This window comes from Peribacillus sp. Bi96 (assembly GCF_918698115.1).
Taxonomy (GTDB): domain Bacteria; phylum Bacillota; class Bacilli; order Bacillales; family DSM-1321; genus Peribacillus.
Genome location: NZ_CAKKLV010000016.1, coordinates 1 through 115,343 on the forward strand (window position 1 = coordinate 1; position 115,343 = coordinate 115,343).

The 115,343-nt window shown below is 38.5% G+C and carries 112 protein-coding genes, 3 pseudogenes and 2 riboswitches (1 of these 117 running past the window's edge); of the genes and pseudogenes, 36 read left to right on the forward strand and 79 right to left on the reverse strand.

Features of this window, described 5'->3' with window-relative positions; genetic code table 11:
* Positions 1-249 precede the first annotated feature (249 nt).
* Complete coding sequence (locus LQ203_RS18115; RefSeq protein ID WP_230159931.1) at positions 250-450, reverse strand: His/Gly/Thr/Pro-type tRNA ligase C-terminal domain-containing protein; 201 nt, start codon at positions 448-450, stop codon at positions 250-252.
* Between the two features lie 36 nt (positions 451-486).
* Here LQ203_RS18115 and LQ203_RS18120 point away from each other — a divergent pair, with 36 nt between their 5' ends.
* Positions 487-762, forward strand: a complete 276-nt coding sequence (locus LQ203_RS18120; protein WP_230159935.1) for a hypothetical protein — start codon at positions 487-489, stop codon at positions 760-762.
* 49 nt (positions 763-811) lie between these two features.
* Here the strand turns inward: LQ203_RS18120 and LQ203_RS18125 are convergent, their stop codons facing one another.
* Positions 812-1,453 (reverse strand): hypothetical protein, encoded by a 642-nt coding sequence (locus LQ203_RS18125; RefSeq protein WP_230159937.1) that lies wholly within the window; start codon positions 1,451-1,453, stop codon positions 812-814.
* A 183-nt stretch (positions 1,454-1,636) separates the two neighbouring features.
* Between LQ203_RS18125 and LQ203_RS18130 the strand changes: the two genes are divergently transcribed.
* Both LQ203_RS18130 and LQ203_RS18135 read left to right on the forward strand, forming a co-directional pair.
* Complete coding sequence (locus tag LQ203_RS18130) at positions 1,637-2,152, forward strand: TetR/AcrR family transcriptional regulator (RefSeq protein WP_230159939.1); 516 nt, start codon at positions 1,637-1,639, stop codon at positions 2,150-2,152.
* 76 nt (positions 2,153-2,228) lie between these two features.
* Positions 2,229-3,173, forward strand: coding sequence for an SDR family NAD(P)-dependent oxidoreductase (locus LQ203_RS18135; RefSeq protein ID WP_230159941.1), 945 nt, complete (start codon positions 2,229-2,231; stop codon positions 3,171-3,173).
* A 193-nt stretch (positions 3,174-3,366) separates the two neighbouring features.
* Here the strand turns inward: LQ203_RS18135 and LQ203_RS18140 are convergent, their stop codons facing one another.
* From LQ203_RS18140 to LQ203_RS18190, 11 genes are all read right to left on the reverse strand, one after another.
* Positions 3,367-4,824: an amino acid permease gene (locus tag LQ203_RS18140; protein WP_230160186.1), complete on the reverse strand. Its 1,458-nt coding sequence runs from the start codon at positions 4,822-4,824 to the stop codon at positions 3,367-3,369.
* A 165-nt stretch (positions 4,825-4,989) separates the two neighbouring features.
* A complete protein-coding gene (locus LQ203_RS18145) occupies positions 4,990-6,315 on the reverse strand; it encodes a peptidase (RefSeq protein ID WP_230159943.1) in 1,326 nt (441 codons plus the stop codon).
* An 11-nt stretch (positions 6,316-6,326) separates the two neighbouring features.
* A complete protein-coding gene (locus tag LQ203_RS18150; protein ID WP_230159944.1) occupies positions 6,327-7,508 on the reverse strand; it encodes a thiolase family protein in 1,182 nt (393 codons plus the stop codon).
* A 19-nt stretch (positions 7,509-7,527) separates the two neighbouring features.
* Positions 7,528-8,190 (reverse strand): 3-oxoacid CoA-transferase subunit B, encoded by a 663-nt coding sequence (locus LQ203_RS18155; RefSeq protein WP_230159946.1) that lies wholly within the window; start codon positions 8,188-8,190, stop codon positions 7,528-7,530.
* Positions 8,175-8,873, reverse strand: coding sequence for a CoA transferase subunit A (locus LQ203_RS18160; protein WP_290370613.1), 699 nt, complete (start codon positions 8,871-8,873; stop codon positions 8,175-8,177). The genes LQ203_RS18155 and LQ203_RS18160 overlap by 16 nt, the downstream gene beginning before the upstream one ends.
* A 10-nt stretch (positions 8,874-8,883) precedes the next feature.
* The gene (locus LQ203_RS18165) at positions 8,884-10,251 is read right to left on the reverse strand and encodes an aspartate aminotransferase family protein (RefSeq protein ID WP_230159948.1); all 1,368 of its coding nucleotides are present in this window, start codon (positions 10,249-10,251) and stop codon (positions 8,884-8,886) included.
* Positions 10,252-10,321: 70 nt separating this feature from the next.
* Complete coding sequence (locus LQ203_RS18170; RefSeq protein ID WP_061464616.1) at positions 10,322-10,552, reverse strand: ferredoxin; 231 nt, start codon at positions 10,550-10,552, stop codon at positions 10,322-10,324.
* 13 nt (positions 10,553-10,565) lie between these two features.
* On the reverse strand, positions 10,566-11,429 hold the full coding sequence (ablB, locus tag LQ203_RS18175; protein WP_230159949.1) for a putative beta-lysine N-acetyltransferase: 864 nt from the start codon (positions 11,427-11,429) through the stop codon (positions 10,566-10,568).
* Between the two features lie 66 nt (positions 11,430-11,495).
* Positions 11,496-11,762, reverse strand: a complete 267-nt coding sequence (locus tag LQ203_RS18180; protein ID WP_230159951.1) for a YokU family protein — start codon at positions 11,760-11,762, stop codon at positions 11,496-11,498.
* Positions 11,763-11,764: 2 nt separating this feature from the next.
* Positions 11,765-13,201, reverse strand: a complete 1,437-nt coding sequence (gene ablA / locus LQ203_RS18185) for a lysine 2,3-aminomutase (protein WP_230160189.1) — start codon at positions 13,199-13,201, stop codon at positions 11,765-11,767.
* Positions 13,202-13,467: 266 nt separating this feature from the next.
* The gene (locus LQ203_RS18190; protein ID WP_230159953.1) at positions 13,468-14,949 is read right to left on the reverse strand and encodes a sigma 54-interacting transcriptional regulator; all 1,482 of its coding nucleotides are present in this window, start codon (positions 14,947-14,949) and stop codon (positions 13,468-13,470) included.
* 148 nt (positions 14,950-15,097) lie between these two features.
* Between LQ203_RS18190 and LQ203_RS18195 the strand changes: the two genes are divergently transcribed.
* Entirely contained in the window at positions 15,098-15,619 is a 522-nt protein-coding gene (locus tag LQ203_RS18195) for a GNAT family N-acetyltransferase (protein ID WP_230159955.1), read from the forward strand.
* Positions 15,620-15,857: 238 nt separating this feature from the next.
* Here the strand turns inward: LQ203_RS18195 and LQ203_RS18200 are convergent, their stop codons facing one another.
* A complete protein-coding gene (locus tag LQ203_RS18200; protein WP_230160191.1) occupies positions 15,858-16,352 on the reverse strand; it encodes a peptidoglycan-binding protein in 495 nt (164 codons plus the stop codon).
* Between the two features lie 51 nt (positions 16,353-16,403).
* Positions 16,404-16,781, reverse strand: a complete 378-nt coding sequence (locus LQ203_RS18205; protein WP_230159957.1) for a M15 family metallopeptidase — start codon at positions 16,779-16,781, stop codon at positions 16,404-16,406.
* A gap of 699 nt (positions 16,782-17,480) precedes the next feature.
* Here LQ203_RS18205 and LQ203_RS18210 point away from each other — a divergent pair.
* Complete coding sequence (locus LQ203_RS18210; protein ID WP_230159959.1) at positions 17,481-18,323, forward strand: alpha/beta hydrolase; 843 nt, start codon at positions 17,481-17,483, stop codon at positions 18,321-18,323.
* 124 nt (positions 18,324-18,447) lie between these two features.
* Here the strand turns inward: LQ203_RS18210 and LQ203_RS18215 are convergent, their stop codons facing one another.
* Positions 18,448-18,966, reverse strand: a complete 519-nt coding sequence (locus LQ203_RS18215; protein WP_230159961.1) for a histidine phosphatase family protein — start codon at positions 18,964-18,966, stop codon at positions 18,448-18,450.
* 358 nt (positions 18,967-19,324) lie between these two features.
* Here LQ203_RS18215 and LQ203_RS18220 point away from each other — a divergent pair, with 358 nt between their 5' ends.
* The 4 genes from LQ203_RS18220 (at position 19,325) to LQ203_RS18235 (ending at position 23,891) form a co-directional block, all read left to right on the forward strand.
* Positions 19,325-20,893, forward strand: coding sequence for a spore germination protein (locus LQ203_RS18220; RefSeq protein ID WP_230159963.1), 1,569 nt, complete (start codon positions 19,325-19,327; stop codon positions 20,891-20,893).
* A 26-nt stretch (positions 20,894-20,919) separates the two neighbouring features.
* Positions 20,920-22,023, forward strand: a complete 1,104-nt coding sequence (locus tag LQ203_RS18225) for a spore germination protein (RefSeq protein WP_230159965.1) — start codon at positions 20,920-20,922, stop codon at positions 22,021-22,023.
* Complete coding sequence (locus tag LQ203_RS18230; protein ID WP_230159967.1) at positions 22,007-23,221, forward strand: Ger(x)C family spore germination protein; 1,215 nt, start codon at positions 22,007-22,009, stop codon at positions 23,219-23,221. Before LQ203_RS18225 ends, LQ203_RS18230 begins: the two co-directional genes overlap by 17 nt.
* A gap of 277 nt (positions 23,222-23,498) precedes the next feature.
* A complete protein-coding gene (locus LQ203_RS18235) occupies positions 23,499-23,891 on the forward strand; it encodes a thiol-disulfide oxidoreductase DCC family protein (RefSeq protein WP_230159969.1) in 393 nt (130 codons plus the stop codon).
* Positions 23,892-24,416: 525 nt separating this feature from the next.
* Here the strand turns inward: LQ203_RS18235 and LQ203_RS18240 are convergent.
* The 9 genes from LQ203_RS18240 to LQ203_RS18275 all read right to left on the reverse strand — a co-directional run bounded on the left by LQ203_RS18240 (position 24,417) and on the right by LQ203_RS18275 (position 30,736).
* Positions 24,417-24,875 carry a hypothetical protein gene (locus LQ203_RS18240; RefSeq protein WP_230159971.1) on the reverse strand — a complete coding sequence of 153 codons (459 nt, stop codon included), beginning with the start codon at positions 24,873-24,875 and terminating at the stop codon, positions 24,417-24,419.
* A 70-nt stretch (positions 24,876-24,945) separates the two neighbouring features.
* Positions 24,946-26,805: a S8 family peptidase gene (locus LQ203_RS18245; protein WP_230159973.1), complete on the reverse strand. Its 1,860-nt coding sequence runs from the start codon at positions 26,803-26,805 to the stop codon at positions 24,946-24,948.
* Positions 26,806-27,285: 480 nt separating this feature from the next.
* The gene (locus LQ203_RS18250) at positions 27,286-28,632 is read right to left on the reverse strand and encodes a DUF3238 domain-containing protein (RefSeq protein WP_230159975.1); all 1,347 of its coding nucleotides are present in this window, start codon (positions 28,630-28,632) and stop codon (positions 27,286-27,288) included.
* Positions 28,633-28,787: 155 nt separating this feature from the next.
* Positions 28,788-29,234 (reverse strand): general stress protein, encoded by a 447-nt coding sequence (gene gsiB / locus LQ203_RS18255; protein WP_230159977.1) that lies wholly within the window; start codon positions 29,232-29,234, stop codon positions 28,788-28,790.
* A 202-nt stretch (positions 29,235-29,436) separates the two neighbouring features.
* Positions 29,437-29,565, reverse strand: coding sequence for a hypothetical protein (locus tag LQ203_RS27550; protein WP_290370614.1), 129 nt, complete (start codon positions 29,563-29,565; stop codon positions 29,437-29,439).
* A 6-nt stretch (positions 29,566-29,571) separates the two neighbouring features.
* Positions 29,572-29,739 carry a YvrJ family protein gene (locus LQ203_RS18260; RefSeq protein WP_230159979.1) on the reverse strand — a complete coding sequence of 56 codons (168 nt, stop codon included), beginning with the start codon at positions 29,737-29,739 and terminating at the stop codon, positions 29,572-29,574.
* 41 nt (positions 29,740-29,780) lie between these two features.
* On the reverse strand, positions 29,781-29,999 hold the full coding sequence (locus LQ203_RS18265) for a DUF2922 domain-containing protein (protein WP_230159981.1): 219 nt from the start codon (positions 29,997-29,999) through the stop codon (positions 29,781-29,783).
* A gap of 37 nt (positions 30,000-30,036) precedes the next feature.
* Positions 30,037-30,255, reverse strand: coding sequence for a DUF1659 domain-containing protein (locus LQ203_RS18270; RefSeq protein WP_230159983.1), 219 nt, complete (start codon positions 30,253-30,255; stop codon positions 30,037-30,039).
* Positions 30,256-30,454: 199 nt separating this feature from the next.
* Positions 30,455-30,736 (reverse strand): DUF2798 domain-containing protein, encoded by a 282-nt coding sequence (locus tag LQ203_RS18275; RefSeq protein ID WP_356714751.1) that lies wholly within the window; start codon positions 30,734-30,736, stop codon positions 30,455-30,457.
* 147 nt (positions 30,737-30,883) lie between these two features.
* On the opposite strand from LQ203_RS18275, the gene LQ203_RS18280 reads away from it, so the two are divergent.
* Together LQ203_RS18280 and LQ203_RS18285 are read left to right on the forward strand one after the other, a co-directional pair.
* Positions 30,884-31,747, forward strand: a complete 864-nt coding sequence (locus tag LQ203_RS18280) for a LysR family transcriptional regulator (protein ID WP_230159985.1) — start codon at positions 30,884-30,886, stop codon at positions 31,745-31,747.
* 566 nt (positions 31,748-32,313) lie between these two features.
* Positions 32,314-32,958 carry a hypothetical protein gene (locus tag LQ203_RS18285; RefSeq protein ID WP_230159988.1) on the forward strand — a complete coding sequence of 215 codons (645 nt, stop codon included), beginning with the start codon at positions 32,314-32,316 and terminating at the stop codon, positions 32,956-32,958.
* A 46-nt stretch (positions 32,959-33,004) separates the two neighbouring features.
* Here LQ203_RS18285 and LQ203_RS18290 read toward each other — a convergent pair whose 3' ends face one another.
* The 3 genes from LQ203_RS18290 to LQ203_RS18300 all read right to left on the reverse strand — a co-directional run bounded on the left by LQ203_RS18290 (position 33,005) and on the right by LQ203_RS18300 (position 34,098).
* A complete protein-coding gene (locus tag LQ203_RS18290; RefSeq protein WP_230159990.1) occupies positions 33,005-33,259 on the reverse strand; it encodes a sigma-G-dependent sporulation-specific acid-soluble spore protein CsgA in 255 nt (84 codons plus the stop codon).
* 117 nt (positions 33,260-33,376) lie between these two features.
* Entirely contained in the window at positions 33,377-33,574 is a 198-nt protein-coding gene (locus tag LQ203_RS18295) for a helix-turn-helix transcriptional regulator (RefSeq protein ID WP_230159992.1), read from the reverse strand.
* Positions 33,575-33,585: 11 nt separating this feature from the next.
* Positions 33,586-34,098, reverse strand: a complete 513-nt coding sequence (locus LQ203_RS18300) for a DUF6773 family protein (RefSeq protein WP_230159994.1) — start codon at positions 34,096-34,098, stop codon at positions 33,586-33,588.
* A 187-nt stretch (positions 34,099-34,285) separates the two neighbouring features.
* Here LQ203_RS18300 and LQ203_RS18305 point away from each other — a divergent pair, with 187 nt between their 5' ends.
* Positions 34,286-34,585 carry a hypothetical protein gene (locus tag LQ203_RS18305; RefSeq protein WP_230159996.1) on the forward strand — a complete coding sequence of 100 codons (300 nt, stop codon included), beginning with the start codon at positions 34,286-34,288 and terminating at the stop codon, positions 34,583-34,585.
* On the opposite strand, the gene LQ203_RS18310 is transcribed toward LQ203_RS18305, so the two are convergent.
* The 3 genes from LQ203_RS18310 to LQ203_RS18320 form a co-directional block, all read right to left on the reverse strand.
* Complete coding sequence (locus tag LQ203_RS18310) at positions 34,532-35,959, reverse strand: GntP family permease (protein ID WP_230159998.1); 1,428 nt, start codon at positions 35,957-35,959, stop codon at positions 34,532-34,534. The two genes, LQ203_RS18305 and LQ203_RS18310, sit on opposite strands and share 54 nt — an antisense overlap.
* 145 nt (positions 35,960-36,104) lie before the next feature.
* Positions 36,105-36,881 carry a 3-hydroxybutyrate dehydrogenase gene (locus LQ203_RS18315; protein WP_230160000.1) on the reverse strand — a complete coding sequence of 259 codons (777 nt, stop codon included), beginning with the start codon at positions 36,879-36,881 and terminating at the stop codon, positions 36,105-36,107.
* Between the two features lie 46 nt (positions 36,882-36,927).
* Positions 36,928-38,211: a GntP family permease gene (locus LQ203_RS18320; protein WP_230160001.1), complete on the reverse strand. Its 1,284-nt coding sequence runs from the start codon at positions 38,209-38,211 to the stop codon at positions 36,928-36,930.
* A 435-nt stretch (positions 38,212-38,646) separates the two neighbouring features.
* Here LQ203_RS18320 and LQ203_RS18325 point away from each other — a divergent pair, with 435 nt between their 5' ends.
* On the forward strand, positions 38,647-39,531 hold the full coding sequence (locus tag LQ203_RS18325; RefSeq protein WP_230160003.1) for a LysR family transcriptional regulator: 885 nt from the start codon (positions 38,647-38,649) through the stop codon (positions 39,529-39,531).
* A gap of 365 nt (positions 39,532-39,896) precedes the next feature.
* Here the strand turns inward: LQ203_RS18325 and LQ203_RS18330 are convergent, their stop codons facing one another.
* Entirely contained in the window at positions 39,897-40,466 is a 570-nt protein-coding gene (locus tag LQ203_RS18330) for a dihydrofolate reductase family protein (protein WP_230160005.1), read from the reverse strand.
* A 323-nt stretch (positions 40,467-40,789) separates the two neighbouring features.
* Between LQ203_RS18330 and LQ203_RS18335 the strand changes: the two genes are divergently transcribed.
* Positions 40,790-41,713, forward strand: coding sequence for an NAD(P)-dependent alcohol dehydrogenase (locus tag LQ203_RS18335; protein ID WP_230160007.1), 924 nt, complete (start codon positions 40,790-40,792; stop codon positions 41,711-41,713).
* 684 nt (positions 41,714-42,397) lie between these two features.
* Here LQ203_RS18335 and LQ203_RS18340 read toward each other — a convergent pair.
* Positions 42,398-42,718 carry a hypothetical protein gene (locus LQ203_RS18340; RefSeq protein WP_230160009.1) on the reverse strand — a complete coding sequence of 107 codons (321 nt, stop codon included), beginning with the start codon at positions 42,716-42,718 and terminating at the stop codon, positions 42,398-42,400.
* A gap of 67 nt (positions 42,719-42,785) precedes the next feature.
* Here LQ203_RS18340 and LQ203_RS18345 point away from each other — a divergent pair, with 67 nt between their 5' ends.
* The 3 genes and pseudogenes from LQ203_RS18345 to LQ203_RS18355 all read left to right on the forward strand — a co-directional run bounded on the left by LQ203_RS18345 (position 42,786) and on the right by LQ203_RS18355 (position 45,877).
* Entirely contained in the window at positions 42,786-43,337 is a 552-nt protein-coding gene (locus LQ203_RS18345; RefSeq protein ID WP_230160011.1) for a hypothetical protein, read from the forward strand.
* A gap of 215 nt (positions 43,338-43,552) precedes the next feature.
* Positions 43,553-43,738: pseudogene (locus LQ203_RS18350) on the forward strand (SAR2788 family putative toxin); the annotation flags it as partial.
* Positions 43,739-44,731: 993 nt separating this feature from the next.
* Positions 44,732-44,835, forward strand: a riboswitch (purine riboswitch).
* A 160-nt stretch (positions 44,836-44,995) separates the two neighbouring features.
* Positions 44,996-45,877: a 5'-methylthioadenosine/S-adenosylhomocysteine nucleosidase gene (locus LQ203_RS18355; RefSeq protein WP_230160013.1), complete on the forward strand. Its 882-nt coding sequence runs from the start codon at positions 44,996-44,998 to the stop codon at positions 45,875-45,877.
* A gap of 130 nt (positions 45,878-46,007) precedes the next feature.
* Here the strand turns inward: LQ203_RS18355 and LQ203_RS18360 are convergent, their stop codons facing one another.
* The 4 genes from LQ203_RS18360 to LQ203_RS18375 all read right to left on the reverse strand — a co-directional run bounded on the left by LQ203_RS18360 (position 46,008) and on the right by LQ203_RS18375 (position 49,477).
* Positions 46,008-46,373: a hypothetical protein gene (locus LQ203_RS18360; protein WP_230160015.1), complete on the reverse strand. Its 366-nt coding sequence runs from the start codon at positions 46,371-46,373 to the stop codon at positions 46,008-46,010.
* Between the two features lie 423 nt (positions 46,374-46,796).
* Positions 46,797-47,627 (reverse strand): hypothetical protein, encoded by an 831-nt coding sequence (locus LQ203_RS18365; RefSeq protein ID WP_230160017.1) that lies wholly within the window; start codon positions 47,625-47,627, stop codon positions 46,797-46,799.
* 598 nt (positions 47,628-48,225) lie between these two features.
* Positions 48,226-48,951 (reverse strand): ZIP family metal transporter, encoded by a 726-nt coding sequence (locus LQ203_RS18370; RefSeq protein WP_230160020.1) that lies wholly within the window; start codon positions 48,949-48,951, stop codon positions 48,226-48,228.
* A gap of 187 nt (positions 48,952-49,138) precedes the next feature.
* On the reverse strand, positions 49,139-49,477 hold the full coding sequence (locus tag LQ203_RS18375) for a hypothetical protein (RefSeq protein WP_230160021.1): 339 nt from the start codon (positions 49,475-49,477) through the stop codon (positions 49,139-49,141).
* Between the two features lie 218 nt (positions 49,478-49,695).
* Here LQ203_RS18375 and LQ203_RS18380 point away from each other — a divergent pair, with 218 nt between their 5' ends.
* Positions 49,696-50,190 carry a L,D-transpeptidase family protein gene (locus LQ203_RS18380; RefSeq protein WP_230160195.1) on the forward strand — a complete coding sequence of 165 codons (495 nt, stop codon included), beginning with the start codon at positions 49,696-49,698 and terminating at the stop codon, positions 50,188-50,190.
* 85 nt (positions 50,191-50,275) lie between these two features.
* On the opposite strand, the gene LQ203_RS18385 is transcribed toward LQ203_RS18380, so the two are convergent.
* On the reverse strand, positions 50,276-51,730 hold the full coding sequence (locus LQ203_RS18385; protein WP_230160022.1) for an Msr family ABC-F type ribosomal protection protein: 1,455 nt from the start codon (positions 51,728-51,730) through the stop codon (positions 50,276-50,278).
* 571 nt (positions 51,731-52,301) lie between these two features.
* On the opposite strand from LQ203_RS18385, the gene LQ203_RS18390 reads away from it, so the two are divergent.
* Entirely contained in the window at positions 52,302-53,219 is a 918-nt protein-coding gene (locus LQ203_RS18390) for an aldo/keto reductase (protein ID WP_230160029.1), read from the forward strand.
* 126 nt (positions 53,220-53,345) lie between these two features.
* On the opposite strand, the gene LQ203_RS18395 is transcribed toward LQ203_RS18390, so the two are convergent.
* Positions 53,346-54,722, reverse strand: a complete 1,377-nt coding sequence (locus LQ203_RS18395; protein WP_230160031.1) for a PLP-dependent aminotransferase family protein — start codon at positions 54,720-54,722, stop codon at positions 53,346-53,348.
* Positions 54,723-54,883: 161 nt separating this feature from the next.
* On the opposite strand from LQ203_RS18395, the gene LQ203_RS18400 reads away from it, so the two are divergent.
* Positions 54,884-55,786 carry a DMT family transporter gene (locus LQ203_RS18400; protein WP_230160033.1) on the forward strand — a complete coding sequence of 301 codons (903 nt, stop codon included), beginning with the start codon at positions 54,884-54,886 and terminating at the stop codon, positions 55,784-55,786.
* A gap of 201 nt (positions 55,787-55,987) precedes the next feature.
* Here LQ203_RS18400 and LQ203_RS18405 read toward each other — a convergent pair whose 3' ends face one another.
* The 3 genes from LQ203_RS18405 to LQ203_RS18415 form a co-directional block, all read right to left on the reverse strand.
* On the reverse strand, positions 55,988-57,589 hold the full coding sequence (locus tag LQ203_RS18405; protein WP_230160035.1) for a sodium:solute symporter family protein: 1,602 nt from the start codon (positions 57,587-57,589) through the stop codon (positions 55,988-55,990).
* Positions 57,590-57,730, reverse strand: coding sequence for a hypothetical protein (locus LQ203_RS18410; protein ID WP_230160037.1), 141 nt, complete (start codon positions 57,728-57,730; stop codon positions 57,590-57,592). It abuts the gene before it with no gap.
* A 96-nt stretch (positions 57,731-57,826) separates the two neighbouring features.
* Positions 57,827-59,590 (reverse strand): sigma 54-interacting transcriptional regulator, encoded by a 1,764-nt coding sequence (locus LQ203_RS18415; protein WP_230160039.1) that lies wholly within the window; start codon positions 59,588-59,590, stop codon positions 57,827-57,829.
* A 351-nt stretch (positions 59,591-59,941) separates the two neighbouring features.
* Here LQ203_RS18415 and LQ203_RS18420 point away from each other — a divergent pair, with 351 nt between their 5' ends.
* Positions 59,942-61,900, forward strand: a complete 1,959-nt coding sequence (locus LQ203_RS18420; RefSeq protein ID WP_230160041.1) for an FAD-dependent oxidoreductase — start codon at positions 59,942-59,944, stop codon at positions 61,898-61,900.
* Between the two features lie 315 nt (positions 61,901-62,215).
* On the opposite strand, the gene LQ203_RS18425 is transcribed toward LQ203_RS18420, so the two are convergent.
* Together LQ203_RS18425 and LQ203_RS18430 are read right to left on the reverse strand one after the other, a co-directional pair.
* Positions 62,216-62,779, reverse strand: coding sequence for a S8 family serine peptidase (locus tag LQ203_RS18425; RefSeq protein WP_230160043.1), 564 nt, complete (start codon positions 62,777-62,779; stop codon positions 62,216-62,218).
* A gap of 10 nt (positions 62,780-62,789) precedes the next feature.
* Positions 62,790-62,957, reverse strand: coding sequence for a hypothetical protein (locus tag LQ203_RS18430; protein ID WP_230160045.1), 168 nt, complete (start codon positions 62,955-62,957; stop codon positions 62,790-62,792).
* Positions 62,958-63,428: 471 nt separating this feature from the next.
* Between LQ203_RS18430 and LQ203_RS18435 the strand changes: the two genes are divergently transcribed.
* Positions 63,429-63,854, forward strand: a complete 426-nt coding sequence (locus tag LQ203_RS18435; RefSeq protein WP_230160047.1) for a very short patch repair endonuclease — start codon at positions 63,429-63,431, stop codon at positions 63,852-63,854.
* A gap of 26 nt (positions 63,855-63,880) precedes the next feature.
* Here LQ203_RS18435 and dcm read toward each other — a convergent pair whose 3' ends face one another.
* On the reverse strand, positions 63,881-65,128 hold the full coding sequence (gene dcm, locus LQ203_RS18440) for a DNA (cytosine-5-)-methyltransferase (protein ID WP_144477497.1): 1,248 nt from the start codon (positions 65,126-65,128) through the stop codon (positions 63,881-63,883).
* A gap of 248 nt (positions 65,129-65,376) precedes the next feature.
* Here dcm and LQ203_RS18445 point away from each other — a divergent pair, with 248 nt between their 5' ends.
* Positions 65,377-66,756 carry a Sau3AI family type II restriction endonuclease gene (locus LQ203_RS18445; RefSeq protein ID WP_230160049.1) on the forward strand — a complete coding sequence of 460 codons (1,380 nt, stop codon included), beginning with the start codon at positions 65,377-65,379 and terminating at the stop codon, positions 66,754-66,756.
* Between the two features lie 411 nt (positions 66,757-67,167).
* Here the strand turns inward: LQ203_RS18445 and LQ203_RS18450 are convergent, their stop codons facing one another.
* The 10 genes from LQ203_RS18450 to LQ203_RS18495 all read right to left on the reverse strand — a co-directional run bounded on the left by LQ203_RS18450 (position 67,168) and on the right by LQ203_RS18495 (position 76,316).
* Positions 67,168-69,378, reverse strand: coding sequence for a DNA mismatch repair protein MutH (locus LQ203_RS18450; RefSeq protein WP_230160051.1), 2,211 nt, complete (start codon positions 69,376-69,378; stop codon positions 67,168-67,170).
* Positions 69,365-70,402, reverse strand: a complete 1,038-nt coding sequence (locus LQ203_RS18455) for an FRG domain-containing protein (RefSeq protein WP_230160053.1) — start codon at positions 70,400-70,402, stop codon at positions 69,365-69,367. The genes LQ203_RS18450 and LQ203_RS18455 overlap by 14 nt, the downstream gene beginning before the upstream one ends.
* Before the next feature lie 525 nt (positions 70,403-70,927).
* The gene (locus LQ203_RS18460) at positions 70,928-71,383 is read right to left on the reverse strand and encodes a DUF4274 domain-containing protein (RefSeq protein ID WP_230160055.1); all 456 of its coding nucleotides are present in this window, start codon (positions 71,381-71,383) and stop codon (positions 70,928-70,930) included.
* A gap of 39 nt (positions 71,384-71,422) precedes the next feature.
* Entirely contained in the window at positions 71,423-71,797 is a 375-nt protein-coding gene (locus LQ203_RS18465) for an immunity 22 family protein (RefSeq protein ID WP_230160057.1), read from the reverse strand.
* A 125-nt stretch (positions 71,798-71,922) separates the two neighbouring features.
* The gene (locus LQ203_RS18470; RefSeq protein WP_230160059.1) at positions 71,923-72,225 is read right to left on the reverse strand and encodes a contact-dependent growth inhibition system immunity protein; all 303 of its coding nucleotides are present in this window, start codon (positions 72,223-72,225) and stop codon (positions 71,923-71,925) included.
* Positions 72,226-72,333: 108 nt separating this feature from the next.
* Positions 72,334-72,678, reverse strand: coding sequence for a tRNA-Val4 (locus LQ203_RS18475; protein WP_230160061.1), 345 nt, complete (start codon positions 72,676-72,678; stop codon positions 72,334-72,336).
* A gap of 470 nt (positions 72,679-73,148) precedes the next feature.
* A complete protein-coding gene (locus LQ203_RS18480) occupies positions 73,149-73,598 on the reverse strand; it encodes an SMI1/KNR4 family protein (RefSeq protein WP_230160063.1) in 450 nt (149 codons plus the stop codon).
* Between the two features lie 15 nt (positions 73,599-73,613).
* Entirely contained in the window at positions 73,614-75,374 is a 1,761-nt protein-coding gene (locus tag LQ203_RS18485; protein ID WP_230160065.1) for a T7SS effector LXG polymorphic toxin, read from the reverse strand.
* 290 nt (positions 75,375-75,664) lie between these two features.
* Positions 75,665-75,991: a hypothetical protein gene (locus LQ203_RS18490; protein ID WP_230160067.1), complete on the reverse strand. Its 327-nt coding sequence runs from the start codon at positions 75,989-75,991 to the stop codon at positions 75,665-75,667.
* Positions 75,992-76,016: 25 nt separating this feature from the next.
* Positions 76,017-76,316 (reverse strand): DUF2599 domain-containing protein, encoded by a 300-nt coding sequence (locus tag LQ203_RS18495; protein WP_230160069.1) that lies wholly within the window; start codon positions 76,314-76,316, stop codon positions 76,017-76,019.
* Positions 76,317-76,634: 318 nt separating this feature from the next.
* Between LQ203_RS18495 and LQ203_RS18500 the strand changes: the two genes are divergently transcribed.
* Complete coding sequence (locus LQ203_RS18500; RefSeq protein WP_230160071.1) at positions 76,635-76,784, forward strand: hypothetical protein; 150 nt, start codon at positions 76,635-76,637, stop codon at positions 76,782-76,784.
* Between the two features lie 85 nt (positions 76,785-76,869).
* Here the strand turns inward: LQ203_RS18500 and LQ203_RS18505 are convergent, their stop codons facing one another.
* The 3 genes from LQ203_RS18505 to LQ203_RS18515 are packed head-to-tail and all read right to left on the reverse strand — an operon-like array spanning position 76,870 to position 79,120.
* Positions 76,870-77,697, reverse strand: a complete 828-nt coding sequence (locus LQ203_RS18505) for a MetQ/NlpA family ABC transporter substrate-binding protein (RefSeq protein WP_230160080.1) — start codon at positions 77,695-77,697, stop codon at positions 76,870-76,872.
* Positions 77,698-77,715: 18 nt separating this feature from the next.
* On the reverse strand, positions 77,716-78,378 hold the full coding sequence (locus LQ203_RS18510) for a methionine ABC transporter permease (RefSeq protein WP_230160082.1): 663 nt from the start codon (positions 78,376-78,378) through the stop codon (positions 77,716-77,718).
* Positions 78,371-79,120, reverse strand: coding sequence for a methionine ABC transporter ATP-binding protein (locus LQ203_RS18515; RefSeq protein WP_230160084.1), 750 nt, complete (start codon positions 79,118-79,120; stop codon positions 78,371-78,373). The genes LQ203_RS18510 and LQ203_RS18515 overlap by 8 nt, the downstream gene beginning before the upstream one ends.
* 334 nt (positions 79,121-79,454) lie before the next feature.
* Here LQ203_RS18515 and LQ203_RS18520 point away from each other — a divergent pair, with 334 nt between their 5' ends.
* Positions 79,455-80,213, forward strand: a complete 759-nt coding sequence (locus LQ203_RS18520; protein ID WP_230160086.1) for an alpha/beta hydrolase-fold protein — start codon at positions 79,455-79,457, stop codon at positions 80,211-80,213.
* Positions 80,214-80,434: 221 nt separating this feature from the next.
* Here LQ203_RS18520 and LQ203_RS18525 read toward each other — a convergent pair whose 3' ends face one another.
* Entirely contained in the window at positions 80,435-80,947 is a 513-nt protein-coding gene (locus LQ203_RS18525; RefSeq protein ID WP_230160088.1) for an XRE family transcriptional regulator, read from the reverse strand.
* Positions 80,948-81,122: 175 nt separating this feature from the next.
* Between LQ203_RS18525 and LQ203_RS18530 the strand changes: the two genes are divergently transcribed.
* Together LQ203_RS18530 and LQ203_RS18535 are read left to right on the forward strand one after the other, a co-directional pair.
* Complete coding sequence (locus tag LQ203_RS18530) at positions 81,123-82,421, forward strand: MFS transporter (RefSeq protein WP_230160090.1); 1,299 nt, start codon at positions 81,123-81,125, stop codon at positions 82,419-82,421.
* Between the two features lie 34 nt (positions 82,422-82,455).
* Positions 82,456-83,439, forward strand: a complete 984-nt coding sequence (locus LQ203_RS18535; RefSeq protein ID WP_230160092.1) for an ornithine cyclodeaminase family protein — start codon at positions 82,456-82,458, stop codon at positions 83,437-83,439.
* A gap of 128 nt (positions 83,440-83,567) precedes the next feature.
* Here the strand turns inward: LQ203_RS18535 and LQ203_RS18540 are convergent.
* From LQ203_RS18540 to LQ203_RS18550, 3 genes and pseudogenes are all read right to left on the reverse strand, one after another.
* Positions 83,568-83,791 (reverse strand): annotated as a pseudogene (locus LQ203_RS18540) (excalibur calcium-binding domain-containing protein).
* Positions 83,792-84,087: 296 nt separating this feature from the next.
* A complete protein-coding gene (locus LQ203_RS18545; RefSeq protein WP_230160094.1) occupies positions 84,088-85,524 on the reverse strand; it encodes a hypothetical protein in 1,437 nt (478 codons plus the stop codon).
* 759 nt (positions 85,525-86,283) lie between these two features.
* The gene (locus tag LQ203_RS18550; protein ID WP_230160102.1) at positions 86,284-86,739 is read right to left on the reverse strand and encodes an SRPBCC family protein; all 456 of its coding nucleotides are present in this window, start codon (positions 86,737-86,739) and stop codon (positions 86,284-86,286) included.
* 282 nt (positions 86,740-87,021) lie between these two features.
* On the opposite strand from LQ203_RS18550, the gene LQ203_RS18555 reads away from it, so the two are divergent.
* Complete coding sequence (locus tag LQ203_RS18555) at positions 87,022-88,293, forward strand: ATP-binding protein (RefSeq protein WP_230160104.1); 1,272 nt, start codon at positions 87,022-87,024, stop codon at positions 88,291-88,293.
* Positions 88,294-88,747: 454 nt separating this feature from the next.
* Here the strand turns inward: LQ203_RS18555 and LQ203_RS18560 are convergent, their stop codons facing one another.
* The 3 genes from LQ203_RS18560 to helD form a co-directional block, all read right to left on the reverse strand.
* The gene (locus LQ203_RS18560) at positions 88,748-91,918 is read right to left on the reverse strand and encodes an ATP-binding cassette domain-containing protein (RefSeq protein ID WP_230160106.1); all 3,171 of its coding nucleotides are present in this window, start codon (positions 91,916-91,918) and stop codon (positions 88,748-88,750) included.
* A 264-nt stretch (positions 91,919-92,182) separates the two neighbouring features.
* A complete protein-coding gene (gene sspL / locus LQ203_RS18565) occupies positions 92,183-92,317 on the reverse strand; it encodes a small, acid-soluble spore protein L (protein ID WP_063235229.1) in 135 nt (44 codons plus the stop codon).
* 180 nt (positions 92,318-92,497) lie between these two features.
* Entirely contained in the window at positions 92,498-94,837 is a 2,340-nt protein-coding gene (helD, locus tag LQ203_RS18570; RefSeq protein ID WP_230160108.1) for an RNA polymerase recycling motor HelD, read from the reverse strand.
* A 715-nt stretch (positions 94,838-95,552) separates the two neighbouring features.
* On the opposite strand from helD, the gene LQ203_RS18575 reads away from it, so the two are divergent.
* The gene (locus LQ203_RS18575) at positions 95,553-95,810 is read left to right on the forward strand and encodes a zinc ribbon domain-containing protein (protein WP_230160110.1); all 258 of its coding nucleotides are present in this window, start codon (positions 95,553-95,555) and stop codon (positions 95,808-95,810) included.
* 168 nt (positions 95,811-95,978) lie between these two features.
* Here the strand turns inward: LQ203_RS18575 and LQ203_RS18580 are convergent, their stop codons facing one another.
* Complete coding sequence (locus LQ203_RS18580; protein ID WP_230160112.1) at positions 95,979-96,899, reverse strand: response regulator; 921 nt, start codon at positions 96,897-96,899, stop codon at positions 95,979-95,981.
* A complete protein-coding gene (locus tag LQ203_RS18585; RefSeq protein ID WP_230160115.1) occupies positions 96,896-98,167 on the reverse strand; it encodes a sensor histidine kinase in 1,272 nt (423 codons plus the stop codon). The genes LQ203_RS18580 and LQ203_RS18585 overlap by 4 nt, the downstream gene beginning before the upstream one ends.
* A gap of 206 nt (positions 98,168-98,373) precedes the next feature.
* On the opposite strand from LQ203_RS18585, the gene LQ203_RS18590 reads away from it, so the two are divergent.
* Together LQ203_RS18590 and LQ203_RS18595 are read left to right on the forward strand one after the other, a co-directional pair.
* Entirely contained in the window at positions 98,374-99,645 is a 1,272-nt protein-coding gene (locus LQ203_RS18590) for a cation:dicarboxylase symporter family transporter (protein ID WP_230160116.1), read from the forward strand.
* Positions 99,646-99,673: 28 nt separating this feature from the next.
* Positions 99,674-99,795, forward strand: a pseudogene (locus LQ203_RS18595) (aspartate ammonia-lyase); the annotation flags it as partial.
* A gap of 259 nt (positions 99,796-100,054) precedes the next feature.
* Here LQ203_RS18595 and LQ203_RS18600 read toward each other — a convergent pair.
* Together LQ203_RS18600 and LQ203_RS18605 are read right to left on the reverse strand one after the other, a co-directional pair.
* Positions 100,055-101,032, reverse strand: a complete 978-nt coding sequence (locus tag LQ203_RS18600) for a D-glycerate dehydrogenase (RefSeq protein ID WP_230160118.1) — start codon at positions 101,030-101,032, stop codon at positions 100,055-100,057.
* Between the two features lie 101 nt (positions 101,033-101,133).
* Entirely contained in the window at positions 101,134-102,447 is a 1,314-nt protein-coding gene (locus LQ203_RS18605; protein ID WP_230160120.1) for an Nramp family divalent metal transporter, read from the reverse strand.
* A 578-nt stretch (positions 102,448-103,025) separates the two neighbouring features.
* Here LQ203_RS18605 and LQ203_RS18610 point away from each other — a divergent pair.
* On the forward strand, positions 103,026-103,391 hold the full coding sequence (locus LQ203_RS18610) for a hypothetical protein (protein WP_230160123.1): 366 nt from the start codon (positions 103,026-103,028) through the stop codon (positions 103,389-103,391).
* 312 nt (positions 103,392-103,703) lie between these two features.
* Entirely contained in the window at positions 103,704-104,558 is an 855-nt protein-coding gene (locus LQ203_RS18615) for a DUF1835 domain-containing protein (protein WP_230160125.1), read from the forward strand.
* 234 nt (positions 104,559-104,792) lie between these two features.
* Here LQ203_RS18615 and LQ203_RS18620 read toward each other — a convergent pair whose 3' ends face one another.
* From LQ203_RS18620 to LQ203_RS18635, 4 genes are all read right to left on the reverse strand, one after another.
* A complete protein-coding gene (locus LQ203_RS18620) occupies positions 104,793-105,353 on the reverse strand; it encodes a competence protein ComK (protein ID WP_230160142.1) in 561 nt (186 codons plus the stop codon).
* Between the two features lie 813 nt (positions 105,354-106,166).
* Positions 106,167-107,045, reverse strand: a complete 879-nt coding sequence (locus LQ203_RS18625) for a phosphatidylinositol-specific phospholipase C/glycerophosphodiester phosphodiesterase family protein (protein ID WP_230160144.1) — start codon at positions 107,043-107,045, stop codon at positions 106,167-106,169.
* Between the two features lie 199 nt (positions 107,046-107,244).
* Positions 107,245-107,562, reverse strand: coding sequence for a protealysin inhibitor emfourin (locus LQ203_RS18630; RefSeq protein WP_230160146.1), 318 nt, complete (start codon positions 107,560-107,562; stop codon positions 107,245-107,247).
* Between the two features lie 32 nt (positions 107,563-107,594).
* Entirely contained in the window at positions 107,595-108,656 is a 1,062-nt protein-coding gene (locus LQ203_RS18635) for a M4 family metallopeptidase (protein ID WP_230160148.1), read from the reverse strand.
* A 403-nt stretch (positions 108,657-109,059) separates the two neighbouring features.
* Here LQ203_RS18635 and LQ203_RS18640 point away from each other — a divergent pair, with 403 nt between their 5' ends.
* A complete protein-coding gene (locus LQ203_RS18640; protein WP_230160150.1) occupies positions 109,060-109,533 on the forward strand; it encodes a hypothetical protein in 474 nt (157 codons plus the stop codon).
* A gap of 162 nt (positions 109,534-109,695) precedes the next feature.
* On the opposite strand, the gene LQ203_RS18645 is transcribed toward LQ203_RS18640, so the two are convergent.
* From LQ203_RS18645 to LQ203_RS18655, 3 genes are all read right to left on the reverse strand, one after another.
* Positions 109,696-110,553: a DUF4405 domain-containing protein gene (locus LQ203_RS18645; RefSeq protein WP_230160152.1), complete on the reverse strand. Its 858-nt coding sequence runs from the start codon at positions 110,551-110,553 to the stop codon at positions 109,696-109,698.
* Positions 110,554-110,757: 204 nt separating this feature from the next.
* Positions 110,758-110,955 carry a hypothetical protein gene (locus LQ203_RS18650; RefSeq protein ID WP_230160154.1) on the reverse strand — a complete coding sequence of 66 codons (198 nt, stop codon included), beginning with the start codon at positions 110,953-110,955 and terminating at the stop codon, positions 110,758-110,760.
* A 72-nt stretch (positions 110,956-111,027) separates the two neighbouring features.
* Positions 111,028-112,227: a phosphoglycerate dehydrogenase gene (locus LQ203_RS18655; protein WP_230160156.1), complete on the reverse strand. Its 1,200-nt coding sequence runs from the start codon at positions 112,225-112,227 to the stop codon at positions 111,028-111,030.
* 139 nt (positions 112,228-112,366) lie between these two features.
* Positions 112,367-112,445, reverse strand: a riboswitch (ZMP/ZTP riboswitch).
* 258 nt (positions 112,446-112,703) lie between these two features.
* Here LQ203_RS18655 and LQ203_RS18660 point away from each other — a divergent pair.
* Positions 112,704-112,988 carry a hypothetical protein gene (locus LQ203_RS18660; protein WP_230160157.1) on the forward strand — a complete coding sequence of 95 codons (285 nt, stop codon included), beginning with the start codon at positions 112,704-112,706 and terminating at the stop codon, positions 112,986-112,988.
* Between the two features lie 129 nt (positions 112,989-113,117).
* Here the strand turns inward: LQ203_RS18660 and LQ203_RS18665 are convergent, their stop codons facing one another.
* From LQ203_RS18665 to LQ203_RS18675, 3 genes are all read right to left on the reverse strand, one after another.
* Positions 113,118-113,534: a VOC family protein gene (locus LQ203_RS18665; RefSeq protein WP_230160159.1), complete on the reverse strand. Its 417-nt coding sequence runs from the start codon at positions 113,532-113,534 to the stop codon at positions 113,118-113,120.
* 260 nt (positions 113,535-113,794) lie between these two features.
* Complete coding sequence (locus LQ203_RS18670) at positions 113,795-114,286, reverse strand: PTS glucose transporter subunit IIA (protein ID WP_230160161.1); 492 nt, start codon at positions 114,284-114,286, stop codon at positions 113,795-113,797.
* Between the two features lie 169 nt (positions 114,287-114,455).
* Positions 114,456-114,845, reverse strand: a complete 390-nt coding sequence (locus tag LQ203_RS18675) for a DUF1801 domain-containing protein (RefSeq protein ID WP_230160163.1) — start codon at positions 114,843-114,845, stop codon at positions 114,456-114,458.
* A gap of 329 nt (positions 114,846-115,174) precedes the next feature.
* On the opposite strand from LQ203_RS18675, the gene LQ203_RS18680 reads away from it, so the two are divergent.
* Positions 115,175-115,343, forward strand: partial view of a spore coat protein gene (locus LQ203_RS18680; protein WP_230160197.1) — the 5' portion only. It continues 434 nt past the right edge of the window; 169 of the gene's 603 nt are visible here — the first part of the coding sequence; the start codon lies at positions 115,175-115,177; the stop codon falls past the right edge of the window.

Genomic DNA, 115,343 nt, shown 5'->3' on the forward strand with positions numbered 1-115,343 from the left:
GGTCATATGGGTAGCGGTCAAGTTGGAGGCAGTCAAGGTGGCGGAGGTCATGGTGGCGGCGGTCATGGTGGCGGCGGTCATGGTGGCGGCGGTCATGGCGGTAACTGTTTTCAGCATTTCGTTCAGGGCGTTGGCTGGGTATGGGTTTGTAGATAGAAAAAAGACAGCCGATTTATCCGGCTGTCTTTTTTTATCCAAACCTAATCCAATGGGCCTTTACTCGTGAGTCCCCATTAAGCTGCTTTCTAGTTAGATGCTGCGTTCTTTTATTTGCTGGACCATCTTCTTGATAAACGTTTCTATTGTGACATTTTTAACTTCTTGTTCCCCGTATTTCCGGACATTCACTTCATTTTCTTTCTCTTCTTTATCTCCAAGGACCAGCATGTATGGGACACGATGAATGACGACCGGAGGACATTTTTCATTATTTAATACTATCTCTAGCACCCATGAAACTGGTATAATTAGTAAAAAGGAGTCGCTATGAAAAGTTTAAGCAATTGGTCTATCCTATTTGCCATGATTGGCACACTATCATTTTGCTGCTCACTTGCATTACCCAAAGCCTCCGGGCTGCTTATGATCTCAGGAATCGGTGCGTTACTTATGGGTATGGTTTGCAGTTTCGGGGCCATGTATAAAAATGAAAAAGGCAAGACGAAATTTTTGGCCGTGGCTGTATTCTTCCTTTTAAGTTTCATTCTGGTTTGGAATGAACCATTTCAAATTGTCAGGTTATTAACCTGGATGAAAAATTAAAAAACCCGTCCGCGATGACGGGTTTTTTTGTATGTGGTCCTCATGTGATTTAGCATTGATGATCTTCATCGTGTATATGACTTACAAACAATCCCTTAGAATTCTTTACGCTAAGCCATAACGAAAGTCCAGTGGTCCACAGAATTAGCGCGCATCCAAAGCCGAGTATGGATAACGGTGCAATGATTTGGTGCTCCCCAAACATGACAGTCGCTGGCACAATAAACAATGTGACAAGTGCCAATAAACAGAGAAGCACTCCTGTTGCATAGTAAATCCTGATTTGGAAAAGTGACGCCAAAGGTAAAAAATGAATCCCTACAATAATGGCGATGACACCCGGTATTAGATCGGTCTGATCGATCATGTTACAGATGGCAATGGCTGCCCCAATCAGCAATGCTTCGGCAATGAAGACCATATTAAACCAGAATCCGATTCGCTTCAAACGCCTAGCCCCATTTTCTGAAACTTGATTGGACATTTTTTGTGATGCATGAATTAATGAAATGCCGCCTATAACCATTATGATTCCTACGAATATGGCAGCGAGCTCCACGTAAGGAAACCCCCACCCCTGCAATCCCATTACACCGATACCTGCCCACAGCGTACCGAAGAAAGCCATGAAAATGACTCCAATTCCAGAACCGCGAAACGCCTCTTTCGAAATGAGTCTTGAGGTTTGCATCATCAGTTTCCTTTCATCCATAATATTATCGTACATAGATAATAGTATTGCACACCTTCCCCAATTATTCAGCTGCAAAAAAATGATTTAAATACTCTATTGCAAAAATTACCATGCTGCGATATTATGTTAATTAATTAGTGATTGATTAATCACTAATTAATTAAAGTATGGAGGATACAGATGGCCAGACCAAAAAAAGAGAATCGAAAAGATGACATTCTGGAAGCTGGTTTGGAGGTTTTTGCAGATAAAGGCTATTACAATACAACGACCGCCTTAATTGCAGAAAAAGCCGGCATATCCCAGCCATATGTGTTTAAATTCTTTAAAACTAAAGAGGAGCTATTCGTAGCCGCTCTCGATCGAGCATATGAAAGGATCCTGCAAGCTTTTGAAATTGAAGCAGAACCAGAAGACCTTGTTAACGATATGATCAAGATATATGAAGAATTGACTGAGTCCAATCCCAATGAAATTGCGCTGCAGCTCATAGGACTTTCAGTAACGGAAGACGCAATTAGAAACTCTACTCGATTAGGATTAGCAAGCATTAGAAATCACACACTGGAAAAATTTCAATCTGCTGAAATTCCGAATGCCGAGGAACAAGTGTCCACCTTCCTGGCAAGGGGGATACTCTGTAATATTTCCCACTTCATCAATATGCCAGAGCTTATAGATGGCGGGGGCAGGTAAGGACCGATTTTCATCGGTTTCTTATTTTAGACATTTATTTAGTGATTGATCAATAAATAAAAAGAGGATGAAAGATATGAAGAAAGCTATTGTATTAGGAGCAACCGGTGGATCAGGCCAAGTCATTGTATCGGAATTGTTATCCAGGGGAAAAGAAGTCATCGCTTTCGGGCGTTCAAAGAGTAAGCTTGAGCAATTAATGAAACAGCATGGTCATTCGCAACAATTATCATGCAGAATGGGTGACATCTTTGATTACAAAGCCATTGTCGAGGCTGCCGAAGATGCGGAAGCCATTTTCCAATGTGCCAACGTTCCCTATCAAGAGATGGCTTTGAAACTCCTTTCACTTGGGGAAAGTGTAATGAAAGCAGCCGACATTTTAGGTAAAAAGATTGTCATTGTGGATGGGATATATGTCTATGGGCATCAAGTGGCGAAAGGAGATGAAAGCCATCCAAAACAGCCACATACAAAAAAAGGGGAAATCAGAGTGGAATTCGAGAAGCTCATTTTCAGCCAAAAATGGGAAAATGCCAAAGCATTGATAGTCAGGCTGCCCGACTATTATGGTGCCACCTCACAGAACTCCTACCTTCAGCCTACCTTGGATGGGCTCGCTGCGAATAAAACGACCGTCTTTATCGGGGACTTAAAAACACCAAGAGAATATGTCTACTTACCGGATGCCGCAAAAATGATCGTGGAAATAGCAGAAAAAGACGACTCCTATGGAGAGAATTGGAACATCCCTGGCCCTGGTCTGATTTCCGGAAACGAAATCATCCAAATTGCCCGTCAGGTAACGGGACAAAAAAAGATGGTCCTTCCACTTACTAAAAACATCATACAGATACTCGGCTTGTTCAACCCTTTCATGAAAGAAGTAGTGGAAATCATGTATTTAACCAAAGAAGGATTCATCCTGAATGGAGAAAAATATGAAAACCGCATCGGCCCCATTCCTAAAACGCCATACAAAGAAGGGCTGGAAGAAACACTGCGACTTTTAATGAGATAATTGTCGCTTCGTCGATATATTCTTATTTTCGGAGATATAATTGCGATTTTCGTCGATATATTCTTACTTTCGCAGATATAACTGGATTTTCGCCGATATATTCCTATTTTCGGAGATATAACTGAATTTCCATAAAAATCTCCATAAAAAAACCTGAGCCCAATAGGGAATCTCAGGTTTTTTGTCCTTCATATCAAGCTACATCTGATTTATCAAATTGACAATCTTTCAATGAGATTAATTTGGTCTTATGATACACCTTGTATCCTAGCCATATCGCCAGGAATAACGGTAACCCGATATAGGAGACAGCGACGCCATACCAGTCAATGCTTCCCTTTATGAATGCTTCATAATTCTGCCCTGCAATGACACCCATGCAAAGGACGAATGAAAGAATCGGACCGAATGGAAACCATTTTGCTTTATATTTCAATTCGTTCAAGTCACCGCCCTGTGCGACATAGGCCCGTCTAAAGCGATAATGGCTTATGGCAATTCCAATCCAGGCGATAAAGCCGGTTAGCCCTGATGCGTTCAATAGCCATGTGAATACGTGGTCCCCAAAAATGGAGGTCAAGAAGGCTAGCCCGCCAATTAATGCCGTGAGAATCAAGGCATTCATCGGGATCCCCCTGCGGTTGACTTTCGCCAGGAATTTGGGAGCTTGTTTATCCTTCGCCATCGACCATAACATCCGCGTTGATGCATAAAGCCCCGAGTTTCCTGCGGATAGTAAGGAAGTCAACACCACCGCATTCATGACGGATGCCGCGAATGCAAACCCAGCCCGCTCAAAAACGAGCGTGAAAGGGCTTACAGAAATGTTTTCGACATCCCCGTTCAGCAAACTTGGACTTGTATATGGAATCAAGAGGCCGAGTATCAGGATGGCCCCGATGTAAAACAAGAGGATGCGCCAAAATACTTGGCGGATCGCATTCGGAACATTTTTTTCTGGATTCTCACTTTCCCCGGCAGCAATTCCAACCAGTTCCGTGCCTTGAAAAGAAAATCCCGCTATTAGAAAGATACTGATGATCGATAAAAATCCTCCCTTGAATGGTGCCTCCCCCATTGTGAAGTTTTCAAATCCAATCACCTTTCCGCCAAACACCCCTAAAATCGTCAATAATCCAATAATGATAAAGAAAATGATGGCTACGACTTTTATTAAAGCAAACCAGTATTCTGATTCACCATAGCTTTTAATGGATAAAGCATTGAGGATAAAAACGATTCCAAGAAATAATGCGCTCCATATTAGGCTTGGCACATCCGGGAACCAGAATTTCATGATGATGGCAGCTGCAGCTATTTCCACGGCGAGGGTGACTGCCCAGTTAAACCAATAATTCCAGCCAAGTGCAAATCCGAATGCGGGATCTACAAAGCGTGTGGCGTAGGTAGAAAATGATCCCGATACAGGCATGTACGTCGCCATTTCCCCTAAGCTCGTCATAAGAAAATAAACCATGATTCCAATACAGGCATATGCAGCTAGGGCACCACCGGGTCCAGCACTTTGGATGGTTGCCCCGCTTGCCAGAAATAATCCAGTACCGATTGAACCCCCAATGGCAATCATGGTCATATGCCTGGCTTTCAGTTTCCTTTTAACTGTCGGTTCTTGATTATTAATGAGATTCATGTCCATATGGTTCCTACCTCATTTTCTTTTAAAGTTAAAAGTTCAGGAAATAGTAAAAGATATTTGTCTTACCAGAGCAGAGGTCAATAGAGATGAATAGTCTTCCACAATCGCATTGCGGAAGACTATATTTCAACTAAGGAAAATCATTACCGGACATAAGGATTAACCCGCATCATTCGGTATCGTCAGTCTTTTATTATCTGAATATGGCTCGTCCTGTTCAGTTTCCATTCCACACCATTGAATTAAAGTCAGGGCAATGATCTCTGCTGTCGAGAACACATTGTCCAGTAAGATGTATTCATTTGGATAGTGGGCAACCTCGGTTACTCCAGGCCCGAAAACGATGGCAGGCGTTTCACCGACATGTGTCAGCAATCCCCCATCCGTTCCCCATGGAGAGGCTTCAATGACCGGGTCTCGCCCTTCCACTTGCCGGTATTGATTGATGAGCGCATTCATCAATTCATGCTCTGCATCAATTGCCCCTGGAACCCAGCGTGCCCCAAACCATTCCAATTCGGGCGGATGTTCCTTGAACCATTCGTCCCTTTCTTTCAGCTGCAATAACCAGTCCGCCATTTCATTCTTCGCCTGCTCCATCGTCTCCTCCGGTGCAACGCCCATCCTCCCTTCGATCTTTACAAGGTCGGGAACGGATGATGGCCAATTACCACCTTCAATGACACCTAGATTGATTGGGATCGGAATAGGCGTGTTCTGATAAAGCGGATCACTGATACGTGCATTTCGCTTTTCTTCCAAAGTTCGAATGTGATTGATCACGGTCATGCTTTTTTCAATCGCACTAACGCCTTCATACCTAGTTCCGCCATGCGCTGACCGCCCTTTAACATGGATCCGGAACCACATGGAACCCTGCTGTTTCGGGAAAATCCTCATATTCGTCGGTTCAGGGATAAGGGCAGCATCGGCTTTATATCCCCTAAGGACGGCTGCTAATGTTCCTGCCCCGCCGCTTTCTTCTTCAATCACACTTTGAAAAATGACATCTCCTTTTAAACGGATGCCATTTTCCTTCAATGCCTGCATGGCAAGAATCAGGGATACATTGCCCCCTTTCATATCAGTTACGCCGCGTCCAAACATTTTCCCATTCTTTATTGTCCCACTATATGGATCGTCATCCCACTGATCACGATCTCCATCCGGAACCACATCGATGTGTCCGTTCAAGATAATCGAACGGCCGCCTCCAGTTCCTTTCATGATTCCCACCACATTGGGACTGTTGGAAAAGTCATTTCGCGGAGAATAGAAATAGTCATGCTTTTTCAGCTCTCCCCCATCAGGTTCCCAGCTATCAATCTGCAAATCCATTTCCTTCAGTTTTTCGGCGACGATGGCTTGCGCCCCTGCTTCATTTCCTTGCGTACTCGGGGCTTGTACCATTCTTTGTAACAGGTCTGTTCCTTCTTCCCGATGATCCTTGATCCATTGGTTAATCCGTTTTTTTATATCCGGCACATTAATCCTCCTTAATTACACATATTCTCATAGATTACTGAAAGTCCCATTCCCCCTGCCATACACAACGTTACCATTCCGTACTTAACTTGTGAACGCAACATTTCATGCATCAGTGTGACTGTCAATTTTGCACCTGTTGCTCCTACAGGGTGACCTAGTGCAATTGCCCCTCCATTGACATTGACAATATCCGGATTCAAATCTAACTCCTTGATCACTGCAAGTGCTTGGGCAGCAAAGGCCTCATTAAGTTCAAACAGTCCGATATCCTCTAACGATAGACCTGCTTTTGCCAATGCCTTTCGAGTCGCTGGTACGGGTCCAATCCCCATAACTCCAGGTTCAACTCCTGCACTGGCGAAAGCCTTTATTTTCAAGAGCGGTTTTAATCCCTTTTCTTCTACTTGCTGCTTGGACATTAATAGTACAGCTGCAGCTCCATCATTCATAGGACAGGCATTTCCTGCCGTAATGGTTCCTTCATTTTTGAATACTGCTGGAAGACTGGCTAGTTGATCGAGATGAATGTCCTCGCGTACCCCTTCGTCATGGTTGAAGATTTGAAGTCCTTTTCGATCCTTGATTTTAAGCGAAATAATTTCTCTATCAAAGCGACCCTCTACTATAGCTTTCCAAGCCTTCCTGTGGCTTTGATAAGCAAATTGATCCTGATCTTCACGATGGATACCGTATTTTTCAGCCAAGCGCTCGGCAGTTATTCCCATATGCTCATTACCCAAGGAACATATTAATCCATCTGCCAGCAGAGCATCCTCCATCGTTACGTTTCCAAATTTACCGCCCCATCTATTTTTCACGATATAAGGCACATTGCTCATGCTCTCCACTCCGCCGGCAATGATTACGTCTTCTTGACCAGCAGCGATCGTTAAAGCAGCGTTGGTAATAGCCTTTAAACCTGATCCACATGCTTTGATTACAACGTGGCCTGGGACACTGTGTGGGAAACATGCCATCTGCGACGAAATTCGGGCCGAGTTAAGTCCGCCTCCTTGGACATAGCCATGTCCGAAAATCACTTCATTGACCTTTTCTTTACCTAACCCTGAATTCTCCATTAAACCTTCCAATACTTGACGGCCCAATTCGGTAGCTTTAACATTCCGGAGTGATTTTCCAAAGGATCCAACTGCAGTTCGCGCTCCAGCAACGATGACAACCTCATTCATGCTTTTTTCCTCCTCTTACCTATTCAATGGTGTTGACAGCAGCATGGATTTTCAACGTTGCCTCCGTATTCCTTAGCACATCATCCACGGTATATGGCGCCATGACTTCTTTCAGCACCAATCCTTCTTCGGTAACTTCCATGACAGCCATATCCGTAATGATTACATCCACACTCTGCCTTGCCGTCAATGGAAGGGTGCATGTCTTCAATATCTTCGATTCACCCTGCTTATTCACATGATTCATCAAGACGATCACCTTTTTGGCTTTCTGGGCAAGCTCCATCGCTCCGCCCATCCCAGGAACCCGCTTACCTGGGACGATCCAATTCGCAAGATCTCCCTTTTCACTAACCTCCAAGGCACCAAGTATCGTAATATCGATATATCCTTTCCGGATCATCCCAAATGCAGTTGCACTGTCAAAGTATGAAGCTCCCATTACAGTGGTGATCGGGAAACCCCCTGCGTTACAGAGGGCAGGATCTTCTTTCCCCGGATCTGGACTTGGACCTGTACCGAGAACTCCATTTTCCGCATGGAACAGCACATGGATATCTTGTGGTATATGGTCGGCCACCAAGGTAGGGATGCCGATGCCTAAATTGACGATCAATCCATCATGGATTTCCTTGGCAGCGCGTTTCGCGATGCGATTTCGTACATCTACTGCCATGCCCATTTCCAATTCACCCCTTTTGTCGGAATCACCATATCTACATAAATGCCTGGTGTGGCAATACATTCCGGATCCAATTCTCCCGCAGGAACGATTTCTTCCACTTCCGCAATCGTGAAGGCTCCAGCCATCGCCACCAGCGGATTGAAGTTACATGCAGTCTTGTCATACACTAAATTCCCCAACGAATCTGCCTTTTTGGCATAAACGATGCTCACTTCAGAGGTCAAAGCGGTTTCCACCAAAAATTCTTTTCCGTCGATTACCATTTTGTCCTTGCCGTCTTCGGCTATCGTGCCAATCCCGACATCGACAAAAATCCCGCCCAAGCCTACACCGCCGGCACGAATCCGTTCAGCTAATGTACCTTGCGGTGAAAATTCCACCTGCAGCTTCCCTTCAGTCATGAGCCTGCCGGCATTAGGATTGGATCCGATATGTGAGGCGATGACTTTCTTTGCCCTTTCAGCAGTGACAAGCCGACCAATGCCGATATCAGGGAATCCAGTGTCATTGCCAATCAATGTCAGTTCCTTAACGCCCTTGGCAAGGATACCCTGTACGAGCGTGGGAGGAGTTCCCACGCCGCCAAATCCACCATACATGAGCGTGCATCCATCGGAAATATGCTCCAATGCTTCTTCCATGGTCACAATTTTGTTTTTCTTCGTAATGGCCTGCTTCATACCGTTCCTCCTAAATAGCCTGCATGTCCTCAATCAAACCTTCCGCGTGCAGTTCATGCTGCAACTCTTCAAGGGAAGCTTCCAGTATCTTGACGAGACAATCGATTTCTTCATTCGTAATGACCAATGGCGGAGATAAGATAACCGCATCACCAGCAATTCCTTCAATCGCACCTGCAGCAGGATAGATCAACAACCCCTTCGCAAAAGCCTTATTGACAAGCCTTGTAGTCAGGCCGATTTGCAAGTCGAACGGCTTTTTCGTTAGCCGATTGGAGACAAACTCAAGTCCAAGGAGAAGTCCTTTCCCTCTTACATCACCAATGATATCGAATTTTCCAGCCAACGCTTGCAGCTTCTTAAACAGATATTGACCTCTCTCTTCCGCAGCCTGAACTAGTTCATTTCCCTCAATGTAGGAAAGCACTTCCAATGAAACGGCAGCAGATAGAGGGTTTGCACTATATGTGTGTCCAGCCATGATTGATTTCGAGCCTTTTATAATGGGCTCCATGACACGGTCAGTAACCATTGTGGCTGCCATTGGCGTATAGCCTGCGCTCATGCCTTTACCCAATGCGATGATATCCGGAGTGACTCCCCAGTGTTCCATCGCGAACATTTTTCCTGTCCGTCCGATTCCCGTCATGACCTCATCGGCGATAAAGAGAATATCATAGTTTTCGCAGATTTCTTTAATCCTTTGATAGTAGCCATCCCGCGGTGTTACAGCACCAGCGGATGCCCCGATTATAGGCTCTGCGATGAAGGCGGCGATATTCTCGGAGCCGACCCTTTGAATGGCTGTCTCCAGTTCATTTGCACACTGAAGCTTGCATCCGGAAGTTTCATTATTATAAGGACAGCGATAGCAGTAGGGAGCTGATATGCTAGGGAAATCCTCCAATAGCGGAACAAAACGCTTTCTTCTTGGCACATGACCGGACATCGATAAAGCGCCCATCGTAATCCCGTGATAACTCGTCCATCTGGAGATGATACGATTTTTTCGCTCATATCCTTTTTCTTGCCAATGTTGAATCGCGATTTTCATCGCCGTTTCGGTCGCTTCCGATCCGCTATTCACGAAAAATGACCAATTCAAATCCCCGGGAGCCAACTCACTTAGCTTTTTGGCCAATGCCTCTGCGGCTTCACTCGTAAAATGAGAGCGATAGGCAAAAGAAACTTTGCGGGCCTGCTCCGTCATTGCCTCGACAACCTCTGATACACCATGGCCAATACTCGCTGTGACCGCTCCTGATGAACCGTCTATATACTGCTTTCCATCTATATCATAAAGATAAATTCCATTCCCATGAGAGATAGTGGGATAGTCATGATCTAAAGTAGGCTTAATCAAATAATTGCGTGTCATGTCATCTCTCCTTTTAACGTTCGTACCCACTGTGCATTATTCTATTAATCAATTAATTTCCAAAACCAGTTTACCAACTAAAAGGTTCATCCTGAATCAGGATCGATTCTGTAGGGCAGCCTTCCATAGCATCTTGCATGTCATCATGCAGGATTTCAGGAACTTCGGCAATCCCCTGATTATCGTCCAGGATGACGAAAGCGATCCCTTGATCGTCATAATCATAAATTTCAGGACCTGTTGAACCGCATGCCCCGCACGCAATACAGGTTTCCTTATCAACCCATGTGTATTTAGCCATAGAAAAAATCCTCCTACTTGAAAGATAAATCTTTACCCCAAATATTCATGTCCTCATACTTATCCCAAATATTGCAATTTTTCGTTAATCTGCCTCCGTATTCATAACCAAGCTGGTGAAAAACGGCGTTCATGCCCATTGACAAAGATCGTGCCAATGAATACGAACAATAAATATTTTTCCTGATCAGCTCTTGTTCCAATGCGGAGATGAGCACTTTCATGAAACCATGCTTACGATGATTGGGAAGTGTTGCACAGTCTGTTAATTCAGCGTTATGATACATTTCATTCACTTCCGCGGATGCAGCGCTTACGATGGTTCCTTCATATTCGATAACACTGAAGATCGTACCTTCTTCCATCACTTTTTTGATATATCGCTCATCATTCATCGGTGTAGGATAGGTTTCAAAAATAGTACTATATAAAATTGCCAGCTCGTGTGCATCTTCATCCGTAGCGAACCGTAGTGTATAATTCTCAGGTATTTGCTGATTTTCCATCAGTCTAGGAACCCTACTTACATCTTGGATGATTTTATCTTCCTTCACCCAAAAGTCGCTTGTTCGCCTTTCATCCGTTAAATAGAAGGCCATGCAATAGGCATCATTCCCTTTGAAATATCTGCTCATTATTCCTTCCAGCATGAATCCGTGAGCCAATGCAGCAGATAAATCTTCCTGTCGTGCTTTAAGTATCACTTTTGTAAAGCCCTGCTCATGTGCGATGGCAAGCGCATGAGTCACAGCTTTTTTGAAATTCCCCCGATAATCATCCAAACGTAAACGCTGATTGGCATGATCATGATACAGTTCCATCGTATAACAATCCCCAGATTCCATTTGGGTGAAAAAAGGCAGCTTTTGAACAGGCATCATGTCCCCCCCCTTATTTAATGAATTCGGGAGAAGAGATGCATAACATCTGCTTCTCCCGGCATTCTATTTCCAATTGAATATTTGCTTAACAGGCGCCTGAAGAAGCTGATCATACGTAAACTCATCAGGATATTCACTCACATCATATATGGATAAGGATTCATCCACCTTTTGATTCATCGAATCAGACACATAGATTCCACATTCCGGACAATTCACTGCTGGAACTTGAAGGACTTTTATGGAGCGTTTCCCATCAGGCATGATCCAGTAGCAATCCTTCATTTCGCTTTCTTCAACGTTAGGCGCATTACACCACAAGCAATCCATCTTTATTCCTCCTTGCCTTCAGTTTTCACCGAGCCACTTGCGACCATGGCGTTCTTTTTTTCTTGGGATAACCTTAATTTTTCCTTCATTTCATCCCTTTTATCACGGCGATCCTTCAAGGAAGCATGTTCATCAGTGCTTTCATATGCTTTTCTCTTGTCAAGACGACGAAGGCCCTCTGGCACTAAGTTGAATTTCTCGTCCGTCATGAGAGCGGAAATACCGACGGCTTCTTTCCTGTCCTCAGTACCATACACTTCATCAAAGTAAGCATCTGCACTGCCGGCAACATAATTCTTCGGCTCTGGATAACTAGTGATGACACCTTCAAAGTTCCGTAAAACGACTTTATCCGGACTTTGCGAAAGAAGGTAATTCGGAGTCAACGCAATCTTCCCGCCTCCGCCAGGAGCATCCACCACAAAGGTTGGCACCGCATATCCTGATGTATGGCCGCGCAGCGCTTCAATGATTTCCAATCCTTTTGAAACCGGGGCCCGGAAATGGCCGATTCCTTCAGATAAATCACATTGATAAATGTAATAAGGTCTTACCCTTGCTTTAACACAGTCATGCATAAGCTTTTTCATGATATGGACACTATCGTTGATACCAGCTAGGATGACAGCCTGATTACCAAGCGGGACGCCGGCCATCGACAACATATCACATGCTTTTTTCGCTTCATCCGTCAATTCAAGTGAATGATTGAAATGCGTATTTAACCAAATTGGATGGTATTTTTTCAGAATATTACATAAATTCTCTGTAATCCGCTGCGGGAAAACGACTGGTGCACGTGTGCCGATCCGAATGATTTCCACATGCGGGATGGCACGTAAGTTACTCAATACGTATTCGAGAATCTTATCATTGATCAACAGGCCGTCTCCTCCAGAGATCAGCACGTCCCTCACTTCCGGAGTATTCCGGATATATTCAATCGCCCCGTCCAGCTGCTTCTTTGGAACGCCCATGCCAACCTGACCTGAGAAACGGCGGCGCGTACAATAGCGGCAGTACATCGAGCATTGGTTCGTTACAAGGAAAAGCACGCGATCCGGATAACGATGCGTCAAGCCTGGAACAGGTGAATCCTCATCCTCATGCAGTGGATCTTCCAAATCATATCTGGTCTTATTCATTTCTGCCGAAAGCGGTACCGACTGTAAACGAATCGGACAGCGAGGATCATCGGGATTCATCAAAGATGCATAGTATGGCGTAATGTTCAATGGAATCGTTTGGGTCGAAATACGGACCCCTTCCTCTTCATCCGGTGTCAAGTTGACGACTTTTTTCAGATCATCCAATGTTTTAATCGTATTGGTCAACTGCCAAATCCAATCATTCCACTGCTCTTCCTTTACATCCTTCCACAGTTCGATCTCATTATAATGTCTGCGTCCACCAAGATATTCTTTATGTTTTACATCCATTCCCATCAAATTCATTAATAATTCCCCCCCAATATTCTTAAGAACTTATATATATCTACTCGCAAGAATGATGCCAACATCCTCAACTAGGGAAAACAAAGGAAAAAGAGATTTTCACTAAATAAAAACGCAAGAAATTTTTCGTTATGCCTAATATTTTGCAGCCAGATTCTTTGCGCCAGGCTAATCATTGAAAAAAGAGGGTCTCTATACACGAGAGCCCTCTTCAAGTACCTCCTTATTTAGTTGATGATGGCGCTTTCCATTCATTTTGATTCCTTTGATCCTGCCGCATAAACTTTTTCAATACCGTACTTGTTTAACTTATATTGTAATCCCTGTCTTTTAATATTGAGGGCCTCAGCTGTTTTGCTGATATTCCCGTTATATTTCTCAAACATATTGATGATCATTTCCCTTTCCATCTCTTCAAGAACGACCGGTAAATCAATCTTATTCTTTAATGGAGGTTGGGGGCTCTGCGCACTTGAGGCAGAATATTTTCCTGAAGGGAAGAGATAAGCAGGAAGATGATGCTCATCAATCATATCCTCCCCCGCATCCATGACGTTAAATGCCAACTCGATGGCATGTCCCAGTTCACGAATGTTTCCAGGCCAAGAATATTGAAGAAGCCGTTGCATTGCCTTTTGGCTGACTCCGCGTACTTCTGAAAAGAATGATTTGTTAAATTTCCGAATAAAGTGATCGACGATTTCCGGTATATCCGTTTTACGCTCCAAGAGAGAGGGCATTTGGATCGTCACGACATTCAAACGAAAAAATAAATCCGAGCGAATGATTCCACGCTCTAACGCCTCGTCTGGAGAGATGTTCATCGCAGCAATGATTTTTACATTAATTTTTTGCTCCTTCGATCCTCCAACACGGCGTACCTCACCTTCTTGCAGCACTCGCAGCAATTTTGCCTGCAGGCCAAGGTCAAGGCTATTCAATTCATCAAGAAACAATGTACCGCCATTTGCCTGTTCAAAAATACCCTGCCGGTCCATCGCTCCGGTAAAAGCCCCTTTTGTCGTGCCAAACAGCAGTCCCTCCATCAATTCCTTTGGAACAGCCGCACAATTTTGCGCAATGAATGGTTGATTTCGCTGAGCACTTACATTATGTATACTTTGAGCGACCAGTTCTTTTCCTGTCCCCGTCGGTCCATAAATCATCACCGGTGAATGTGTACGAGCCGCTTTTTTCGCCAATGAAACCGCTTGCTGAAAAGCCGGGCTGCTACCGATTAAATCACTAAAATGATAGGTCGCCGTCCCTTCAAAGAACTTATTTTTCTTATGGGTCTCAACCAGCTGGGAACGCAAATCAACAATTTGATCATACATGTTCATGACCTTGGTAATATCCTTTGCGATTTCCACTGCCCCAATAATTTCACCGTCCTCGTATAACGGATACGTACTATTGATGGAAGTTATTTTTTTCTCTTTTAAATTGACATACGTTTGAATGGACTCAATCGTTTCGATGCCTTTATCCAAGGCTACATGCAGCGTACTGGATTCATCAGTCAATGAAGGATAAAGCAAAAAGATATTCTCACCCAACACCTGCTCCCGATCAAGCCCGTCGATATGTGCCATCATTTCATTGTAGAATACGGTATCCCCATCTTTATTCACGATATGGACACCCACATTGATCACATTCAATATCCATTCAAATTGAGTGGAAAACTGATTTACTGAAGATTTCATTTCTTCATCTCCGTTCTCTGCCATTTGATAGAATCACCTGTAAATTATAGCATTTAATGGGAACTATTCATCTCTTTATCTTGAATAATTTAAAAACCAAAATTTGCCTAAAAATAAAGGTAAATCCACTATCTTCAAAGAAAGTTTAAATAGAAAAAATGAAACGAAAGGGGTGATTGGGATTTCAAAACGAACGAAAGAAACCAGGATAGAAATTAAACCTTGGAATGATAAGGACCTTGATTTACTTTTTCAACTAAATATCCCAGAAATGATGGAGCATCTAGGTGGTCCAGAAAGTAAAGAACAAATTCTGAAACGCCATCAACGATATCTTCAGCTTGAGGATAAGGGATGTATGTATAGCATCATCCTATTTCCAGAGGCAGAAACAGTTGGTTCCGTTGGCTACTGGCAAACCGTACGGAATAATGAAAATGTATACGAAATCGGCTGGAGTGTCCTCACTTCCTATCAGGGGAAAGGAATCGCATCCGTTGCCGTGAAGGCTCTCATAGCCAAAATCAAAGCCGAACGAAAATACAAATATATTCACGCATTCCCTTCCATCACTAATCCTGCTTCCAATGCAATTTGCCGCAAGCTAGAATTCACACTCCTCTCTGAATGTGAATTCGAATACCCTCGAGGAAGCTTTATGCGATGCAATGATTGGCGCTTGGAAATTGTTTAGGTCGAATTAATTGGATCATGGTACGGATTAATTGGGGTATGATAAATACTCTCGGTGTAGACGGAATATTCCGAGGTAGGTCGAATTATGCCGGGTTTAGGTGAATTATTTCCCGGGAAAGTCTAAATATTCTGGGCGTAGGTCGAATTATCTTGGTGTGGGTCGAATTCTTTTCGGTGTAGGTCGGCTAAGATGCCAATCCGCGAACATTCACGTTTCACATTTGATGTTATTGTTCTCATTTTCTAGCAAACCATTCATTCCATGTTTGTTTACCTGCTTTTTTATCTGCAGAAATCTTTCTTGCTCTTTGGAAATTAAATAATGCCGCCTCGGTATTTCCCCCGAATTTTGCGTCATGGGGTCCGGGGTTAAATCCTTCCATATATAGCGCTGCTTGCAGGATCCATGTGATATTGCAGGTGGCGCCTTTTTTTAAGGTGACGATCGCCGCCTTCGTTTTGGGTCCCCATTTTCCATCAACAGCAAGCTTTTTATTGAATTGCTTATTTAGTTCCGTTTGCAAACCTTTTATAAGGGCCGATCGAGTTTTAGGACCATTAACCCCATCCACAGCAAGTGCCGCTTTATACCGGCTATTTAACGCTTTTTGAATAAAAATTATATGGCCATCTCCTTTGCTGGTCTTTGATAGTTCAGTATCTTCGAGGTTAAAGGTAAGTTGAGGGTCTTTCCCTGCCTGTAACTGTGTAAGGGATAACCCGCCCGTCATCTCCAAGTGAGGATAATCCTTGAATGAAGTCCAATCCCCTCCCCAGTTAAATCATAACTCTTTGCCTATAGCAGCCACACGCTGCCACTTTGCATTCATTGTCCATATTGCGTTCTTCCCATCATCACTCACAAGAAAAAAATCAATAGCGAGTCCAAAATTATGATAAGATTGGCCTGGCTTTGCGTTTGTCACTTTAGGTTTAGCTAGATTACTATAATCTTTTCCATTGTAGCTATAAACTCGTCCTTGACCATAAAGCACAGCTTGTTCTTCAAAAGAGCGATGACCCGCACTTATCTGTACATAAATCCCTTCATTATAAGCACGTTCCACCATTTCTAATGCTGATTCCTTCACCACTTGATCCATCCCTTTGCCCATCTTTTTCACTGATCGATTCAATAATGTTCGTAATGCCACTGTCACCCTAATCCCTCCTTTTAAGTTCCCTTTCAGACTTTATATAAGCTTTTTTATCGGAAAAGTAGCATGCATGGAAAAGCTTTCACATTATTGTTGATATTTGAACAAATAAAAGAGACCACTTGTTGTGGTCTTAGACTGTAGATAAACTCGATAATAATTAAGTTTGTCTACAGTTTTTTTTAGGTTTTTAACATTTGACCGTTGCGTTCCCACTCCAGGCACTAGCTTTCCGCGGGGTCTCCCTTGGACGCGCTTTTCTAAGCAGGAGTCTCGTACCTTCCGTTCCAATAAACTTTTTTTAAAATTTAGCTGGAACCCCTTTTGTCTACAAACTCAGACCACTTATTGTGGTCTTATTTCGTTCGCTATGGACTATACGGGCATGTTAAAAAAGGCGTTTTTAGAAATTTTTTTATAAAAGAAGGAGAATTTTTCATAATGTCTTGTTTTATAGGCACTCGCATAGAAAATGAATAGTTGAATATCAGTATAATGTGGAAAATTTTGGTGGTACAAGGTATTTCCACATGTTACAGTAATAAGTATTGGGATATTTTCCATTTTACAAATATAAAAGGAGGCCTCGTCATGATTATTAAGTGGGTTAGACTACGATAATTAAAGGGGCAGGCCCATCATGCTCCGGAAAAAATTTATTGATCTGCGCATTAGATAATATTTAATACGGAGGTAAATAACATGAGTGAACAGATACTGAAAATAAATAAAGTGGATATATGTACAGAAAGTTTTGGAGACTCTAAGGACCCTGCTGTGCTTTTGATCATGGGAGCGATGTCTTCATTAGACTGGTGGGATGAGGAATTCTGTCTTCGCCTCGCTGATCAGGGGAGGTTTGTCATTCGGTATGATCATCGGGACCTGGGGCGATCGACCGTTTATATGCCCGGAACTTCCAACTATACAATAACGGACATGGCTGACGATGCCGCGGGTGTCCTTGACGCTTATTCCATAGAGCAGGCTCATATCGTTGGAATGTCCCTAGGCGGTTTGATCGGCCAGATACTTGCCTTGAGATATCCGGAACGCGTATTTACGCTTACGCTAATTGCATCAAGTGTGTTCGGGACTGTGATGGAAAAACTGCCTCCGATGGACCAGAGCATACTGGATTACCATGCGAAAAGTGCTTCCTTAGATTGGTCAAATCGGGAGGCGGTCATTCCCTATCTTGCGGATGGATGGAAAACTTTAGCCGGTTCCAAACATTATGAGCAGGAAAGAATATATAAACTGGCAAAAAGAGAGGCGGACCGTGCCAAACAGCTACCGAGCAGGTTTAATCATGCCATGCTGCAAGGAGGAGACGTATATTACGATAGAATGGATGAGATCAGCGTACCTGTCCTCATTATTCATGGTACAGAAGATCCAGCCCTGCCATACGAGCACGGTCTTGCTCTTGCGAAAGCCATCCCTCATGCTGAATTAGTTACTCTTGATGGATCAGGGCATGAGATTCATAGTGAAGACTGGGACGAAATTATAGATTCAGTTATAAAGCTTAGTTCGCAATAAAAGAATCAGTCGAAAAATTTAGCCATTATGTAAGACGGCTGCAATTTGGAAGATGAATAACCCTAATAAAAGCCCCCTTTCTCAGAGTTACAAACGAGAAATGGGGCTTCCTTTACTTCATTGGTTAATTCAAATGCGTGGTACTGTTTAAAAATCTAATAAGTTTATATGGATGTTCGGTATACTCAAGAAGATGTATACCTGTATTATTAGAATTGAACCACACATCATTAATTTCGTGTGGAAATTGAAGAAAACTTTCAATTAGTTTTGTAATCATCCCCCCATGGGATACAACAGCAATTCTTTTATAGTTTGCACTGTTTTCTCTAATATAGGAAAGTACATTTTGAGCTCGTAATGTAAAATCAAATTTACTCTCCAAATCTTGCATCTCTCGCAACTCATCTAAGAATGTTACTGGACATTTGATAGTATTCGATAAAGTTTCGGCAGTTTTACTAGCCCGAAGCAAGGTACTTGACCATATGAATTCTGGTGGAAACTCTTCTAATACACGTCTGCACATTTTTTCTACTTGTTCAACTCCCTTACTAGTTAGTGGTAAATCTGTAGTTCCTTCGTAATTTTCTTCTAGAAAATCGTCTTCTGACTCACCATGTCGAATTAATAGTATCTGCATGATAACACCTCAATTTTGTTTATTTATCCAAATTAGTAATTCTATTCAACTTTAATAAAACCTTTAAAAGAATAAAAACCGAGTATTTGTTACCAATTAAAATCCTGCATTAAATATTGCTTTTAACTTCATTGCATAAGAAACGCAGAAGATATTAATACTATTTGAGAAATAAAGGAATTTTACAGATTTTATCTGCTATCTGAAACAAGTATAGGGTGATGAAAATGTGGAAAACGATTGTTTCCTACCTTCCAGAATGGCAGGTTTTTATACAAGCTTTTATTGCGTTTTTTATTCCGTTTCTAATCAGCAAATTGTTTATTTTGCTACGTACCTCAAAGGATGAGTGAAGATAATGAAAGAGTGGATATCAAAGATTGGTAAAAAAGGGAAAGTTACTAATAATGACAAACTAGAAGCAACTACCTCCCAAGATACAACGGGTCAGTTTACAGATAATTTCATTTTAAATCTTGAAATGGTCAAGCAAGAAATTGGCCATAATTGGGATGTGCATTTTCGGGAATTTAATTTAGGGCGTACAGGTATAAGGTCCATTATCATTTTTGTGGACGGACTATCGGATAAAGACCTCATTGATAAGCATATTATGCCATCATTGATGGTTGATTTTTCAGCAGAATATAAACAGGACCTTCCTTACCTCAAAGGAGGCATTTCAAAAGAGTTTATAAAAAATGAAGTGTTATCCATTAGTGAAGTGGAGGAAGTTCGTTCCATTAAAGAGTTTACATCAAAAGTACTAACAGGCTCTACCGCTCTTATAATGGATGGATCATTGAATGCGTTAATCCTTGGAACTACAAAACTTAAAACAAGGACAATTGAAGAGCCGGTATCAGAGGCATTAGTCAGAGGCCCACGGGTCGGTTTCACTGAATCATTGAGTGATAATACATCCTTTTTAAGGGGTAGTGGTGAAATTGAGAATTTATCATTAGTAAAATTCCAAGTAGGAAAGCGTTCAAAAAAAGACTTGGTTGTCGCTTACATAAAAGATATTGTTGATCCCGAATTAGTTCAAGAGGTAGAAAACCGAATTAAGAAAATCGATATGGATAGTGTGCCTGAATCAGGTTATGTAGAGCAACTTATCGAGGATAATTACCTTAGCCCTTTTCCGCAGGTACAGAATACAGAGCGTCCGGATCGCGTGATCGCTGCTTTGATGGAAGGTCGAGTGGCCATCTTATTAGATGGTACGCCCTTTGCTTTGATCGCTCCGGTTACCTTAAGCATGATGTTGCAATCACCAGAAGATTATTATGAAAGGTGGATTCCTGGCACATTCATACGAATGCTTCGTTACCTCGCAGCTATTCTAGCTCTTTTTACCCCGTCTTTGTATATAGCTTTTATCTCATTTCATTCAGGGATGATTCCGACCAAACTGGCCATCTCCATTATAGGAACCAGGTCCGGGGTTCCGTTTCCGGCACTTATCGAAGCATTATTCATGGAAATATCCATCGAAATTTTGAGGGAAGCAGGACTGCGCTTACCTAAGCCAATCGGTCCAGCAATGGGAATCGTCGGCGGTTTAATCATCGGGGAAGCTGCTGTACAGGCCGGGATCGTTAGCCCTGTTTTGGTCATTGTAGTAGCGTTAACCGCTATTTCATCATTTTCCATTCCGCAATATAGTGCTGGGTTTACAATACGGATTCTTCGTTTTCCCGCAATGCTATGTGCTGCCACATTTGGATTATACGGGGTCATTCTCTTTTTTCTTTTCATGGCCAGCCATTTAGTGAAATTAAAAAGCTTTGGTGTACCTTTTTTAAGTCCAGCCGTTCCTTATCGCTTAAGTGAATGGAAAGACCTGATGGTTCGCATGCCGCTTATGATGATGAAACGCCGTCCAAAGATGATGCATACAAAAAACCCCATACGTAAAGGATAACCTATCGGTGAAAGGGTGGTTAAAGAATGATTCTCAGTCCGAAAGACAAAATTACAACTCCTCAAGCAGCTGTCATTGTCATCAACTTTATACTCGGCACAGGATTACTCACCCTCCCCAGATCATCTACGGAGAAGGTACATACACCAGATGTATGGATAAGTGTTATTTTAGGCGGGGCTATCGCCATAATCGCGGGGGTGATCATGGTTAAATTAAGCCAACAATTTCCAGAAAAGACCTTTTATCAATACATCAATGATATTGTAGGAAAATGGGTGGGGAGGTTGCTCAGTTTAGTTGTAATATGTTATTTTCTTACAACTTCAGGATTTCAGCTCCGAGCAATGGCGGAAGTAATAAAGTATTTACTTCTGGAAGGTACCCCTACATGGGCAATTATTATGATTTTCATGTGGGTAAGTCTTTATCTCATCATCGGCGGCATTAACCCGATTGCCCGTCTTTTTGAAATTATATTACCTTTGACAGTTATCCTTTTTTTAGTAGTCACCTTTATGAGTATTAAAATATTTGAGATCGATAATCTGCGACCGGTATTAGGAGAAGGAATCATCCCTGTACTAAAAGGAGTAAAAACAACGGCTCTGGCTTTTTCAGGGCCTGAAATCATGTTACTGCTTCTTCCGTTTATGAATCAGCCAAAAAAAGCAGTAAAAGCCCTGATTGTTGGAGTTTCCATTCCATTGATTTTTTACGTGATAACGGTCGTAATGGTTATCGGGGCATTATCTGTTGATGGAGTGGTCATGAGAACATGGCCGACACTTGATCTTATACGAAGTTTTGAAATCTCCGGCTTGATCTTTGAACGGTTTGAATCTTTATTGCTCGTGGTTTGGATTATGCAAATATTCGCCACATTTACCATAACCTACTATGCAGCTGCATTAGGGCTAGCTCAACTTTCGAAAAAGAGCATTCACCCATTCATGTTTGGCTTACTTCCGATTTTATACATCATTGCCATGATACCGAGAAATATCAATGACCTATTTAAACAAGGAGATTTCGTCGGCAATATGGCCTTGTTTTTATTTGGTTTACTCCCGCTTCTCCTGCTTATCATCTCAAGAATAAAGGGAGGAAAATATGAAACAAACACATAGCAAGATACGGCCCCTCTTCATTTCCCTCTCCGTTTTTTTGTTCTTATCCCTTACAGGATGTTGGAGCAGTCATGAAATTGAAGAGCAAAGTCTAGGTATAGGTTTGGCATTCGATAAAGGCAAGCAGTCCTCCATCGAGAAAAAGTTAAACGAACAAGGGGGGGGTTATTCAAAAAGAAACCTGATTACTGCAACCTATCAATTTATCACTCCACTGGTAGCGAGTTCAACGACGAAACAAGCAGGACCACAACAAAAATCTTATGTTAACGTTTCCGAATCTGGAGATTCCTTCCACCAAATGGTTCGTGAAATATCATTGAGAAGTGAACAACCCGTAACCGCTCACCATATGAAAGTGGTTGTTATCAGTGAAAGTCTTGCAAAATCGTATAAGTTGGAACAATTACTTGATCAAAATTTTCGAGAAAGTGAGGTTAGACCAAGCTGTCTTGTTCTCATCAGTAAAGGAAGAGCAAGCAAGACATTGGAAACAAAGAAAGCAGGAGAAATTCCAGCGTTTCGTCTGGCTGGCATTGTAGAAAATGCATATCGATCAACGAGGATTTTGCCTCCCATGTCGCATATTAAAGTAGAAAGCAAGATCAAATCAGGATCTAGTTTTCTGTTGCAAAATGTACTATCAGCGAATGGGCAAGTCAAATTTGCCGGAGCTGCCGTGATCGATGGAAAGACACACAAAATGACTGGTTTTTTGAATGAGGAAGAACTGGAGGGCGTAACATGGATAACAGGTAAAGGGAAAGGCGGTGTAGTGAAAAGCTTTTATAAAGAAACCGGTCAGCTGATTGTGTATGAGATAGAGACCATGAAAAGCAGAATTATACCTCGAGTTAAAGGAAACAACATCTCTTTTGATGTAAACATTGAATCAGTGGGAAGGCTTTCAGAAAATTGGGTGCTTTCGGGAAATACTTTTAAAAATGAATTTCTCAAAAAAGCAGAAAAATCATCTGAAAAAGAAGTGAAACGCTTGGTGAGGAATGTATTAGAAAAAATGCAAAAAGAATACAAAGTCGACGTTGCTGGCTTCGGAAATCGATTGCGAATTGAGAATCCTAAAGTATGGAAGAAGGTCAAAAAGGATTGGGACCAAACCTTTAGTGAAACTCCGATCAACTACAATGTAAAATTAACCATTAATGATTATGGAACATCAGGAGGATCAAAGAAGTGAGACATCAAGCTTAATTACGATTGGACCTTCTAAAAATGAAAAGATCAAAAGAAGATGTTCAAACAGACTACATAATGTCTAAATGTCTAAACATCTTCTTTAATTGGACCTAATTGATTCTAAGTCTGTAAAAAGTGTATATTCGTTCCAAAGGATTTCTGGCCCTTCTATACCCATCTCCGAGCAATTACTTGAGACACGTTTTCGCCTTACCAAAACGGGTAGTGTATGATAGAAGCATGAGTATGATAAACGTCTCTCTATAGGAGGAATGTTCATGAATCCGGTCATTTTATTCGATGGTGAATGTAACTTTTGTGATTCGAGTGTCCAGTTCATTATAAAGCGCGATCCGAAAGGGCTTTTTCATTACGCTTCGCTTCAAAGTGAGGCGGGTCAAGAGTTGCTGAAGAAGTACGATGTTCCTGCAGATATAGATAGTATGGTGCTGATCAAAAAGGATAAGGCCTACTATAAATCGTCTGCAGCCTTGAGGATTTGCCGCCGTTTACAAGGGGCATGGAAATTGTTTTACGGCTTCATCATCGTTCCAAGCTTCATCCGGAACAGCGTTTATGACTTCATTGCCAAGAACCGTTACAAATGGTTCGGCAAGAAAGAAGAAAGCTGTATGCTGCCATCGCCAAGTGTTCGAAAGCGCTTTTTATAAATAGGCTTTGTAAACCAATGATGATTTAATTAAAAACCGTGGAGAAATAGTTCGCACTTGGGGAAGAAAATCAAAAACTTAAGATTCACTTGGAGGATCAATAAAGATTTAATAATGGCTAATCGAACATCTACAGAAGTTTTGGGTAATGTTGAACGTAATGACCAATTAACTAATACCATTTAGAAGCTAAGGAACAGATAAAATTAATGGCAGTTGCCAATGAAAACCCGGATATTAATCTAAATACACGTTATTCGCTCTCTTATCGGGAAGTAAACAATGAAGTTCGAAGCCCCTAACTGCCATATTAAGCTAGGAATGTAAACACAGATGAAAAAGGTATTTAATTTTCTGCTTTCGTTTTGGCTTAGATTATCTCTTTATAAGCTTTCTATAACGTAAAAAAGGTAATTCAGCTGAATTACCTTTTTTAATGCTTGAATTTCCGTTAAGGTTCATTACCTTAACGAATGTGGTTAAAACATTAAAGAACAATATTTATTAAGTGTGTTTATATATTCGTTAAGGGTGAGTTATTATTTGCTCAATTTTATTAAGAGTACTAGCATTACTTGGAATAAATTGAGCAGTTAATTGATAGTCTCCTTTTGAAAGCAACTTCGAATTAATTCTTATAGTATACTCCCATGTGTCTCCTCTATTAAATTCTTTTGTATGTTTTTTAGTCGGCTCAGATTCAACAGTAATGATATTACCCTCTTTAATTGGACTATTCGTTAATGTTTTGAATTCTACGTCTATTTCATTACCTGTAACAAATAGCAAATTAAAGTTTTCATTAGTATTATTTGTAATTTTATAAGTAAAACTCTCATAGTCTTTTGTTGTCAATTGATGTTCCAGGGATTGTTCGACGTTAAGATCGAGTTTATTGTTCTTTTTATCAATTTGAGCAATGTAGTAGTAATAGGCAAATATTATTAATGAAACAATCACAATACCAATAATGAACTTTCGCACAAGATACCCCCTTCCAAATGTTGAACATTACTTGTTTTATTCTCTCTTTTTTGTTACTCTAACTCTTTATTTAGTAACTTTTCACACTGCTTATAGGAGGATTGTCCGCGTAGTCTTTACCCGTTCCTGTAGAAATTCCGTATGAAAAACCTCCTGAGCCACCACCAATAGATGGAGTTATCGTTGTGAAAGCATGAGAATATTCTACTGTTGCTTGTAAAGGTCCATTGTTTTTACTTGAAGCAGATTTAGGTAGATAAATATATTGAGTGAATTTCCCTATATCATCATGTGATCCAGCACGTAGATCTACTTTCCAAGACATACCCGCTTTTAAAGAAGGTTTAAAAACAGTAACAGATTCAGTAATAGGAATTGCACCATAATAAGTATGAGATAATTTACTTGTAGATTTATACCAAGCGTTATCAGTCCAGGCTAGAGCAAAAAGATCCACGTACCGATTTTTTGGCATGCTATTCCAATTATAACTACCATTTATTTTAAACTGTTTTTCATTACTATTCTTAATTCCAAGATAAGACGCACTTACTTTTAGAGTAATACTTCCACCATTCTTTAAATTTTGAGCTTGTACATCCCCACTAATTTCATCTTCCGGCACAAATGTATAAGTAGTTTCAGAATAGTCAGGATTCATTGCTCCTTCAGATATAAACTCTTTCAATTCTTCATTAGTTGTTCCATCAATAGCTTCTTCTGACCAACCAGCTTCAGTTAGAAATGCCAATTCTTCTTCGGTTAATTCATCTTGTTTCGAATCTGTTTGGATGTTATCTGGATTGTACGGTTCTACATATTGAGAGATAGAAGGATCAACATTTACCAAATTATATTTTTTTTGATTTTCTAGTGTTGTAGCGTAGTCTTTTAATTTTGTGCGCATTTCTTTATTATCAAGGTTTACATTTTGTGACCAAAGAAGGGCTGCAGCTCCTGAAACATATGAGGCAGCTATAGAAGTACCACTTGCTGTTATATGATCGCCATTTAAATCTAAAGTTTGGATATTTACTCCCGGGGCAACCAATTCTAATTGATCGCTATAATTAGACAGTGAACTCATTTGATTATAGAAGTCTGAGGCTCCAACACCAATTACATTATCATAGGCAGCCGGATAAGTAACTTTTTCAGTCCCCTCATTTCCAACTGAAGAAATCATTAAGACTCCTTGATCATAAGCTTTATCAATTACATTTTTCAATATTTCAGATTCTTTAATACCACCGAAGCTCATGTTTATAATATTGATATCTTCTTCAATTGCCCACTCAATTCCTTCAATTATATCACTATATTGTCCTGTACCATTTTGATCAAGTACTTTCCCAACATACAATTTAACATCTGGAGCTACTCCGTGGAATCCAGAATTTTCATATGAAGTTGCAATTATACTAGATACTGCTGTTCCATGACCGTTTAAATCTATAACATCTTCTTCACTATCTATAAATGAAGCTTGCTTTTCTATTACTATCCCAGATTGATTAGAAATCCCGGTGTCTAAAATTGCAAGTTTAATGCCTTTTCCAGTTATACCATTTTCATGAGCTTTATCAGCATTAATTCGTTTTGTTCCCCAACTATATCCATTTTCAAGATATGTTTCTCCATTTAAAGGAGTAGATTGTACTGTTACATCCTCTTCAATCAGTTTTACATTTGGATTTTTCTTTATTTTATATAATTCATCAGCTGTTAATGATGCTTTTGCAGTCTTAAAATGCTTGTATTTCCCTTTGATTTTCCCTCCCTCTTTTTCAATTAATTTAGTATCCAATTTTTTATTAAACTCTACTAAATAGTTCTTTTCGCTTTGATTCTTTGCTTTACTTACACGCGGCTGTGCAAAAAATGAAAATATTAAGATAAAAACCGCAATAAATGAAATGATTTTTTTCAACTAACACATCTCCAGTTCAAATTTTTTATTTAAATATTGTATATCAAAAGCAACACTGGATATATTTTACCGCAATTTAAATAAATTGGTATATTTTACTCATTGTATTTTAATTATCGTTTGAAATGATGGTCAATAATTAGTTAAATTAAATTTTCCTAAATAACTAATTATCCAAAAACCAGTAGGAAAAATTGTATGATATAACAAAAGCGATCAATACTGAAATTTCATTGATAATAGCAAATAACTTAATAGCTGCTACTCATTGGTCTAGCAGGTTTCAAGCAAAAAAGTGTGCGGATAGTCATACCCATTCTAAAGGATTGCCGCATTTATAATGACTTAATCTTGTTTCACATCTTCTCACAGATTTGGAACAGGTATTTTAACGGGTCTATAATGAAAATCAATACTTTCCTATAACAGAGGCGCTAATAAACAAAAAAGGACGATCGGCAATCATTGCTTTTCGTCCTTTCATTGTGTAAATGTGGAGTATCTCCATAAATGGTTGGCCGTTGGATGCGCCATCATTTCAAGCCCTTTGTTTTCCGCTAGGTGCAGGGGTTCCCAATCTGGATCCTCTGCCTCTTTTAGATAGACTTCGTGATGGGGGGCTTGATCATGATAGCCGGCTATATTGATTTCCCCATTTCGATAAAAGGTCCCGATTACTTTATAATCCACGGCTGGAGAAAGAATGATCGGATTGCCTACGGAGTGTGTCAGCTGAATCGTCGTTTTCTCATTGGTGGATAACACATTTTTCACTAAAATATCATCATCCGATGCCACACCTTCTTCAAGGAAATCGCCATCATGGTTGTAGGCTTCACTCTTACCGACCGCTTTAGTGAATTCAATCTCAGCTTCCTTCTCCTTTTCATGAATCGTCACATCGACCCTCGTCCTGTAACGGGATGATTCAGGATCAAACCCGCGGTTATCGCCCTTGAAATAGGGAACCTTTGAGGCAAGATTTGGGTTTTTCAGCCACTCTTCCGGTAGAAAGGTGGAATAGCGCAGGTGCCAATTTCTTTTCTTTTTACCTTCCACATCGTTTTCAACTGACTGCAAAAGCTGTTTTACAGGTCCTATCTTTTTCGTATTCGTTATTTCCTCGATCGCTGCCTGTGCTTGGGATGATCCTTTTTTTACGGCTCCGACAATACTCGCTACAAGGGATTTCACGGCATAGGACTCCTGCTCTGAACGCGGAAGGGGCCGCTTTGCTTTAATGGTATATGTGTATTCCTGATCCTCACTAATACTCCGATCACTGAAGGAACATCCACCCACTTTCCCAATATCCACGCCGTTTCGGTAAACCCGATACTCTTTTATTCCCTTGATGGGCTCCCATTCCAGGCTGGCTTGGCCTTTTGCGACAATCGTGGTGAATATCAAATCCAAAAGGATATTATCCTCTTTTTTATTCTCGGCGGTCGTTGATGTTTGTATTTTCATCCTGTTCACTGACTGTTCCTTTTCATTCAAGCTATCTATCGAGTACGTATAGATGGTTCCTGGAGTCAGTCCCCAATCTGCCATCCTTGGCTCCGGGCCGCTGTAAATCAGCTCTTTCCCCCTAAATACCCGATAGAAACCACCTTCATCAGGCCAAATAAGCTTAATGGAATCTTCTTTCCGTTCGATCTTACACATCAATGAAGCCGTTTTGAATACCGCTTGATGCTTCCTCTTATTCGAAATGAGATAAGCGATGCCCGCAAGACCAATAGCAAGCAATGAATGCCGTGCAGTGAATGTAACTCCGCCTACTTTTAAACGGGGAAATGAATAATGGACGATCAACTTCTTCATCACCTCTTTCTTTTCTAGGTGTTATTTCTTTACCCACTTTAATTTCCAAGCACACTTTGTAATGTGCTGTGAAGGTTATTTCCATTGGGATGGCATAAAAAAACCGAGGGAATGTTTACTTCCCTCGGTCATTTATGAGTTTCCTGGATTATATTTTAACGGCGGCTTTTTTCCCCGCCTTTGCGTCCTGCTTCTTCACGGCTCATTTTTCCATCATCGGAACCATCTCGTTGATTGGCCCGTGCCTCTCCGCCTTTTTGCCCGATTTCCTGATAGGAGTCTTTATCATGATTGTCGGATGTTGCCTCCCCGCCCTTTTGGCCTATCTCCTGATAGAATTCCTTATCATGATTGTCGGATGTTGCCTCTCCGCCCTTTTGGCCGATCTCTTGATAGAATTCCTTATCGTGATTGTCGGATGTTGCTTCTCCGCCTTTTTGGCCAATCTCTTGATAGAATTCCTTATCATGATTATTGGATGTTGCTTCTCCGCCTTTTTGGCCAATTTCCTGATAGAATTCCTTATCATGGTTTTTGGCTGTTGTTTCTCCACCTTTACGGCCTGCTTCTTCACGATTCATTTTACCATTGTTGTTAGTCATTAAAAATTCCTCCTTAGTATTTGGATTTTTCATGAGCTAGCTACATGTGTCATGTACCCGTTTGGACGGATATAAAACTAGAATCTACTAAATACGTCAGGTCGCTCTCACTATCTTTTCCCGTCTCCTGAGTCCTGCTTCTTCCCGGCTCATTTTTTCATTGTCGTTAGTCATTAAAATTCCTCCTTAGTATTTGGATTTTTCATGAACTAGCTACAGTTGTATGTATACCCGATAGTTTTGATAAAAAACTAGTATCTATTAAACTTTCACTGTTTTTCCCATCCAAATAGGAAGCATCATGAATGATTTCACTCATGATGCTCCCCATTATCCTTTACCCTGACTTTGGAATTCCTTCTCGCAAGTGATCAGGCAGCTCAACGAGGGTTTCGTTCAATGTATCCAGTTTCGTTTCAATCCGATGAAGCAAATAAAGGGTTACGATGATGGGAAACCCGATATCACTGACAAATGGCAAGATTTGATCCACTTTTTTATTCACCTCTCCTCCATGGTGTCCTAAAAAAGATGACACCCAGTAGGTTAGCTAAGTTCCACATCCTCGACATTCCGCTCGACGAGGCGTGCCGCTTTCAAACCGACGTATCCTCCAGAAGATGAAACGAAGATATTCCCCGCAATTATTCGTTCCATTGCCAGTTTTACTGTATTTACATTAACCGGCTCCTTCGGATTATCAATAGATATCGTCGCAGACTTCCCTTCTTCCGTATCGAAAATCATTTCCAATACTTTAGCCATTCCACTCACCTCCCTTACGATCTGTTTCAATAGCCGTTTAGCCAATCAACGAGTACGTATCCACCCGGGTCACTTCGCCCATTGGATAATTTTGTACGCTTGCAATGGCAACAGCTGTCGAAAACAACTGATCCGCCGTCGCCTCGATCCTGATGTTCGAGAAAGCTCTACGCTTGAAAACGATGACCCCTTTTTCATTTAACCCCGTTTCAAAATCAATCCGTAACGTACTTGATACTGGAATTTGGTTTGCCATGTCGCTCACCCCCTTTCACACTCTATATAAACTTTCACGGGATGAAAGTAGCATGTTCTTGAAATTTCTTCAGGGAAACGAATAAAAAGCCGCCCATCATTTGGGCAGCTCGTGATCCGTATTCTTAAAATCCATATTTTTTACTGTTATTAAGGAAATCCTTTAAAACAATATCCACATTTTAATTCTCTACTGGCCATTATCTATTGTCTTCTTCTCTCACTAAAAAATCTTTCTCAATTATTAGCGGTTTTTCTACAAAATTAATTTTTCTCATTATTTGTTGTATTACTCTCGGAAAAAAGTAAGCTCCAAAGAAAGCACAGATAAAAGCCTGTGACCAAGTTTTTAACCAAGTAGATATGAATATATGATCATACCCCCTATTTATTGAGACTAATATAAATGAAATAAAAAAGGACATACTAAAAGCCATTAAAAATGCATAAATAATATTTCTGTATTTAACGTTAATATTCATTATTTTTTTACTTCAACTCCTGAGGTTTCTTGTTTTACCTTTTCTGCAGTTCTGTTCCAACTATATTTTATTTCTTCTATTTACATTAGTAAAACGAATTTTTATAATAGATCTATTAGAATTGCTAATGTAAAGGGGTTAGTGAGGGTGAATTCGTATTATGCTTTTATCAAAACCATAGAAACAGGCAGTTTCACAAAAGCTGCTGAAGAACTTGGCTATACACAGTCCGCCATTAGTCAAATGGTGCATTCATTAGAGGAAGAACTTTCTACCCCTCTTATTTTACGTTCTCGAAAGGGTATTACACTGACACCAGATGGCGAGGAATTTTTGCCATATATCAGGAAGATTTGTAATTCACATAGGGAACTGACTGAAAAGCATAAAGAGATGGAAGGACTGCAAAGTGGCCTTATTCGAATTGGTACCTTTTCCAGTGTTACATGTCATTGGATACCGGGATTGATTAAAGACTTTAAGGAACTTTACCCAACTGTTCATTTCGAATTACTTCAAGGAAACTATACGGAAATCTCAAACTGGATTAAAGATGGAAGCGTAGATTTTGGCTTTGTGAATTCAAATATTTCTGATCTTACTACGATACCCTTGCAAGAAGATGAAATGCTGGCTGTATTACCAGAAGATCATCCTTTAGCATCATCCACAAAAGTCTCATTGAAGGAATTGCTAAAAGATCCTTATATTCTGTTGGATGAGGGAGTTATTAATGAACCATTAATATTTTTTAAACAGTACAATTTTGAACCTGATACACAATATCGAGTATATGATCCCTATGCGATTATGTCCATGATTGAACAAGAGCTTGGCATTTCGATTTTACCGAAACTTCTTTTAAATAAATGTCCCTATAATATTGTAACGAAAGCTATCTCTCCTTCCATTATTCGTACGATCACTTTGGCATACAAGGATAAAAGGGTATTGCCAATAGCAAGTAGGTATTTTATTGACTTTATAATTGAAAGGTATAAAGAGGTATAGGAAGCTTAATAAAAAATTCTTTATAGGCGTTATTCGTATTCCAAACAGTATGTACAATAACGGCTGGATTAAAAATCCAATAAATAAGGAGCCTTAATTCGCTTCGATAGACAGTCTTCTATAAAAACTCCTTTCTAAAATAATGAAGGGAGTTTAAAGTGTTTATTAAAATATTTTTCCACCCTTACATTTTCGGCATACCTCTCTGAACGTTTACCCATTGAGCTTTTTGCAAGCTGGATTGCTTTAATAAATTAAATCCTCTGAAACAGTTAAATCATTTAACCCCCGCCCCGGTTAGCTTCTCAGCCATTTCACAAAAATGAATGCCAATTCGTTGCTGCGGCAATTCCTGAGCCTTATCCCTTCCCGGTTACTTGTTTCATAAATTAAATCCTGGAATTTTTTCTAATTATAATAACGTTTTTGCTTTTGATTGTATTTTCCCTTTACATTATTTTTTTATTACTGACATATTTTGTTGAAGGTAAATTCATTTGGCTTTAAATGGCACGTCATGTCCGCCTTTTCTGGGAAACAATAATCACGAAAGGAAGTGGATGTTGATGTCATTAGAATGGTTTGACAGAGTAAGCGGGGAATTGCAGGATCATCTTCAATCAATTTGTGAGAAATACGACCGTAATGGCAGCATGATCGTGGAGCGCGGGTCTAAACATCCACGCATCGAATTTTATACAGAGCTGGCTGACAATGAGAGGGATTATTTTTCCACGCTTTTTTTTGATCCGTATAATGAAGAATTTTATATGGAGTCGTTCGAGCCGGATCTCGGGCAGGTTAGCAAGGTGATCCTTTCGGACATTGAAGATATCGTCGATGCTGTCCATGAGAGCTTCCATAACTATCTGGAAGAGGATGATACCGATTATGAATTTGATATGGATGATGATAATGATGATGACTTGTATGATCCAGACGGCGAAGAGTCCGATATATACGAAATCGATGTAGATTGGGAAACGCCTGAAGTGACCGCCTATATCCAGGATAATGAAGTCGAGGTCACCTATCAATTCGGTATCGTGCAGGAAACAGGTGATGGTGTGCTGAAACGGATCAATCGGATTCGGACAGCGGATGATGACCTAATAAAGGATGAAACGAATTTCATTTTCAGCAGAGAAGAAGCAAGCACCATCATCGCCATGATAGCCAGTCATATGGATTCACTTAGTGAAATGGAATAAAAAAACCAACAAAACCTTGTCCATGGTCATCATGGACAAGGTTTTGTTATATAAGAATCAGTTCATATACCTCAGATAATTGCGTGACACGTTCCGTATCACTAGCTTCCTTTGCATGCTTAATTTCCTGAGGAAGAATATGGTTAAGAAGATTGGCTTCTTTACCGGAAAGCTTATTGACGAGTTCTTCTTCAGAATGAAAGTGTCCGCTTTTGATTTTATTATAAATTTCCTGCGCTTCAGGATATTGGTCCGTATAGTTAGATAATATCTCACGTAAGTAACCAATCGTACGATCCATCAAAACCATCCCTTTCGACTGTTAGATTTTTGCTTACATACTCCACCTATACCTTCCCCCATTTTTTGATGTAAAATTCCTAAAAAAAAAGATATCCAAGTCAATGGATACCTCTTTTCAGTCTTCCTCCCAAAACAAATCATCCAATGTACGGGATAATGCTTTACATATACCGACACACAAACTTAATGAGGGGTTATACTTTCCGGATTCAATCAATCCTATCGTTTGCCTGGAAACTCCGACAATCTTGGACAGTTCATCTTGTGACAAGTCCTTTTCTACTCTCGCCAGCTTCAGTTTTATATTTTTCAAGGGATTCGCACCTACAATTTCTTATTATCTTCGCTATTTTTCATACCGATTTTCTTCGCTAGCAAGTATATACCACCAAAAAACAGAAGTAAAATCGGCAAATAGATCATAACGGAAACAAACGATACCAATACAAAATACCATATGCCCTGGGAACTGCTGTCCGCATAGGATACAGCACTATTCACCCCCATGAAAATAGCGATGATGAGTGCTAACGCAACCGTACCAAAAATCGTCTTCCTGCTCATCGGTGTTTTGCTGGTGCGGTCATGCATTTCCACTTCATCCCAGAATACACCTAAGAAAATGGAACGAGCTAAGTAATACAGCCCTCCTGCAACAATGATTACGAGTTCCAAATACAACTCCCCGCTGCCTGCACCATATTTATATAGTTTGAAAAGTGCACTCACCAAGCAAATGGCCAAGATGACGTGATACATTTCTTTATAAATTTTATTTCTTACATTCTCAACCCGCTCATCCGTGATCATTTTCTTTCGTTTAAATATATTCATCATTGATCGCCCTCCATTCAATTCCATCAATCCCTCTTATTATATGATTTATTTAACTTTTTGCAATATATATATTGCATTAAATAAATTATATATTGCAATACGCATAAAAAAAGGTATCCACACATCAAGCATGGATACCTAGCTAGCCTTATTTAGGGTTTTACTCGTAAGTTTTGGGGATTTACTCGTGAGTTTCGCACTCTTACTCGTGAGTTTTGCACTCTTACTCGTGAGTTTCGCACTCTTACTCGTCTGTTTCGCACTCTTACTCGTGAGTTTCGGGCTCTTACTCGTGAGTTTCAGGCTCTTACTCGTGAGTTTCGCACTCTTACTCGTCTGTTTCGCACTCTTACTCGTGAGTTTTGCACTCTTACTCGTGAGTTTCGCACTCTTACTCGTCTGTTTCGCACTTTTACTCGTGAGTTATCATTATTTAGACAATACCAAACCAAGTATAGAGGGCAATGATGACAAAGACAGCCAATGATTTAATGACCGTGATCATGAAGATGCTGCCATACGATTGTCTATGCGTTAATCCCGTGACGGCAAGCAAGGTAATGACAGCTCCGTTATGTGGAAGTGTATCCATCCCACCTGACGCCATGGCGACTACTCGGTGCATCACTTCAGGTGAGATATTTGCCGCAGCGATTGCCTGATTGTATTTATCGGCCATAGCGCTTAAGGCTATTCCCATTCCCCCGGATGCCGATCCCGTTATCCCTGCGAGTGCACTGGTCGAGACAGCACCATTGACAAGCGGATTCGAAAATACACCAGATATTCCATCACTGATTTTTGCAAATCCAGGAAGGGCAGAGATGACACCCCCGAAGCCGTATTCGGATCCTGTGTTCATGACGGCAAGCAGTGAACCGCCAATACTGTTGTTCAGTCCTTCTTTCATGTTTTTCGTAACGCGTTTCCAATCATAGGCAAGAGCCGTGATGATACCGACGACCAAGGCAATTTCAACCGCCCAGATTGCAGCAGTGGCCGCTACATCAACAGAATAGGCTTCCAACCCGATCGCAGAAAAATCAAATCCATTCGGGTACCATTTCGGTATCGCTTTGGTCAAATAATTATTCATGAAGGCAACTAGCCCAAGCGGAACAAAAGCTAAAATCTGCCGTAATACCGTTTGGTTTGAATGTAAATCAGGTGTTGGCTCCTCTTTTTCCTGTTCTGGTGCAGAGATATTTTCCCCTGGGAGCCCATAATATCCTTCTCCCGCTTTTTTGGCCCGCCTCTTACGGCTTTCTAAATAGACCAAACCAACCGATAAGACAAAAATGGCACCTATGATGCCAAGGATCGGTGCGGCATAAATGTCCGTACCGAAGAACGTTGTAGGAATGACATTTTGAATTTGCGGAGTTCCCGGCAAAGCATCCATGGTGAACGTGAATGCTCCAAGCGCGATGGTAGCCGGCATAAGTCTTTTAGGAATGTCGGCTTGCTTGAACAATTGAACCGCAAAAGGATAAATGGCGAAAACCGCTACGAATAAACTCACGCCGCTATAGGTTAAAATGGCACCTAAAAGGACAATCGTCAGCATGGCTTGTTTGGCACCGATCAAGCGAACGATTGTCTTCGCAATCGATTCGGCGATTCCAGACATTTCGATGATTTTCCCGAAAATGGCGCCTAATAAAAAGACGGGAAAATAATTTTTTATGAAAATGACCATCTTTTCCATGAAAACACCGGAATAGAACGGTAAAATATTACCAGGGTCAATGAAGAAAACCGGTAAAAGTGCAAAGATAGGTGCAAACAAAATAACAGAATAACCGCGGTATGCGGCAAACATCAATAACCCCAGAGATAGCAATATAATCAGTAAGTCCATGAAGATCCCCCTAAAACATTTAATCCAAGTTTGAAAAATTTCGCCATCCTAGCCAAAAATGCACTAAAAGTGAACCCCTCTGTCAAATGAAAATTTGTCAGAATGGTTCACCCTTATTGTTCTTATCATTTATTTCTTTTACAAATTATTGAGCTGTGTACCCACCGTCGATGACAACGGCTTGACCTGTTACACTTTTCGCTTTATCGCTTGCCAAGAACAATGCATAATCAGCAATTTCACTTACATCCAACAAACGTTTTTGAGGCACTAATGGAAGAAGGACTTCTGCTAATACATCCTCAACTGGTACATTACGTGTTTTCGCCAAGTCTGCCATTTGTCCGCGAACAAGTGGAGTATCCACATATCCAGGGCACAAGGCATTGACTGTAATACCGTGCTCTGCACCTTCTAAAGCAGCAACTTTCGTTAAACCGATGACTCCGTGTTTCGCGCTGTTGTAAGCCGCTTTACCTGCGAATCCGATAACACCATTTATGGAAGAGACGTTAATGATGCGGCCAAAACCTTGTTCCTTCATGATTGGGAACACGGTTTTAGTTAGAATGAATGGCGCTGTCAACATGATTTTTATCATCAATTCGTATTTATCCGTTGGGAAATCTTCGATTGGTGATACATGCTGCAAACCGGCATTGTTAATTACGATGTCGATCGTACCATACGTTTCTTTAGCTTCCTTCACCATTTTTACGATATCTTCTTCTTTAGTTACATCGGCTTTGATTCCAATTGAATCGAAACCAAGTTCTTTCAATGATTCCGCAGCTTCTTTCACCGATTCTTCATTAATGTCTGAAAGAACGACTTTGGCTCCACTTTCAGCGAAATGCTTACCAATTTCAAATCCAATACCACGAGCAGAACCTGTAATTATAACGACTTTATTTTCAACCATTATGAATTCCTCCTAGAATAAACTAATTTTTAGGCATCGATATTTATTAAACGATACCGATGGCACCCATTATAATGCCGACGATCATGGCAATGGTCGGGATGATGAACGCTACCATGAAAACATCTTTATATGTTTCTTTATGAGTCAATCCTGTAACCGCCAAAAGTGTTAATAGAGCACCATTATTAGGGAAAATGGATGCACCTGAAGCGACTGCCGCCATTCTGTGGAATACATCCGGGCTGATTCCCGTCGCTTGTGACAAACTGTAAAAAGTATCGCCAAGGGCATTAAGTGCAATACCCATACCGCCTGAAGCGGAACCAGTGATGATCGCCATGATTTGTACGGCAAGAGATTCAGCAACGAGGGGATTGCTCGAAATATTAAGCAGCCAAGAAGTAATGTTATCAAATGCAGGTATAACGGCAATGACAGCTCCAAATCCAACAGCCGCACTCGTATTCAGGATGGCCATCACTGACCCTTTCGCTCCCTCATTAACAGAGAAAATGAACTTTTTGTAATCCTTGATATTGATGACCATAATGCTCAGAACCCCTAATAATAAAGCATAAATAGGTTCTAATTTAACAACATTAAGCAATAGGACAACAATAAGAAGCGGAACTAAAGACAATAACCAATTCGGTACTTTTTCATCTTGCTCAGAACCGGTAACCGAATCATCCGATTCAATGAATCCTTCTCCTTTAGCAGAAAGAGACTTTTCTCTATAGGATAACCAGAAATACCCGCCAACTGCCATTATCAATGAAGTGACGATCCCGATGATCATGCCTGAAGTAGGCGTCGTATGGAAATACTCCATCGGTATCAGGTTTTGGATTTGCGGTGTACCCGGAATAGCGGTCATCGTGAAAGTGAATGCCCCAAGCGCAAAAGTGGGAACAAGCAGCCTTCTCGTAACGTTTGCTTCTTTAAATAACGCCAAAGCGATCGGATAAACCGCAAACACGACGACAAATAAACTAACGCCGCCATATGTCAATAAAGCGGAAGCAATCAGTACCCCAAGAATCGCACGCTTTTTACCAATGATCTGCGTTACCTTCTTGGCAACGGATTTCGCTGCACCCGTTTCTTCCATTAACTTTCCGAAAATCGCTCCCAATAAGAAGATCGGGAACCACTTCTGAACGAATCCGACCAATCCGGTCATATACGTCCCGGTATACGTATCAAATACATCCATTCCGCTCATCAATGCTACAACTCCAGCCACCAGCGGGGCCACCCAAATAATGGACCATCCCAAATATGCTAAAGCCATCAACAGCACTAAGCCTACAATTATACTTAACACTCGAAATCACCTCTTTCCAAGATGATGTAAATCGTTTTGCTTTCCATCCTGCTTCCCCCTTGATTGTGTATATCCCTTTAGCTGTAAACTTCAAAATCCGTGTCTTACAGCATCAACCCTATAAAGAAATGAAAGCAAGAATACCCTCTTTTTTTGCTATCTCAAAATAACTTAATAAACATACCTTGTTCGCATTCCGAGAAAGTTGAATAAGCAGTTTGATTTGTTGGAAATATATTCATTAAGGAAAATAACATAAATAGCTCATAAAGGAAGCCTTTTCCCTTATATTTCTACAAAAAAGAATACTTTATTAATATAGGGTTATATATACTTGCTTCTTTATCCTCATATAGTTTACATCCACCTAATTTATAAGTAAAATGAATAAAAAGAATATATTTTATGCTTATATCGAATAAATAGGAGACAGATATGGAATTACGAGATTTAAAATCATTTATGGAAGTAGCGTTACATAAAAGCTTTACAAATGCTGCGGCAAAATCTTATTTAACACAGCCTTCCTTAAGTAAAGCCGTCAAAAAACTCGAAGAAGAACTGCGTGTGGAGCTATTCGACCGCTCGACGAGACACTTGCGCCTGACGGATGCCGGACAAGTCGTCTACCAGCAAAGCCAAAAAGCTTTCGCGGCTTTATCCGAATTGAACGTACTCTTGGATGATCTCAGGGACATAAACGCAGGTGTTGTGAAAATTGGCATCCCTCCGCTAATCGGTACCCTGTTTTTCCCGAAAATTGCCCGCAATTTTCAGAAACGTTATCCGAAAGTTTCCCTCGAGTTGGTTGAATTGGGCGCCAAGCTGATCGGCAAGCTTGTCGAAGAAGGCCAAATAGATCTAGGCATCGTCGTATTGCCCGCCAGTGAAGCAAACTTTAATATCTACCCCTTCATTGAAGATGAATTCATTTTATTCCTTCACGAAGATCACAAACTTGCCCACAAACCAGCCGTCTCCTTGACTGAATTGAAAGACGAGAAGTTCATCCTTTTTTCAGAAGACTTCACTTTACATGATTACATTATCCAGGCATGTGAAAAAGAGGGATTCACCCCAGACATCTCATACCAAAGCTCACAATGGGATTTAATCATCGAGCTCGTCTCATCCAAGCTCGGCATCACCCTCTTACCTAGATCGATTTATCATAAACAAACGAACGAAAATGTGAAAATCATCCCGTTAAAAAACTCGAACCTTCACTGGAAACTAGGGATCATCACTAAAAAAGACGCCTACCATTCCTACGCCTTGAAAGAATTATTGAAGATGCTGAATGAGGGAGTTAGCTTGTAAATTTAGCTATCCTTAAAGAATTACCTATCGATTTTCTGACATTAAAGTCAAATGTTCTAAATTACATTGGGTCTCCATTTAAGTTGTCATTTTAAACCCATAACAAAAAAACGCTGCTACTTCCTACGTTAATAATGGAAGAACAGCGTTTTATAATTTTTAGATAAAAGAATTATGGTTAAATAATTTACTTGAAATTCCACCCATAATAAACAGGGTTTTATTACATTTAGGACAATAAAAAACGACCCTTTCAGATCACAAAGTTTTTGATCATTTCAATGATCCTTATGCCGCAAACTTTCCCAGTAGTATTGAAGAAATTTATTTTCACCTTGGATTAAGCCTATTATTATGCTTATCCATTACTCTTCATTAAGATGATAGCAAAGTTGAACAACGCCAGAGGAAAAGCTTTTTGTATTAACCAGTTTTAGATTCAATCTCTCCTTTATGTCAATAAACAAAGGTTTTCCTTCCCCTAAAATAACAGGGTGAACAGATAACCTAAATTCATCAACCAACCCCAATCTTATAAAAGATGTAATAAGACTTGCCCCTCCATAAAGCCAGATGTCTTTACCAGGCTTTTTCTTTAATTTATTTACTTCTTCAACAATATTATCATTTATGATTGTTACTTTATTATCAGTCCTTTTTTTTGTTTTAGAAAATATAAATTTTTCTTTGCCATGAACTAATTTCCAAATTTCTTTTTCAGTATCAGACATCTCATTTTCTGGAGTATATTGTCCCCATAAATCATAGCTTTTTCTCCCATAAAAAATAGTATCAATATGATTTAAGAAATCAATGAACCCCATTTCAGAGTCCATAATGCACCAGTCAACTTCCCCTTTCGGTCCTTCAATAAATCCATCTAAAGTAACGGCTAAATCTAAAATTATTCTTCTTGGTCTTTCGTTAATGGCCATACTTTCATCTCCTTTTGTCTTATAGAATTTCACTTACTCATAAGGTTTCGACCGCTCAACGAGACACTTGCCCCTGACCGATGCTGGACAAATCGTGTACCAGCAAAGCCAAAAGCCTTCGCACATTACCCGAATGGAACGTACTCTTGGATGACCTCAGGGACATTACAACCGGCGAAGTGAAAATCTATTGTTCCCGGAATTCCCCATGAATCTCACTGCTTTTCACCATTTCATCCGAAGTTACTTCAGTTACGTTAGTTTTATCTTACAGCTTCTAACATAGTATTAAAAGATTGAATCAAAAACTAAGGAGACTCGCGATGAAAGCAATGGTATGCACCAAATACGGTTCACCCGATGTACTGGAACTCAAAGAGGTAGCAAAACCAACTCCCAAGGACAACGAAGTTCTGGTGAAAGTACATGCGGCAACAGTGGCTTCAGGGGACATAAGAGTCCGGAGTTTCAATAGTCCTTTCTTGTTATGGCTGCCGATGCGAATCTTCCTGGGTCTTAGGAAACCGCGAAAATCGATACTGGGAGTGGAATTGGCCGGGGAGATAGAGGAAACGGGCAGGAATGTGAAAAAATTCAAAAAGGGCGACCAGATTTTTGCCATGACTGGCATGAATTTTGGGGCTCATGCCGAATACACATGCTTACCTGAAGACGGGGCAATCGCGATGAAGCCTGATAATGTCACCTATGAGGAAGCCGCCGCCATTTCTTTTGGGGGAACGACAGCCCTGCATTTTTTCAGAAAAGGAAATATCCAGGAAGGACAAAAAGTCCTCATCTACGGTGCATCAGGTTCGGTAGGGACTTCAGCCGTACAGCTGGCCAAATACTTTGGAACAGAAGTTACCGGAGTATGCAGTGCCGCTAATTTTGAATTGGTGCAATCACTCGGAGCACAAAAGGTCATTGATTATACGATAGAGGATTTCACAGAAAGACAAGAGCGATATGATATCATCTTTGATGCAGTCGGTAAAAGCTCGAAAGCCACTTGCAAGAAAGCACTAACCCCGAACGGGCGATATGTGTCCGTTGAAGGGCAAGGAATAGCAAAGATTCTTTCGGAAGATTTACTATTCCTCAAAGAGCTAATCGAAACTGGAAAAATAAAATCGGTCATTGATAAACGCTACCCGCTGGAGCAGATTCCCGAAGCTCATCGATATGTAGAACAAGGGCATAAAAAGGGAAATGTCGTCATCACTTTGGTTCATGATAAACCCTGACAGCGCTTTGCACACCGCCGCTTTTTGGGAACTTTCGTCACCCATGTTACAGATTCTGGAATTCTTTCTCATTTTGGAGAATACTCCTCTAAACCATTATATTGAATTAGGAATGACCCTAAGGTTCTTTCTAATTAGAGGGATTTTACTTTGAACGGTGCGTTCCACTCCAGGTACTCGCTTTCCAGCTCATAATTGGATCTCTTGAGTTTCTAATAGGTTGCATTGGTTGAGAAGAGACACAAATTCTAATGACCATAATTATCCCTTCTCCCCATTCATGATCACCGAGAGAGTATGAAACATATTTTTTGAACACGGACAGAATTGCTGATAATTGGAAAACCCAACCTCATACTCCTATGGATTTTTCCGTAGGAGTTTAGCATTTAATCATAAATATTAATTAACACTATCTAGGTATTTTTAACTATTAATCTCTTTTATTTTTAATTGTTTTAAGATAACATGGTAAACATATCCTTTATTTCTAGGATAAATATATTATCAGGGGGGAAGAATGTTGAATAAAAAGGTTTTTCTACATGCAGGGTTCGGGTAGTATTTCGAAATTTTGGCGGTGCTGGCAATTTGCCAAGCAAACATACCTAAAACAATGAGGAAGACCAAAAAAAATAGCCCACCATAGATAGAGGGAGGGCACCTCCAATAGATATTAATTATTTATATTTCTCCTTTTTCTAGCTTTTTGTTTAAAAGTATATAATCATTTTTATTAAAGGTTATCGCTACTCTATCTAATCTATCTCCATTTGGAAATAAATATAACTGTTGATTGAATTTTATACCTAAAGGTACGACTGTTTGATAAATAAGATTTAAAATTTTAAAACATTCTATATCTACCCCTTCTTTCAAATGATTTTTAACATGAATAATTACTAGATCTTCAATATTTTCAAACCTAGGTTTTCGAGGAGAAATATTATCAGCTTTACAAAGTCTTTTTAATAGATTTTGATAATAATCATGATTTTGTTTCAAATTAACCACCTCATATTTTATTTATTATATAACTAAAATACAAATTATAGAAGAGGAGGTATACTTTGTGAAAAAGATCGTTTTACCAATAGTTTTCATGCTGTTTTCTTTAGTATTAGCTACCCCAACATTTTCTAGTGAAAAAGAAGATCAAGAATTAGAAGAATTAGCTCAAACAGGTGAAATTATCTATATGGACGATGAAATTACAGTTAGAAGTTTTGGAAATGATACAGAAATATCTGATGTTATTTTTAATCATCCTAATAGTGTTGTTGTAAATGAGAATAATCCTATGTCGTATTCATCAGCTACTGGTCCTGGAGGACGAGCTAGTATTGTAGCAAGTGATACAGGCAGAAGTGTATATTGGTCTGTTAAACCCGCTACAGCATGGCCGTATAATTTTAAAGGTATTGTAAAATTAAGATATCATTCTGGTTTTAAGAGAGATGCACCTGTAGGTGGCATGGGAGCTTTAGGTTCAACTATTAGCGGTGGTGTAACAATGAATAAAAATAACGGTGGATATGCAACTCTTACAGGTACAGCATATGCATTAAATAAATCTCGCTTTATCGTTTTACCAGGAGTGACTACTTCATTTAGACCAAATTAATATTATAGTTTGGACAATTAATAAAATACAATATAATGCTATATATTAATAAAGAAACAACAGAAAAAGAGCTCGGTGTAGATAAAGATTCTTTTTAAATGTTAATATCAGAATACTCCGATAAATAAATATCTATATCTTCTCATTTATAGTCAGAAGGACTAGAAATTACTTCTAATATGTATATTAATCCGAATATGGGTGAAATTACGCTTTTAAATCAATGGATAAAAGAAAGTTTGCAATCAAAGAATATAAGTATTTCTGTAAATGATAATGATAAGTTATCATTTGTCATTACAGTGAATTTAGGTAAAAAGATAGGTACTAAAGGTGAAAAGAAAATAAAAATTGTGATAGGATTTGATGGTAAAATATGGACGAGTTATCCAATAGCGTAGATTTGAATATGAGTTTACAACTGATAAAGACTCTATTCCCTTTAATTTAAGTAATTCTCCTGCCGTTGCATTAAGGGTTGAGGGGATACTTACAATTAAAATAAATAATGATATATATTTCCAAGTGGATATTGCATTGTTAGAATTTTATCTCTATTTACTAAAATGGGTACAAACAAAAAAGGTGAGTCGTACAAGAATTCAAATATTATTCTCTTGAATTTGATGAAGATGAAACAATAATTTCTTTGCTCCCTTTTGAAAATAGCGCAAGATTAGCATCAATTTGGGAAGTGAATAAATTATACAATGTTTTTGAATTAAGCTAAATAGTACAAAAGCTAACCCAACTAACAAACAGACTTGGAAATGATATTGAAAATCATTATGATCTTCAAATGAATACCTTCATTAGGAAAGTACCTTTTAAAGGTTAACTATGAAGATCTGCTAATGTAGATCTTCATTTTTGTGTATCCTTGGAATAATGATGTTGATCGGATTAAGTGGTTCCATACGAAATATGGTACAACTGTTGAAGAAATAATTATCAGCCAACATATTCGCTTATTGCATCTCGAAGTATATTTCTCCATCTCCTCAATGTCTAAAAACTATATGAAGAGTGTATGTTTTGAAATGATATTTTAACACCAGCAATTCTTTTTTAGAGATAGATTTCCTTATTTCGCATGTGCATTTCCTTCTATGATAGATAATGCGCCGTGATTAACTTCTTCACAAAAGAATTGTCCCCCCCTTTCCTCCCAAGGTAACAATCTCACTTTTTCGTTATCACATCGAATCCAGAACCCAAAATATAAGCAGGCCGGCTTCGGTGAATATGGATAATTATAACTCCTTTTAACATGAAAGAAATCAACGTTTTCAACGAACTACACCTCCTAAAATACGAACATTAAATTACATTTATATTTTAATGTTCACTTTTTCATTGATTATCTATCGGTTATTTGTTATATTAGCAAAGTAATAATCGTATATATCATTATTCGTATATGCTCGGAAATATGATCTGAGCGTTTCTACCTGGTTCCCAGTGAAAGAACTAGACTACGAGTTAAAGTATTCGGCTGGCCGGCTTTTTTGAGCAGCTAATGATTTAGCATTCGCTTCTTTTTTTGCTAAATTATCCATACTTTGACTTTGTAGGTCTAGAAGGCAGAAAACAGTATGCCGTTCTGGACCTTTTTCTTTGGACCAATGATCAGATAATTTGTTTGAAGGAGAGTTTATATGAGAAAAAACAGGTTAAAGCAGTACTCGTTATTAGGAATCATTACTTTACTTTTCGTGTCGATGATTGCAGCTTGCAGTTCTACTCCCAAAAATGAAACGACAGAAAAAAAGGCTCAAAGGCCTATTATCGTTCAAGGTCCTATGCCAATCGAAGCTGAAAATTTCGCCAAAAAGTTGAAAAATGTTAAAGAAGAAAAATCAGGAGATTTTGTATTTTACATTGGAACTTTAAACAATTATCCTGTAATCGTTGCAAAAACAGGTAAAGGGATGGAAAACACAGCTGCCGCTACAGCAGTGGCTATAGAAAGATATAACCCTATTGCCATAATCAATCAAGGTACATCCGGCGGACATGATCCAAGTTTAAACGTTTTTGATATTGTTTTAGGAAAAAGAACGGTAAACCTAGGTTCATTAAAAACGGCAGATAAAGCTAAAAACCAAGGAATTGATCCAACTGTATGGAAACCGATGGACCTCATGGCTTCTGCAGGAAGCGCAGGAGAAGATCCTAATGCTGAAAAGCCACGCTTCTACGAGGGAGATAAGGATTTACTCGCAGCTGCTCATGCCGTTAAAGATACCTACACAAAAGGTAAGGTTGTCGATGGTACTATCGGTTCTGCAGACGTTTGGAATAATGAAGTGGATCGGATTAAGTGGTTCCATACGAAATATGGTACATCTGTAGAAGAAATGGAAGGAGCCTCGGCAGCACAAATCGCCAAAGCTTACGATGTGCCCTTCTTAGGAATACGAGTGCTATCCAATAATAAAGTGAACGGCGGTAAATATAACCCTAATACAGCAGCATCCAATCAAGAATACGTTTATAAAGTAGTCAAACAATATATCTCTACGATGCCAAGCAAATAATATCGGGCTCGGAGCAGATGCCAACTATCCCTATAATGAAATAAAAGAAGAGCACATATTAGATACAATAATATGTGCTCTTCTTTTATTTGCGGAGGGCTTTGCTCATATTTAACGGACTATTTTTTGGTTATATTGATTCTTCCTCCTTGCAAAATAATAAGCTGAGGCTATTCAATGTGTAAAGTCTGGCGGTAAAAATGAATAAATCACTGTAGTTATTTTCTACGTATTCCTCAATGATGCTCATTCCTTTTCTAAATCTATCAACCAATAAATGCGTGTAGTTTTCATCCCAGGTAAACCGATTGATTCTTTTAAGTTCATCTGCCAATACTTGAAACTTAAACTCCTCAACAAGAAGCTTTAATTGATACAATTTATCTGTATGTAAACAAAAGATGTTGTTTTTATTTTTATGATGTTTATCAACAAATTTTATAAAACCATGTATATTTTTTGCCAGCATATTCGCTATTTGCATCTCGAAGTTCATTTCTCCATCTCCTCAATGTCTAAAATCTAATACTTTTCTATGAAGAGTGTATGTTTTGAGATGATATTTTAACACCAACCATACAGTTAATTCTGTATTCTCCAAAAAAATTTTCTCCCGATGTATATCAATATCTAATAAACTCTTATACCAAATATAAACATAAATTTACTAGAGCAATCAGTTTATTACACTGTTTGCTCTAGTAAAGATTTTAAGTTCATCTAATGTTATTCTACCCACTATAAGACTGCAGCCATGATTCCACATACAATTAATTACCCCAAGCCATGTAGGGACACTATTCATAGCTGCCCATATAAAAAGTAATAGGATAATAGGACACAAACGAAACAATAAAGTTAAGTGTTTATATTATTAAGTGGCATTCCCCGGTAAATTACTTTGTATCTCGAGACCAATTTACAATTTGATCTTGATTCTAGGTTCTCTATATGTTCCTTTAAAATACTTTTTCTTGCCCGTAGCTCTAGTAGTTCTAGTTACTGTATAATTACCTCTATCATAGTATTTTGTTGAATAATAGAATCTTGTTGTATATCCTTTTGGAGGACCTGAAAATTCTCGAGTTCTAGTATAAGTATACGACACTGTATTGCTTAAACTTGCATCTAAAGACGCTGCTGCCCCCTTAGTTAACGACCCTGTCGCAGTTGCGCTATTGGAAATAGTTACTGAGTCCGACAAAGTTTCTTTTAATCCTCTTGGAACTGATATAATTGATTTAGCGGCACCATTTGTTCTGTCAGAAAATTTCTTTGCTGTAGAATATTTATAGATTACTCCTTGTGCGGAATAATCTGATTCATCATCCTCGATAGTAATCCCCATTATGCTAAACGTTGAAATTCCGCTTGCTGACGATACCTTAACTGATTTACTTTGAATAGGACTTAGAGCATTTTCTAAACTTTTTGTAGAATATGTTTCAGATGTGTCTTTAGTTGTGTCCGTTATTACATCATAAATTGTTATGTTATCACTGCCATCTGCTTGACTTACAATATCTTCAATAAGTGTATCAGAAATGTCCATTCCATTTGCATTCGATTCAAAATTCACTTTAACAATCTCTCCCGTTTCTGAGTCTTCAACTTTGGCAGTTTTCTCATTTTTACTGATAACTTCATTGTTCACACTTTCTGACTCTTCAGCGTAAGCTGTAAAGCCTGTTAGGCTACTAAATAAAACTGTGGTACATAACACTGAATAAAACTTATTTTCGAACTTCATCATAATTATCCCTTTATATACATTTTTTTCTAAAATAATACAAACGGAAATTGTAACTCTGTTTATTATATTTGTATAGGGTTTTCATTCGACAAAAAAAGACACTCATCTAATTCACACAGAACAAAACTGTTGTAATTCTAATACTTATTTTCCTATCAGCCCTTTCCTATGTATCTTGAACTGTAGACTTTGTTATACTTAAATATTTTGCAATTTGTGAGTAGGAAACATTGGGCAAGATCGAGTTGTTATCCAAATTTATTTACACAACAAAAAGAAGAAATTTAGATAATTAGGATTCTATCATTCTCTTGATTGCGTTCCCAATACATAACTATTTGAAAAATTAAAAAGGCTTGCTCCCGCGGTGAAACAGATAGAGAATTGTCTTGAACCCCACACATTAGAGGAAGCAACACATAAAGGAATGTTAAAATTTATAAAGAGACATTCTTATGGCGAATGTCTCTTTTTCTTATCATATAGGTCAGGGACGACCGACTCATTTGATTTAATCTTCATGTCTAACTCTGTATCAAAAAGTTTGAATCCCAATACTTTAATAGATCAATCTTATTTTTTGCTACTTTTCGCGTTACATCGAATCCAGAATCAAAGAGATGAGCAGGCCGGCTGCTGTAAATATGCCCGTGATCGGTCCTCCGTCTTCGTATGCTTCAGGCATCATCGTTGACGCAATCATGGCGATAATGCCACCGCCTGCAAAGGCTGCCATCGCTGCCATCACATATTCCGGGGCATGATCGAGAAATAGATAGCCGGACATCGAGGATAATGCCGAGATAAGCAGGACGGAAAACCACAGCAGCATGATTTTCTTCTTGGAATAGTTACTATTGAGCAGGCCCGTTGTACTTGAGAGTCCCTCTGGAATATTACTGATGAAGATGGCAATGACCAATAACCAGCTTACCGTTCCGCCGCTTATTAAGCTTGCGCCAATCATGATCGACTCTGGTATGGCATCCATCACGGTCCCAATAAAAATGGCCATGCCCGCTTCTTTCGATGAACTATTATTAGACCGTTTCCTTTTATCCGCACCCTTTTTGGAAACAAGAAAATCCAAGCAAGTAAACACGCCGGCTCCTGCTATAAATCCAATCGCCGTCGCCCAGATTCCTCCATCATTCACAGAATCGGCAAGCAGCTCATATGTAGCCGCACCAATCAATACGCCTGTTCCAAATGCCATGATGTAGCCAATGATGTTTTTCTTAATCGGAATGAAGATGGCCGCAAGTGCACCAAGCAAGACAGCAGAACCCGAAACCCCTCCCCAAAAGACCGCATTCCACATGGTATACCCTCATTTCCTTTTTTATAGGATAGTACCCGAGTTGATGTTGCGGTAAACAAGGGGCCGCTTTTGCAAATTCCAGCAAAAAAAAAGCAGTTATATTCGCTGCCATAGTAGTTGTGTATAGAATAGTAGATTCCTTATGTTACCCTACCTTTATTGGTAATCATTATGGTGCATCGCTGCCTTATATGACTGATATTTGCGGTTTTCCTTCTTCTCTTTCACTAACCTTTTCAATTTTATCAACAAACATTTGGAAAACCTTTCTCTTTTCTTCCAGCTCTTTTATAGACTCTTTCAATTCGTTCAATTTTTGTTCAAAAGGTTTATGATAGAGCTCGCGAATGTTTCGAATAATTTCATCATTTATAGTCGATTGTACAACCTGTTTGGTAATATTGAATTTATAGGAATAAACCTGAAGTTCACGCTTAACTTCTTCATACTCTTTTTCTATCCCATTTAACACATCACTAATTTCTTCATTCCATTCGATTAAAGCCTTTTTCACATGTTCCTCCACCCTTATTCCCCCTCTTTAACTAACAAAAAATTCTTCTCCATAAAAACTTATTTTATCAAACGTTCATTTCGGTTTCTTTTCGGCTTAGTTACTTAATAAATAAGTTTTATTAAAAACAGATAACAGCCTCCCCAGTCAGTAGCTAGCTGATCAATAACCGCTTTTAATAATCTACATACAATGAAGCATGACAACTATAAACTATGGAGGTGTTCAGTCTGATTCATACAGTTAAACCAGGTGAAACACTTACACAGATATCCAGGGACTATCGGAAACCGCTATCGGCAATCATCAATGCTAACCCGACAATAAATCCAAATGTCATTTATCCTGGCCAACCCATTATGATCCCTGGTTTCCCCCCTCCTGATACCATTCCTTACAGCATCGAAGTGTCCGTTAACAATCGCTGGCTAAGGTTATTAAAAGATGGCGTACTGCAAAAACAATATCCCATCGCCGTTGGCAGAATGTTGTTCGGAACACCTGTAGGACAGTTCATCATTATCAATAAAGATCCCAACCCTGGAGGGCCGTTCGGTATAATGTGGATGAGTTTATCCAAAGAACACTATGGCATTCATGGAACAAATGATCCAAGCTCAATTGGTAGAGCTGTATCAAAAGGCTGTATTCGTATGCATAACCGTGATGTAGAGCAATTATCAAAAATTGTTCCAATCGGGACAATGGTTACGATTCATCCTTAATGTGCAGGGGCTGCCTATGCACTTTTTCCGCATTATAAATAAGCCGACGAGATTGTCCCATCGGCTTATTTGGCATTAATTCAGATCATACTTGATTTAATTTTTTCGCAAGAATTTTATACTGAAGATCTGCAACATGGTTTATGAACGCTTGGTCATGGGATACAAATATGATCGTCCCTTCATATGCAGCTATAAATCGTTCTAATGCTTCAATGGCATGAATATCCAAAAAATTGGTCGGTTCATCTAATAACAGAATGTTGTATTCCCCTAAGAACAACTGACAAAGTTGGAGGCGAATCGCTTCTCCGCCACTTAATGACTGAACACTTTTTTGTATATCCGTACCGACAAACTGCATCGAATGCAGGACGCTTCTTAAAAATCCTTCATCATATTCTGAGCGGTTTCCCAAGAATTGCAGAACCGTTTCATCCCTTCCAAATCTATAGCTCATTTGACGGAAGTAACCCATTTTTGCTTTTGGAGATAGCGCTAATCCTACACCATTATTCGCAATATGATGAAGCAAAGTACTTTTACCGCTACCATTGCTGCCTGTAATGGCTATTTTTTTACCGAGTGGCAGCTGGAAACTCACTTCATCCAATATTACTTTCTCCTTCACTTGAAGAGTCATTCGGTCTGCCATAATTGGGAACTTATTATGCAATTCCAATTGCTTTGACTGGCGAAATACGATGTGTCTTTCCTCTTGTACCGCTTCCACTTCCTGAAGTTTTTCCACTCGATGCTCAATGGCCTTCGCTGCACGTTGCGCGGCTTTTTGGCTAGTGCCTTTTGATTTCGTCATAAACGTTTTATTCGGTTTTGCATTCGCCTCTTTTTTTGACAATCTTCCAGCTTGAGCGATTTTTTCAGCCTTTTTCATTTTTTCCTGCGCTGCTTTTTCAAGTCGACTCTTTTCTTTTATAAATTGTTCATGAGCTTGCCTCTGTTGTTCACGTTTTAACTGCTTCTGTGCCATGTACTCGCTGTAATTTCCTGAATATACATGTACCTTGCCTTCATGTACTTCCCAAATCTTTGTGACAAGCTCGTTTAGTACAGCCCGATCATGACTGATTAATAGAAGCGCACCATAATAATATCGTAATGCATCAAGTAAAAACGAAATGCCGTCTTGGTCCAAGTTGGTTGTCGGCTCATCGATAAGTAACGCTTCAAAATAGTGCGTAAACAATTGGGCAAGCTTCAGCCTTGTTTGCTCACCGCCGCTTAGCGACTCTGAATTTCTCGGTACGGCTAATCTTCCCAGTATCGCCGGGTCAGCTTCTGTAACAGCAGGGGCTTCAACTTGCTCAAAATAGCCACCTTCAACGTAACACTTTACTTTTCCACTTGTCGGTTGAATTTTTCCAGCAAGCAGCTTTAATAACGTACTTTTCCCTGTACCATTTTTCCCGACGATCCCAATGCGGTCAAATTGATGTACAGCCAATCGTTCAATCTTCAATATCTCTTTATCTAAATATGTCACTTCGACATTTTCTAATTCAAAACATATTTGTTCCATATTCGCTACCTCCGAAATTTGTGATTTCGTATCGATAGCTTGGATCGATACGAGCTTCTATTTCAAGCTCGCATCAATAGAAAAGTAACATCATCAAGTTAAATCCCTCCAAAATAAAAAGTACACAGAAGGCTCTGTGTACTAAAAAAATCGGCATAGATATTCGGTAGAACGAGAAAACTTCTACAACATATCCATCCTATACACACAGCAAACAACCCCTTATGCAAAGTGGTTTTTTCCATAATATGTGTGTATATTAGTATAGTTGTAAAAATGCCACGTTTATCGCTCCTTTCAATTCTTGTCCCTATTCTAACCAGGATATTTCCAATAGTCAATTTTTTTTGTTTTGTATAATGGATGATTCCATTAATTTCTCGTCACCCCATGGTAAATCTTGAAAACTACTAGGAGTGTGTGTCACAATCAAAAAGAAATACGCAGATTTACTTGTGACGTTAAGACAGACATAGACAACCCGCTGAAATGAAAGGGTGAACCATTTCTTCTCTGCAGGCGACAGACTCACATACCATGTACTCAATTACAAATAAGGAGGCCATAATTCATGAGAACAATGAAACTTGGAAACAGCACATTAGAGGTACCGGTCGTTTCAGTCGGCTGCATGCGAATCAATTCGCTGGATAAAGCCGAGGCTGGACATTTTGTCCAAACGGCACTGGAAGAGGGCGCGAACTTCTTCGACCATGCTGATATTTATGGCAGTGGCGAATGTGAGGAAATATTCGCGGACGCCATCGGGATGAACGCGAGCATTCGTGAAAAGATCATCCTGCAATCCAAGTGCGGCATACGCAAGGGGATGTTTGACTTCTCCAAAGAGCATATCCTCGATTCGGTGGACGCAAGCTTGAAGCGGCTGAAAACGGATTATCTGGATATTCTGCTACTCCACCGTCCGGACACGTTAGTAGAGCCGGAAGAAGTAGCCGAGGCCTTCGATATTCTTGAAAATTCAGGAAAAGTGCGCCATTTCGGTGTTTCCAACCAAAATCCGATGCAGATCCAGTTGCTAAAAAAATCGGTGAAGCAGACGATTGTGGCAAACCAACTACAATTAAGCATCACCAATGCCAACATGATCTCCAATGGATTTAACGTAAATATGGACAATGACCACGCTGTGAACCGGGACGGCAGTGTACTGGATTTTTGCAGACTGAACGATATCACCATTCAGCCTTGGTCACCTTTCCAATACGGATTCTTTGAAGGCGTATTCCTCGGAAACGACAAGTTCCCTGAATTGAACCAAAAGATAAATGAAATCGCCGACAAATATGAAGTCAGCAACACGACAATTGTCATCGCATGGCTCTTACGCCATCCCGCACATATGCAGCCGGTCATCGGGACAATGAATGAAGACCGCCTCAAGGATTGCTGCAAGGCAAGCGATATTCATCTTACACGCGAAGAATGGTATGGCATCTATCGTGAGGCAGGCAATGTGCTGCCGTAAACACGAAGATCAACCCTTTTCTGAGTAAAGAAATCAGAATGATAATTAAGAACCCTCCAAAAAACATCGTTTTTTAGAGGGTTCTATTTTATTCAAATTTCTAAGTGGTGGAAATCAACACCCCTACTAAATGTGTAAAAATTGATTTGGAGTCATTTTATTTTTTCTACTGTCAATTAAAGCAATACAGTGAGCCAATCGCTCTACCCCTAATTTAATTTGACACTCGTTCACTTGTGAGATGCTTAATCGAATGAGATTTTCCTTTTTATATTCTGGTAAAAACATTCTAGAGGCATCATCAACATAGATATGCTGCTCGTTTAGCATATGAACGACCTGTTTTGCTGTCACATTCTCGGGCAAACTGATGGATAGATAGAACCCTGAACTCGGTTTTGAAAAAGAAGTATTAGCCGGCAGCAAATCCTCACATGCTTCTTGAAGGATTTGCATTTTATTACGATAAACCTCTTTTACTTTTTTGAGATGACTATTAAACATACCACTTTTTAAATAGATTTCTAGCGCACCTTGAGAAAGTGCTGAACTATTAAAATCCGAACTGAATTTATATCGTAAAAAATTGTTGATCATTAATTCAGGAAGAACAACTGCACCAATCCTTAACCCTGGGAGAAAAACTTTCGAAAAGCTTTTAATATAAATCACTCTCCCAGAAGGGTCAAAAGAAAATAAAGGATCGGACTTTGGATTTGGATCAAGGTCTCCTAAAATATCATCCTCCACTATATAAACATCGTATTTTTCAGCTAGCTCAACGATTTTTTTCTTTTCGCTATTCGTGTAACAATGTCCAAGTGGATTATGAAATCTCGGGATCATATAGAAAAATTTTATATCATTATTTCGAAAAATGTATTCCAGACGATCAAGATCAATCCCATCCATCGATAATTCAATTCCAAAAGCAGTAGCTTGATGCATATTGATGGATTCAATGAATCCGAAATAAGTAGGCTGTTCAATTAGTATATTGTTTTTTCCATTCGGAAATGGCATAGAAACTAATAAATGAAGGGCTTGCTGCGAGCCAGATACAACGACTAATCTTTCAGGTTGAGTGAACACCTGTAAATCTTGCAAATACTTCACTACCTGTACTCGTAGTGAGTAAAGCCCTTGTTGATCAGAGTAGGTAAAAAGATCTTCTTTATATTGGTCAATTGCTTGATTCATACAATGTTGAAATTCCACATAAGGCATAACGTTTTTATCTGGACCAGCAGACAAGAAATCAATCACCTCAATTTCTTCCGTAGCTTTTAGAAATTCATTCACAACATAGTAGCCGCTTTTAGGAACGGAATAAATTAAATGCTCTTTTTCAAGTTCCTCGTATGCTTTAATGACCGTATTCTTGCTGCATGAAAAATATTCAGATAACTGACGAACAGAAGGGAGTTTACTGCCTGCAATTAGCGAACCACCTGCTAGTCGAAGCTTAATTTCTTCCATTATCTTAATATATTTTGAGTTCATCCATTAGTCCTCCTTGAACTGTACCAGGTCAGATGGGTAAAAAATGGGTTTATTTTTATTGTATGTACTCATAGTATGTTAATTATATCAAAACTGTTTTTTATGAGAAGTAAACAATGGTACAGATGTGATACAAAATATAAAGATTGGGGTTGGGTAAGATGCAGGGAGTAACCAGGGAGAAATTAGGATTATTGTTGGGATTAGCAGGCGTCATTTGTTTTAGCTTAACGCTCCCCGCTACAAGTATTGCTGTAGAGTATTTTGGGACTACGGTCGTCGGTTTAGGAAGAACGGTTGTTGCTGCTATTTTAGTAGCTGTAGTATTGATCGTTCGAAAGGAAAAGCTACCTTCTCCAGGGCAATTCAAAAGTCTACTTATTGTTGCGGTTGGTGCAGTTTTAGGATTTCCTCTCCTCACTTCCTGGGCAATGGAATCCTTGCCTGTTTCTCATGGAGCTGTGGAAGTAGCCCTGTTACCGTTAGCAACAGCGGGATTCGCTATGTTTAGAGCAGGGGAAATCCCTTCAATCAAATTCTGGGTTTCAAGTATAATCGGCTCTTTAGCTGTCATTATGTATGCACTTCATCTTGGATTCGGTCAATTGCAATTTGCCGATTTAGCTTTACTAACAGCAGTGATTATACTGGGGCTAAGTTACGCAGAAGGGGGGAAATTAGCGAAAGAATTGGGCAGCTGGCAAGTGATTGCTTGGGCAATAATGATCGGTGCTCCTTTTTTCATTATTCCAGTTGGGCTAAACCTTACAACGGAAATGCTCCATGCCCCTATCCAAGCTTGGGTTAGTTTAATGTATCTCGCAGTGGTTAGTCAATTTCTAGCATATGTTGCTTGGTATAGCGGAATGGCCATGGGCGGAATATCAAGGGTTAGTCAGATTCAATACTTACAACCATTTTTAATGATTCTATTTGCAACAGTATTTCTAGATGAATCCATCACATTTTTCACTCTTGTAACAGCAGTGATTGTTGTCTTTTCTGTTATTTTAGGCAAAAATGCTCACGTAACAAAAAAGGTAGCTGTATCCGAGAAACACTAATCAATGACCAACTGAGATGACCGAATGATAGTAGATGAAGCGGTGGTCATGAACAAGGTGGTTCAATATAGAAGGGAAAGTAAAGTACAGACGAGCAACGGATGTCAATTTTAATGAAAGCAAACCTAAAAAAATAGTGGATAATCTATGTGTTTCACATAGTATCCACTATTCGCCATAAGCTAATTTATTTGTCCCTAATCAATTCATATTGATTGGCCAATAATAAAACATGAGTGTAACCATGATAATCATGACGCCGCTGATCATTAAATAGGCTGGGTATCTGCGGGTGATGTTCATTTCTTTTTGCTCGTCTATTTCTATTGGGGTTTGAAGGATATTTGCCTGAAACTCCCTTTCTTCCTTGGTGATCACTCCATATTTAGAGCCAATGATGAGTGCGCTTATACTTAGAATTAATCCGATGATCACAGAGTTGAAGTAAACAGGAAGGCTAATCCCGAACATGCCCAGGCTTTCTCCGAGAATCACTCCAAAGAAACCGAATACGATACTCCAAAAGGCCCCTTCTTTCGTTATCTTCTTTGAAAATACACTTGAAATGGCGATTGGCCCCCATGATGCGGCAAATAATGTAGCCGCAAAATAACCGATCCACATGACAGCTGGCGGCTGGAACAATCCAATCAATAAGATGATCAAGCTAATGACCACCATGGAAATGCGGCTGGTACGTAAGAGATGGTGATCTGTGTATTTCTTATTTCTTGATTGCTCCATGATATCCCGTGTTATGCTGCTCCCGATTATCTGAAGGAAGCTTGAACAGGAAGATAATGCAGCCGCCATGATGCCGCTAATAATGATGACCCCAAGCCATGTAGGGACAATATTCATCGCTGCCCAAATGAATACCTTTTCCGTCGGTGCGATATCTGCTTTGATCGTGGTGATCGTCGATATGCTGATATGGAGAAACAAGTAGACGGACAAAATCGATATGGTTGCCCAAACGCCAGCACGGATGGCTACGTGTTCATTTTTAGCCATTAAATACCGGCTGCTTTGCCAAGGGCTTACTGCAATGACAATTCCCCAGACCAAGCCCATGATGACTGCCCAGGCTAATGCTTCCCAAGGCGTTCCCATAGTAGCACCTGATCCAGTAATACCGTGCCAACTCAATAAATCCGGCCTTTCAGCTAGATTCGCTGCCTTTGTAATGGCATTAGGAAATCCACCCGCAGATTTAATAATATAAGGAAAACTAAGATACGTTGCGATTGAGAATAAAAAGAACATGATTGTATCATTTACCATAACCCCTTTCGCCCCAGAGAGAATCGTAAATGATGAATAGACTAGCCACATGATGATCAAGGCTATTGGATATGAAACACCAGAAACCTCGGCCAATAAAACGGCTGCCCCTTGAGTAACGGCAACTAAGTATGCAGAGATTCCGAGAATCGTCGTGATGGCAGCGGCCAGTCGTACTTTTTTAGAATGAAAGCGATTACCAAAAAATTCAGGGACCGTCAATGACTTGCTTCTTCTTAAATATCTCCCAAACAGGAAAACGCCGAATATATAGCCGCTTGCATTAAAAATAACGAGGATAAGCAGCAGGATCGGGTACCCTTCATAGGAAAATCCTGCTTCTCCCATAAAGGATACGGTGCTTAAGAAAGAAGCAACAAGCGTACCGGTTATCATCAATGTGTTTCCACTTCGTCCAGATACATAATATTCCTCTGAGCTTTTCACTTTCCTGAATAAAAAGATGCCGATTGAGACATAAACACAAAAAGATACAATGATTCCTATGAGGAAAGCCATTTACATCCCCACCTTTTCAATCGGAGCTTTTTCTTTTATTGCTTCTTGATTCCTTTTCATTTTTATCAGAAAAACCTTCGTGATCCACCCCATGACGATTAAGGAACCCCCATAGCTCAAGCTGAAAATTAACTCACCCATTTCTTGACCCCCTTATCAAAATTGAAATAATCAATAGGTAAATATGCAATATCCATACCAACTTTTCGAATTTTCAGATTTTAATAAGAGTCATCGTTATTTATTCTCATCATATACAAATTGGTATTTGCCAAGTTTGCGCATGATCGTCGTTTGGCTAACCTCCAGAGCTTTGGCCATTTTTCGGGTAGATTTATATGTAGAAAGGGCCTGTGACAATAATTGCTTTTCCGTTTCCTCTAACGCTTTTTTCAAGGGAATGATTCCTGTTAAATTGACAAGTGCAGTATCTTTGTACGTTAAATCGGAAGGCAGATCCTCTATCGTTACAATAGGCTTTCTAGCCGTCACGACAATTTGTTCAATTACATTTTCCAATTCCCGAACATTACCCGGATATTGCTGCAGCTGCAAAATTAACTTGGAATGATCATCGATACGGATTGATTGACCGTATTTCTCATTGAATTTCTTCAAAAAATAATCGGTTAATAATAAGATATCTTCCTTTCGCTCACGCAGCTGTGGAATTTCCAATGGAACGACATGCAATCGATAATATAGATCCTCGCGAAACTGATTATTCTTGATCATTTGCTTCAAGTCTTTATTCGTAGCGGAGATAATCCGAATATTCACCTTTTTCTCCTTGGTTCCACCCACCTTCATGAATGTTCTCTCCTGGACCAGATGCAGGATTTTCACCTGAATGTCGAGCGGCATTTCCCCGATTTCATCAAGAAACAGCGTGCCGCCATCAGCACTCTCAACAAGTCCTTGTTTCCCGTGCTTATTAGCTCCCGTGAATGCCCCGCTTTCGTAACCAAACAGCTCGGACTCAATTAATGCGGATGGAATCGCGCCGCAATTCACTTGAATGAACGTTTTATCCTTTCTATTGCTTAAATCATGGATGATCCTTGCCAAAACCCCTTTTCCGACTCCGGTTTCTCCATGGATGAAAATCGATGAATCCATTGGAGCCACTTTTTCAGCTAATTCCAGTACATGAATCATCTTATCCGAATTTGTAATGAAGTTATTGAGGGACACGGTTTTTTTACTCTGAGAATGCTCATTTTGTGCTAGTTGACTCCTAAGATTCACTTGGTTTAATTTACTCTTCATCTCAACTAACTCCGTGATATCCCTGGAATTCGATACAATTCTGTATAAGTTCCCCTCCTCATCAAAGATTGGCTTGGCTGTGCTAAATACAGTCAACCCATGCGGATACGTTTGCTCAGCTGAATGGACCGCTTTCGTCTTCATCGTTTTTAATGTAACCGAATTGTTGATCAGCCCCTTTTCCACTAACTCTTTAATGTTCTTATTAATAAAGGCCTCCGGTGGCAGCCCTGTAAGCTTCTTACATGCTTCACTCACGAATAACGTGTCCCCGTTGGCATCCGTCACGAATATTTCATCATAGCTAGAATGCAGTATTTGTGTGAGCTCCTTTACTTTCTTTCTTGTCACCTCCAGCTCTTCATGCAGTGATTCGTTTAAACTTATTAAGCTCTTAATCTTCTTTTTAAGCAGGATTTCCTTTACTTCATAGTTCGGATAGCATCTATATTGATTATCTCCATGTTGAATCACAAAGTCATAGGTGCTCATATCCTCTTCATTGAGCTTATCGACATCATCCACAACGACAAAAGATTGATTAAGGTAATCAATGATTTCCCTGTTTGGACCATCAATATCCAACTTCTTTAAAAAGAGTCCCTCATCTAATATACCGAGGATTTCCAAGTGATTTTTCATGACAATAAAGGGAGAGGAATTAATTTTCAGTAATGATTTTACATCCAAAATAGAAATATCGGAAAATACAATTAGTGCTTCTTTTTTCACTTCAGGTTCCACCCGATCACCTCATCGTTTGATTTCGAACCGAATTTGTTACACTTTTTCGTACACAAAAAAATAAGTACCCCTTTCATAAGCAACGAAAGTCCATATACCAACCAATTTTGAACTGAACCTATAATGAATCACCATTTTTCAAAAAAGGTTCAGTTATCTATATATAAAATACTCGATTCATGAGCCAAACCCTCCTTACAAATGTAAAAAATGTTTATTCAGCCAGATTCCCCAAACGGCATGATTATTGCATATTGAACCTATATGGAGAAAAGCTAGAGGGCGATTGGATGTCCTCTATACTCTCATTCTATCTAAAATTAGGGAGTGGTCACGATTATGGCTCAATTCAAAAATCTGTTTACCCAATTAACGATCGGACATACTGAATTGAAAAACCGGATTTTAAGTACAGCACATCAAACAAATCACGTAACGGACGGGATTCCCACTTCGGATATGGTGGCCTATCATAAAGCCCGCGCTAAAGGGGGCGTCGGATTGATCATCCTTGAAGCAGCATCCGTACATCCATCCGGCATGCTTACGTCCAAAACGATTGCAGGATATGACCAAAGAATCGTCCCTGCCTACAAAGAGATTTCCGAAACGCTCCATACATATGGAACGAAGGTTTTCTCCCAGCTATTTCATGGCGGAAGGGAAGTTGTATCGAGCGACTATCGAAATGCAGCATGGGCGCCATCCGCCGTTCCAAGCTTACGCTTCGGTGTCATGCCAAAACCCATGAGTTTAGAAGATATTGAAGGAGTGATTGAAGGGTTCGCCCATTCAGCACAGCTGGCAAAGGATGGCGGACTGGATGGAGTGGAAATTTGCTGTTCACACGGATATCTCCCTGCCCAGTTTTGGTCCGTGCATACAAATAAGCGCACCGATCTCTATGGCGGGTCCTTTGAAAATCGGATGCGATTCATCGTGAATATTTTGGAAAAAGTATGGGAAAGAGTCGGGGAAGACTTTACCGTTGGCATTCGGATGAGCTCAGATGAATTGACGATGGACGGGACAACGATGAAGGATTCCGTGCAAATCGTCGAATACCTCGCGGAAAAGGTCCGATTGGATTTCATTAACGTCACAGCCGGAGATTCCAGTACCTTCGAGGGATCAACACATATCGTGCCGCCATCACCGATAAAGCACGCTTACCTATCACCGCATGGATTCAAAATCAGAATGGCAGGAGCGGTACCGGTCTTTGTCGGTAATCGAATCGTCGACCCGGTTGAAGCCGAACAGATCGTATCAACCGGAAAAGCCGATGTTGTGGGAATGACCAGGGCTTTAATCGTCGACCCTGACATGCCCAACAAAGCAAAGAACGGTGACCTGCAAGCAATCGATGCATGTATTGGCTGTTTACAAGCCTGCATCGGTCACTATCATAAAGGACTGCCGATTGGCTGTGTCCAAAACCCAACAACAGGTAAAGAAGCATGGATATTACCAGAATTAAAGAAAACGAGAAGCAAACAGAATGTCCTAGTGATTGGTGCCGGACCTGGCGGATTACAGGCAGCCATAACAGCGGACACACTTGGTCATTCCGTTACACTGATCGATCAAAGTAAATCAATCGGCGGCCTACTCCGCACGATGCGCAAAGCACCGATGCGACATGAACTGGCAGAATCGATGCTCGATAACTACTCCCGGAAAATAATGAGAAGCAATATAAATGTGCAATTAGGCAAAACTGCAACTGCCCAAGAAATATCCGAATCGAAACCGGACGCCATTATCTGTGCCACCGGCTCGCGGCCCTATACACCAGCCATCGAAGGAATGGATGACCCACGGATTATCATGAGTGATGACCTCTTCAGCTCAACCAAAAAAGTTGGCGACAACGTATTAGTGTTCGACTTTGGCGGTGACTGGCCTGGCATGGAAGCAGCCATCTACCTAGCCGAAAAAGGTCACCAAGTCACACTCATATCATCCAGACTGCACATTGGCGAAACCGTCCACCAATATCTCAGAAATGAATACCTAAAAAAACTATACAACCTAAACGTCAAACTCCTTCCCCATTACGATATCGGGGCAATCAAAGAAGATCACGTCATCATCCGGAATCTATTCAACCAACAAAAAGAAGAACTAACCAATTGGGACTCCATCGTCCTCTCCCTTGGCCGCATTCCCAATACAGAACTATTCGAAGAAATGAAAGGCCATGCACCCGTCGTGAAGCAGATTGGGGATTGTCTTGGACCACGAACGATAGAGGAAGCGACGCATGAAGGGATGATGAGTGCTATTAGTTTATAGGGGGAAAGAGACATTCCCAAAGGAATGTCTCTTTTTCTTATTATATATGTTAGGCACGGCCTTATTTTATTCTTACCTTTTTTTAAAATTGAGCACTTTCCAAAAAAATATTAACCAAAGTATAATACAAAAAACTAACACGTATATATGAAAATTATCAAAATTAAGAAAGATGTAAGCAATACTAAATAGGATAGGTAAAAGCAAACCTGCAAGTATAGTAGATTTTTTAACCATTTTATATTGTAGAAAGCAAATTCCTATCATTATAATAATAAGTAAATAAAACATAATATCAATCCCTAATAATATTTTTCACTCCATAACTTTTGCTTTTTCAAGAGCTTTTTTAGCATCAATTATGTCATAGGTATCTGCGTTAGCATTCGTTAACGATTTTTTACTGATTTTAAGTACTTGGGCTAAATCATTACTACTAATGTCCTCATACTCACTTAATACTAAAGCTGCTACTCCTGTTACATAAGCTGTAGCGAAAGATGCACCACTTGAATATAGGTAATCATTTTCTGGTAAGGAACCTAATATAGTTTCACCAGGAGCATAAATCAAATCTTCACTACCATAGCCTGAGTATTCATATATTTTACCAGTATTATTAACAGCCGCCACACAAACAACATTATCTAGTTCAAAACTGCATGGATATACAGGTGTTTTCTTTAAGTTATTTTGATTATTACCAGATGAACTAATAAACAATATATCTTTATATTTTTTCATTGTATCGTACAAACCAGTATCAAAATTAGTATTATCCCAACTGCAATTAATGATTCTAACTCCCATTTTATATGCATATTCAATTGCCCTTATTGCATTATCAGTATTTCCAGTAGATCCATTAATAAATTTCAAAGGTAGAATGTTACCCCTCTTCTTTGCTAATAATCTTCACCAATTGTTTACTATATAAACGAGCCTGTATCAATGACGCAAGTGGTTGAGCCAACAACTGATTTTCAATACGGCAAACAAGCTCGGATAACTCACTTGAAAATTGTCCAACGAACTCAAATATAGAATGATTATGCATATTCTACCCCCTGATAACTTCCTATTCATTTCTATTCTTCATTACCAACGCACCTGAACATGATACCAATTGATCTATAACATCTACTTTTAAGTGAAATACCATTCGATTTTACCATATATTCAAAACACGATAAGGGCGATATATTTCAATTAAAAATTATTAATATTCTTTCTCTTCTATAGTAGTACCTGCCATCTAATGGGTAGAAAAATCAGACTGACATTTTTAATATTAATGTCTCATTCATAAATAAAGAAAATCCAATCTCTCTAACGATTAAACTTTAAAAAATTCAATAAAATCCCAGGTGAATCAAATGAATTCTAAGATTCACCACCCCTATGAGAGTGAAAAGGGGTTCATTTACTAATTGGCTATTGTTAAATTGGAGGAATGTTTGAAAACCTGAAGGATTGGTACTAATACAGTAAGAGACAAACACTTCTTTGATGAAAGGGGATTCTTCAAATGGCAAAACAACCACCAGAGACGAAAGAAACCCGGAGTAAAATCATGTCTTCCATTAAAGCCGTTTCACATGAACTATGGCACAGGGGGTATCGATTCAGGAGGAATGTCAGGGGAATGATGGGAACACCAGACATCGCCATCAAAAAGTATAAGGTCGTTATATTCATCGATTCGTGCTTTTGGCACTTTTGCCCGATACATGGAAAAATGCCGAAGAGCAATATCGATTTCTGGGTAAAGAAGCTTGAGAGAAACCAAGATCGCGATTTAAAATCACCCAATATTATAAAGATGAAAAATTGGCATATCTTACGAATCTGGGAGCATGAGGTAAGGAAGGATTTTGATAATACCATCGAAAAAGTCACCACGTTCATTGATAATGCCAAGGAAGATGTGGACACGAATAAGAATGGTCCCTGACAATTTTGCCAGGGACCATTCTAAATTTAAAATAAACTAAGTTGTTGTGGATTCACTTTTATGGCTTCCACATCTTCTTCCTCGATTTCGAGAATTCGCTTTGCCATTCTTTCAATCAGTCCGACCACCAAAGCATTTCCCATACAGAAGTATCTCATCCGTTCTGACATTCCCTCCGTCCAATGATCAGGGAACCCATTCAATCGTTCACACTCCACCGGGGTCAGGATGCGAAGCCTTTTCGTCTCGGGGTCTTCAACCACATGGCTACTCCGATTCACTGTACCTTCACTTGTCAGCATCGTACGGCCTGGTTTGTCCAACACATCCGGGAAAGCCATCCCACCTTCGGAGAAAGTATATTTATGACCAGTCGCCGCGGTCCTCTCAATCTTTTTCGGCCCTTTAAGGTAACGGAATTTCTCGATTGCATCCGTGCTTAGATAATACTTTTCATCGACACCCGATTGCAAGATTTCACCTAACAGCCGTGGCCGCTCCTCTATTGGGAGCAATTCCTCGGTATATACAGCGCCATCTCTCATGATTCCTGAATTCAAGTAGGTCATCGTGAACTCATCTGAAATTTCCAGAATACCTTCTTCCATCGTGAACGAATGTGGTTTATGCTTTTTCGAAATTTCCCATTTTACAGGAAATGCATTAGCGAAGAAACCTCGTTCATGCAACATTACCGCATCGTCTTCCTTGGCCCTACTTTTGACATACGGCGTATCGTTCCTGATGGCAAAAATGAAGACGCGTCGCCTCCTCTGTGCTTGTCCATACTCCGCAGCATTGACTACTCTCCATTCGACTGAGTAATTCAAATCCCTGAAGCTTGCCAGCATGATGGAAAAATCCCTTCCGCGCTGTTTCGATGGCGACTTCAATAAACGGTCCACATTTTCCAGCAAGATATACTTCGGCCTGATCCCTTCAGCAAGCCTCATGATTTCCCAGAAAAGGACCCCTTTCTTCCCTTGAATTCCTTTTTCTCCGGAAAGACTTCGGGCAACAGAGTAATCTTGACAAGGAAAACCGCCTACAATTAGTTCAATTCCTTGATTTACAAATATCTTTTCATCTACCGTAGAAATATCTTCATTGGAGTGTATTCCTCTATCGAACTGTCTAGCATAACAGTTAAAAGCATCCTGTGATTTTTTTGAAGGTTCCCATTGGTTACCCCAAACCACATCAAATCCTTTTGCCGCCTCAAGGCCCAGCCGGAACCCACCGACCCCCGCAAATAATTCAATTGCATTTATCATGACCGAACATCCTTTCGGCTTTTATACCTATTATAATAATAATCCCTATTGAGATCAAGAACTAACTATTAAAAATACAAAATAAATTCTTATTTATCCAAGATAAGTTAATTAATATACTGAATATTGAATATAGCGGTATAATATTATATACCCTAACTCTTTCATTTTAAAGTGTAATCCGTGAATTGTAAAAGATTTTAAAATTCCATTTTAACAGAACACTCAAGAAAGGAGCTTGTTACATTATGGAATATAGAACAGTCGAAGAGTTAATGAGCAAGGCACAAGAAGCCATAGGTAAAACCTTTGGGGAAATTGATTTAAAAGATCGGCTCACAAACACTAAATCAAAAGGGGGACTTGGACAAGTAATCGAAGAAAGTTTCTTCGGCTATAAAATCAATTCCGATGCAAGACCCGATTTTGAAGAATTGGGTATCGAGTTGAAAGTCACGCCTTTCAAGCAGAATAAAAACAAATCCATCTCTGCAAAGGAACGATTGGTTTTAAATATAATCAATTACATGGATGAAGTTAATACCACATTTGAGACCTCGAGTTTTTGGAAAAAAAACGAAAAAATTTTACTGATGTTTTATGAATGGCTACCCAACTATGAACCTAAGGATTTTTACATCTATAAGAATATCCTATTATCATATCCGGCTGCAGACTTGGAAATTATTAAACAGGACTGGGGAACAATCGTAGAGAAAATCCGAAACGGCAATGCCCATGAAATTTCTGAAGGTGACACCAACTATTTAGGCGCTTGCACAAAAGGAGCCAGCAAAAACTCTTTGCGTACACAACCGAACTCGAACATTCCCGCTATGCAAAGGGCTTTCTCCCTTAAACAATCCTATATGACAGCATTGCTTCGCAAATATGTTAATAATGAAGAACTCGTGTCATTTGCAAAACAAAGCGATTTAGCAGAAAATTCCTTGGAAAATTTATTGAATGATAAGTTTGCTCCCTATATTGGCTTAACCGACGAAGAAATAGCAGCAAAAGTGAATGTTACATACAAACAAGGTTCGAAATCCCTCGTCCCTTCCTTGGTCAGTTCACTGCTTGGGATAAAAGGAACCCGCTTGGACAAAATTGAAGAATTTGCAAAAGCAAACATTCAATTCAAGACTGTACGTCTGGAACCTAACGGAAAACCTGAACAAAGTATGTCATTCGAAAACATTGATTTTCACCAATGGACCAATGAATCATGGGAAGAAAGCTTCATACGCGATAAATTCATAACTACGAAGTTCCTTTTTGTAATCTTTGAATTCACTGAGACAAAAAAACAAAATTTTAACAGGAAATTGTACTTCAAAGGAATTAAACTATGGAATATGCCCTTACCGACAATCGATCAAGAAGTTAAACAAATATGGGAAGAAGTAAACCGGCTTATACAACAGGGGTTACATATTGAATTTAAAAAACGAGGAAATAAAATCGTTGAAACAAATAACTTACCTAAGGTTGGCTTCAATGGTGTGGCGCATATACGACCAAAAGGAAAAGATGGTAAGGATAAAGTTGTTTTGCCTAATGGGCAAACCATAACGAAACAATGTTTTTGGTTGAATAATAGGTTTATTTCCCAAATAATTAGCTAAACAATTCTATTCAATGAATTTTTATATACCTTAGCCTAAAAATGGTGTGTTTTATAAAAAGGGCAAAATCCAGATAAATCTTTCTCAATAGAGTGAGTTATATACTTTGAAAACTCTTATAGAAAGATCCTTCCTAATATACCGCGGAAATGTTTTGAAATGTCAATGTTTTTTTAAAAAAGAGATAATTCAATCTCTAAAGTGTATAAGTGAAAATTTGTACAACAAGAGGGCACCAAATGGTAGCTACTCTTGTTGTGCAAATAATTCTAAACATAATCCATCTTCAGGGTTTTTCCTTATTTTAACATATTCGAACATAAGGTTTCTTATATAATACTCAATCCTTTTTTTAGTCCTTACCAACAATTCCTTCTCTTATTTAGTTATATATTATTATTATCCTTAAAGTTATACTAACTCCGCAATCTTCTCCATATTTAACTTATCATGTATAAGTTCTAATAAACATTTTTGATTTACCCAAAATGTTCTTTTTACTTGTTGGCTGCCATCTGTAAATGCAAAAGTATCTTTTACATCTTTTGCCTTTGGTCTGATATGAAAACATAATTCATCAGATTGCTTTACAAACAAGTTAACATCACCTTCTTTAAATGCATTTACAGTCTTTTCATATACCTTTTTTGCACTTTTAGACAACCTTGATAATGTAAAATCGGAAATTAGCTCAATTTTTTTTATGTTCTCAGAAGAATCATCTTGGATAAAAACAAATAAGTAAAATTCTCTATGAATCTCTTTGTAAAACTTCGAATCTTCAAAACGGACTAATGTATCTTCATTATCATATACATCAGGATAATTATTTATTTCATACAACTGACTAAAAGTTTGACCTGGAAGAGAAAAGGCTTCTTTTAGTTTATACTGATTTTCCGAATTACATTTTAAATTTATTGTTCTAAACCCTATTTCAATGCCTCTTTCTTCCAATTGCGACTTAATAAACATACTCCTATTAGATTTAGAACCGTTGTTTTTTTTATAATCTTCAAATTTCTCAACAAACTCGCCCAAAGAATTTTGAAGATTTCTAATTTTTTTATCGTCTTTTTTTGAATTAATAAGGCTTTCTAAATACTTTTCAAATAAGGTATCCTTCTTTAATTCATTTGAGTCAATGCTAGGTTGTAACTTTATAAATGTATTTATAAAATATTCATATATCCCTTGGAAATATACTTCTTTATCATTTTCATCCTCTGCATCATTATATATACCTTTGCAATAAGATTTAAAATAATATTTGCCGTTACTACCTAGTCCCTTGTAATCTGTTTCATTAATGTTTTCAGGTTTCTTTCTTTTTCTCCACCATTTATCTATATATTCAAATGTATCTAGATTTTTTAGAAAATCATCTACAATATCGTTTCCATTACTTAAAAACTCAGTCAAATAAGCCTCTATTTTATTTTTTTGTAAGTTTCTTGCTTCTCCGGGTCTATTTTTGAATATTAAATATGATTTGACAAAATCCAATAAATAAATACCTCCGTTGAACGTGTCTTCCCCTTGTCTACAGATTTTTTTATTTTTCTGTTCTAAAATTTTATTTATCTTATCTACATCTTCAGTATTAGTTTTTATATCCTCAATTGTAACTGGTATTTGAGTATTCAATCCTAAAGTTACAGAACGTTTCACTTTAGAGTCTGCTTCGATAAAAATTGTTTTAATTTTAATCTTAGACATCATCTCTTTTACTAACTTTTTAAAATCATCATCTTTTGTTAAATCATTACCAATTTCTTTTATAATTGAAAAGCAGTGAGTTAAAGTTTGCGCACCATTAATTACACTCACTTTCAATGGATTAAAAGTAATTTTATCTTCTTCAATATGAAAACTATCTTCTGAATATATAGTAATTCCATTATGATGAAACCAAAAATTTTCAATAGCTGTTTGATACCCCTCAAAATTTTCAGAGCCATTGCTATCTATAAGGTACTTTTTTATATCCTTATTACTTTTTAAATTTTTATTTTCGTTTAAGCTATATAAGCCTAGTAAGAAGGTTGTCTTGAAGTTGTTTCTTAATGAAGAAGATTTAGTACCTGAGATTCCAATCCTTACATTATCTTTAAACAGACTTATTCCTGTTCTATTATAAAGTTCGTATAATTCTTGTAAGGATAAGTTGAATATTAACCCTTTACTTTCTTTACATTCTTTGTTTGAGACCTTATATTCCAAATAATTAATTCCACATTCCTCTAGTTCCAATGAAATATTATCCTTCTTGTTATAATAAACAGATCTTGCAATAGCAATGAGACTATTTATATCTCTTTTTCCCTTAGCATCTACCTTTTCTAACTCTTTATCCAAAAGCATCTGCTCTTTTTCCCAAGAATCAAAAATCATCAAAGGTCTTATTTCAATATTGTAATTTTCCGAATACTGTTCAATGTTTCGTTTGAAACTACTGAATCCATCATCCTTTTTTCTAAAGTCTGCTAAGTAATATTCTTCAGGGTTTCCGTTTTCATTAATTATCTCTAGAATATCATTATCATTTTTAAACTCATATTCTTCCTCTTTTACATTTAACGCCCTTAACAACCATTCCTTATCTTTACTATCTAGAAACATATTCCAACTCCTTTTTAGCATAATTTTTTAAATTTTCAAAATCATGTTTGGCCCTTGCCCTAACTTCCTTAAGTGTCTTACACGTATCTTTATCTTTAGATACTTGTTTTTCTAGTCCATTAAGAGAAGTGAAAAAATCTTGTTCGTACTTTCTTAATATTCTCATAGTCTCTGTTTTATTTTTATTTGTAGAATAATAATCTAGCTCATACTTTAAATTATCAAAATAAATTTCCCTCTCAAAATTAATGCTATGTATACTGTTAAAATCTTTATTTTTTTTATCTACGCCTTCAAAAATTACCTCACTTGTTTTATCTTTCTCTGGAAAAATAGATGATTCATATATAGAAAAAAACTCAGTCAATTGTTTTCTTATTATTTTTTTAGCCTCCTGATTAATCTTTAATTTTTTATAAAAACACTCTGGTATTCTAGTAATATTACTAGCAGGGAAAAATATAAAACCACCTCTTTGTAATTTTACCCTTTCATTAAAGTATCCATGAGTTATGACTTTGAAATTTTTTTTCAATATAAATTCCCTATTGTTTTCCAATAACATATTATCATAATATTGTTCAATGTATTTTGAACTAGGAGAAAAGTGCTGTGGTAAACAGAATAAATACAAATAACCATCTCGTTTGTCTTCCTCATTAGAACTAGTAGCAAAATAAATTGCAACTAAAACATTAAATGAAATATCTAGTAACCTACTTGTCGCTAAATAATGTTGGGCTGCTATTGCTTTCTGTAAATTGCTCATTTCCTCATTACCTATTACATTGTAATCTTTCAATAATTCAAATAACTTCATTTCTTGTATTACACTTAATTTTTTTCTATATAGTGAGGGTAATAATTTAGTTTCACCATAATCCTGAGGTTCTCCACGAAATGCAACAATACTATTTTCTTCGGAAACTTTTAAGGAAGTTCTTAATTCTCTTGTCATTTCCTCTACTCTATTTAGTAATTTAAACAGAGTATCCTCAGAATCAGTTTCTACAGTTTCTATCATATATATCCACCTTATTATTTTTATAAATAACAATAAACAACTTGGAGACCCTTATTGTAAATTTTATCCAATAAAAAATATTTCAATACAACAGCTCAAGTTAACATTATCATTTCTTCACAACGAATCACCTATGTACTTAAACTGTTCACATACAGTCTTACCTAATTCATCATTTAAGATAACTTACCATTTCACCCATATTCTATAACAAATATCTATATTATACATATAATATTACTAAAAATACATTACAAAATTTCATACTTATTTACTACTCTTTTTTTCTATCTAATCTTGTATGTGCAGAATGTAAAAGAGCGCTTTCAAACTGTTTTCCTTATCATCTAAAAGGGCATGACTAAATTGGATATTATGAAAAGTTGTTCCGATTTTTTACAACAATAGAAAAAAACATACTAAAAATCGATTTCTTCTATAACTTTAGGTGTAATTTTGAACTATATATATAAGACATAAAAAACCTTGAAAAGCTTATGCCAATCAAGGTTTAAAACAATTACATTATATTTTTGGAATATCCACCACTTCGCCTGGTGATTTATTAATAAGAATTTCAGGAGTGTTTGGGTTATTCTTTTTCAACTTATACTTTTGAATTTTTGTTAATTCAGGGTCAAAGGAAATATTCTGAGATTTAAACTCAAGGTTTATAAGTTTATTATAAATCTTATTCAAAAAACCTTTCCATTCCTCTAACGAAGAACTTGAAACTTCATCTGAATCCTCTAACAAACGATAGCCGTCTGCATAATGAAACATTAGTAAACCGGTACCTAAATCACAAGCCTCGTTTTCTAAAATAACTCTTGGTACATCAAATCCACTATTCCAATTATAAATTGCAGCAAAATAATGAAGAAATAAAGGGTTTTTTATATTCGTTAACTCATTGATTATTTTTTCTTTATCTGTATCATAAAGTAGCTGTTCAAGGAAACTAATATCTTTCTTATCCACATTATAACTCCCCATTATTTCAATAATTTTTAAAATCTATTATACATAACTAATAGAAGTGATAAAATCAAATTCACCTATTGAATTAATTTTATTATCATATTCAAAGTTATAAATTAGAATTACAGCATTATATGACTTTGTTAAATTAAAATGTTCATTAATTTTAGGGATCATAATTTCTTCATATGAACAGCCTTCTAACATTACTGAAATGTTATTACTATTCTCCTTTAATTCTGCTTTTTCAATAAAATCCACGTCAGTTTCATCCATATCAATATTGAAATCTATAAAAAATTTGGAAGGAACAGACTCCCCATCTTCATCATATTTTAAATCCACATATTCTTCTATAGAGTTTTCTTTTTTGATATTACCAAACCATATAGAGGCCATTCCTTGTTTTTCCATTATAAAACTCCCTACTTTATTCTGGTATATAGTTAGCCCGATTTTTAAGTCTTCTAATAAAGGTATGTTACCTTTAAAATAACCTTGAAAGGGTTTTAGCCCTCAAGGTTTTCCTCATTATAATTCTATTTTGATTTAACAGCTTCTTTTATTTGTTCAATTACTTGATAGAGCCACTGAAGTGGTTCTAAACCAAGAGCGGGAAAGTACACACCATCTGCACAAGATTGAATGTATTCATTCTTTTCGATATCTGAATACTCACTTCCAATAAAATCTGTTAAAAAGACAATAGCAGATTCCAGATACTCTTTACTTTCTTCAGTTAATAATTCTTCCAATGCCTCTTCTGGAGATTCAATATCCTGATGAAAAGTTCCAGCCAAGAACTGAAAAACTGGTTCTTCTAATTTGTTAGAAGACAACATAACATCACAACCTTTAGTATTAATTTGGATAACCAGTTAAAGAGGGCATGGGATTACATAAAGGCATATTATTTTGGATAGCCCTGTGCTTTATCTAGATCTATAAACTTAATTCTCTGGTTCTTTGTATCTTTCTGAAATTTTGTTTCTCCATATTAGCATAAATTCTTTAAATTGTTCGGTTTCCATTTCATTCTCATTTGGCTTATCGAAGATATAAAAGTGGTGGAGAACCGTTGTATCTTTTTTTATCAAGACACTGGTAGCATTCCCTTCTATTTTAAATTCATCGTATTCACCTTCCAATACTTTGTGAACAAGATCAATATACTCATCCACTTCTGTTTCAAATACAATATCTTCAATGAAGTCTGAGAAAAGGTTAATTTCTTGTGGTAGGATTATTCTTAGATATCCTAATGGGTTTCTTTTAAATTCATATGAATATTTCATACGCTTTTATCCCCTTTTAAATCATTTAAATATAATGGATATGCCGTTGCAATTGACCCATCTTTATCCAAGTACATTTCTACTTTAAAAAGCATAAAATCATTATGCCATGATGGTACAACCTGTATGAACTTTGAATTTCAGTCAAGCATCATTCATGTCGTCCAAAGTATAAATATTTCATAAAGGAAAACAAAAACACCTGTTGCCTAAAAGGCAATCAAGTGCTTTATGGTTAGCTATTTAAAGTAATCTATTACTAATCCCATCTATAAACAGCTATATAAAGTAATTCATTACAAATCTTATCATTAAACCAACAAGCATGTTTAATTTCGTAAGTCTTTGGCTTGTTCCCCTTAAAATATCATCTCGCCAAAATATCGTTATACAAAACCTTAGATGTTACAACCATCATGATTATTTGATTTTCGTTAATCCCATTTAGAATTTACTTCTAGATATCTATTTTAAAAATCTTCTTCCCATGCGTCTTTTGCATCCAATAACCTTTGTGATAAAAACTCATAAAAGTTCTTTGCTGTATTGTAGTCATCAAGTCCCCCATGTCTATTCCACGCTATTACTGGGCACTCATTATTCTCCATTTTGTTTGTATATAAACAATAAACATATTCTCCTGCATTTTCAATAACTACTAAATCCTTCTCCAATCCTAACTCTCTATAACTCTTCGTATTAACAACAACTGGAGCTCTATTTGACTTAGCCACGCCTAAAATATCAACACCAAATAACCCACCATTACCATAGGTAGTTAAAAACCACTTATAACCTTCCGGTAATTCCACCCCTAGCTCATTTTGGACAACATTGATTTGACTTTCATCTACTCCACCTGTAAAGTCATCTGATTCCTTATGTTCATTAATAAAATTTGTTAATTCCTCTTTATTCATTCAAGATTCCTCCTTTTACAATTCGCTTTTATCTATTTGCCTAGCTCTCCATCTCCAATATTTACCCCTAAAGTTATCGTATTGCTTTTTTAATACAGGGTCATTTCTAAAGCTACCACCATTCTCCACCAAACCATGCAAAATTTTATGATATTCCTTATGCAAACTGTGTGGAAGTTCGACCATTGATCCTGGCTCTCTTTGGATTAAATGATGCAGCTCCATTACCGTACCATCTTTCCAAAAGGGTGCTCTTCCTTTTTTCATTAATTGATAATTTGTCAGACCAGTATCAGGGTCAATCCTCTTATAATCAATGTCTAGCCTTTGAAAAACTCGTCTACTAATATCCTTTTCTTCACCATTAACTTTAGTTGTACCACTATATTCTACAGCCTTATAGTTTTTATATTCTTTACCCGCACCCTTACCATTAATTTCAGACTCCACTTTCGCCATCGAAATTAACTGTTCTTTTAATCCAGCACCATTAACCACATTATAAGGTACTCCCCCTGCCAACGACAGTTGGTTTTTAGGATTGTATGGCAATAGGTTAGGGATAGTGGCCAGTTCTTTTGCCTTCGTTACACCTTTTACTGCAGCGGCTTTTGTTGTGGCTACACCAGTTTTCGTTATGGCCCCTGCGCCTTTTGTTCCTACTACTGATGTGACGACTGTTCCGAGGGCATAAGTTACCCAATGAGACCGCGAATAGGCATCGCCATTTACCATATCCCGTTCATATGAATCAGATATTGCTTTTGAAATATATTTATAGGTTTTTATCGGGTGCATGATCGAATTTGCTACGCCTTCAACCGTTTCCCCGGGATCTGTGACGAAGTCCCAAACTCCTGTCACGAAGTCTTTACCGACATCATACAGGCCTACGCCGATTCCTTTTGCAATGTCTGCCGTTTGCTTGGACGCTTCTAGCTGCATGACATATTGCTGGTGGGTCGGCTCTAAGTTTTCATATCCGATTTGCTTGGCGATTTTGAGGAACTCATCTGGATCTGTGACATGATCGAGTTGTGCCTTCAAGTCTTTGATCCGACGATTCTCTGCTTCTTCTTTCTTAACCTTCAGATATTCCGCGGTCTCTTTCTTCCTTACTTCTAGGTTTTTATAGGCTTCACTATTTTTATAAGCTGTTGCATTAAAATAGAGCGGGGATACTTCTCCTCCCCTTGTACTGGATACTTTCAATTGCTCCATGAGTGCCGTGACTGCCGCCTGGTCTTCTTCGGATTTAGCGTATTCAGTCGTCCACTTATGATCGATTTCGCTTACTTTGTCTATCGTTTTGGTCCGTTTTGTTTCAGCTTTCTCCATATTCTCAAAGAACGCATCATCGGAAAAAGGTTCTAACTGAATGATATCATCAATTCCAGCCAATATTTTTTTCAGATCATTTTTTTGGGCTGTGACCATTTCCTTGGAATTTCGACTGGCGTTCTCCAGCTCTTCTTCTAAAAAAGGGACCGTAACCACGGTTTCACTAAGGTTCGCTTCGATTGTATCTCCCTGAATTCCACTTAAAAAGGCAACATGCCGATTGATCAGACGCAGCCAAGAATCCACAACATCAATCTGCGCTTTGTAAAATCCTTTAATGGCCTCTGCGCCTTGACCCTGCAGCTCATCATCCAAATGAACGATACTCTCAAATCCTTTTTTTAATTCCGTGAGCTGTTCTTTCAGGTCCTTATATTGTCCGACACGCGTTTGCATGGCAGAAACTAGTGTTTGAGATTCGTAAATCATAGACATTATGGAAAGTCCTTTCAACTTCTTTTCTACTAACTTGATTTCATTTGTATGTAATAATTTTATTTACTGTTAAATTGTGGATTAAATATATTTTAGAAGAGTTTCTATATTTATTCAAGAATTAACAAGATAAGTGGCTCTTTTGTTCCAAAATCACTAAAAACACAAAAGAGCGCTTATAAGCGCCCTCAATCCAAAACTAAATTAATTTTTCTCTGACCAGATTATGGTTAATTCTAGATGTTTATTTTCTATTAAACCCCAGATAAAGCTTTGATTTCTCCCCTGAATTACTCGCCTTTTTTACCAAGTACCACCGCCAAGGTAAGAAATATATAAGGATAAGTTAATAAAGTAAGCTCTAAAAAACCCATACTTCCAAAAAGAAATAGATTTGGAGCGTGTCCGTCTGAATAATATCCTTTTCCGGTCATATACAAACCAACAAGAAGATACGTTATTATAGATATTCCTATTAAACCATAGCCTATGAAATTAAACTTAATTATTGTAAAACTATGTACTAAAATACCTAAATATAACAATCCAAGCAGCAGCAATAAAATCGGTATGTAAAATGGCTCATAAAAATAGTCACTCATACTTTCATTTAGCATATTATCCCCCCCTTCTAACCATAACTTATTCTGGATTACACATATTAATATAAGTACCAGCCAAAGTTTTATCAGGTCGCCACGGTTCTAAGTTCCAAGAACTTTTATAAATAGTAAGTGGATTAGCTGCATGACATATAAACTGGTCTTTAATTCTACCTGCCTTTGAGCTACTAATATACTTCTTGAAATCAGCATCAGCCGTCACTTCACTCCACATATCCAACATGATTTTTGCTTGAGAAAGACCAGTCATACTAGACGGACCCAGAGCCCAATGAGCAGTAATATAAGCTTTAGTACAGGTTCTAGCTCGTTTTTTCATTTTCTTCTCCTTTTTTGTTTTTTGTTATAATGGAACATTAACAAAAAACTAGGATTGATTGATCCCAAAAATGAATTCAGGATTTCCACATATGGAATATTTCCCTTCTTTCCGTCCACTCACATATTAGAAAGGTAAAAAAGCTGTGAACCACCTCCTTGTGATACCTTTTTCCCCACAAATTAAAAACCCCTGACACTAAAAATACCAAGGGTTGAAGATTAATATATTTACATATAATGGGCACATTCCCATGGAAGGGTCATTCAACATTGTTTTTCAAAAACAATTTTACTGACCTCAATGCGAGTTCTTCAGTTGTCCAGGTTAGTAAGTAGCTTTACTCGTGATGTATCGGTCATTACGGTATGGGGGCTAATAGATTTGTATTACTTTAAGCTTTGTAATATTGAACAAAAATGGTCTGTCCAGGAGCCACAAAATTGGCAAGCTGGACAGTATTTATAGTAGATAGACGATGAGTGATCACATAGTTAAACCAACACGTAAAATAGGGCTATTCCTGAGGAATAGCCCTTTTTTTGTATCAAAATTAAAATGCCGGGATGGCCGTTTCACTATATTTCTCTTCTAAAAATTTGCGTACCTCTGGGCTTGTCATAGCCTTGGCCAACTTTTGGACCGGCTCAGAATCCACGTTATCCTTGCGTGCTACTAATGTAATCGCAAAGTCATTTTCAACACCTTCTGTGAGAAGAGCGTCATTTTTTGGTGTCAATCCAAGCGGTGCAGCGTAAGCAGGTGTTATCACTATCGCATCTGCTTCATCATACGTTCTCGCAAGCATTAATAAATCCACTTCTTTAAACTTGTAGTTTTTAGGGTTCTCCGTAATATCAGACATTGTATAATATGGACCTTTTTTTTCCTTTAAAGTGATAACTTTATGCTGTGCTAGCAATGCCAATGAACGATCGATATTCGACACATCATTTGCAATGGCAATAACGGCACCCTCTGGCAATTGATCCATTGAATCGTATTCTTTGGAATACACCCCATAATTGGCAAAATAAATGGGTTTCACTGGTACAAGCTCGGCATTTTTGTTTCGATTGAATTCCTCCATATATGGAACGTGTTGGAAGAAGTTCACATCCACTTCTCCTGCCGCTAGTGCGGTGTTAGGCTGCACATTATCACTTAATACAACCATTTCCAGGTTAATGCCCTCCTCTGCTAGCTTTGGTTTAACAAGCTCAAGAATTTCCGTCATCGGAGGAATGAGTGAGGCCACTTTCAATGTTACCTCTTCCTTCTCCTGATTCTGCGCATTTTCTTTCTCTTTTACTTCATTCGCCTTTCCACATCCTACTAAAAGTAGCATAATTGCTGTCATGAGAAAGAGTATTTTTTTCATGATGTTTCCCTCCATTATTTATCTTTTATCAATCATTCTGGCTACAGCTGTTCCAATAAATTGGATAAGCTGTACTAGAATAATCATAATGATAATCATATAAATCATTAGCTCTGTTTTAAACTGCTGATAGCCATACCTGATGGCAAAATCGCCGATACCGCCGCCTCCGACCACTCCCATGATCGTTGAATAGGAAATAAAGCTGATAATCGATGTTGTTAGTCCGAGGACAAGCCCTGAACGAGCCTCCACGTAAAGAAATTTAAAGATGACATCCTTTACAGAAGCCCCCATGGAAATGGCTGCCTCGATCACACCCTTTGACACATCCAATAAAGATTGCTCGACCAACCGCGAATAATGGGCAATGGCAATGATCGCTAATGGAACGCAAGCAGATGCTGTCCCAATGGCTGTGCCGATTATGAGTCTTGTAAACGGGATTAAAAAAACAACCAATAACAAAAATGGGAAAGAACGAATAATATTCACAAGTAAATTTAAAATCGAGAAAGCCCACGGATTATCAAGCAAATGACCCTTCCTACAAAGAAATAGCAAGGTCCCGACAGGCAATCCAATCAAAATCGCAGCAAAAATGGACACACCAACCATGGTAATGGTTTCTCCAATTGACTGCCAAATTTCTGCCTCATATTGAACTAAAATCTCAGGCATGACCTAGCCCACCATTCTCTGCTAATTGTTCGATGAAGTATTCTGGACGATTATCCCTTTTTTGAATCCCATTTGGTTCAATTATGACAGTGTCATAAATCTCTCCATCTGCCATGACCGTTACACGATTGCATATACTTTTAATGACATCCAGCTCATGACTAACAATCACAATCGTCACACCGAAGCGTTTGTTTATATTCCCTAGCACGTCTAATATTTCAGCCGTTGTATTTGGATCAAGAGAAGAGGTTGGTTCATCACATAACAACACTTGCGGGTTATTTGCCAATGCCCTTGCAATGGCAACACGCTGCTTTTGTCCCCCGCTTAATTGTGCAGGATATCTCTCCATTTCCTTCTCCAATCCGACAAATTGAAGACACTCTACAACACGGCTCCGACGTTCTTTCTTTGGGTAATTTGCCAGCTCTAAAGAGGCTGCCACATTGTCATAAACCGTTTTATTTGCCACAAGATTAAAATGCTGAAAAATCATGCCAATCGACTTCCGTGCCCCTCGGAGTGCTTTATTGTTCAATGTTGTCAGTCTTTGGCCGTTTACCTCCACTTCGCCCGCATCTGGGGTCTCCAACAAATTCATTAGCCGCAGCAACGTTGATTTCCCTGCTCCACTTGCTCCGATTATTCCATGAATTTCACCTTTAGGTATTGTTAAAGTAACAGACTTAATGGCCTGAAACTGTGAAAATTTTTTACTCACTTGATGCAGGTTAATCATAAAATCCCACTTTCTACTGTTGAAAGATAAGCATACCGCTCCTCATTATAGTTTCATCAAAGAAACACAGCTGATAAATCATTTTATCAACTAATGAGGACCTAATGCAAAGACACAAATTAACAGTTAAAGACTTCCAACTCTAATAAGCTCCCTCATTCTATTGGCTTTTTATATACCATTCTTAGATATGAGTGATTATCTATTAATCGGATGATTCCTTTCAAAATAATAGCGAGTGTATTATAATCATAATTGATAATGGTTATCATTATCAATACTTTTTTTCTACTCTTCTAAATACAAATATTCTAAAGAATGTGGAGGCAAATACATGATTCAATACCTTGATGAGAAAATTGCCAACTATGAGGTATGTGTCATCTTACCCTCTAGTTACGATCAAACCAAGAAATACCGAACGATCTATATGCATGATGGTGGAGAAACGGCCATGCAAACTGCAAACTCACTTATCGTTATTGGAATTGACCCGATTGATCGCAACAATGACTATACACCGTGGGAAGCACCATCACTTGCACCCCATGTTTTCACCTTTGAAGGACAAGCGCAGGATTATTTACATACTGTTGTAACCGAAATAAAGCCATATATAGATGCCCATTATGCTACGAATCCTGAGCCTTCACATACAGCTATTTCCGGCTGCTCATTAGGAGGACTTATTTCCATTTTCGCCTCCCATTATTATCCAGAGGTATTCCATCAATATATCTCATTATCTGCTTCCTTTTGGTACGAGGATGTTCTTCGCTATCTTCAAGGGGAAAAGATTGAACGACAAGGAAATATCTATATCAAACCAACTGTGAATCGTCAAGATCATCAGCTTTATTTATATGTTGGGGAATTAGAGGGAATTTATAAAGAAACGGTACAAAAGCATATGGTTGACTACACAAAGAAGGCCCACCTTGAATTTATCAAGGAAGGCTATTTGAAATCTAATCTATTATTTGCGTCAGATCCAGAAGGAACTCATGATGACCTATTCTTTACTAACTACTTCATTCAGTCACTCCGTTGGTTATTTGGCATCGAACAGAAAAACGAAACAATGGATCGTTAATTTACCTTAATCGATTGCATCACACTAGCTTGTTTCATATCGCCATTTTTTCTAAATTACCTCACAAACCAATATTTTACGATTACTTTAATGATTTGATTTAATGTCAATAAGGTAAAAAGAAGGGATAGATGAACAGTGAGGAATACCTGTTTACATCTATCCTTTTGTACAACATTTTTCGTTAACTGAACATACTTTCATTCCAGAACACCGTGACGTTATTTCGACGACACCACCAAAAACCGGACAATTTGATCTGAGTAGTTAAACCAGTAATGGGCTTTTCTAGCATCGAACATGAACGACTGCTGTTCATGGAGTTCTAAACTTTCTCCCTCTATTTCCACTGTTAACTTCCCTTCGATAATGAATAAAAATTCATGACCGCTATGAGAAAAAGCGCTTCCTTTATTTTCCCCTGGCTTTAAAGTGACAAGAATAGGCGAAAAAACAGCATCACGAATGCCGCTGGATAAATTCTGATAATGAAATTGTTCATGATTCGAATCTGAATTTTCTTGGGATCGGTCCTCAGAAAAAAAGAAACTTGGGTTGACATCTAATGTATCAGCGATTTTTTTTAATGACTCTAATGTGACGCTTGATTTTCCCCGTTCTACTTGTGATAAAAAGCTGATCGAAACGCCTGTTTGTTCAGCCAGACTCTTTAATGTTAGTTTTCGCTCTTTCCTCAATAATTTCAGTTTTTTCCCGATTGAATCAAAAGGCATACAGATGCCCCCTTTTTTATACATAGTATCTAGCTTCATTATACATGACAAATTTTGATGAATGTTCCGTCATTAATAACTTATCAAAAAAATATTGACAGAAAATTTCTAATTATTTAGAATGAAGGAAATAATAAATTGAAGTGATACTTCAATTTTGAAAGGGTGACTTAAGATGGAAAAGAAGCAAATGCGGCGAATATTAATCGCGAGTTTAGTCGGAAGTTCGATTGAGTGGTTTGACTATTTTTTATATGGGACCGTTGCAGCACTCGTGTTTAACCAGCTATTCTTCGTGAATGAGGATCCGACAATAGGGCTGTTGCTTTCCTATGCATCCTTTGCGTTAGCATTCTTCATCCGCCCATTTGGCGGAGTGATCTTTAGCCATATTGGTGATCGTATTGGGAGAAAGAAAACACTTGTCATAACACTTAGTTTAATGGGGGTCGCAACATTTGGGATGGGGCTTCTTCCTACCTATCAAGCCGTTGGTATTTGGGCGCCGATTTTATTAATCACGTTGCGCTTAGTTCAAGGTCTAGGAATTGGCGGTGAATGGGGAGGCGCGCTTTTATTGGCCGTTGAATATGCTCCCGCTGAAAAACGGGGCTTGTTCGGAGCCATTCCTCAGATGGGTGTTACGATAGGAATGCTGCTTGGAACCATTGCTTTATCTATTATGACACTGCTTCCTGAAAGCGCATTCATGACTTGGGGATGGCGTTTACCATTCATTTTTAGTGCTTTGCTTGTATTTTTTGGCCTATGGATTCGTAAAGGAATTGATGAAACACCGTCTTTCAAAAAAGTAAAGGAATCCGGAGAAGTTCCAAAGCTACCGATTGTAGAAACTCTTAAGAATTATTGGCGTGAAGTGCTTATAGCCGTGGGAGCCAAAGTGGTAGAAACAGCGCCATTTTATATTTTTAGCACATTTGTCGTATCATATGCTACTTCAAATCTCGGTTTCTCACGGACAGCTACATTAGCTGCAGTCATGATTGCAACCATTATAACGACAATTTTAATACCAATCATGGGGAATTTATCTGATACAATTGGCCGCAAAAAGCTGTTTATAGGCGGAACGATTGGGATGGCACTGTTTGCATTCCCATACTTCTGGCTGTTGCAGCAAAAATCGGTACTGCTCTTAATCATTGCAACAGTGATAGGCTTAGGGGTTATTTGGGCTCCCATCACAGCTGTTCTTGGAACGATGTTCTCGGAAATTTTCGATGCAAGGATCCGTTATACCGGCATTACGCTTGGATATCAAATCGGAGCAGCTCTGGCAGGAGGAACAGCGCCGCTCGTTGCAACGGCTTTACTTAATAGGTTTAATAACTCCTATGTTCCTGTCGCCATTTATATTATTTTTGCATCTCTCCTGTCACTAACAGCTATTTGGGCAGTTAAGGATCGTAGCAATCAGAAATTAGACGAAACGCATAATAATAGAGCCATGTAATCTATGGTTCTCTTACTTCAAGGAGGACAATTGAATGTTAATTATAAGTGAGAAGGAAATTCAACAATCATATGAAATGAAGGACGCAATTTCGGATGTAAAGGCCGTATTACGTGCACATGGTGCTAGAAGAATAGACAACCCTCATCGCACAGTTCTTGCTTTCCCTCAACACGAGGCATCAGCACTTTACATGCCAAGCGCTGATTTATCAGAAGAAGTTTCGGCGGTCAAAGTTGTTACCATTTTTCCAAAGAATCCTTCAAGGGGAATGGCAACAACCCAAGGAGTCATCTTGCTGTCAGATGCAGAAAATGGCGAACATTTAGCATTGTTGAATGCCTCCTATTTAACACGTCTCAGAACGGGGGCATTGAGCGGCATTGCCACAGACTTTCTTGCTCGTAAAGACGCCCGGGTACTCACGATTATCGGAACAGGAGCTATGGGATTTGAACAAGCAATTGGTGTGTTAGCCGTAAGGGACATTGAGCGTATTTTATTAGTAAATCGTACACCAGAGACAGCGGAGAAATTCGGTGAAAAGCTGCGGGCATTCGGAGTAACCGTTCCTTTTGAAGTTTTCGAAGATGTTTCAGCAGCTGTTCGTCAAGCAGATATTATTTGCTGTGCAACCCGCTCGAACGAGCCTGTATTTAACGGGCTGGATTTAAAGCCGGGCACACACATTAACGGGGTCGGGTCTTATTTGCCGCATATGAAAGAAGTGGATCATACCACGGTATCACGCGCTGCTAAAATTATCGTCGACGATTTGGCGGGTGTGAAGGATGAAGCAGGAGAACTCATTCATGCAGCCAATCAGGGAAATTGGTCGTTTAATGATATTCATGGGGAGCTTTATGAACTTGTAATGCTGACCAAAACAGGCAGGGAAAATGAAGAGGAAATTACCTTCTTTAAATCAGTCGGTGCTGCTTACTTTGACCTCGCCGTGGCAAAAGGTGTTTACTGCCAATCGAAAGAACGGAACATCGGGATGGAGATTGAGGTATAACAGAAGCCCATACATTTTGCTATCGCTGAATGTAATAACAACCCGAAACAAGCGACGTTCAAGCTTGCAGTAACATTTCATCTTTAAAAAAAGAGACCCTTCTTTAGGAAGGGTCTTTTGAATAATCCTTATCTTTCACAAGCGATCAGTCTTTATCACGGTCGCTTATTTTATTGGCATCATATAGTGACTTTGAAACACGGGGCTTGTATTTCGTTTTTCCTCCTTTATTTTTAACGGAAGATGAACGAGCTACGCCTCCTTTATAATCTTTATTTAATGCAGTACAGTTTTAAGTTTTCACTTTTGTTTTGGCACCTGCCACATCATTTTCTCCTAGTGAGAGACCCAGAACTAGTCCTAAAGATAGTAAATAAGTTTAAAAACATTTCATAATATTAAAATTACTTTTTTTCACAATTACGACTACCCTCTAAACAAAAAACACTACCAATTAAAATGGCAGTGTCGTTTTCTTGAAAACTTTATCGGTCCAATATACCAGGTAATGTCTGAGAAATATTTGTCAGTTGGTCGACAACATCAAATACTGCTTTCGTCATAAATATTTGAACCACTATTAAAATGCTCAGTAATATTAAAAGAATTATTTTAAAAGTTGTATTCATGAAAACTTATTACCTCTCTTTAGTATGTGGCTTTTGAATAATCATAACTTACATCCGATTTAGTAGTTAGAGTTATATAATTATCAAATTTACCTACAACAGTTAATCCAGCTCTAGCATATGTTCCTGTTGAAGCCCAACCAGCTGCAGGGTTAAAAGTTTTTCCACTTATATTTCTATTTAAATCCGTTGCTCCATCATTTAACTGCCATCTAGCATAATCATATGCCAAACTAGATCGATCATCAATTTTTAGATTTTCACCGAAATTCATGGAAATCCCTACTGAAAATGGATATCCTAGTGACAAGGAAATTGAAGACGTCCCTCTGTCTCCCATAGGACCCCAATCGTCTAATTGATCTGAAGCTGCTGGTATATCTATATCCGTATAAATAGATCTAGCCCATATTCCTTTATAACTTGTGACTTGAGTTACAGGTTTTAAAGTGAAATAATCATATTTTTTACTCTTTTCGCTATTTTGCTTGTACAAGTGCCAATCTGTATCCATTCTAGCAACCAAAAGGCCAAGGCGATATCCTTTTTCTACCAAGCTATATTTATTTTTAACTCTTACACTTTCTGCTTTTACTTTATTATCAGTAATAAAAGTAAAAGAATCAGTTGTATTTTGTTCTTGATTAATTTCATTTTCAGTATCAATAATCTCTGACTGAGTATTTATAACCTCTTGTAACACCATTTCATTTGTGTTGGGAATTGAATTACCATTTTCATCAAAATTATTAATAGAAACATCTACAAACTGAAGTTCTTGACTTTTGTCTATTGTATACCCTATAACATGACTTGTAAATTCAGAATCAGCAGCATCAAGAGAACCTTTTTCATTCGCTTCATCGTCTGAAGGTTCAGAATCATTAGATGCATCAGCACTTTCGTCAACGAATTCTTTACCATTTTCAATTGCTTTTTCATTCAATTCTTCTTCGCTCAAACCAAATTCTAACTGTCCATCATTTTCTTTAACAGTAAGTTTATTTAAATCTAAGATTTCTTTATATTCCTCTGCTTGAACATCACCGTAAAGAAATACTCTTTTACCATCTTCTAATTCAGCTTTCAAAAAATCTTTATATGATTTATTTCCTTCAACAACAGCGGCATCAGCTGCAATAGAATTTGATTTCTCAAGATCTTGATTATTTTCGGGGGAAACAACACTAACGTTCAATTCATTATTATCAACTTTATCTTGAATATCTTCAAACTCCGGGTCATTATTTTCTTCAACAACAGTATTAATGGTTTCTTCTGTGCTTATTTCATCATCAGCAATAATAACCATATTCTTTTCTTCCGATGAATCATTCGTGGTTTCTTTCATTTCATTAGCTTTGGCAAAAAAATTAACAGAGTAACTACTAAAGAATAATAGCAAAGACAAAATTACAACCAAACTACCTCTTAATATTTTTTTTGTTTTACTCAAAATAAACCCTCCCTATTCTAATTAAATATTAACATACAAATTATGTATACAGTTACACAAATTGTATTTCTTGTATATTTGGTCATTAATGAAACGGTTCGGAGGAATTTGCTTAGGATTGGGGTGCTAACAACTAATCCTAATTGATCTATAAGTCCATCAAACACTACTTCATGTTGGTTCTCTTAAAAGGTGTCAATACCTTCAAGTTCCTCGAGTAAATACATAGGCAACCACCTATATTTCCATATACTTCCTATACTTTCCTTTACATCATTACTTATATTTGTCCCGGCAAATACAGCATTCAAATTAACTCAATAAAACACATAAACTACCTACAATCATCAACTTTTTTTCATTTTCTTCTCCCCCATCTTTAATTTTTATCCCTATAATGGGTATAATAGCTAAAATTTCAGATTAAAAGATCCCAAAATTGAAATCAGGATTATCACATATGGAATCGTTTCTCCTTCGTTTCTGTGATTCACCGAAAAAAGTTATAACAATTTAGAATTTTTATGATTACTCAAATAAATTAGCAAGAGGGGTAAAAAAGAGATGAACCTGTTAACCTTTCATGTGATACCTTTTTCCCCACAAAAAAAACCTGACACCAGAGGTGCCAAGGTTTGAAAGCTTAATACACTACAAATCAAAAATGATCCATCTTGAAAAAAGATGGATCATTTTCTATCTGTGTTCCTCCACACTCTGCCCCCATTTGCGGAAGATTGTTCTGGTTTATTCAAATCATTACCTACTTGTTTCTTCTTCAGCTACCTTTTTGACACGTTCTAAAAACTCAACGACCACTTTATCGGTAGCAAATAATAAAAGTAACTTCAAATACCACTTTAACGGGCGACTGGTGACTGTATATGTAAAGGAAGTCTTATTGTCATTGATTTTATTCAGTTCATAAAAAGCGGTAATTTCAAACATTTTAGCAAGTATAAAGCCCACCTTTAGCTTTTTCTCATTAGTTTCATTCAAATATTCCAATGTTTCTATATCATACTCTTCTGTTCGTTTTCCTTCTCTATACTTTTGGCGATATACACTCCCAACCACTTCTTCCGTTATTTTAACGGGCTTTTGTTCAACTACTTGAGGCATGATTTGTTGCATATTTTCTAAAGAACCATCAAAAAACTTCCAAACCTGTTCAATTGGAGCGTTTATTTCTATTTCTTTTGTCCATTTTTTCAATGAAAATCACCTCTACCTACATTATATTTCCTTTATTATGTAAAACCAAATTTTCCACGAACAAATCATTGGTCATTTTGAATCATTAAGGATTATGGGAAATGATTATGAAAAGTATAACGCCTTTCAAGCGCTACGAGTGGAGTACCTAGAGGCATTTAGAAACAACACTTTTTTTGAATTTAAATGCCCTTCTGTAAAAAAATTACTTTATTAAGACTCTCTTTTTTAGTGCTATTCTTGTATAATAAACCAAACGGTTACTTATTCAGGAGAATCCCAATGAATTTTATTTATATTAATCAAAACATTTTAGATAATCTCTTTTATATTTTAGTAAGTATTTTGATTTATTACATTTTATTAGATCATGGCAAAAGGTTAAGTCAGTATGGCAAGACCCTTATCACTGCATGCATGAGCATTCCTATTATATTATGTATGAAGTTTCCTATTTATATAGATGAATATTGTGTCCATGATCTCAGGCAAATCCCTTTTATTATAGGGACCCTTTATGGTGGCTGGCCTGTAGGGGCTGCCCTGTTAGTCATCATATTAACTTTTAGGTTTGCTTTTTATGGTTTCAATTTACTTACGTTAATTGTATATATCGTTATCTTTATTATAACGGCTCTATTTTCTTCCAAATTCAAAAATTTTAATAGAAAAAATAAGCTAAATAGCTCCATACTATTAATTTTGTTTCTAGGAATACTAACCAGCTTTATTTCACTCGCTATGTCTGATTATTTTCGAATAACGGAGGCGTATGTATTTTACTTTATTATCCTCCCTCCTTTCATTATTGCTTTAGCTGTATATATCATGGAAATTTTAAAAGATGCCATATTAATCCGGACACAAATGATAAGGCTTGAAAAAATGGAGGTAGTCAGTCAGCTTGCAGCAAGCATTTCACATGAAGTTAGAAATCCTTTAACTGTTGTGAAAGGATTTGTTCAACTGCTAAAGACTCCTGATCTAACTCAGGAAGTAAAAGAACAATATATAGAGCATGTTGTTAGGGAGCTTAATAGTGCAGAATCCATTATTAGTGAATACTTAGCATTTGCAAAACCTGCAATCGAAAAAGTGGATACTATTTTAATTAACCGTGAAATAGGATATGTAATTGAAATGATAAAACCATTAGCTAGCATGAATTTAGTTACTATATCAGAACAGTTAACTCCAGACATTACCCGGGGGAATATTCAACATTTCAAGCAATGCTTCCTAAACCTAATTAAAAATGGTATAGAGGCTATGCCAAACGGCGGGGAGCTTAGTGTCGTTTCCTATATAAATAATTTCGACATCATTATCGAAATAAGTGACAATGGAGTAGGCATGAACAAAGAACAAATAAATCGTTTTGGCGAACCTTATTACAGTTCTAAAGAAAAAGGAACAGGGTTGGGATCAATGGTAGCTGTCAAGACCATCCAAACGATGAATGGTACACTTCATATAAATAGCCTTTTGAATAAGGGAACAACGATTTCAGTAACACTTCCCATTTATCAAGAAGACTATTCTGTAAATAAATGAAGATTAACGCCTCATATAAAAAAAGTCCGCCATTATCGGCGGACTTTCAGGCTGTATACAAACTCGATGAAAACTCAGTTTGCCTGCAGTTTTTTATTTTAAAAATTCAGTTGATTTCAGAAATCCGCTCCCTTTCCGCCGACTGTCTGCCAAGCCTCCTCGGCGCAAGCGCCTGTGGTGTCTCGGCTAGCCAGTAATTCGGCGTGTCGCAAATTTCTTCCATCCTATGAGGATTACAGTAAATAACCATAAAGACCGGAGCACTTTATTCACCTAAACCACACTTTACTCAGCCGTTCACGCACGGTATTCGACCTACCCTGCACATTGAGGCACTATATACAACCGGTCAGGTTCGACCTTCACCTCACTATTCGGACTCTGAACCCCTTTTGTATACAAACAGAAGTCCGCCATTATCGGCGGACTTTTTTCAATGGAGTACTGTCATTTTTTATTTTGTCTCTTCAAGGCATTGATAAACCGCCATCATATCTCGTTTATTCAGCTCACGAACCCGAGCAAAAATCGGAATATCGGCAACGGCCTCGGTATGTTCTCCTTCTGCCACAACATCCCTTACTTTCCCTGTCAGCCAGGTTTGCACGTCGATGCCCTCGACGATTGCTTTACGACCTTCATCATCAATGCCACTAGCATGACAACTCACACAGGGTATCGTTAATTTATACACACCGTCATGGATGTTATCTTCTGAAATGACTTTCTTCCCATTACAGAATGGACATTTATGACTTGCTTTTATTTTATTGATTTGGGTAACGATTTTTTTGTAGCCAAATGCTTCATAGACATAGGTTAGTTTTTTGTATTTGCCATTGGTGAAATATTTATCAATAATGGTTTCTCTTGTTTCGTTAATATTGGCAAAGTCACAGATGGTGATCTGGTTTTTGCTGCTGATTGCTTCGATATTGCCTTTAATGCTGTCCCAAAATGGCAGGGTATTTTGTAAAACCACTTCATAGCCAACGAAGCTTGCTAGTTCCAGTTCGAGCATTTTCAAAGCTGCTTTTGTTTCCCGCGGAAGGAATGAGACATCATCCGTAAGTGCGATATCGCCGCCCACAATCGCTTTTAGTTTTTCCAGTTCTGGAAGCTTCCCAACAATTTTGATGACTTGATCAATCGGCTGTTGGATGATCTCGCGAATGTCTGTATCACCAAATGTCAGTTTTTTATGATGCTTGAGGATCGTTCCTTGACAGACAGGACAGGCGATCATCTCTTTTGATGCTTTCATCTGCTCTTTAATGATCGATTTCGATATGAACATATAACGTCCAATGATGAAATTGAATCCTTCCCATGTTCTTGATGCCTTGCCTGCTTTATCGTAAAAGGACTTTTCCCAATACCCATATAAGAAGGTCTGCTTTTCGGCATCTGTCATCTCATTATAGCTTTTACTAATGTCGTGACCGAGTTCATTCTTGATCTCATCAAACAGGAATTGCAGTTTTGAATGTTGATAATATTTTAGTACTTCCATCACGTCTGGATGTAATAAGCCATCCCAGAATGGCACGTTTTTGTCTTGAATGACGACATCAAAGTCAAATTTTTCAATGACCCTGCGGCCCGAACAGCTTGGACAATGATTTTCTGCAGAATAGAAATCGAAGCTTCTTGTATCTTTATTGGTTGGATGTGCAGCCACTATATGGTTGATCATTCCGCCCAATTCATAAAGAAACGTATATTGACTGTACAAGTGCCGTTCAAGATCGATGGCGATCACAGGTGCAATCGTGTCTGATTCGTATTCACCATAAATTACACGAGCAATTGGTGATAGGCTTTTTAAAATGCCGCCCTTATAGACGTTCTCTGCCTTTTTGAAATAGTCCAGATGATTTTGATGTAAATAATTGATGCCATTTTTTGAACGGAGTGTAGAAGTGATTTGCAATGGTTCCACTTGATCTTCACTGTTATTGTGTCGAAAATGATCATCATGACTGACAACGTCAAGATGTTGGACAGGTGTTAGCTGTCGTTTACCAAAATCAACGATATAATCCGAGCTATCCAGCATATAACCATTATGTTCAATCATGATGATGGAGACGGATTCATCATCCAGGATGACCCTGACACTATCGATGAATTGGTTTAATATATTTTGCGATAACCCTTTTGAAGGCTCGTCAAAAATGAACAGCGTATGCGGGTTTCTTGTCTTCGCGAAAAGCTCGGAAACTAAGTGGACACATTGAAATTCACCCGTCGATAGTGTTTGTGTTTTTCTTTCCAATGTCAAATAACCAAGCCCAAGTTTGATCAATAAGCTCAAGCGTTTATGAGCGATGTCTTCATTTGGCAATTCTTCGATGATATCTTCGATCGAACGCAGAAAAATATCATCAATTTCATCACTGTATTTGGTTAGTTTCTTTTTAATATCAAGAAATGTCGCAACGGTTGATCGACTGGTAATCGATTTGTTTCGATCCTGCCCGACCATGACCAGTTTATCCTTAGGATACCGCTTCTGAAAATCTTTAGAGATACATTCATTGACAAGTGTAGATTTACCGCAACCTGACTCACCCGTAAAGGTAACGAGCCTATTCTTGGGAATCTGAATTTCTTCCATTTGAATATTACGGCAGTAAAGATCCTGAAATTGATAGTATTCCGTTGGCGCTGCTTCATTTCGTTCCCAGGCGATTGGTTTCGGACGTGGTGATTCCTCAACAATTTTCCCGCCATATTTCCCGCTGCCAGGTCCAAAGAACAATTGTTCATTTGTGCTATCTAACACCGTGTCTGAGTGATCAATGAGCCAAATTTGATTCTTATATCCTAATTGCTTAATCTGTTCCAAAATTTTCAATAGGGTTTGATGATCAAGACCGACGGAGATTTCATCAATGATAATCACGGTATTTTCACTTGTTGCCATAAATTCGGCCAAGTAAAGCCGTGTTAATTCTCCCCCTGACACTGTCCCCATAATACGGTTGATGCTTAAATAACCAATATTCATATTGATTATATTCTGGAGAATATGCTGTTTAGCTTCACTAATATGTAATGTTTCTGCAAGTGAAAGGATCGTTTCAATGCTTAAGTTGTTAATATCGGAAATAGTATGCGGGCGATCTAATAATTCAATCGTATATTGCTCGACTTCTTGACTGTAGCGTTTCCCCTCACACTTTGGACATTCGATATTTTTCGTCGTACCGCGTCCTTTACAAGTGGGGCACCAGCCTAAGGCATTATTAAAGGAAAAAACTTCCGGAGAAAGATTGAATTTTTCAGCAAGACAAACACGAATCTCTTTAAACACACCAGTATGTGTGCCAATGGTCGAACGGGGATTGGCTGAAATGGATGATTTGCCGAGAAAAAGGACGAGCGGCATTTCTTCCATCTTGATGGCGCTGAAGTTGGTTTCCATAATATTAGGAAATAAATACTGATATTCAGACTTCGGCAATAAGGAAACGAGACGCTTCTTGGATTCTTCCCCAATGGCTTGGCAAAACGTCGTCTTCCCGGAACCGGATAATCCAGCAATTCCTAATGATTGGTCGTCTGGTAATGAAGAATCTAAATGGTTTATATTGTTCGCTATTAATCGATTTATTTTCATATGTAACTCCTCTCCATTTTATAATGCTCAGTCTTTCATATTAGCATAGCGACAAATGTATTTGGTATTTTTTTAACGGTAGCTTCATCCTTCTATTCTTACACATTCCATGGCTTCAAAAACCTATGACTCATCGACAAAAAACGAGGAGTGACATGGTTACGCAAAAAAAGTACCAAGTACTTCCCTGACACAGTTAGTCTAGAATTTTACTTTTTAAAAGCCCCTCTCGATTAAGAGAAGGGCTTTCTTTGCTAAGTACGTTTATTTTGTATTGGACTTTTTTGCCTTGTTTTCAAGCTCGCTTTTGGGCTCAGTGGAGAATTCGACATCTTTTCCATGTCCCTGCGGGTTAACACTTGGTGCGATGCGGCCTCTTCCTGCTGTCTTTTTACTCATTTCCTTCACCTCCAAGTATATTATGTCCGAACTGTTCTAAATTAAAATGGAGGTCCTTTCTTTCTGTGAACTTCTGCCTGCGATCAAGAACTTATTAAGATTACCCCAATAAAAAACCTGCATAGAACTAAAGTCTACACAAGTTTCAAAAAGCTGTTTTCCATATTCGGGTCCTCTTTGTCAATCTAGGGTCAGAAGTAAACTCTTCGTTTCATCGTTAAGCAAGAAAGGACTGGGTTCGCCAACCGTATAAATCTGTAAGTCATGCATAGCCCGGGTACATGCGGTGTAGAACAATCTTCGTAAGTTCTCATCACCGTATGCTTGCACAGATGCATCATAAATGATGACAGCATCAAATTCGATGCCTTTTGCCAAATAAGCTGGTATAACAATAACACCCTGTTCATATTCATTTGTGCCTTTCTGTACGAGTTTAAATGTACCGTGGGCACTAAGTGCATCGTATGCAGCGGCACTTTCGGCAGCAGATTTACATATGATTGCGATGGTATTATACGCACGACTTTGAAAGTCTTTGACTTTAGACACGATTTTGTGGTGCAACTCATCACGGCTAGTTACTTGAGTCAGTACAGGCTTCTCACCTTCACGGTCGAATGCCTTAATTCGATGGCCTTCAGGAACTAGTTCCCGTGTAAATTCTATAATCTGTTTTGTGGATCTGTAGCTTTGATCCAAGGTTATACTCTCGGTTTCACTTATCCCGTATAAACTGGTAAGAGTCTGGAAATCCACCCGTTCACTGGCATGCGCAAATATTGCCTGGTTAAAGTCACCGAGCACGGTCATCCTTGCAGATGGAAATAACCGTTTCAAAAACTCGAATTGAAATGGAGAATAATCCTGTGCTTCGTCTACAAGCACGTATTTTATAGAGGTATTCGTCTGAAATCCTAGAATTAGCTCCTTCAGTAGCAAAAATGGAGTCGCGTCTTCGTAATGCAGTTTACCTTCGTCCAGCATTTTTTGCGTTGATAAGCAAATTTCCCTTTCGATAGGTGTTTTCCCCTCATTCCACAGTTCGATCCGTATCTGTTCGTCAAAAAGTTGCTTGTATATTCCCTTAATGTTGATAAAATGAAATGCTTTTATCCGTTTGCGTAACGTCTTCAATTTCTTACGAACAATCATACGCGCGAGCATTTTATTCTCCATCTCATAATCGTCAAAGGAATCTTCATTAACGCCGCGTTTTTTCTCTAAGTAGGTATATACCTTTTGATAGTCTTCTTTGCTAAGATACTCGATTTCCTCCTGGACCCAAGGTTGTTTCAACTCAAACTTTTCCCTTTCATCAAGTAACTCACATAACCATTCTTTCAACTTTTCAATCCTATTGTGAAATCTTAGTGTGGTGTCTCTGTTATAAAATCTTTCTGAGATTTGTTTGGCGGAGACGAGCGTTTCCCCTCGGAACTTGAACCCTCTAAAGATCATTCCAGATGATTCCAGTGATTGACTGTATGTTTTGATTATCTCAAAGAAGCGAATTGAAGCCTTAAATCGGATACTCGCTGTCCTAGTGCTATAGGAAGGATCATCCGCTCCAGTCAACAAAAATTCTAATTGCTCATAAGGGTCCTCAACTTGAAATGAGTCAGCCAGACGATGGTCCAAATATTCCTGGAATGTTACCTGCTGCATATTCTCTTCGCCAAGTTCGGGTAGTACATTGGATACGTAATTATTAAACATTGAGTTAGGTGAGAATAGAATGATTTGATCGGCCTTAATCCTATCTCGATACTTATAAAGCAAGTAAGCGATCCGTTGGAGGGCAGCTGATGTCTTGCCACTGCCAGCGGCTCCTTGAACAATGAGCAGACGTCCGCGATCGTTCCGGATGATTCTATTTTGCTCCCGTTGAATGGTGGACACAATACTGTGCATATGCTTATCCGTCCCCTTACCAAGCACCTGCTGCAGTATCTCATCTCCAATGGTGAGACTCGTATCGAACATTGAGTCGATAACGCCTCCCTTGATGATATATTGCCACTTATTCTCCAGCATCCCCCGAATTGCGCCTCCGGGAGTAGAGTATTCTACGGGACCGGGAGGATAGTCATAATAAACACTCGAAATCGGAGCCCTCCAATCGTAGACAATGAAGTTTTCTCCTGTTGTATCAGTAAGGGTGGCGGTCCCAATATAAATATGTTCCGTAAGGGAAGCCCCTTCTTCAGTTAAATCAATCCGGCCGAAATAAGGTGCCCCCTGCATACGGCGCAGTGTTGACAACCTCTTGAAGGAATATCTATGTGCACCTTCGCTTTGTGACAAGTCTTGGGCCTGTTGCCTTAAGCCAATGATCGTCTCGAGGTAATCATCGAAAGTATCCACATTAACCTTGAGGTCATCCCAAAAGTGTTTCCGGATATTAACAACTTCTTTTCTACGCTGTAAAGTCTCTCCTTCTATTTTGCTGATTTGCTTCGTAATTGTTTCTATCACCTCATCCAAACGTTCTTGCTCATGCCGAATTTCATTATTCATATCAGACACTCCTTCAAAAAATAAAAATAGGGGTTGACTAGAGGTGAGTTTTACCTTATACTTATAGTAAGGGGTAAACTGATTTTGTATATTGATAAATGTGTTTCTATACTAATTTATCACAATTTCTGAATTATATCAATGTATATTTCACATCAGTTGCCATAATAAATCGTCGTTTTACACTTTAATTTAACATGTACAGTAACCAGTTAAGCAAGTAGCTTGACTGGTTATTTTTATGACTATATACATATTTGAAAGCCTCATTGCTTCGCTGGTCAATGATTTCATGGTAGCGGCGACACCCTCATCAAAGGCGACTCGTAGTATCCCCTGACATAACGGCAGATCCTATTCCACCCATACCGATAATTCCTAATAATTTATAAAATGAGTGCTTCTTTGAAATCCTTAAATAAAGGCTTGCCTGATGAATTTGTCCACAATTTCATATACATAGGGCTCTTGGATAGAGTAAATGAAGAGATACAGAGGAATATTGGACCTTTTCATATGGGTACACGACAATATAGGTATTAATAAATAATGAAGTTGTTTAAAATATACTAAAGTTCTTTAATAGTAGAGTGCCATCACCGTTCATGATTTTGCTTATTGAAATATACTATGTAAGGCTTGTCTCAAACTTCAACGAGTTCTACTCAAAATAACTTTATTTTTAGATTAAAACCTTTTGTAGGAGGAATTTATAATGAAACAATATAAAACATGTCAGAGTTGCGGAATGCCTCTTTCTAAAGATGAATTAGGTGGAGGAACTGAAAAAGATGGTAGTAAAAGCACTAAATATTGTAGTCATTGTTATATAAATGGTGAATTCACTCAAGATATTACTGCGATAGAAATGCAAAAATTTGTTCAAAATCATATGATAGAAAATATGAAGATGCCTAAATTTATTGCTAAGCTTTTTACTAGAGGAATCCCAAAGTTAGAGCGATGGAATTAATCAAAATATTAGAAAGCGAATGAACTTTGTCATACTGTTCATAAAAAATACGAAGAAAAAAGCGATAAAGACAAATCCAGATAAACGGATTTGTCTTTATGTTTCTTCCATGAAAAATATGAATTTTTTTGTGAATTTTCAATCTATTTTACTTGTGTTTCTGGTTTATTATTTCATCATCTGTCTTGCTTCCATAAACAGCACTTGGATAAACTTTTTCATGTTATTACGGCTCTGGCTGCTTACTTTTTTGCTCTTGTCTTCTAGCTCCAACATTTTTTTGCGGACTTCCGAGAAATCAAAAAATGTGGATGAATAGGCTTCGAATTTTGGATTCATATAATCCGTCAATCCTAATGAAGCGATATGGATGAGGGCCTGGTTAAGAGCGCGACGGACACGCTGCTCAGAAGCTTTCATTTCTTTCTGGACTTCGGCCTCTTTCGCTTGATCCCCCAGCTTTTCAGCAGCAATCCCAGCAAAAATTTCCTTTAAATATGGAAACGTGTAGGCGGAACCTAGTCTTTGCTTTTCATTTTGGAGGAATCCTAAAATGTTTAGTAAATCCTCGCTTCCCCCTTCGCCAATCATACCTAAATCGGAAATTAAGGAACGTCCGGCTTCCATAATATTTTTTGTATGAAAGGAGGACACTTTCGGAGACTTCGGACGGCCCGTAAACACGTTCAACGATTTTTGAATGCCCTGAATCGATTGATCCACCAGTATTCGCTCGTTCACTTTGTTTAATATGCATGAAATTTCAACTTGGTTCAGCGGTTTTGTAATGTAGTATTCCGCTCCTAATCTATACGCCTCTCCAATCAGTTCTTTCGATTCCACTTGCGAAATCATCACAAACTTGCCTTGAAATCCATCAGCAAGAGCCCTGATCGTTTCAATTCCGTCCCTAATTGGCATGAGTAAATCAATTAGGACAACGTCTGCTTTTTTTAAAAACAGTAAGCCATTATTCACTAACGTTCCATCTTCTGCTTCTCCCACCACTTTGCCTAAATCTTCGTCTTCAATTATCTCTGTCAGCATTCCTCGAATGGCAGGATCGTCATCTATAATGAAATAATTCATCTCATTAACCCTTTCCCCATAATCGCATCAATCGGAAGTTCTACGATGAATACGGTTTCTTTATAGTTATCCATTAGCCTGATTTGTCCTCCAAATTTTTCAACAGTTTGTTTCACATACGATAAACCAATTCCCGTCGAAGGGTTTCCCGCCTCATCGAATTTCTTTGTATATCCTGCTGTAAAAATGACTTCCTTCTGCTTCGGTGCAATGCCAGGCCCATTGTCACTGATGCAAAACTCCACGAATTGATCTTTCCTTTTCACATGCAGTGATACGTATCCCTCTTCTTTAATGGCTTCCACTGCATTGGCCAATAAATTATTTATTAATGATAATACCATATATACATGGTAGGGCGGATGGTCACCATCTATATGCAAGGAAAATGAAATATCTTTGCAAAGGGAATCTGCATATCGTCTATTGGACACGATCATGATGTTACCAAGCTCTTCGATATTCATATATTCCTGCAGGTTTTTGGAAGACATGAGTTCCGACAGCCCCGCATAAATCCGTTGGTTATCTTTTTTGATCTCATGCACGAGACCGGCAATCCGCAACGCAGTTTGCGCATCGTTTCCATTAGTCCCCTCTGATTTTAACCGACGGTAAAAGTCATAACATGTGCGGGTGATTTCTTCCGCGTTTTGCATCGTTTTATTCAGTTGAACCGATTCCTCATACAAACTTGAAATGAAAAGCAGCATTTGTTCCTTTTGCATGCGCTGCTCCGCTTCTGCAAATTTTGCTTCTCTCAGCTTTAATATATTAAAAAAGCCTAGAACGAAAAAGCTTCGAATAAAGGCGATTAAAACGAGTTGGTCAATGGCTAGCAAGGGTGTGTCCTGATTCGCCAAGAAGGAACGGATCGCCATTTCCGATACACTTGCAAAAAGCTCGATCAATACCCCTAAAAGCCCGATCATAAACGGCTGATCGTGCCGCTCGTTCAATTTCGTTTTAAGAAATGCAAACGCGTAGATGAAGTAATAGAAAAAGGCGGGAACATGAAGATACATCGCTTCCTCAACAGATATGTCCCGTATTCCGACAGCCAGTGAAAAACGAAAAACAAACACACTCATTCCCGTTAAAATGCCTGCAATAATCGGGTGGATCCCCCTCCCCCATAGTAAAAACAAGAAAAAGATAGGGGTTCCCAAACTGACTCTGAATGTATCGTCGAATGGATAAAACTTGAATTCACCCGCAAGAGGCACCGCAATCATAGTCAATAGTAATATCCTTAAACTCTTTTTCAATACGGTCCCTCCCCAGTCACTATATTAAAAACATAACACATGAAATGGTAAAAAAGAGAGAAGCGTTTTGACTGAAATTATTATTTTTTCTGGCCCTTGTAAGTATCAGTAGGTTTCAGTAGGTTCCAGTAGGATGATTATAAACTTAAAATAATCTAAAAATTGAAAGCGTTAACAATGGAACAACTATCATAGGAGGAATTTAAATGAAAAAGTTTGGCTTAGCTACTCAGATTTTTGTTGCACTTGTACTAGGTATCGTTGTCGGTGCTTTATTCCATGGTAATGAAACAGCCATGGCCATCATGATACCTATCGGCGATATTTTCATCCATTTAATTAAAATGATTGTCATCCCGATCGTCATGGCTGCATTAGTAGTCTCCATAGCGGGAGTCGGCGATATTAAAAAACTAGGAAAATTAGGCGGGAAGACTCTTCTTTATTTTGAGATTGTCACCACAATTGCCATTGTTATTGGATTACTGGCGGCAAACTTGTTCCACCCAGGGTCTGGTTTAGATACAAGCAATCTTGAAAAAAGTGATATTTCAAAATATGAAGAAACAACAAAGGCGGCTGAAAGTAGTGGCTTTGGAGAAACAATTTCTCATATTGTTCCTCAAAATGTATTTGAATCAATGGCTCAAGCGGATTTATTACCGATTATCTTCTTTTCTGTTCTATTCGGCTTAGGTGTGGCTGCGATAGGCGAAAAAGGAAAGCCTATCCTTGGATTCTTTGAAGGTGTGTTGGAAGTAATGTTTTGGGTGACGAATCTAGTCATGAAATTTGCCCCCTTTGGTGTGTTTGCACTCATTGGTGTAACCGTTGCTAAATTTGGTATCGCAACATTAATTCCTTTAGGGAACCTAGTAGTTGCTGTTTATGTGACGATGGTATTCTTTGTGTTCGTCATTCTTGGAATTATAGCGAAAATGTCTGGGACAAGCATTTTTGTTATCCTGAAAGTGTTAAAGGATGAACTGATTTTGGCATTTACAACAGCAAGTTCAGAGTCGGTATTACCAAGGCTTATGGACAAAATGGAGAAGTTTGGCTGCCCGAAATCCATTACTTCTTTTGTTATTCCAACAGGCTATACGTTTAATCTAGACGGCTCATCGATTTACCAAGCACTTGCTTCACTTTTCGTGGCACAAATGTATGGTATTGAACTATCCATTACACAACAGATTACTTTGTTACTAGTATTGATGTTAACGTCAAAAGGAATGGCTGGCGTTCCGGGTGCGTCATTTGTTGTTATTTTAACAACACTTGGTTCTATGGGACTGCCGGTGGAAGGTGTTGCGTTCATTGCCGGTATCGACCGGATTTTGGATATGGGAAGATCAGCGGTTAATGTCGTGGGGAACTCATTGGCGGCTATTGTCATGTCGAAGTGGGAAGGGGAATTTGACCAGGAAAAAGCAAACCATTACGTTGATTCAATTAAACAATCAGACGTAGCATAAACTATAAAGGAGGAAACACGATGCAACGATCCATATAAATCATAACATACGTATTGAGAAAGATTTCTTAGGATCAAAACAAGTATCAGTGCATGCATATTATGGTATCCAAATATTGCGTGCATCGAAAACTTTCCGATTACAGGCTATCCTTACGAGATGACAAACCCAGGTATTTCTGGGGCTGAACTGTTTGATAGATCGTAATTTCCGATTTTGATTGAATGGCAGATGTGGTTGAATAACAAAAGTCTGCGGAATTGATATAAAAGCCCTCCTTTATAGAGAGGGCTTGTTTGTTCTGCAGGATGAGTAAAAACTGAATAAGCAGCGATTAAAAAATGGATAGCCCCACCCTAAGGCTATCCAGCGTCATTCATTCTACTATTCTCTCATGCCGTCTAACAAATCACTTTACCCTTACGCCAGTTTTGATCAAGGTAGGTGGAATTTCTCCCTGTAATCCGGCGACAAGGTTGGTTGCGGCCAGCATCGCCATTTTCAAGCGGGTTTCCGATGTTGCGGAACCGATATGAGGCAAGGTAACGACATTCTTCATGGAAAGCAATGGATTGTCTTCGTTGACAGGCTCTTGTACGAAGACATCCAGTCCTGCCGCGTATATTTCCCCGGTTGCCAGCGCATGGACCAAGGCATCTTCATCAACTGTTTTCCCTCTTGAGCAATTGATAAAAATGGCGCTCTCTTTCATGAGCTTGAATTCTTTTTCCCCCATCATATTTTCAGTTTGGGGAGTAAGGGGTGTCATTAAGCAGACAAAATCAGACTGCTTTAACAGATCTTCCATTGAACAGTATGTAGCCCCATACTTTTGCTCTGCTTCCTCATTTCTAGATCTGTTGTGATATAAGATGTTCATATCGAATCCAAAACGAGCCCTTTTTGTAACGGCAGATCCTATTCCACCCATACCGATAATTCCCAATACTTTATGATGGACGTCCAACCCAAACGATTTTTCTCCGATAGTAGATGTCCATTGCCCTGACTTAACCAATTGATCCAACTCAGGCATTCTTCTCGCTGTAGATAATATCAAGCCCATAATCGTATCTGCGACTGTCTCATTTAATACCTCAGGAGTGTTCGTAGCCATAATTCCTCGATTTGACAACTCTGTTACATCAAAATTGTCGTAACCAACTGAGGCATTACAGACGATTTTTAATTGCGGTGCCTGATCCAGTAAACTTTTATCCACTTTTAATCCTGAACCTAATATACCTTGTGCGTTCTTCAGCTCTTGAAGAAATTCAGAATAATTTTGTGAGTCAAGACCTTCAAAATAAACGACATCACAAGTCCTTCGAATATATTCCAACACTTCTGGATCCACTTTCTTATAGACGATTACTTTCGGTTTCATCATTGATACCTCACTTCCAATAAAGTAGGACCCCATCGGGATCAAATCGCGACAGAAGCCATTTGTTGTTTGATAACCTCTACCTATAATCTACCATTATTTTAGAAAAAGGTAATAGTTAATTGAACTGCGGACCAAACCGCTAATATTGAAGCTAAAGTAAGAACAATATTTTCGAACCAATTATTTTTATATGCTCCCATCAAGCTTTTTTTATTTGATAGCACTAGCATTCCAATTGCGATGATTGGAAAACCGATTATGTTTAATGCACTTACTCCAATTGTCAATGTAATGAAACCAGGCATACCGGGAATTGACCAAATAAGCGGCGTAACTAATACAAAAATCATAATCCATTTATACATTGGATCTTTTTCATATTTACCCTTGTACTTTTCGCGTCGATCCTTACTTATTACGTAAAAGGCATCTACAATCAATCTTGGAAAACCAGTTGACTTCCCTACTATACTTGCGAACAATACGCCAAATACACCAAGATAAAAAATGTACCAGCCAAGTTGTCCTAACGACATTTGCAATGCCATTGCCAAGTCATCAATCGTTTCCACATGAATTCCATTCGGTTTTAAAATTTCTGCGCCAACAACCCAAATGGCCAAATTAATAACAATGCAAACACCGATGGCAAACAGTAAATCATTTCTTTGGACCTTTACGTGACTCGGTTTCGTCCAACCCTTTTCCCTCATGAAATATGGATGAACAAAATTCGATATAGATCCGGCCACTGCTCCGATAATTGAAATCGCCACCAATAATGCTCCATGGACGCCAGTATCACTTGGAATGCTAAAACCAACTGTCCCTTTAATAATTGCTCCCACATCCGGAGTTGCTTGAATGGCCAGGTACAAGAAGACAATTGTCAATAATGCCAAAAGCAATTTCATTACACTTTCAATTCTGGTATAAATATTTCTGCCTATAAGCATAAAAACTAATGCCACAACTACCATTGAAGCTATGAATGACTGATTAACATGAAATAGGGTCGATAATACCTCTCCCGCTCCCTTAATCATATACGCATTAAAAAGATGCCCCATGATTAATGCATAACCAAACATGAAGTAACCGAAAAATGGGTGGATACGTCCATATCCTTCAAGGATGGTTAGCCCCTCTGAGTTACAAAGCTGGAACCGAGCAATAATATTAACGATAAGAAAACGAAGGATTAATGACAGAGCTAAAATCCACATTAAACTATATCCATAATCTGCACCGGCAACAGAAGAAGTAACCAGATCCCCAGCTCCAAGCCACGTTAACACGGCAAGAATTCCTGGACCATAGGCAGTTTTAAACTTTGTGATGAAATTTGGTTTCTTACTTTCGACCTCAGAAACAATCACAGTAGATTCAGCAAGATTTGATTGATTTTTCAAGTTATTCACTCCATTCCAAAGTGTATGTATTCGCTTTCATTTCTCGAGCAAAAATACTTTGATAGCGCTAGACTACCCATATTGAAATTCATTACGAAACTTTCTGACAATAGAATTCCTGTATCCACATAAAGTTTGTGCTGCAGTATGTTGTCATGCTTCATGTTGAAGTGAATCGGCTCTTAAAAAAGCTCTCCTCCCGTTTAATTGAATCTTCCGAATATTCACATTGAAATTGTAAGACAAATTAAAATGTAAGTCAATAATATTTTTTAGCAGGTTCTTTTTTAAAAAACTTTGTGACCCATCGTACTTGCTGACAAATCAAGAGGACCAACGTTGTACTGTTTTAAAAAAAGAGGACCGATATGAATTAATTTCGGTTTTCTTTTTGAACAAATGAGTTCTTATGAAATACGAAGAAAAGTTGGACTTCATGCAAAAAAGAATACAAACGGGGCTCATAATTTTGATACGAAAAGGGGGCGTATTGATTACAGATAGCGAATCAATAGAGCTGTCAAGGCAGGATTCGTTCCTATATTGATAAGGGATTAGTGCGAGGTGCGAATAGATTAATGCCATCAGCAGATAATATGGGCGAAGGAGTGAAATATATGCCACAAGATAATAACAATGATCCATTTAATAATGCCGGGAACCTTGATACACGTAGGGATCCTACTACTAATAATAATGATGACAACGGTACAATTGACAGACCTGTAATGATTGATGGTGGTTTTAACCCCGGGTTTGGACGAGAAGAACGTCCTAGGCGTGGTGGTAATATACCATCAATAGAGGGAGTAGCAAACGGTAGAGAACGTTTTCCTTCGGACCATGAGAGACTAATGAGCAGAATCAATCTTGGCGATGCACTAATAAATCGAGAAAATACACATTTGGACGGTTTGAAAGATAAAAAAGATGAACCAATATGATCTAATTTCGGTTTTTCTTATTGAACTAAAGAGGTAGTTGATGGAAGATAAAATCCAAAAAAAGCTAAAGACCTGTATAGGCTTTAGCTCTTTATTAATTTCTCATATTTTTTCCCCGCTCTCCCATACAATCCAGTATAGGAATAAAGCTTTTTCAAAAGGAAAGTCTTGAAAGATTCTTAACTAACGGGGCTTTCCTTCCTTATTGGAGCTAATCGTAGCTCCTTTTCTTGTGAAACAAACGGAGCAGGTTACATTAGTATATTTACCGTTTATGAGTTAAACTTTTATAAAAAAGTTGGTGCAAGTGCTGTGATCAATAAGAGTGAAGTTTTACACATTGTTTTTGGACAATCAACTTCTGGATCGTTGAAAATAAGTCTAAGAGAACTAGGTATAGAAAATGAAGAAAAGGTGCTATGTTTTTCGGACATCTTTTCAGTAGGACCTATTTGGAAATTACATGGTGAAGTTGGTGTGAAACAAAGGATAGATTGGTTCAGAACACGGTTTTTATCAGAAGAGGATTACTATGAAAAGGACTATGGGAAAGATTTTATTAAAACTAAGGATATAATTTGTCATGTTCCAGAAGAAACCACCATCTTTCTTTGGGCAGGAGATAGTTCCCATGAACAAACAGGAGTTAGATATGTTTTGTATTTATTGAATAATAAGCGAAATAACATCATTTTAATTAATACGACTAAAGCCTATCATGAACAATTCAAGGTTTCAAATAGAGTATACTCCCCTCTTTCTACCGGTGAAATTCCTCCGGAAAAACTGAAGTCAATCTACGAAAAAAATAAAACGAACAACCCTATTTCTATCGAGGATAGAAGAAAATTCTATCAAGAATGGGAGCTTATAGCTGATGCACAAGATGTATTGCGTATTTGGGATAACGGTGAAGTGCATGGCGTTGATGAAGATTTTTATGACCTATTCATAATCAACAAGGCACGAAAGCTACACAACCAACAAAAGAATAGAGATTTTATGAAAAGTACAAGATTAGTAGGTGAAGTAATTGGTCATCTAGAACAATATTTAGGGGACGAATTTATTCAATACCGAGTTAGGCATCTAATAAATAACGGTACTTTTGACATAGAGGGTGTCCCTACAACAATGAGATTCTATAGCATAAAACTTCGGTCGTAATGCTTTTAAAATGAATGGTTATTCGACTAACGGGTGCGTTCGTTGATTAAAGAACACAACCATCTTTTTTATAAATGAATAATCCAATTAAATATTATGAGGGCCTGTTTTATTTATCTAAAACAGACCCTTTCTATTTATTCATTTATCAAGGTCTCTTGTATTAACTTGATCAAACTTCGAGCTACAGTTGTGAAAAAGACCACCATTTCGGCGGTCTTCCTCTCCCTGATATTAATCTCCCCGTCCTTTTACCCTGTAATGAACCTCTCCAGGTTCTTTGCAAAAGGTAATTCCGCTTCCCGGTTCGTAATAAAAGGTTTTTTTGCCTGAAGAGCGTTCATGGAAGGTGGTGTGCAGATAGGATGCTTGGTCCCTTTTGAAGGCGAGCTGTTTTTTGCTTAAGGACACAGGAAAGCAATGTCCATAGTTTGTGTGGACCAAGGTTTCTTTTTCGTTCATTTCCTCGAGGTCACTGATGTGGATGTAGGAAAACCAGACCCCTCCGCTTTTTCGGAATGAGCTTGATGAGAACCAGACCATTCCAAGCTGGGCGTTTATGCAGACTGGGAGCCTGTATTTTCCGCCAAGCACCGATTTGGCTCCTGCAAGCCCGCCATCAAGATCCAGTCCAAAATAATTTAGCGTATGATTTAGGATTTCCTGGCGAGGCTGTGCAACAAGGAACGTGTTCTCTCCTTCCACCACCATCGCCATCTCCACACCATTTGAATCGTAACGCTCCATCATTGCCACGGTTTCCATATTCATTAAATAGTTTTTTCGTATGATCATTCTATTCACTCCCCCATTTACTATTTAATTAAAAGGACTGAACATACAGACAGGTATACGCCTGCTTCCAGCTCTTAGGTGACCTTCTCCCTATGGATTCTTCTATTTTTCGTTCACATTTTCCTCACCTCCTATAAGTGCAAAGCCATCTTACTAGCCTATTGTTTTTGTCATTGGTTACCTGAAATAATCTTCGACTCCCTTTGTCAGTCGAAGATGTGTGAAAACAAGGCATCATCTTGTTTCCAGGAACAGCTGTTTTTTAAGTGGGTTGATTGCTTTCCGGAGGGGATTTCATGATGTTTGTGGTGTTGATAGGTCGTTTTAGAAATGGGCTTACGAGATGAATATTTTCTCATGAAGTGGGTAATACTCTTCCCTGAAGTTGTAACTTTCTTGTCTTAATATGCATTCCACTTCACCTATGCGACTATTATCCTATTTTTCTCTTTTTTTGTAAAACCTCTCCCTTTTTAACTAAATGACTAGCTTAATTGACCTACTCTTTAAGAACCGCCATCAGAAAGCGATAGTGATCGATTTCCTATGAAAACTGTTAGTCAGTTTCCACATATGGTTGTTAATTTGTGTCTATTTTTAGAAATAATAAGCAAAACCAATTTGAAAAGTGGGTAGAAAAGAAATTTCGGTGAACACAAAAAAGCCTACATTTTGATAGACTTTTTTATTGCCTTCTATTATCTTTTTTCGGTCTTCCGGATATATGTCTAAGAAATATGGCTTAGGTGGCATCAAAAATAACCAGATAATCCGCTGCGGATCATCTGGTTTATTGATAAAGAGTATGATAGTCTACCACTTAATATGTTGTTTCATAGGGTGTGGATCATTTTTAAGCAGGTATTGCTGTAAGGCTGGAAGGTCATCTGTGTTTACAAGATCTACTCCTGCTTTTAGCATCTCATCCCATACAGCTTCACGGTTTGGTAATGCTTCGTCTGGAGTTGCCCAGAATCGAACCATTTGACCGTTTGCATGCGCCGTTTTGACAATGTGATCCAGCTTTTCTTGTTCAGCTTGAGGCATCTTCCCTTCACCATTCCATGTAAAATGATTTGTCCAGTTGTCGCTGATTACAGGCATGAATTCATTAAATGCATCAGAATCCAATTCACTCATTCGTCCATCGAATGTGGCATAACGCACCTTCTGGTTTTCCATTAGCTCACGCGGACGGTTTCCTGAAATAATGACGGTAACAGCACCTTGGTTTACCTTTGACTTTGAGAATTTTGTAATCATTTTCTTGTATTCTGCCAGTTGTTTATCGATTTCTTCATATGTAGCTTTGTCCTCGGATTTAATATCGATCCAAAGTAAGAAATCCTGGTGACGACTTTTGTAAACAGAGCCTTTGTTTTGCTTCACTTTTTCTTTTAATGGATCTAAATAAAGGGACTTAAGTGTCCGCTCTGGTTTAACATTGATTTCATCATGGGCTACCAGTAATTCACCGTCTTTTAGCCAGACGTCCGCTTCTACACTTGTGAACCCATGATCCAGTGCATCATAGAGGGGACGTGCATGCTCATAGTCATTGTGTGCGTGCGCTTTTGCAAGCGGCACTATCACTTTCGGTTCCTTCTTAACCTGTTCAGCGGAAGCATTTGTTGATGAAAAGGGCATAGCAACAGCAACAGCTAAAGACATCGTTAGCCACCATTTATTCATTTTCATTTTCCTCCTCTTTATCATTTCACCTCTATCGTAGCTTTTTCTTTTAATAAAACAAGGGTATTTACAGAACCTTAACGGAATCAGAAAAAAGTGTTTACATCAAAAAACAAGCGTAACTGAAATGCTCAGTTACGCTTGTTTTTTGATGTTAATCTACGCCGATCTATATCATTCACTTCAGAGGATTTTATTGTTATTCCGCCATTTTTATTTCAATGGCCAAGTTACGTAAATAATCCAATAAGGGACGTACTTCCTGTGGAGCTGTCGTATCGGTAAATGAGAAGGACTGTTTCTTCTTTTCATCTGCTATATCCAGCTTGTATGAAAAAGAGTCCGCTCCCTGCGCTTTAACTCCAGCCATTTTACTTAGTTCAGCATGAGAAAGATTAGCTGACTTCACCAAATTTTTTAATTCCTCATACTTTTCCTTCGGTAATTCGTCTGTGTTTATCACAACATTCAAATCGAGGTTGGCCATTCCCCCTATGCAGCTAAATTGGATATGCATGTTAGATGAAGCCTCCTATTCATAAAAGATAACTACTCAGGCAATCCCACCGCTTTAAACGCATTTTCAATTGTTTTTATAGCGGTTTCAGGAACTTCTCCACTATCGACGAGTTTTTGTGCTGACTTGCTGACAATTTGGACGAATTGGTTGAAATTTGCCGTGGCAAATAAATTCTGCATCGCATTGAACCAGATCAACGCTGCTTTGTCGGTTCCGATCTCCATCGATACAAGATAAAACGCCTTGTTTGGTATACCGCTATTGATATGGACACCATGATTATCTCGATCACCTTTATAGTAGTTTCTCATATGATCAGGCTGTATATCTTTACCCATCAATTTATTGTCAAATGCCGTACCAGGTGCTTTCATAGAACGGAGAGCTTGTCCTTTTAGTGTTGGTCCCATTATATCAGCACCGATTAGCCAATCGGCATCTCCTGCTGTTTGCTTTAAATGAAATTGTTTGATGGCGATTCCAAACGCATCTGAAAGATGCTCATTCAATGCCCCAGACTGACCGTCATATTCCAATCCGCTTGTGAACTGCGTTACACCATGCGTAAGCTCGTGCCCAATGACATCGAGTGAATTGGCAAAATTGCTGAAAATAACCCCATCGCCGTCACCAAATACCATTTCATCTCCGTCCCAATAGGCATTTGTGAATTTATCGCCATAATGGACGTTCAGGATGAGATCAAGGCCTTGGTTATCAATGGAATTACGGTGCAGAACATCCTTGAAATAGTCACGCACAACCCCACTATAATCGTATGCAGTGTTAACCACAGGATCCGCACTTGATCGATCTCCTTCTTTTCTAACCTCATTCTGGCGGAGTTTGGTTTTTCCCTTGCAATCATAAACATGGCGGGCAGATTCACCATGGCGTCCTGGTCCTGCATCAGTTAAAGCGACAACACCGTCAATATCAAATTCCTTTAAGATTCTGCGCCTGCGCATTTGACTGCTTTTCGCTAAACTGATCCGTGCTGCTTCTATTTCATTTTGTGCCAAATTCTCTAAGATATAGTTAGGGACAATGAAACACTGGCACATCTTTTTTGAACAATCTTTTTTGTGCATATTTGCCACTCCTTCATGATTTTTTTTAAAACCATTAGTGTGCTTCGTTATTCAAGGGTGCAGCTTCTCTTAACGGCTTCCAGTCTTCAATGTAATTCATGGCAATATCTGTTCCGCAACATTTTAATCGCTGCTCTCCATCTATCTTTCCGTTCTATAGATTACTTTCGCCGCACTTGCCTCATTTCCCTTCATTCCATTCCGGCCCATCCCGCTTACCCCTTTTTTGGTTGGTACACAAATAATAGGGATGAGAATTTGGCTATGTCATGTAAACTTCATCTTTGTTTATGGGTTTATTCTGCTCGTGCTGCATATACTGAAATATTCATTAAAACAAGGGAGCTAAAACATATCTCATCCTTTTTTCCTCAGAACCTATTCTTTAAGGGAGGGCATAGCATTGGTAACTGCACAAGGTACTAGTTCAGTTAGTTTTCCATTCCCATCATTATGGGGCATCCATGCTTCTATAGCTGGCAGATCGATTATTTTTGGCACACTTGTCATTCAATCTATTACAAATAGCCGTGTAATTGGTACGGTTAATTTTCGTGGTTCACCTATTCCGATTAATGGATTTTGGAATGAAAACACCAAACAAATCACATTTGATTCACCTTTTGCCTCATTCTCTGGCAACTTAACCATCATTGATGATCCCCAAATTAGAATTCGGCATTTTATTCTGCAGGGACGTATACTTATGAAACCTCCCTCTCTACAAGCAGGCGAGTATGGAACGTGGATTGCCACGACTGATATAAGTCTGAATGAATATCCTATTAGTGGTAATACCTATACCGATCAATTGCCTCCTGTTGGAGCTTTTTTAACCTCGAATATTCTTCATCAACTGCCGAATCAAAATTTTTGAGGGTGTTCACTTGCGTAAGCTGTAGAGCAGAGCGTCTTCTATTAACTAAAAGAAGTCCCAAGTAGTTTACCTTCACTTGGGACTTCTTTTAGTCTTGTCACTGATTTTGTTCTATGCTATGTAGAATGCTCATACGAAGTCTAAATTACTTTTACACACTCGTTAAATCGCCTTCACTACCGTTTGTTTTTTATTTTTCCGTGTATGGCTCATTATCAATTTTTCAATATAATAAATGATAATGATAAATACAGACATGATGCCAAAATATGTAACGATAACGCCTAAAGCGTTCAAACTCTCGAAGTGACCCTTTTCCCCTCTGAATCCACCTTCTGAAAGGTTTGCTTTTTCAAATGGGCCATCGCCCTCTTCCAAGCCGCCTTCGGGAAGATTTCGTCTTTCTCCCCCTTTAAAGCCGCCTTCTGGCATTTGTGAAGAAGAAAGATTAAACACGCTCGCAACTCCTTGCACCTGCCTGATTAAATGTGTTGAGTACATTTGATAGCCCCCAAACACTAATAAGGCAACTGTTGCCACTCTTGCTAAAAACCCTAAGCTTGGTTTTGGAGTTTTGAAGTTAATTATATTTTTAAAAACATTTATTACCCATTTCCAATGTAATCCAACATGAGCTGCAACTAAAATAAGTGCTAAAAACGAAATCGATATATGAGAAATTTTAAACCATTGTTCATTTCCAACGTTGATATTCGGGAATACAACTCTTGAAATAAAAATACCACTGATCATAATAAAGGTCATTGTCATTAACAACATTACGTTTAAAAAGTAACCAAATTTTGTTGCAAGAGGCAGCTTGCAGTCAAATAATTTAATAGTGACTTTTTTTACCCATTGCCAATTGAGCAACACATGGGTGAAAAATAATACAGCAATAGCTAACCCGGCAATTTCGTGAAACGTTAATCCCCCTAATACTTGTTTATTAAAAAATAATACGAACGTAACGGCCATTAAAATATCTAAGCCAAGCTTAACATACATCATCTTTTTCATATTTTTTGTCCTCCTATTTGTTTCTCCAAGCTTTCTTATGTGTTAGGCGGCTACCCGTGGTGAAACTTATTATGAAGAGAATTGCTTAACTTTTTATTAAGGAGTGCCTAAAGCCAAGGAGAAACGATTTTTAAGTTGAAGAATTAATGGGAGGATTTTTATCTTGGAAGACAGTAACTACTAACAAACGGCGCGATTCTTTAATCAGGTTCCTGAATTGGCAAGTGCGTTCGTTCCAAGGGATGCAGGAATGAATGCCATTTTGTTCAAAAAGTTTAACAAAATGGCGTTCGTTCCAAGGGATGCAGGAATGAATGCCATTTTGTTCAAAAAGTTTAACAAAATGGCGTTCGTTCCAAGGGATGCAGGAATGAATGCCATTTTGTTCAAAAAGTTTAACAAAATTAAAAAGCCTCAACTCCTTAAAGGAATTGAGGCTTGTTCTAATAATGAACATTTGAGCAAGAAAGGAAATTAAATAATGCGAGTTGTGACGATGCCTGCGATTTGTTTGATTTTTTCTTCCAAACCAGGGATGATATCGCCATTTACTTCTCCGTCAATGTCGATGATCGTATACGCATATCCCCCACGGCTTCTGTTAACCATGTCAGCGATGTTCAAGTTAAAGCCGGATACAGCCAGTGTGATTTGTCCAACCATGTTCGGAACGTTTTCGTGGAACGTTGCCACACGACGGTTTCCTGTATAAGGAAGGGAAGTGTTTGGGAAATTCACAGAGTTCTTGATGTTCCCTGTTTCTAAAAAGTTCTTCAACTGACGAGCTGCCATGATGGCACAGTTTTCCTCTGATTCTAGCGTAGAGGCACCAAGATGCGGAATTGGAACGACATTTTTCATTTTCAACACATTTTCATTCGGGAAGTCTGTAATGAACTTTCCTACTTTTCCGCTTTCAAGTGCAGCTTCCATATCATTTTCATTCACTAGCTCGCCGCGTGAGAAATTCAAAATATGAACGCCTGGCTTCATGATGCTGAATGTTTCTTCGTTAAACATTCCTCTTGTGTCGTCTGTTAATGGCACGTGTACTGTAATATAATCAGATTCTGCAAACAATTGTTCAATCGTCATGGCGCGTTGTACATTGCGAGACAAGTTCCAAGCTGTATCAACAGAGATGAACGGGTCAAACCCAATGACGTCCATATCCAAATCCAGGGCATCATTCGCTACAAGTGCACCAATCGCACCTAAACCGATTACGCCAAGAGTTTTCCCCTTGATTTCTTTACCAACGAATTGTTTCTTTCCTGCTTCAACAAGTTTTGGAATTTGTTCTCCTTCGCCTTCCAGCGTCTTTGTCCAGGCCACACCTGCAAAAAGGTTACGAGATGAAGCCATTAATGACGTCAGTACCATTTCTTTTACAGCGTTTGCGTTAGCACCAGGTGTATTGAAAACAACAATCCCTTGCTCGGTGCATTTGTCGACCGGAATATTATTAACTCCCGCCCCTGCCCTTGCGATTGCTTTTAAATCAGTGCCGAATTCCATTGAATGCATATTAAAGCTGCGAAGAACGATCGCATCAGGGTTTTCACTGTCATTGTCGACGGTAAAATCGCCTTTGTTGAATACATTTAGCCCGCTTTCAGCAATATTATTTAAGGCCTTGATCGTTTTCACTTTTTCTAACGTTAATGTGCTCATTTTGTTTGCTCCTCTTAGATCATGATAGTTTTTAGATTTCAAAATATTAACAAGATTTTAAACCTATGAAAATCTGCATTCCTTTAAAACTTCACTATCTTCTGTAAATATACAGAAAGAGGCAAGGGATAAAATCCCTTACCTCTGCCCAGGCGAACGGCTACGACACTATGTGTTCCCTCACGGTTATCCGTGTTTCGCCAGTTGCACATAGTCTTTTCATTTATTTTATTTTATCAAATTATTCAGCAATCTTCAATATCAATTTAAAGGTTTATCTCATTTTTTAATTTCTTTCAATAAGGCAGAGCTGGACTAATAGAAAATCATTAAAGAATACAATGATAAGAGATAAATAGAATCCATTGTTCAACATCATGATTATACTCCTGTGAATCTTCCCTTGTTTGTTCGGGGCCCCTAGAGTCTGCACCTATTAATTATTAGTAATTTTCTAAACTACACGACTTTTACTCGTGAGTTTCACGCTTCTACTCGTGAATTGGGCGCTTTTACTTCTGAATTCGATCGTTTCTAGTGCGTTTCGTGCATATACTCGTGTATTTCGCGCTTTTACTCGTGAATTTCGTCCTTTTACTCGTGAGTTTCGTCCTTTTACTCGTGAGTTTGGCTCATTTACTCGTGAGTTTCACGCTTTTACTCGTGAATTCGTGCGTAACTCGTTAATTTGGTGCTTCATATTCCAATATCCTTCACCACCAGGTCTAATTGAGCTGCATGGATTAATTCAGTACAATTAGTAAATAAAAAAACTCCTATTATTTTATAGGAGCTCAGGTTGTTTCCTTTGGCATCATGCTGACTTTACGTCATTGATATCAAAAATAAAGACACAGTCCTTAGTGAAGGATTGTGCCTTTGAATTAGCTTTACTCTTGATTAAACCCGCTTTCATCCATGTAAAATACTTCCCAGGAATGTCCGTCGATATCCTTAAAACTCCAACCGTACATGAAGCCATGATCAATGGCTTCATTAAAAGGCTTTCCGCCAGCATCGAATGCTTTATTCACGATTTCATCCACTTCTTCCTTACTATTAACCGATAGGGCCACAATCGCTTCCGTACTCGTTGCTGTATCTGGGATTTCCTTTTTGGTAAACGATTTAAAATAATCTTCAACCAGTAACATGATATATATCGTCTCACTGATAACCACGCACGTTGCATTTTCATTGGTCATTTGCTCATTAAACTCAAAGCCAACCTTCGTGAAGAACTCTATTGAGGCATCCAAATCTTTAACAGGCAAGTTAACAAAAATCTTTTCTGCTTGAACTCCCATAAAATTCACCCTCGCTTGATTTATTTTACCTTCATTCACCTACTATTCGATGCATTTTATGAATATCCTGCTTGCATCAAAAAAGGAGAGACCGCAGCACCGCTTCCTTTTATGGCATTAAATATAAAAGATTCAGGAACAACACCGGATCTTAGTCGTTTCTCGCCAAGTGCTTGCCTGCATATTTTGCAGGTTTTACTTTATTCATTTTTAGAAGTTTCTAATTTTTTTGAAGGCACTAAACGTCTAATTGGGCACTTTTACTTCAAATAAACTTTCATAATCTCCGTTTCGTTTATATGTGCTTGGGTGATAGTTGTTTTTTCTAGCTTTTCAACGAGCTCGCCATTCGTGATGACAATCGGAGTTACAATGCTGGGAGCGTTAGATTTTAGAAATTCGATATCAAATGTAACGAGTTTGTCTCCTGCTTTTACACTTTGCCCTTCTGCGACATGGACTTCGAATCCCTCGCCTTTCAGGTTAACTGTTTCTAAGCCAATATGTATTAACAATTCGATGCCACTTTTTGTACGGAGGCCTAAGGCATGTTTAGTATGAAAAACCTGGACCACTTCTGCATCAAGAGGAGAGACAACCAAACCCTCCTCAGGAAGAATCGCTATTCCGTCCCCCATCATCTTCCCAGAAAACACTGGATCCGGAACATCCTCCATATTCATTACTTGTCCATTTATAGGAGCAAGCAGTTGTTCCACATTTTCTTTTTTACCGAATAATTTTTTGAACATACTATCCCAACCTTCCTGTTTCAGTCGATTTTATTAAGATGATTTCAAGCCCTATATGTACTAATCATTCCACACTAATTGTATCTGATTACAATTCTTCCTGTCCCATAGAATGAAAAACTGTTTCTATTATTCATTACAAAATGATTATCGAAAGAATTGAATGAAATCATTTTTTCTTTTTCAATTTGGCTTCTGCTTTCTTTTTTATGTTTTCATCCACTCTAAATGTAACGATCTCGCTTATTAATTCATAAGGAATAGGCTTATTTAGTGGAAACTGAACGGCCCCTTTTGAACTTTTATATTCAGATAAAGCATGTTGAAAAGCAGAGATTCCTCTAGGAGTTGGATAAAATCCTATATGGTTTTTATAGGCAGCAAAATGCACGAGGTTTCCATGTAAAGCAAACGTAGGCATTTGATAACTTATCTTTTCTTCCGCTTCCGGCACTGCATCTTTTATGACTTTCCTTAACGTCCTTAGTATCTCCTGAACCTCTTCGGGAAATCGTAGAATGTATTCATCAATCGTTTTAAACGTATTGGTTCCCTCCATGATTTCTCCTTTCATATATCCAGAATACTTAACCCATATTATAACATTGCCTTCTGCACTATCCTGCTACGTTACCCTTAAAAACACTTCTATTAAACAGAAATGCTCCATGAAATATATCTGTTCCTGCTATTAAACCCATCATAAGGAACGTTTAAAGCAGGCGAAATCATCGCCCATACTGAGAAAGATCAGCCATTTGTCAGAAGCATCAAAGCATGCTAGTGCACTACCTCTTTTTTATTAAACCTTACATACTTTTAAGCATCACTGACCATCTTAAAGAAGTATGCTAAAAAAATTTGGAGGTAATGATTTTGCAAAATGAAATGAATATGTCCAACACCCAACAATCAGAAAATATGATGCCAAATGTGAACCATGGTGGTCACGAAATATTTGATACTCACGAGGTCCTTGCAGGATTTATTAATGTTTTAGATCAGTATCAACTCTTTGACCAGCACATTAAAGACCAAGAGTTAAAAGCGATTCTTA

Excerpts from the sequence above, each read along its gene's own strand:
- LQ203_RS18120 (WP_230159935.1), top strand. The coding sequence starts at position 487 with ATGAAAAGTTTAAGCAATTGGTCTATCCTATTTGCCATGATTGGCACA.
- LQ203_RS18125 (WP_230159937.1), bottom strand. The coding sequence starts at position 1,453 with ATGCAAACCTCAAGACTCATTTCGAAAGAGGCGTTTCGCGGTTCTGGA.
- LQ203_RS18130 (WP_230159939.1), top strand. The coding sequence starts at position 1,637 with ATGGCCAGACCAAAAAAAGAGAATCGAAAAGATGACATTCTGGAAGCT.
- LQ203_RS18135 (WP_230159941.1), top strand. The coding sequence starts at position 2,229 with ATGAAGAAAGCTATTGTATTAGGAGCAACCGGTGGATCAGGCCAAGTC.
- LQ203_RS18140 (WP_230160186.1), bottom strand. The coding sequence starts at position 4,824 with ATGAATCTCATTAATAATCAAGAACCGACAGTTAAAAGGAAACTGAAA.
- LQ203_RS18150 (WP_230159944.1), bottom strand. The coding sequence starts at position 7,508 with ATGAATGAGGTTGTCATCGTTGCTGGAGCGCGAACTGCAGTTGGATCC.
- LQ203_RS18155 (WP_230159946.1), bottom strand. The coding sequence starts at position 8,190 with ATGGGCATGGCAGTAGATGTACGAAATCGCATCGCGAAACGCGCTGCC.
- LQ203_RS18160 (WP_290370613.1), bottom strand. The coding sequence starts at position 8,873 with ATGAAGCAGGCCATTACGAAGAAAAACAAAATTGTGACCATGGAAGAA.
- LQ203_RS18165 (WP_230159948.1), bottom strand. The coding sequence starts at position 10,251 with ATGACACGCAATTATTTGATTAAGCCTACTTTAGATCATGACTATCCC.
- LQ203_RS18170 (WP_061464616.1), bottom strand. The coding sequence starts at position 10,552 with ATGGCTAAATACACATGGGTTGATAAGGAAACCTGTATTGCGTGCGGG.
- ablB (WP_230159949.1), bottom strand. The coding sequence starts at position 11,429 with ATGCCTGTTCAAAAGCTGCCTTTTTTCACCCAAATGGAATCTGGGGAT.
- LQ203_RS18180 (WP_230159951.1), bottom strand. The coding sequence starts at position 11,762 with ATGGATTGCTTGTGGTGTAATGCGCCTAACGTTGAAGAAAGCGAAATG.
- ablA (WP_230160189.1), bottom strand. The coding sequence starts at position 13,201 with ATGGATGTAAAACATAAAGAATATCTTGGTGGACGCAGACATTATAAT.
- LQ203_RS18190 (WP_230159953.1), bottom strand. The coding sequence starts at position 14,949 with ATGGCAGAGAACGGAGATGAAGAAATGAAATCTTCAGTAAATCAGTTT.
- LQ203_RS18200 (WP_230160191.1), bottom strand. The coding sequence starts at position 16,352 with ATGACGGGCGGGTTATCCCTTACACAGTTACAGGCAGGGAAAGACCCT.
- LQ203_RS18210 (WP_230159959.1), top strand. The coding sequence starts at position 17,481 with ATGAGTGAACAGATACTGAAAATAAATAAAGTGGATATATGTACAGAA.
- LQ203_RS18215 (WP_230159961.1), bottom strand. The coding sequence starts at position 18,966 with ATGCAGATACTATTAATTCGACATGGTGAGTCAGAAGACGATTTTCTA.
- LQ203_RS18220 (WP_230159963.1), top strand. The coding sequence starts at position 19,325 with ATGAAAGAGTGGATATCAAAGATTGGTAAAAAAGGGAAAGTTACTAAT.
- LQ203_RS18225 (WP_230159965.1), top strand. The coding sequence starts at position 20,920 with ATGATTCTCAGTCCGAAAGACAAAATTACAACTCCTCAAGCAGCTGTC.
- LQ203_RS18230 (WP_230159967.1), top strand. The coding sequence starts at position 22,007 with ATGAAACAAACACATAGCAAGATACGGCCCCTCTTCATTTCCCTCTCC.
- LQ203_RS18235 (WP_230159969.1), top strand. The coding sequence starts at position 23,499 with ATGAATCCGGTCATTTTATTCGATGGTGAATGTAACTTTTGTGATTCG.
- LQ203_RS18250 (WP_230159975.1), bottom strand. The coding sequence starts at position 28,632 with ATGAAGAAGTTGATCGTCCATTATTCATTTCCCCGTTTAAAAGTAGGC.
- gsiB (WP_230159977.1), bottom strand. The coding sequence starts at position 29,234 with ATGACTAACAACAATGGTAAAATGAATCGTGAAGAAGCAGGCCGTAAA.
- LQ203_RS27550 (WP_290370614.1), bottom strand. The coding sequence starts at position 29,565 with ATGGGGAGCATCATGAGTGAAATCATTCATGATGCTTCCTATTTGGAT.
- LQ203_RS18265 (WP_230159981.1), bottom strand. The coding sequence starts at position 29,999 with ATGGCTAAAGTATTGGAAATGATTTTCGATACGGAAGAAGGGAAGTCT.
- LQ203_RS18270 (WP_230159983.1), bottom strand. The coding sequence starts at position 30,255 with ATGGCAAACCAAATTCCAGTATCAAGTACGTTACGGATTGATTTTGAA.
- LQ203_RS18275 (WP_356714751.1), bottom strand. The coding sequence starts at position 30,736 with ATGAATATTAACGTTAAATACAGAAATATTATTTATGCATTTTTAATG.
- LQ203_RS18285 (WP_230159988.1), top strand. The coding sequence starts at position 32,314 with ATGTCATTAGAATGGTTTGACAGAGTAAGCGGGGAATTGCAGGATCAT.
- LQ203_RS18290 (WP_230159990.1), bottom strand. The coding sequence starts at position 33,259 with ATGGATCGTACGATTGGTTACTTACGTGAGATATTATCTAACTATACG.
- LQ203_RS18300 (WP_230159994.1), bottom strand. The coding sequence starts at position 34,098 with ATGATGAATATATTTAAACGAAAGAAAATGATCACGGATGAGCGGGTT.
- LQ203_RS18310 (WP_230159998.1), bottom strand. The coding sequence starts at position 35,959 with ATGGACTTACTGATTATATTGCTATCTCTGGGGTTATTGATGTTTGCC.
- LQ203_RS18315 (WP_230160000.1), bottom strand. The coding sequence starts at position 36,881 with ATGGTTGAAAATAAAGTCGTTATAATTACAGGTTCTGCTCGTGGTATT.
- LQ203_RS18325 (WP_230160003.1), top strand. The coding sequence starts at position 38,647 with ATGGAATTACGAGATTTAAAATCATTTATGGAAGTAGCGTTACATAAA.
- LQ203_RS18330 (WP_230160005.1), bottom strand. The coding sequence starts at position 40,466 with ATGGCCATTAACGAAAGACCAAGAAGAATAATTTTAGATTTAGCCGTT.
- LQ203_RS18335 (WP_230160007.1), top strand. The coding sequence starts at position 40,790 with ATGAAAGCAATGGTATGCACCAAATACGGTTCACCCGATGTACTGGAA.
- LQ203_RS18355 (WP_230160013.1), top strand. The coding sequence starts at position 44,996 with ATGAGAAAAAACAGGTTAAAGCAGTACTCGTTATTAGGAATCATTACT.
- LQ203_RS18360 (WP_230160015.1), bottom strand. The coding sequence starts at position 46,373 with ATGAACTTCGAGATGCAAATAGCGAATATGCTGGCAAAAAATATACAT.
- LQ203_RS18365 (WP_230160017.1), bottom strand. The coding sequence starts at position 47,627 with ATGAAGTTCGAAAATAAGTTTTATTCAGTGTTATGTACCACAGTTTTA.
- LQ203_RS18370 (WP_230160020.1), bottom strand. The coding sequence starts at position 48,951 with ATGTGGAATGCGGTCTTTTGGGGAGGGGTTTCGGGTTCTGCTGTCTTG.
- LQ203_RS18385 (WP_230160022.1), bottom strand. The coding sequence starts at position 51,730 with ATGGAACAAATATGTTTTGAATTAGAAAATGTCGAAGTGACATATTTA.
- LQ203_RS18390 (WP_230160029.1), top strand. The coding sequence starts at position 52,302 with ATGAGAACAATGAAACTTGGAAACAGCACATTAGAGGTACCGGTCGTT.
- LQ203_RS18395 (WP_230160031.1), bottom strand. The coding sequence starts at position 54,722 with ATGAACTCAAAATATATTAAGATAATGGAAGAAATTAAGCTTCGACTA.
- LQ203_RS18400 (WP_230160033.1), top strand. The coding sequence starts at position 54,884 with ATGCAGGGAGTAACCAGGGAGAAATTAGGATTATTGTTGGGATTAGCA.
- LQ203_RS18405 (WP_230160035.1), bottom strand. The coding sequence starts at position 57,589 with ATGGCTTTCCTCATAGGAATCATTGTATCTTTTTGTGTTTATGTCTCA.
- LQ203_RS18410 (WP_230160037.1), bottom strand. The coding sequence starts at position 57,730 with ATGGGTGAGTTAATTTTCAGCTTGAGCTATGGGGGTTCCTTAATCGTC.
- LQ203_RS18420 (WP_230160041.1), top strand. The coding sequence starts at position 59,942 with ATGGCTCAATTCAAAAATCTGTTTACCCAATTAACGATCGGACATACT.
- LQ203_RS18430 (WP_230160045.1), bottom strand. The coding sequence starts at position 62,957 with ATGCATAATCATTCTATATTTGAGTTCGTTGGACAATTTTCAAGTGAG.
- LQ203_RS18435 (WP_230160047.1), top strand. The coding sequence starts at position 63,429 with ATGGCAAAACAACCACCAGAGACGAAAGAAACCCGGAGTAAAATCATG.
- dcm (WP_144477497.1), bottom strand. The coding sequence starts at position 65,128 with ATGATAAATGCAATTGAATTATTTGCGGGGGTCGGTGGGTTCCGGCTG.
- LQ203_RS18445 (WP_230160049.1), top strand. The coding sequence starts at position 65,377 with ATGGAATATAGAACAGTCGAAGAGTTAATGAGCAAGGCACAAGAAGCC.
- LQ203_RS18450 (WP_230160051.1), bottom strand. The coding sequence starts at position 69,378 with ATGTTTCTAGATAGTAAAGATAAGGAATGGTTGTTAAGGGCGTTAAAT.
- LQ203_RS18455 (WP_230160053.1), bottom strand. The coding sequence starts at position 70,402 with ATGATAGAAACTGTAGAAACTGATTCTGAGGATACTCTGTTTAAATTA.
- LQ203_RS18465 (WP_230160057.1), bottom strand. The coding sequence starts at position 71,797 with ATGGAAAAACAAGGAATGGCCTCTATATGGTTTGGTAATATCAAAAAA.
- LQ203_RS18470 (WP_230160059.1), bottom strand. The coding sequence starts at position 72,225 with ATGTTGTCTTCTAACAAATTAGAAGAACCAGTTTTTCAGTTCTTGGCT.
- LQ203_RS18475 (WP_230160061.1), bottom strand. The coding sequence starts at position 72,678 with ATGAAATATTCATATGAATTTAAAAGAAACCCATTAGGATATCTAAGA.
- LQ203_RS18480 (WP_230160063.1), bottom strand. The coding sequence starts at position 73,598 with ATGAATAAAGAGGAATTAACAAATTTTATTAATGAACATAAGGAATCA.
- LQ203_RS18485 (WP_230160065.1), bottom strand. The coding sequence starts at position 75,374 with ATGTCTATGATTTACGAATCTCAAACACTAGTTTCTGCCATGCAAACG.
- LQ203_RS18490 (WP_230160067.1), bottom strand. The coding sequence starts at position 75,991 with ATGCTAAATGAAAGTATGAGTGACTATTTTTATGAGCCATTTTACATA.
- LQ203_RS18495 (WP_230160069.1), bottom strand. The coding sequence starts at position 76,316 with ATGAAAAAACGAGCTAGAACCTGTACTAAAGCTTATATTACTGCTCAT.
- LQ203_RS18505 (WP_230160080.1), bottom strand. The coding sequence starts at position 77,697 with ATGAAAAAAATACTCTTTCTCATGACAGCAATTATGCTACTTTTAGTA.
- LQ203_RS18510 (WP_230160082.1), bottom strand. The coding sequence starts at position 78,378 with ATGCCTGAGATTTTAGTTCAATATGAGGCAGAAATTTGGCAGTCAATT.
- LQ203_RS18515 (WP_230160084.1), bottom strand. The coding sequence starts at position 79,120 with ATGATTAACCTGCATCAAGTGAGTAAAAAATTTTCACAGTTTCAGGCC.
- LQ203_RS18520 (WP_230160086.1), top strand. The coding sequence starts at position 79,455 with ATGATTCAATACCTTGATGAGAAAATTGCCAACTATGAGGTATGTGTC.
- LQ203_RS18525 (WP_230160088.1), bottom strand. The coding sequence starts at position 80,947 with ATGCCTTTTGATTCAATCGGGAAAAAACTGAAATTATTGAGGAAAGAG.
- LQ203_RS18530 (WP_230160090.1), top strand. The coding sequence starts at position 81,123 with ATGGAAAAGAAGCAAATGCGGCGAATATTAATCGCGAGTTTAGTCGGA.
- LQ203_RS18535 (WP_230160092.1), top strand. The coding sequence starts at position 82,456 with ATGTTAATTATAAGTGAGAAGGAAATTCAACAATCATATGAAATGAAG.
- LQ203_RS18555 (WP_230160104.1), top strand. The coding sequence starts at position 87,022 with ATGAATTTTATTTATATTAATCAAAACATTTTAGATAATCTCTTTTAT.
- LQ203_RS18560 (WP_230160106.1), bottom strand. The coding sequence starts at position 91,918 with ATGAAAATAAATCGATTAATAGCGAACAATATAAACCATTTAGATTCT.
- sspL (WP_063235229.1), bottom strand. The coding sequence starts at position 92,317 with ATGAGTAAAAAGACAGCAGGAAGAGGCCGCATCGCACCAAGTGTTAAC.
- helD (WP_230160108.1), bottom strand. The coding sequence starts at position 94,837 with ATGAATAATGAAATTCGGCATGAGCAAGAACGTTTGGATGAGGTGATA.
- LQ203_RS18575 (WP_230160110.1), top strand. The coding sequence starts at position 95,553 with ATGAAACAATATAAAACATGTCAGAGTTGCGGAATGCCTCTTTCTAAA.
- LQ203_RS18580 (WP_230160112.1), bottom strand. The coding sequence starts at position 96,899 with ATGAATTATTTCATTATAGATGACGATCCTGCCATTCGAGGAATGCTG.
- LQ203_RS18590 (WP_230160116.1), top strand. The coding sequence starts at position 98,374 with ATGAAAAAGTTTGGCTTAGCTACTCAGATTTTTGTTGCACTTGTACTA.
- LQ203_RS18600 (WP_230160118.1), bottom strand. The coding sequence starts at position 101,032 with ATGAAACCGAAAGTAATCGTCTATAAGAAAGTGGATCCAGAAGTGTTG.
- LQ203_RS18610 (WP_230160123.1), top strand. The coding sequence starts at position 103,026 with ATGCCATCAGCAGATAATATGGGCGAAGGAGTGAAATATATGCCACAA.
- LQ203_RS18620 (WP_230160142.1), bottom strand. The coding sequence starts at position 105,353 with ATGATCATACGAAAAAACTATTTAATGAATATGGAAACCGTGGCAATG.
- LQ203_RS18625 (WP_230160144.1), bottom strand. The coding sequence starts at position 107,045 with ATGAATAAATGGTGGCTAACGATGTCTTTAGCTGTTGCTGTTGCTATG.
- LQ203_RS18630 (WP_230160146.1), bottom strand. The coding sequence starts at position 107,562 with ATGCATATCCAATTTAGCTGCATAGGGGGAATGGCCAACCTCGATTTG.
- LQ203_RS18635 (WP_230160148.1), bottom strand. The coding sequence starts at position 108,656 with ATGCACAAAAAAGATTGTTCAAAAAAGATGTGCCAGTGTTTCATTGTC.
- LQ203_RS18645 (WP_230160152.1), bottom strand. The coding sequence starts at position 110,553 with ATGAAAAAGATGATGTATGTTAAGCTTGGCTTAGATATTTTAATGGCC.
- LQ203_RS18655 (WP_230160156.1), bottom strand. The coding sequence starts at position 112,227 with ATGAGCACATTAACGTTAGAAAAAGTGAAAACGATCAAGGCCTTAAAT.
- LQ203_RS18665 (WP_230160159.1), bottom strand. The coding sequence starts at position 113,534 with ATGGGAGTTCAAGCAGAAAAGATTTTTGTTAACTTGCCTGTTAAAGAT.
- LQ203_RS18670 (WP_230160161.1), bottom strand. The coding sequence starts at position 114,286 with ATGTTCAAAAAATTATTCGGTAAAAAAGAAAATGTGGAACAACTGCTT.
- LQ203_RS18675 (WP_230160163.1), bottom strand. The coding sequence starts at position 114,845 with ATGGAGGGAACCAATACGTTTAAAACGATTGATGAATACATTCTACGA.